General features: G+C 64.8%; 103 protein-coding genes and 5 tRNA genes (2 of these 108 running past the window's edge). 59 read left to right on the top strand and 49 right to left on the bottom strand.

Annotated elements, in window-relative coordinates:
- From hemA to QHG62_RS13280, 6 genes are all read left to right on the top strand, one after another.
- Positions 1-1,046 carry the 3' portion of a glutamyl-tRNA reductase gene (gene hemA / locus QHG62_RS13305; RefSeq protein WP_281151296.1) on the top strand. The gene continues 226 nt to the left of window position 1, outside the view, so the window shows 1,046 of its 1,272 coding nt (coding positions 227-1,272); the start codon falls outside the window, past its left edge; the stop codon is at positions 1,044-1,046.
- A 100-nt stretch (positions 1,047-1,146) separates the two neighbouring features.
- The gene (prfA, locus tag QHG62_RS13300; RefSeq protein ID WP_281151295.1) at positions 1,147-2,235 is read left to right on the top strand and encodes a peptide chain release factor 1; all 1,089 of its coding nucleotides are present in this window, start codon (positions 1,147-1,149) and stop codon (positions 2,233-2,235) included.
- 2 nt (positions 2,236-2,237) lie between these two features.
- Positions 2,238-3,086 (top strand): peptide chain release factor N(5)-glutamine methyltransferase, encoded by an 849-nt coding sequence (gene prmC, locus QHG62_RS13295; protein WP_281151624.1) that lies wholly within the window; start codon positions 2,238-2,240, stop codon positions 3,084-3,086.
- Positions 3,087-3,117: 31 nt separating this feature from the next.
- A complete protein-coding gene (gene grxD / locus QHG62_RS13290) occupies positions 3,118-3,447 on the top strand; it encodes a Grx4 family monothiol glutaredoxin (RefSeq protein ID WP_124960760.1) in 330 nt (109 codons plus the stop codon).
- Positions 3,448-3,466: 19 nt separating this feature from the next.
- Entirely contained in the window at positions 3,467-3,970 is a 504-nt protein-coding gene (locus tag QHG62_RS13285; protein WP_281151294.1) for a cupin domain-containing protein, read from the top strand.
- Between the two features lie 89 nt (positions 3,971-4,059).
- Positions 4,060-5,343, top strand: a complete 1,284-nt coding sequence (locus tag QHG62_RS13280; protein WP_281151293.1) for a hemolysin family protein — start codon at positions 4,060-4,062, stop codon at positions 5,341-5,343.
- A 24-nt stretch (positions 5,344-5,367) separates the two neighbouring features.
- Here the strand turns inward: QHG62_RS13280 and QHG62_RS13275 are convergent, their stop codons facing one another.
- Together QHG62_RS13275 and QHG62_RS13270 are read right to left on the bottom strand one after the other, a co-directional pair.
- Complete coding sequence (locus tag QHG62_RS13275) at positions 5,368-6,024, bottom strand: lytic transglycosylase domain-containing protein (protein WP_281151292.1); 657 nt, start codon at positions 6,022-6,024, stop codon at positions 5,368-5,370.
- On the bottom strand, positions 6,021-7,766 hold the full coding sequence (locus tag QHG62_RS13270; protein WP_281151291.1) for a proline--tRNA ligase: 1,746 nt from the start codon (positions 7,764-7,766) through the stop codon (positions 6,021-6,023). The genes QHG62_RS13275 and QHG62_RS13270 overlap by 4 nt, the downstream gene beginning before the upstream one ends.
- A 143-nt stretch (positions 7,767-7,909) precedes the next feature.
- Between QHG62_RS13270 and QHG62_RS13265 the strand changes: the two genes are divergently transcribed.
- Together QHG62_RS13265 and QHG62_RS13260 are read left to right on the top strand one after the other, a co-directional pair.
- A complete protein-coding gene (locus QHG62_RS13265) occupies positions 7,910-8,578 on the top strand; it encodes an RNA pyrophosphohydrolase (RefSeq protein WP_281151622.1) in 669 nt (222 codons plus the stop codon).
- A complete protein-coding gene (locus tag QHG62_RS13260; RefSeq protein ID WP_281151290.1) occupies positions 8,526-9,119 on the top strand; it encodes a CNP1-like family protein in 594 nt (197 codons plus the stop codon). Before QHG62_RS13265 ends, QHG62_RS13260 begins: the two co-directional genes overlap by 53 nt.
- Positions 9,120-9,153: 34 nt before the next feature.
- Here the strand turns inward: QHG62_RS13260 and proB are convergent, their stop codons facing one another.
- The 4 genes from proB to rplU all read right to left on the bottom strand — a co-directional run bounded on the left by proB (position 9,154) and on the right by rplU (position 12,139).
- Complete coding sequence (gene proB / locus QHG62_RS13255; RefSeq protein ID WP_281151289.1) at positions 9,154-10,293, bottom strand: glutamate 5-kinase; 1,140 nt, start codon at positions 10,291-10,293, stop codon at positions 9,154-9,156.
- Between the two features lie 114 nt (positions 10,294-10,407).
- Positions 10,408-11,484, bottom strand: coding sequence for an Obg family GTPase CgtA (gene cgtA / locus QHG62_RS13250; RefSeq protein WP_281151288.1), 1,077 nt, complete (start codon positions 11,482-11,484; stop codon positions 10,408-10,410).
- Between the two features lie 70 nt (positions 11,485-11,554).
- Positions 11,555-11,815, bottom strand: coding sequence for a 50S ribosomal protein L27 (gene rpmA / locus QHG62_RS13245; protein WP_028259150.1), 261 nt, complete (start codon positions 11,813-11,815; stop codon positions 11,555-11,557).
- A 12-nt stretch (positions 11,816-11,827) separates the two neighbouring features.
- On the bottom strand, positions 11,828-12,139 hold the full coding sequence (gene rplU / locus QHG62_RS13240) for a 50S ribosomal protein L21 (RefSeq protein WP_028259151.1): 312 nt from the start codon (positions 12,137-12,139) through the stop codon (positions 11,828-11,830).
- A 191-nt stretch (positions 12,140-12,330) separates the two neighbouring features.
- Between rplU and QHG62_RS13235 the strand changes: the two genes are divergently transcribed.
- From QHG62_RS13235 to QHG62_RS13190, 10 genes are all read left to right on the top strand, one after another.
- Entirely contained in the window at positions 12,331-13,323 is a 993-nt protein-coding gene (locus tag QHG62_RS13235; RefSeq protein WP_281151620.1) for a polyprenyl synthetase family protein, read from the top strand.
- 49 nt (positions 13,324-13,372) lie between these two features.
- Positions 13,373-13,449 (top strand) — tRNA-Pro (locus QHG62_RS13230).
- A 115-nt stretch (positions 13,450-13,564) separates the two neighbouring features.
- Entirely contained in the window at positions 13,565-15,304 is a 1,740-nt protein-coding gene (gene pilB / locus QHG62_RS13225) for a type IV-A pilus assembly ATPase PilB (protein ID WP_281151286.1), read from the top strand.
- Positions 15,305-15,333: 29 nt separating this feature from the next.
- Positions 15,334-16,563, top strand: a complete 1,230-nt coding sequence (locus tag QHG62_RS13220; protein ID WP_281151285.1) for a type II secretion system F family protein — start codon at positions 15,334-15,336, stop codon at positions 16,561-16,563.
- On the top strand, positions 16,563-17,528 hold the full coding sequence (locus QHG62_RS13215; RefSeq protein ID WP_281151284.1) for a prepilin peptidase: 966 nt from the start codon (positions 16,563-16,565) through the stop codon (positions 17,526-17,528). The genes QHG62_RS13220 and QHG62_RS13215 overlap by 1 nt, the downstream gene beginning before the upstream one ends.
- Positions 17,529-17,538: 10 nt before the next feature.
- On the top strand, positions 17,539-18,144 hold the full coding sequence (coaE, locus tag QHG62_RS13210) for a dephospho-CoA kinase (protein ID WP_281151618.1): 606 nt from the start codon (positions 17,539-17,541) through the stop codon (positions 18,142-18,144).
- A 75-nt stretch (positions 18,145-18,219) separates the two neighbouring features.
- Complete coding sequence (locus QHG62_RS13205; RefSeq protein WP_432445610.1) at positions 18,220-19,713, top strand: MBOAT family O-acyltransferase; 1,494 nt, start codon at positions 18,220-18,222, stop codon at positions 19,711-19,713.
- Position 19,714: 1 nt separating this feature from the next.
- On the top strand, positions 19,715-20,755 hold the full coding sequence (locus QHG62_RS13200; protein ID WP_281151282.1) for a hypothetical protein: 1,041 nt from the start codon (positions 19,715-19,717) through the stop codon (positions 20,753-20,755).
- Between the two features lie 27 nt (positions 20,756-20,782).
- A complete protein-coding gene (gene zapD, locus QHG62_RS13195) occupies positions 20,783-21,538 on the top strand; it encodes a cell division protein ZapD (protein WP_281151281.1) in 756 nt (251 codons plus the stop codon).
- Positions 21,539-21,564: 26 nt separating this feature from the next.
- Positions 21,565-21,786, top strand: coding sequence for a DNA gyrase inhibitor YacG (locus QHG62_RS13190; protein WP_281151280.1), 222 nt, complete (start codon positions 21,565-21,567; stop codon positions 21,784-21,786).
- Between the two features lie 31 nt (positions 21,787-21,817).
- Here the strand turns inward: QHG62_RS13190 and QHG62_RS13185 are convergent, their stop codons facing one another.
- The 5 genes from QHG62_RS13185 to secA are packed head-to-tail and all read right to left on the bottom strand — an operon-like array spanning position 21,818 to position 29,202.
- Complete coding sequence (locus tag QHG62_RS13185; protein ID WP_281151279.1) at positions 21,818-23,785, bottom strand: acyltransferase family protein; 1,968 nt, start codon at positions 23,783-23,785, stop codon at positions 21,818-21,820.
- Between the two features lie 49 nt (positions 23,786-23,834).
- The gene (gene mutT / locus QHG62_RS13180) at positions 23,835-24,284 is read right to left on the bottom strand and encodes an 8-oxo-dGTP diphosphatase MutT (protein WP_281151278.1); all 450 of its coding nucleotides are present in this window, start codon (positions 24,282-24,284) and stop codon (positions 23,835-23,837) included.
- Positions 24,281-25,156 (bottom strand): ATP-binding protein, encoded by an 876-nt coding sequence (locus QHG62_RS13175; RefSeq protein WP_281151277.1) that lies wholly within the window; start codon positions 25,154-25,156, stop codon positions 24,281-24,283. The genes mutT and QHG62_RS13175 overlap by 4 nt, the downstream gene beginning before the upstream one ends.
- Positions 25,153-26,382, bottom strand: coding sequence for a bifunctional glutamate N-acetyltransferase/amino-acid acetyltransferase ArgJ (gene argJ / locus QHG62_RS13170; protein ID WP_281151276.1), 1,230 nt, complete (start codon positions 26,380-26,382; stop codon positions 25,153-25,155). Before argJ ends, QHG62_RS13175 begins: the two co-directional genes overlap by 4 nt.
- A gap of 27 nt (positions 26,383-26,409) precedes the next feature.
- Positions 26,410-29,202: a preprotein translocase subunit SecA gene (gene secA, locus QHG62_RS13165; RefSeq protein ID WP_281151275.1), complete on the bottom strand. Its 2,793-nt coding sequence runs from the start codon at positions 29,200-29,202 to the stop codon at positions 26,410-26,412.
- A 191-nt stretch (positions 29,203-29,393) separates the two neighbouring features.
- On the opposite strand from secA, the gene QHG62_RS13160 reads away from it, so the two are divergent.
- A complete protein-coding gene (locus QHG62_RS13160) occupies positions 29,394-29,702 on the top strand; it encodes a hypothetical protein (protein ID WP_281151274.1) in 309 nt (102 codons plus the stop codon).
- Between the two features lie 51 nt (positions 29,703-29,753).
- On the opposite strand, the gene QHG62_RS13155 is transcribed toward QHG62_RS13160, so the two are convergent.
- Positions 29,754-30,737, bottom strand: coding sequence for a Bug family tripartite tricarboxylate transporter substrate binding protein (locus tag QHG62_RS13155; RefSeq protein WP_281151273.1), 984 nt, complete (start codon positions 30,735-30,737; stop codon positions 29,754-29,756).
- A gap of 30 nt (positions 30,738-30,767) precedes the next feature.
- Positions 30,768-31,979 (bottom strand): threonine synthase, encoded by a 1,212-nt coding sequence (locus QHG62_RS13150; protein ID WP_281151272.1) that lies wholly within the window; start codon positions 31,977-31,979, stop codon positions 30,768-30,770.
- Positions 31,980-32,079: 100 nt separating this feature from the next.
- Between QHG62_RS13150 and QHG62_RS13145 the strand changes: the two genes are divergently transcribed.
- Entirely contained in the window at positions 32,080-33,000 is a 921-nt protein-coding gene (locus QHG62_RS13145) for a LysR substrate-binding domain-containing protein (protein WP_281151270.1), read from the top strand.
- 17 nt (positions 33,001-33,017) lie between these two features.
- On the opposite strand, the gene QHG62_RS13140 is transcribed toward QHG62_RS13145, so the two are convergent.
- The 3 genes from QHG62_RS13140 to QHG62_RS13130 form a co-directional block, all read right to left on the bottom strand.
- Positions 33,018-33,725 (bottom strand): hypothetical protein, encoded by a 708-nt coding sequence (locus QHG62_RS13140; RefSeq protein ID WP_281151269.1) that lies wholly within the window; start codon positions 33,723-33,725, stop codon positions 33,018-33,020.
- Between the two features lie 79 nt (positions 33,726-33,804).
- Complete coding sequence (locus tag QHG62_RS13135) at positions 33,805-34,809, bottom strand: response regulator transcription factor (protein ID WP_281151268.1); 1,005 nt, start codon at positions 34,807-34,809, stop codon at positions 33,805-33,807.
- A 23-nt stretch (positions 34,810-34,832) separates the two neighbouring features.
- On the bottom strand, positions 34,833-38,474 hold the full coding sequence (locus QHG62_RS13130) for an ATP-binding protein (RefSeq protein WP_281151267.1): 3,642 nt from the start codon (positions 38,472-38,474) through the stop codon (positions 34,833-34,835).
- A gap of 93 nt (positions 38,475-38,567) precedes the next feature.
- On the opposite strand from QHG62_RS13130, the gene QHG62_RS13125 reads away from it, so the two are divergent.
- The 10 genes from QHG62_RS13125 to QHG62_RS13080 all read left to right on the top strand — a co-directional run bounded on the left by QHG62_RS13125 (position 38,568) and on the right by QHG62_RS13080 (position 46,906).
- Entirely contained in the window at positions 38,568-38,870 is a 303-nt protein-coding gene (locus QHG62_RS13125) for an urease subunit gamma (protein ID WP_015867014.1), read from the top strand.
- A 28-nt stretch (positions 38,871-38,898) separates the two neighbouring features.
- Positions 38,899-39,498 carry a HupE/UreJ family protein gene (locus QHG62_RS13120; protein WP_281151266.1) on the top strand — a complete coding sequence of 200 codons (600 nt, stop codon included), beginning with the start codon at positions 38,899-38,901 and terminating at the stop codon, positions 39,496-39,498.
- Between the two features lie 17 nt (positions 39,499-39,515).
- Entirely contained in the window at positions 39,516-39,821 is a 306-nt protein-coding gene (locus QHG62_RS13115; protein WP_281151265.1) for an urease subunit beta, read from the top strand.
- A gap of 3 nt (positions 39,822-39,824) precedes the next feature.
- Positions 39,825-41,567, top strand: coding sequence for an urease subunit alpha (ureC, locus tag QHG62_RS13110; RefSeq protein ID WP_281151264.1), 1,743 nt, complete (start codon positions 39,825-39,827; stop codon positions 41,565-41,567).
- 109 nt (positions 41,568-41,676) lie between these two features.
- Complete coding sequence (ureE, locus tag QHG62_RS13105; RefSeq protein ID WP_281151263.1) at positions 41,677-42,249, top strand: urease accessory protein UreE; 573 nt, start codon at positions 41,677-41,679, stop codon at positions 42,247-42,249.
- A gap of 244 nt (positions 42,250-42,493) precedes the next feature.
- Positions 42,494-43,165 (top strand): urease accessory protein UreF, encoded by a 672-nt coding sequence (locus tag QHG62_RS13100; protein ID WP_281151261.1) that lies wholly within the window; start codon positions 42,494-42,496, stop codon positions 43,163-43,165.
- Positions 43,166-43,183: 18 nt separating this feature from the next.
- Positions 43,184-43,834, top strand: a complete 651-nt coding sequence (ureG, locus tag QHG62_RS13095) for an urease accessory protein UreG (RefSeq protein WP_281151260.1) — start codon at positions 43,184-43,186, stop codon at positions 43,832-43,834.
- 155 nt (positions 43,835-43,989) lie between these two features.
- Positions 43,990-44,490 (top strand): pyridoxamine 5'-phosphate oxidase family protein, encoded by a 501-nt coding sequence (locus tag QHG62_RS13090; RefSeq protein WP_281151258.1) that lies wholly within the window; start codon positions 43,990-43,992, stop codon positions 44,488-44,490.
- Positions 44,491-44,644: 154 nt separating this feature from the next.
- Positions 44,645-44,890 (top strand): GlsB/YeaQ/YmgE family stress response membrane protein, encoded by a 246-nt coding sequence (locus QHG62_RS13085; protein WP_281151257.1) that lies wholly within the window; start codon positions 44,645-44,647, stop codon positions 44,888-44,890.
- 9 nt (positions 44,891-44,899) lie between these two features.
- Positions 44,900-46,906, top strand: coding sequence for an AsmA family protein (locus QHG62_RS13080; RefSeq protein WP_281151256.1), 2,007 nt, complete (start codon positions 44,900-44,902; stop codon positions 46,904-46,906).
- A 34-nt stretch (positions 46,907-46,940) separates the two neighbouring features.
- Here the strand turns inward: QHG62_RS13080 and QHG62_RS13075 are convergent, their stop codons facing one another.
- A complete protein-coding gene (locus QHG62_RS13075) occupies positions 46,941-47,204 on the bottom strand; it encodes a general secretion pathway protein GspL (protein ID WP_281151255.1) in 264 nt (87 codons plus the stop codon).
- Positions 47,205-47,512: 308 nt separating this feature from the next.
- Here QHG62_RS13075 and QHG62_RS13070 point away from each other — a divergent pair, with 308 nt between their 5' ends.
- Positions 47,513-47,794: an HU family DNA-binding protein gene (locus QHG62_RS13070; protein ID WP_126747002.1), complete on the top strand. Its 282-nt coding sequence runs from the start codon at positions 47,513-47,515 to the stop codon at positions 47,792-47,794.
- Between the two features lie 34 nt (positions 47,795-47,828).
- On the opposite strand, the gene QHG62_RS13065 is transcribed toward QHG62_RS13070, so the two are convergent.
- The 5 genes from QHG62_RS13065 to QHG62_RS13045 all read right to left on the bottom strand — a co-directional run bounded on the left by QHG62_RS13065 (position 47,829) and on the right by QHG62_RS13045 (position 55,092).
- On the bottom strand, positions 47,829-48,458 hold the full coding sequence (locus QHG62_RS13065; protein WP_281151253.1) for a L,D-transpeptidase: 630 nt from the start codon (positions 48,456-48,458) through the stop codon (positions 47,829-47,831).
- A gap of 92 nt (positions 48,459-48,550) precedes the next feature.
- Complete coding sequence (locus tag QHG62_RS13060; RefSeq protein WP_281151252.1) at positions 48,551-48,916, bottom strand: hypothetical protein; 366 nt, start codon at positions 48,914-48,916, stop codon at positions 48,551-48,553.
- Positions 48,917-49,088: 172 nt separating this feature from the next.
- Complete coding sequence (locus QHG62_RS13055) at positions 49,089-52,487, bottom strand: efflux transporter outer membrane subunit (RefSeq protein WP_281151251.1); 3,399 nt, start codon at positions 52,485-52,487, stop codon at positions 49,089-49,091.
- Positions 52,475-53,794: a hypothetical protein gene (locus QHG62_RS13050; protein WP_281151250.1), complete on the bottom strand. Its 1,320-nt coding sequence runs from the start codon at positions 53,792-53,794 to the stop codon at positions 52,475-52,477. Before QHG62_RS13050 ends, QHG62_RS13055 begins: the two co-directional genes overlap by 13 nt.
- Positions 53,795-53,835: 41 nt before the next feature.
- Positions 53,836-55,092 (bottom strand): HlyD family efflux transporter periplasmic adaptor subunit, encoded by a 1,257-nt coding sequence (locus tag QHG62_RS13045; protein WP_281151249.1) that lies wholly within the window; start codon positions 55,090-55,092, stop codon positions 53,836-53,838.
- Between the two features lie 848 nt (positions 55,093-55,940).
- On the opposite strand from QHG62_RS13045, the gene QHG62_RS13040 reads away from it, so the two are divergent.
- A complete protein-coding gene (locus QHG62_RS13040) occupies positions 55,941-56,345 on the top strand; it encodes a hypothetical protein (RefSeq protein ID WP_281151248.1) in 405 nt (134 codons plus the stop codon).
- Positions 56,346-56,375: 30 nt separating this feature from the next.
- Here QHG62_RS13040 and QHG62_RS13035 read toward each other — a convergent pair whose 3' ends face one another.
- The 5 genes from QHG62_RS13035 to QHG62_RS13015 form a co-directional block, all read right to left on the bottom strand.
- The gene (locus QHG62_RS13035) at positions 56,376-57,137 is read right to left on the bottom strand and encodes an enoyl-CoA hydratase (RefSeq protein WP_281151247.1); all 762 of its coding nucleotides are present in this window, start codon (positions 57,135-57,137) and stop codon (positions 56,376-56,378) included.
- A complete protein-coding gene (locus tag QHG62_RS13030) occupies positions 57,134-58,315 on the bottom strand; it encodes a CaiB/BaiF CoA transferase family protein (RefSeq protein ID WP_281151246.1) in 1,182 nt (393 codons plus the stop codon). The genes QHG62_RS13035 and QHG62_RS13030 overlap by 4 nt, the downstream gene beginning before the upstream one ends.
- Positions 58,316-58,319: 4 nt before the next feature.
- Positions 58,320-59,294 (bottom strand): Bug family tripartite tricarboxylate transporter substrate binding protein, encoded by a 975-nt coding sequence (locus QHG62_RS13025; protein ID WP_281151617.1) that lies wholly within the window; start codon positions 59,292-59,294, stop codon positions 58,320-58,322.
- Positions 59,295-59,429: 135 nt separating this feature from the next.
- On the bottom strand, positions 59,430-60,323 hold the full coding sequence (locus QHG62_RS13020; RefSeq protein ID WP_281151245.1) for a LysR family transcriptional regulator: 894 nt from the start codon (positions 60,321-60,323) through the stop codon (positions 59,430-59,432).
- 216 nt (positions 60,324-60,539) lie between these two features.
- On the bottom strand, positions 60,540-61,721 hold the full coding sequence (locus QHG62_RS13015) for an alpha/beta fold hydrolase (RefSeq protein ID WP_281151243.1): 1,182 nt from the start codon (positions 61,719-61,721) through the stop codon (positions 60,540-60,542).
- A gap of 234 nt (positions 61,722-61,955) precedes the next feature.
- Between QHG62_RS13015 and QHG62_RS13010 the strand changes: the two genes are divergently transcribed.
- Both QHG62_RS13010 and QHG62_RS13005 read left to right on the top strand, forming a co-directional pair.
- The gene (locus tag QHG62_RS13010; protein ID WP_281151242.1) at positions 61,956-63,020 is read left to right on the top strand and encodes a sensor histidine kinase; all 1,065 of its coding nucleotides are present in this window, start codon (positions 61,956-61,958) and stop codon (positions 63,018-63,020) included.
- Complete coding sequence (locus tag QHG62_RS13005) at positions 63,017-63,811, top strand: LytR/AlgR family response regulator transcription factor (protein WP_281151241.1); 795 nt, start codon at positions 63,017-63,019, stop codon at positions 63,809-63,811. The genes QHG62_RS13010 and QHG62_RS13005 overlap by 4 nt, the downstream gene beginning before the upstream one ends.
- Before the next feature lie 255 nt (positions 63,812-64,066).
- Here QHG62_RS13005 and QHG62_RS13000 read toward each other — a convergent pair whose 3' ends face one another.
- Entirely contained in the window at positions 64,067-64,414 is a 348-nt protein-coding gene (locus tag QHG62_RS13000; protein ID WP_281151240.1) for a DUF2958 domain-containing protein, read from the bottom strand.
- 79 nt (positions 64,415-64,493) lie between these two features.
- Between QHG62_RS13000 and QHG62_RS12995 the strand changes: the two genes are divergently transcribed.
- Both QHG62_RS12995 and QHG62_RS12990 read left to right on the top strand, forming a co-directional pair.
- Positions 64,494-64,922, top strand: a complete 429-nt coding sequence (locus tag QHG62_RS12995; RefSeq protein ID WP_348638690.1) for a helix-turn-helix domain-containing protein — start codon at positions 64,494-64,496, stop codon at positions 64,920-64,922.
- Positions 64,923-65,373: 451 nt separating this feature from the next.
- On the top strand, positions 65,374-67,242 hold the full coding sequence (locus QHG62_RS12990) for an ATP-dependent nuclease (protein WP_281151238.1): 1,869 nt from the start codon (positions 65,374-65,376) through the stop codon (positions 67,240-67,242).
- 205 nt (positions 67,243-67,447) lie between these two features.
- Here QHG62_RS12990 and QHG62_RS12985 read toward each other — a convergent pair.
- From QHG62_RS12985 to QHG62_RS12960, 6 genes are all read right to left on the bottom strand, one after another.
- Positions 67,448-67,535 (bottom strand) — tRNA-Ser (locus QHG62_RS12985).
- Positions 67,536-67,567: 32 nt separating this feature from the next.
- Positions 67,568-68,827 (bottom strand): radical SAM family heme chaperone HemW, encoded by a 1,260-nt coding sequence (gene hemW / locus QHG62_RS12980; RefSeq protein ID WP_281151237.1) that lies wholly within the window; start codon positions 68,825-68,827, stop codon positions 67,568-67,570.
- 25 nt (positions 68,828-68,852) lie between these two features.
- Positions 68,853-69,452, bottom strand: coding sequence for a non-canonical purine NTP pyrophosphatase (locus QHG62_RS12975; RefSeq protein ID WP_281151236.1), 600 nt, complete (start codon positions 69,450-69,452; stop codon positions 68,853-68,855).
- Between the two features lie 12 nt (positions 69,453-69,464).
- Entirely contained in the window at positions 69,465-70,196 is a 732-nt protein-coding gene (rph, locus tag QHG62_RS12970; RefSeq protein ID WP_281151235.1) for a ribonuclease PH, read from the bottom strand.
- 62 nt (positions 70,197-70,258) lie between these two features.
- Positions 70,259-71,164 (bottom strand): PP2C family protein-serine/threonine phosphatase, encoded by a 906-nt coding sequence (locus QHG62_RS12965; RefSeq protein ID WP_281151232.1) that lies wholly within the window; start codon positions 71,162-71,164, stop codon positions 70,259-70,261.
- Positions 71,161-72,168 carry a serine/threonine protein kinase gene (locus tag QHG62_RS12960; RefSeq protein WP_126747017.1) on the bottom strand — a complete coding sequence of 336 codons (1,008 nt, stop codon included), beginning with the start codon at positions 72,166-72,168 and terminating at the stop codon, positions 71,161-71,163. Before QHG62_RS12960 ends, QHG62_RS12965 begins: the two co-directional genes overlap by 4 nt.
- A 91-nt stretch (positions 72,169-72,259) precedes the next feature.
- Between QHG62_RS12960 and QHG62_RS12955 the strand changes: the two genes are divergently transcribed.
- The 4 genes from QHG62_RS12955 to QHG62_RS12940 all read left to right on the top strand — a co-directional run bounded on the left by QHG62_RS12955 (position 72,260) and on the right by QHG62_RS12940 (position 76,388).
- Positions 72,260-73,174 (top strand): YicC/YloC family endoribonuclease, encoded by a 915-nt coding sequence (locus QHG62_RS12955; RefSeq protein WP_281151230.1) that lies wholly within the window; start codon positions 72,260-72,262, stop codon positions 73,172-73,174.
- 8 nt (positions 73,175-73,182) lie between these two features.
- Positions 73,183-73,803 carry a guanylate kinase gene (gene gmk, locus QHG62_RS12950; RefSeq protein WP_015867099.1) on the top strand — a complete coding sequence of 207 codons (621 nt, stop codon included), beginning with the start codon at positions 73,183-73,185 and terminating at the stop codon, positions 73,801-73,803.
- A 32-nt stretch (positions 73,804-73,835) separates the two neighbouring features.
- Complete coding sequence (gene rpoZ, locus QHG62_RS12945) at positions 73,836-74,039, top strand: DNA-directed RNA polymerase subunit omega (RefSeq protein WP_021009011.1); 204 nt, start codon at positions 73,836-73,838, stop codon at positions 74,037-74,039.
- Positions 74,040-74,132: 93 nt separating this feature from the next.
- Complete coding sequence (locus tag QHG62_RS12940; RefSeq protein ID WP_281151222.1) at positions 74,133-76,388, top strand: RelA/SpoT family protein; 2,256 nt, start codon at positions 74,133-74,135, stop codon at positions 76,386-76,388.
- 26 nt (positions 76,389-76,414) lie between these two features.
- On the opposite strand, the gene greB is transcribed toward QHG62_RS12940, so the two are convergent.
- Both greB and QHG62_RS12930 read right to left on the bottom strand, forming a co-directional pair.
- Positions 76,415-76,993: a transcription elongation factor GreB gene (gene greB / locus QHG62_RS12935; protein WP_281151221.1), complete on the bottom strand. Its 579-nt coding sequence runs from the start codon at positions 76,991-76,993 to the stop codon at positions 76,415-76,417.
- 119 nt (positions 76,994-77,112) lie between these two features.
- Positions 77,113-77,562, bottom strand: coding sequence for a hypothetical protein (locus QHG62_RS12930; RefSeq protein WP_281151219.1), 450 nt, complete (start codon positions 77,560-77,562; stop codon positions 77,113-77,115).
- 191 nt (positions 77,563-77,753) lie between these two features.
- On the opposite strand from QHG62_RS12930, the gene QHG62_RS12925 reads away from it, so the two are divergent.
- Entirely contained in the window at positions 77,754-78,017 is a 264-nt protein-coding gene (locus QHG62_RS12925) for a hypothetical protein (protein ID WP_281151218.1), read from the top strand.
- A 56-nt stretch (positions 78,018-78,073) separates the two neighbouring features.
- On the opposite strand, the gene QHG62_RS12920 is transcribed toward QHG62_RS12925, so the two are convergent.
- From QHG62_RS12920 to hrcA, 3 genes are all read right to left on the bottom strand, one after another.
- Positions 78,074-78,150 (bottom strand) — tRNA-Arg (locus QHG62_RS12920).
- A gap of 63 nt (positions 78,151-78,213) precedes the next feature.
- Positions 78,214-78,290, bottom strand: a tRNA-Ile gene (locus QHG62_RS12915).
- Between the two features lie 32 nt (positions 78,291-78,322).
- Complete coding sequence (hrcA, locus tag QHG62_RS12910; RefSeq protein WP_281151216.1) at positions 78,323-79,330, bottom strand: heat-inducible transcriptional repressor HrcA; 1,008 nt, start codon at positions 79,328-79,330, stop codon at positions 78,323-78,325.
- A gap of 28 nt (positions 79,331-79,358) precedes the next feature.
- Between hrcA and QHG62_RS12905 the strand changes: the two genes are divergently transcribed.
- The 3 genes from QHG62_RS12905 to rapZ are packed head-to-tail and all read left to right on the top strand — an operon-like array spanning position 79,359 to position 82,829.
- Entirely contained in the window at positions 79,359-80,273 is a 915-nt protein-coding gene (locus QHG62_RS12905) for an NAD kinase (protein ID WP_281151214.1), read from the top strand.
- A gap of 1 nt (position 80,274) precedes the next feature.
- Positions 80,275-81,954 carry a DNA repair protein RecN gene (gene recN / locus QHG62_RS12900; RefSeq protein ID WP_281151212.1) on the top strand — a complete coding sequence of 560 codons (1,680 nt, stop codon included), beginning with the start codon at positions 80,275-80,277 and terminating at the stop codon, positions 81,952-81,954.
- Entirely contained in the window at positions 81,954-82,829 is an 876-nt protein-coding gene (gene rapZ, locus QHG62_RS12895; protein ID WP_281151211.1) for an RNase adapter RapZ, read from the top strand. The genes recN and rapZ overlap by 1 nt, the downstream gene beginning before the upstream one ends.
- Positions 82,830-82,857: 28 nt before the next feature.
- Here rapZ and mutY read toward each other — a convergent pair whose 3' ends face one another.
- The 3 genes from mutY to mutM all read right to left on the bottom strand — a co-directional run bounded on the left by mutY (position 82,858) and on the right by mutM (position 86,793).
- Positions 82,858-83,892: an A/G-specific adenine glycosylase gene (gene mutY / locus QHG62_RS12890; RefSeq protein ID WP_281151210.1), complete on the bottom strand. Its 1,035-nt coding sequence runs from the start codon at positions 83,890-83,892 to the stop codon at positions 82,858-82,860.
- 37 nt (positions 83,893-83,929) lie between these two features.
- Positions 83,930-85,891 carry a dynamin family protein gene (locus QHG62_RS12885; RefSeq protein ID WP_281151209.1) on the bottom strand — a complete coding sequence of 654 codons (1,962 nt, stop codon included), beginning with the start codon at positions 85,889-85,891 and terminating at the stop codon, positions 83,930-83,932.
- 89 nt (positions 85,892-85,980) lie between these two features.
- On the bottom strand, positions 85,981-86,793 hold the full coding sequence (gene mutM / locus QHG62_RS12880) for a bifunctional DNA-formamidopyrimidine glycosylase/DNA-(apurinic or apyrimidinic site) lyase (RefSeq protein WP_281151208.1): 813 nt from the start codon (positions 86,791-86,793) through the stop codon (positions 85,981-85,983).
- 71 nt (positions 86,794-86,864) lie between these two features.
- Here mutM and QHG62_RS12875 point away from each other — a divergent pair, with 71 nt between their 5' ends.
- The 8 genes from QHG62_RS12875 (at position 86,865) to QHG62_RS12840 (ending at position 93,431) form a co-directional block, all read left to right on the top strand.
- Positions 86,865-88,715 (top strand): tetratricopeptide repeat protein, encoded by a 1,851-nt coding sequence (locus QHG62_RS12875; protein WP_281151207.1) that lies wholly within the window; start codon positions 86,865-86,867, stop codon positions 88,713-88,715.
- A gap of 2 nt (positions 88,716-88,717) precedes the next feature.
- Positions 88,718-89,236 carry a lipoprotein insertase outer membrane protein LolB gene (locus QHG62_RS12870; protein ID WP_281151610.1) on the top strand — a complete coding sequence of 173 codons (519 nt, stop codon included), beginning with the start codon at positions 88,718-88,720 and terminating at the stop codon, positions 89,234-89,236.
- Positions 89,233-90,123 carry a 4-(cytidine 5'-diphospho)-2-C-methyl-D-erythritol kinase gene (gene ispE / locus QHG62_RS12865; protein WP_281151206.1) on the top strand — a complete coding sequence of 297 codons (891 nt, stop codon included), beginning with the start codon at positions 89,233-89,235 and terminating at the stop codon, positions 90,121-90,123. The genes QHG62_RS12870 and ispE overlap by 4 nt, the downstream gene beginning before the upstream one ends.
- A gap of 68 nt (positions 90,124-90,191) precedes the next feature.
- A tRNA-Gln gene (locus QHG62_RS12860) sits at positions 90,192-90,268 on the top strand.
- A 172-nt stretch (positions 90,269-90,440) separates the two neighbouring features.
- A complete protein-coding gene (locus QHG62_RS12855) occupies positions 90,441-91,412 on the top strand; it encodes a ribose-phosphate pyrophosphokinase (protein WP_126747032.1) in 972 nt (323 codons plus the stop codon).
- Positions 91,413-91,503: 91 nt separating this feature from the next.
- Positions 91,504-92,172, top strand: a complete 669-nt coding sequence (locus QHG62_RS12850) for a 50S ribosomal protein L25/general stress protein Ctc (RefSeq protein ID WP_157615666.1) — start codon at positions 91,504-91,506, stop codon at positions 92,170-92,172.
- Positions 92,173-92,244: 72 nt separating this feature from the next.
- On the top strand, positions 92,245-92,877 hold the full coding sequence (pth, locus tag QHG62_RS12845) for an aminoacyl-tRNA hydrolase (protein WP_126747034.1): 633 nt from the start codon (positions 92,245-92,247) through the stop codon (positions 92,875-92,877).
- Between the two features lie 41 nt (positions 92,878-92,918).
- Positions 92,919-93,431, top strand: a complete 513-nt coding sequence (locus QHG62_RS12840) for a hypothetical protein (protein ID WP_281151204.1) — start codon at positions 92,919-92,921, stop codon at positions 93,429-93,431.
- Here QHG62_RS12840 and QHG62_RS12835 read toward each other — a convergent pair.
- Positions 93,417-93,719, bottom strand: a complete 303-nt coding sequence (locus QHG62_RS12835; RefSeq protein ID WP_281151203.1) for a YfhL family 4Fe-4S dicluster ferredoxin — start codon at positions 93,717-93,719, stop codon at positions 93,417-93,419. The two genes, QHG62_RS12840 and QHG62_RS12835, sit on opposite strands and share 15 nt — an antisense overlap.
- Positions 93,720-93,781: 62 nt before the next feature.
- On the opposite strand from QHG62_RS12835, the gene QHG62_RS12830 reads away from it, so the two are divergent.
- From QHG62_RS12830 to QHG62_RS12805, 6 genes are all read left to right on the top strand, one after another.
- Complete coding sequence (locus QHG62_RS12830) at positions 93,782-94,732, top strand: ABC transporter permease (protein WP_281151202.1); 951 nt, start codon at positions 93,782-93,784, stop codon at positions 94,730-94,732.
- On the top strand, positions 94,729-95,604 hold the full coding sequence (locus QHG62_RS12825) for an ABC transporter permease (RefSeq protein WP_281151201.1): 876 nt from the start codon (positions 94,729-94,731) through the stop codon (positions 95,602-95,604). The genes QHG62_RS12830 and QHG62_RS12825 overlap by 4 nt, the downstream gene beginning before the upstream one ends.
- Before the next feature lie 3 nt (positions 95,605-95,607).
- The gene (locus QHG62_RS12820; RefSeq protein ID WP_281151200.1) at positions 95,608-96,597 is read left to right on the top strand and encodes an ABC transporter ATP-binding protein; all 990 of its coding nucleotides are present in this window, start codon (positions 95,608-95,610) and stop codon (positions 96,595-96,597) included.
- Complete coding sequence (locus tag QHG62_RS12815; protein WP_281151199.1) at positions 96,594-97,424, top strand: ATP-binding cassette domain-containing protein; 831 nt, start codon at positions 96,594-96,596, stop codon at positions 97,422-97,424. Before QHG62_RS12820 ends, QHG62_RS12815 begins: the two co-directional genes overlap by 4 nt.
- Positions 97,425-97,642: 218 nt before the next feature.
- Positions 97,643-99,130: an ABC transporter substrate-binding protein gene (locus QHG62_RS12810; RefSeq protein ID WP_281151198.1), complete on the top strand. Its 1,488-nt coding sequence runs from the start codon at positions 97,643-97,645 to the stop codon at positions 99,128-99,130.
- Positions 99,127-100,548 (top strand): amidase, encoded by a 1,422-nt coding sequence (locus QHG62_RS12805; protein WP_281151197.1) that lies wholly within the window; start codon positions 99,127-99,129, stop codon positions 100,546-100,548. Before QHG62_RS12810 ends, QHG62_RS12805 begins: the two co-directional genes overlap by 4 nt.
- Before the next feature lie 256 nt (positions 100,549-100,804).
- Here QHG62_RS12805 and QHG62_RS12800 read toward each other — a convergent pair whose 3' ends face one another.
- The 4 genes from QHG62_RS12800 to QHG62_RS12785 are packed head-to-tail and all read right to left on the bottom strand — an operon-like array spanning position 100,805 to position 107,371.
- Positions 100,805-103,915: an efflux RND transporter permease subunit gene (locus QHG62_RS12800; RefSeq protein ID WP_281151196.1), complete on the bottom strand. Its 3,111-nt coding sequence runs from the start codon at positions 103,913-103,915 to the stop codon at positions 100,805-100,807.
- Positions 103,912-105,156 (bottom strand): efflux RND transporter periplasmic adaptor subunit, encoded by a 1,245-nt coding sequence (locus QHG62_RS12795; RefSeq protein ID WP_281151195.1) that lies wholly within the window; start codon positions 105,154-105,156, stop codon positions 103,912-103,914. The genes QHG62_RS12800 and QHG62_RS12795 overlap by 4 nt, the downstream gene beginning before the upstream one ends.
- The gene (locus tag QHG62_RS12790) at positions 105,153-106,652 is read right to left on the bottom strand and encodes an efflux transporter outer membrane subunit (RefSeq protein WP_281151194.1); all 1,500 of its coding nucleotides are present in this window, start codon (positions 106,650-106,652) and stop codon (positions 105,153-105,155) included. Before QHG62_RS12790 ends, QHG62_RS12795 begins: the two co-directional genes overlap by 4 nt.
- Complete coding sequence (locus QHG62_RS12785) at positions 106,649-107,371, bottom strand: CerR family C-terminal domain-containing protein (protein WP_281151193.1); 723 nt, start codon at positions 107,369-107,371, stop codon at positions 106,649-106,651. Before QHG62_RS12785 ends, QHG62_RS12790 begins: the two co-directional genes overlap by 4 nt.
- A 157-nt stretch (positions 107,372-107,528) precedes the next feature.
- Between QHG62_RS12785 and QHG62_RS12780 the strand changes: the two genes are divergently transcribed.
- On the top strand, positions 107,529-109,082 hold the full coding sequence (locus QHG62_RS12780; protein ID WP_281151192.1) for a sigma-54 interaction domain-containing protein: 1,554 nt from the start codon (positions 107,529-107,531) through the stop codon (positions 109,080-109,082).
- A gap of 39 nt (positions 109,083-109,121) precedes the next feature.
- Here the strand turns inward: QHG62_RS12780 and QHG62_RS12775 are convergent, their stop codons facing one another.
- Together QHG62_RS12775 and QHG62_RS12770 are read right to left on the bottom strand one after the other, a co-directional pair.
- Positions 109,122-111,149, bottom strand: a complete 2,028-nt coding sequence (locus QHG62_RS12775; protein WP_281151191.1) for a J domain-containing protein — start codon at positions 111,147-111,149, stop codon at positions 109,122-109,124.
- Positions 111,146-111,623, bottom strand: the 3' end of a protein-coding gene (locus QHG62_RS12770) for an Hsp70 family protein (protein ID WP_281151190.1). It continues 1,223 nt past the right edge of the window; the window shows 478 of its 1,701 coding nt (coding positions 1,224-1,701); the start codon falls outside the window, past its right edge — the gene reads right to left on this strand; it ends in the stop codon at positions 111,146-111,148. Before QHG62_RS12770 ends, QHG62_RS12775 begins: the two co-directional genes overlap by 4 nt.

The raw sequence follows: 111,623 nt of genomic DNA, 5'->3' as shown, positions 1-111,623 counted from the left end.
TGGCCGAAAACGGTGGCGTGGCACCGGCGCTGCTGCGCTCGCACTCCTACACGCTGCACGACGACGAGGCTGCGCGCCATGCCTTCCGGGTGGCCAGCGGGCTCGACTCCATGGTGCTCGGCGAAGCCCAGATCCTCGGGCAGATGAAAGACGCCGTGCGCGCCGCCGAAACCGCCGGCGCGCTCGGCAGCACGCTCAACCAGCTGTTCCAGCGGTCTTTCGCGGTTGCCAAAGAAGTGCGTACCGCCACCGAGATCGGCGCGCATTCCATCAGCATGGCGGCCGCCGCGGTCCGGCTGGCCGGCCAGCTCTTCGAGGACCTGCACCAGACGCGCGTGCTGTTTGTAGGCGCGGGCGAAATGATCGACCTGGCCGCCACGCACTTCGCGGCCAAGGACCCGAAAACGATTGCCATTGCCAACCGCACGCTCGAGCGCGGCGAAAAGCTGGCCTCGCGCTTTGGCGGAGAAGCCATGCGGCTGGCCGACCTGCCGAGCCGGCTCGCAGAATTCGACATTGTGGTGAGCTGCACCGCCAGCACCCTGCCGATCATCGGCCTGGGCGCGGTGGAACGCGCGCTCAAGGCGCGCAAGCACCGCCCGATGTTCATGGTCGACCTGGCGGTGCCGCGCGACATCGAGCCCGAGGTGAAAGCGCTCGAAGACATCTATCTCTACACCGTGGACGATCTCGCGCAGGTGGTGCAGCAAGGCCAGGCCAACCGGCAGGCCGCGGTGGCGCAAGCCGAAGTGATCATCGACGCAGGTGTGCAGAGCTTCATGCACTGGCTCGGCCAGCGCGGCACGGTGCCGCTCATCCAGCAGCTCAACGCCCAGACCGATGAATGGCGGGCGGCCGAAATGGCCCGCGCCCGCAAGCTGCTGGCCAAGGGCGAATCGGTCGATGCGGTGCTCGAAGCCATGTCGCGCGGGCTCACGCAGAAGATGCTGCACGGCGCGCTGGCCGAACTGCATGCGGGCGACGCGGCTTCGCGCGAGCAGACGGCCCAGACGATTTCGCGGCTCTTCCTGCGCAAAGAGCGTTAGCGACGCTTGCCGCCGCCGGCCCGGCCCGTTGTTGCCGCGGCCATCCTGCGCCTTGCCGCCGCGAGCCGCACTCCCCTATTCTTCCTCGGCATTTTTCGACGTGAAACCTTTTCTGCGCCACCAACTCGAGCGCTACGCGCAGCGCCTCGGCGAACTCGACTTTCTGCTGTCGCGCGAAGACATCATGAGCGACATGGCGCAGTACCGCACCATCTCGCGCGAGCATGCCGAAATCACGCAGATCGCGGGCCGCTTCGAACGCTACAAGCAGCGCGAAGCCGACATTGCCGGCGCGCGCGAAATGCTCGGCGACCGGGACATGGCCGAGATGGCGCAAGAAGAAATCGCCGGTGCCGAGGCCGAGCTGGTCCAGCTCGAGGAAGAGCTGCAGCGCCTGCTGCTGCCAAAAGACCCGGACGACGCGCGCAACGCGTTCCTCGAAATTCGCGCGGGCACGGGTGGCGACGAATCGGCCCTGTTCGCGGGCGACCTGCTGCGCATGTACACGCGCTATTGCGAGCGCGCCGGCTGGCGCTGCGAAGTGGTGAGCGAAAGCGAAAGCGAGCTCGGCGGCTACAAGGAAGTGGTGATCCGCATCGTCGGCAATGACGTGTTCGGGCACCTTCGGTTCGAGTCGGGCGGCCATCGCGTGCAGCGCGTGCCGGCCACCGAAACCCAGGGCCGCATCCACACCAGCGCCTGCACGGTGGCCGTGCTGGCCGAGCCCGACGAAACGGTGGCGGTGCAGATCAACCCGGCCGACCTGCGCATCGACACCTACCGCGCGAGCGGCGCCGGCGGCCAGCACATCAACAAGACCGACTCGGCCGTGCGCATCACGCACATTCCGACCGGCATCGTGGCCGAATGCCAGGATGACCGCAGCCAGCACCGCAACAAGGCGAAGGCGCTGCAGGTGCTCTCCGCGCGCATCCAGGAGAAGGAGCGCAGCGAGCGCGCCGCCAAGGACGCCGCCATGCGCAAGGGCCTTATCGGGAGCGGCGACCGCTCGGACCGCATTCGCACCTACAACTTTCCGCAGGGCCGGCTGACCGATCACCGCATCAACCTCACGCTCTACAAGCTGCTGGCCATCATGGAGGGCGACCTCGGAGACGTGCTGGATGCCCTGCGCGCTGCGCGCGAGGCCGAGCAATTGGCCGAGCTCGAATCGAGCCTGCCGGCGTGACGATGACGGCTGCCACCACGCCGACCACCGTGGCGCAGGCGCTGGCTGCGGCGGTGGCGCTGGGCGTGGACAGGCTCGACGCGCAGTTGCTGCTGCTGCACACGCTGGGCCGCGCGGCGCACGACCGCGCATGGCTGCTGGCGCATGACACCGATGCCATGTCCGATGCGGCGTGGTCCGCGCTCGCGGAACGGCTGTCGCGCCGGCTGGCGGGCGAGCCGGTGGCCTACCTGCTCGGCGAAAAAGAGTTTCACGGTCTTGCCCTGCAGGTGGACGCGCGGGTGCTGGTGCCACGCCCCGACACCGAAACACTGGTCGACTGGGCCCTGGAGTGCCTCGACGGCCGCGAGGCTCCGCGCGTGCTCGACCTGGGCACCGGCAGCGGTGCCATCGCGCTGGCGCTGCAGCACGCGCGGCCGGATGCGCAGGTCGACGCTGTCGATGCCAGCGCCGATGCGCTGGCCGTTGCCCGGGCCAATGCCGAGCGCCTTGGACTTGCGGTACGTTTCAGCCAGGCCCATTGGCTGGAAGGTGCGGCCGGCGGCTACGCAGTCATTGCAAGCAACCCGCCTTACATCGCGGTCGGCGATCCGCATCTGCCCGCGCTCGGGCACGAGCCTCTGGCCGCGCTGGTGGCGGGGGTCGACGGGCTCGACGACATCCGCCAGATCGTGCAGAACGCCCCGTCGCACCTTGCCGAGGGCGGTTGGCTGCTGCTGGAACACGGCCACGACCAGGCAGCGGCCGTGCGCCAGTTGCTGGGAGCACGCGGTTTCGCGGAAGTCCAAAGCCGCGATGACCTTGCCGGCATCGCGCGCTGTTCCGGCGGAATCTGGCGCCCGGTGAAATAATCCCCTCAAGCCCACTTTTTCAGGAGTCCCCATGTCCGACGCTCAACAACGCATCGACGACCTCGTCAAGACCAACGACCTCGTGCTCTTCATGAAGGGCAACGCGAGCTTTCCGATGTGCGGCTTTTCGGGCCGTGCAATCCAGATCCTCAAGGCCGTCGGCGTCGACACCAAGACGCTCAAGACCGTCAACGTGCTCGAGGACGACGGCATCCGCCAGGGCATCAAGGAATACAGCAACTGGCCGACGATTCCCCAGCTCTACGTGAAGGGCGAATTCGTGGGCGGCTCGGACATCATGATGGAGATGTACGAATCGGGCGAACTGCAGCAAGTGCTGGGCGGCAGCAACCCCGCCTGATTCTTCCTTCAGGCCCGCCATGAGCCACGATCGCGACGGCCACTCGCACGACGGCGAGGCTGCTCCGGCCTGGAAGCACGATGGCGTGCGCGTGGTCGCGGCCAACCAGCTCGATGTCAACACGGCGCAGACGCCCGGCATGAACCGGGCGGCAGCCATCAACTTTGCCCGTGTCGGTGCGCAAAAGTTGTGGGCGGGCACCGTCACCATCCATGCCGACGCCAAGACAGGTGCCCATCACCACGGGCACCTCGAATCGGTGATCTACGTCGTGCGTGGCCGCGCGCGCATGCGCTGGGGTGAAAAGCTCGAGTTCACGGCCGAAGCGGGACCGGGCGATTTCATCTACGTGCCGCCCTACGTGCCGCACCAGGAAATCAACGCCAGCGCGACCGAGCCGCTCGAGTGCGTGCTGTGCCGCAGCGACGGCGAAGCGGTGGCCGTCAACCTGGACATCGAGCCGGTGGAAAAACCGGAATCGGTGCTCTGGGTCGATCCGACCCACCCGCACGGCGGCGTCTAGCTTTACGGCAGCCGGGCAAGCCCGGTTCAGCGGCAGTCGACGGAATGGGCGCCATGTCATGGCACCATGGCACTCTTCGAAGTGCCATCATGACCCTGACCCAAAGCCTGCTCATCATCGTCTTGCTGATCGCGATGAGCGCATTCTTCTCACTTGCCGAGATCACCCTTGCCGCCTCGCGGCGCCTGCGCCTGCGCCAGATGGCCGACGACGGCGACCCGCGGGCCGAGCGCGTGCTGCGCGTGCAGGAGCAACCGGGCCACTACTTCACGGTGGTGCAGATCGGCCTCAACGCGGTAGCCATTCTCGGCGGCGTGGTGGGTGAGGGCTCGCTCAGCCCCTACTTTGCGCGCTTCTTCGAAAACTGGCTGAGTGTGGAAGCCTCGGCGAATGTGGCCTTCCTGTGCTCGTTCGTGATCGTCATTGCGGTGTTCCTGGTGTTTGCCGACCTGTTCCCCAAGCGGCTCGGCATGAGCAACCCGGAGAACATCGCCGTGCGCATGGTCGGGCCGATGCTGCTGCTGATCACGGCGTTCAAGCCGCTGGTGTGGCTGTTCACCCGTTCGACCGACATGCTCTTCAAGGTGCTGGGCATGCCGCTCGTGCGCGACGACAAGATCACCTCGGCCGACATCCTGGCCATGACCGAGGCCGGCGCGCGCGCGGGCGTGCTCGCGGTGCGCGAACAACAGGTGATCGCCAACGTGTTCGAGCTGGACACGCGCCTGGTGAGCAGCGTGATGACGGTGCGCGACAACATCGCCTGGTTTCTGCACGACGACCCCGAATCGGTGCTGCGGGCGCGCATCGTGGCCGAGCCTTTTTCTGCCTATCCGGTGTGCGACGGCGACATCGATCACGTGCTTGGGTATGTCGATGCAAAGGACATGTTCCAGCGCGTGCTGAGCGGCCAGCCGCTCGCCTTCGACAAGGGATTGCCGCTGCATAAGGCACTGGTCGTTCCCGACCGGCTTTCGCTCACTGAAGTGCTCGAGCAGTTCCAGCAGGCGCATGAAGACTTCGCGATCATCGTCAACGAGTACAGCCTGGTGGTGGGCGTCATCACGCTCAACGACGTGATGAGCACGGTCATGGGCGACCTGGTGTCGATGCCCGACGAAGAGCAGATCGTGAAGCGCGACGAGAACTCATGGTTGATCGACGGCGTGACGCCGATCCAGGATGTGCAGCGCGCATTGCACATCGACGAGCTGCCGCATTCGGACGAATACGAAACGCTCGCCGGCTTCCTGATGGTGATGCTGCGCCGCGTGCCCAAGCGCACCGACAGCGTGAGCTGGGGCGGCTACACCTTCGAGGTGATGGACGTCGACAGCTACCGAATCGACCAGGTCATGGTGACAAGGACTTAGCTCGCCCCCAGTCTTCGCGCACGATCAGGCGGCTGCGCGGTCCTTCTCCACGAAGGTCCAGAGGCGCTGGTTGGCAAACACGGCGTTGGGGTACGGCGACTTGCCGCGGCTGCCGTTGTAGCGGCCGAGCGTCATGTACAGGTCGCCCTGCTCGCGGTCGAGGTAGTGGCGCAGGATGACGCAGCCGAAGCGCAGGTTGGTCTGCATGTGGAACAGCTTGGCGGGATCGCTGTCGCCGATCACCCGGGTCCAGAACGGCATGACCTGCATGTAGCCTCGCGCACCGGCGCTGGACACCGCGAACTTGCGGAAGTTGCTCTCGACCTGGATGAGCCCCAGCACCAGGCTCACGTCGAGGCCGGAGCGCTTGCTCTCGTACCAGACGGTCTGCAGGAACTCCTTGCGCGTGGGCCAGTCGGCAATCTTTTTCTTGAGGCGCTCGCTCATTTCGCCGAGCCAGCGCAAATAGTTCAGGCGAGCCTCGGTGCTTGGAAACTCCGGAACCGGCGGCGCCTTGTTGTGGATGGCCGAGCTCAGCGCAGTGCGCACCGAATCGATCAGCGGCTCTTCGATCTGCGCACCGGCATGGGCGGCCTGCGGCAGCGACAGTGCCGCGAGGGCACCCGCCGCCGCGCCGGCGCCCAGGCACTGGCGTCGCGAGAGGCCGCCCTCCACGCTCATTTCGCGAGCTTGCCGGTGATGAACTCGGCGATGCCGGCGGCCGGCACCTTGGTGGCCGCGGTGTCGCGGCGATGCTGGTATTCGAGCTGGCCTTCCTTCAGGCCGCGGTCGGAAATGACCACGCGGTGTGGCACGCCGATCAGCTCCCAGTCGGCGAACATCGCGCCCGGGCGCTCGCCGCGGTCGTCGAGCAGCACATCGACGCCGGCTGCGAGCAGCTGCTCGTAGAGCGCCTCGGCGGCCACCTTGACCTCGGGGCTGCGGTCCATGCCGATCGGGCAGACCACCACGGTGAAGGGCGCCAGCGCGTCCGGCCAGATGATGCCTCGCTCGTCGTGGTTCTGTTCGATGGCGGCAGCGGGCAGGCGCGTGATGCCGATGCCATAGCAGCCCATCTCGAGAAACTGCGGCTTGCCGCCTTCGTCCAGGTACGTGGCGTTCATGTCCTTGCTGTACTTGGTGCCGAGCACGAAGACGTGGCCGACCTCGATGCCGCGCTCGATGGCGAGCACGCCCTTGCCGTCGGGCGAGGCGTCGCCGGCCACCACGTTGCGCAGGTCGGCCACCAGCTCGGGCTCGGGCAGGTCGCGGCCCCAGTTGACGCCGGTCATGTGGAAGTCGATTTCGTTGGCGCCGGTGATCCAGTCGGCCATGACGGCGACTTCGCGGTCTGCCACGAGCTTGACGGGCTTCTTGAGGTTCAGGGGGCCGAGATAGCCGGGCTTGCAGCCGAAGTGCTCGTCGATTTCAGCCAGCGTCGCGAAGCGGAAGCCCTTGTCCAGGCCCGCCACCTTGCTCACCTTGATCTCATTCATGTCGTGGTCGCCGCGCAAGAGCAGCAGCCAGACTTGCGAACCCTTCAGGTTGCCGGCCTCATCGGCGATGTCGGTTGCCAGCACCAGCGACTTGACGGTGGTGGAGAGCGGCACGCCGAGGAGCTCTGCGACGTCGGCACAGGTGCTCTTGCCGGGAGTGGGCGTTTTGTCGAGCGCCTTGGCCGCGGCCGGGCGCGGGCCGGCCGGCGGCAGCGCCTCGGCCTTTTCCATGTTGGCGGCGTAATTGCTGTCGGGGCAATAGACGATGGCGTCTTCGCCGGTCGCGGCAATCACCTGGAACTCTTCGCTCAGGTCGCCGCCGATGGCGCCGCTGTCGGCCGCCACGGCACGGTAGCGCAGGCCGAAGCGGTCGAAGATGCGGCGGTACGCATCGGCCATGACCTGGTAGCTGGCCTTGGCGGCGTCCAGGTCGCGGTCGAAGCTGTAGGCGTCCTTCATGATGAACTCGCGCCCACGCATGAGGCCGAAGCGCGGACGGCGTTCGTCCCGGAACTTGGTCTGGATCTGGTAGAAATTCTTCGGCAGCTGCTTGTAGCTGCGAATTTCCTGGCGCGCGATGTCAGTCACCACTTCTTCGCTGGTCGGCTGGACCACGAAGTCGCGGTCGTGCCGGTCCTTGATGCGCAGCAGCTCGGGGCCCATCTTGTCGAAGCGGCCGGTCTCTTGCCAGAACTCGGCCGGCTGCACCACGGGCATCGTGAGCTCGACCGCGCCGGCGCGGTTCATTTCCTCGCGCACGATGGCCTCGACCTTGCGGATCACGCGCAGGCCCATGGGCATGTAGGTATAGATGCCGGTGCCGAGCTTCTTGATCATGCCGGCGCGCATCATGAGCCGGTGGCTCGCGACTTCGGCGTCGGCCGGCGCTTCCTTGAGGGTGGAGACAAAAAATCGGGAAGCTTTCATCGGGATCGCGCTGGTGGATTCAAAGTCGTAGGGAAAACAGGCGCCGGAAGAGACCTCCGGGAACCCGTGAGCCTCGAACTGGCCGCTTGCCGAGCGCAACCCGGCATGCATAATCGACTCAGTTCAAAAATTGGGGTTTGATTATGCTCGACCGGGACGGCTTCAGGCCCAACGTCGGCATCATCCTGCTCAACCAGAGAAACCAGGTTTTCTGGGGCAAACGCATACGCACGCATTCCTGGCAGTTTCCGCAAGGCGGCATAGACCGCGGGGAAAGTCCCGAACAAGCCATGTTCCGGGAACTGCACGAGGAAGTCGGGCTCCATCCGGAGCACGTGCGCATCGTGGCCCGTACCCGTGACTGGTTGCGCTACGAGGTGCCGGATCGGTTCATTCGCCGTGACGCACGGGGCCACTACAAGGGCCAGAAGCAAATCTGGTATTTGCTGCAATTGATCGGTCACGACTGGGACTTGAACCTGCGCGCGACCGACCACCCCGAGTTCGACGCCTGGCGATGGCACGATTACTGGGTGCCGCTCGATGTGGTCGTCGAATTCAAACGCGGCGTCTACGAGATGGCACTGACCGAGCTCGCTCGCTACCTGCCGCGGCAGGATTTCCGCAACCGTTTTCTGCGCAGCAATGTGCGCGCCCGAGAGTTCGAGCGCCACACGCCAGACGGCGGCGCGCCCGCGGGCCTGGACCTGCCGCCAGGCGGCAGTTTCGATCCGCATCCCGACATTCCTTCAGTGAGCGATGAACCTTCTTCTCCCAACAACAAAGCGCCTTTCCTTCCGTCGCAACGCTGAACGCGCCCTGCTTCTCCTGTGCGTGGCCGTGCTTGCGGGGTGCGCATCAGGGGCTCACGACACCGACAACCCCGACTGGGCGCAGGCGGGCATGCCGCCGCCGCCCAAGCGAACCGAGTCGGACACCGAGTGGGCCGAAACCGCAGTACCTCCGCCGCCGGCTTTCAGCGAAAGCCGTCTGCTGCCGATCGAGATGCCACCCTACATGACGCTGAAATTCGGCGTCGACCCGAGCACCATTGCAATCACGCCGGACGGCATCGTGCGCTACGTGGTGGTGGCACAGAACCGCGACGGCGGGGGCACCAACGCGTTCTATGAAGGCGTACGCTGCTCGACCGGGGAGTTGAAGAGCTATGCCCGCTACAACAACGGCACCTGGCAGGAAACCAAGACGCCGGAGTGGAAGCGCATAGACAACCTGAACTCGCGCTACGCCCGGGCGCTGTCGACCCAGGCGCTGTGCCGCGGCAATGCGCCGCGCAATTCGGTCGGGGACATGGTCCGGAACCTGCGAAATCCGATTCGCGAAGTCCAGTAAACCGGTAACGGGGCCTTGGGCCCCGTTTTTTTGATCAGCTGGGCATCAGCACCATGTTGTCGCGGTGCACCATTTCCGGCTCTGCCACGTAGCCCAGCAAGCGCTCGAATTCAGACGAGGGCTTGCGGCACAGCAGGCGCGCCTCGACGCTCGAATAGTTGGCCAAGCCGCGGGCCAGCTCCAGGCCTTCGGTATCGCGAACCGCAATCACGTCGCCGCGCGAAAACTCGCCCGAGACACTCGTCATGCCAATGGGCAGCAGGCTCTTGCCTTCGGCGCGCACCTTGGCCGCCGCACCGGCATCGACGGTCACGGCGCCGCGCAACTGCAGGTGATCGGCCATCCAGCGCTTGCGGGCCTGGTGCTTGGCGGTCTGGGCAACCAGCAGGGTACCGATGGGTTCACCACGCGCAAGGCGCAACAGGGCGTCGGGTTCGCGGCCCCAGGCAATCACGGTGGAGGCGCCAGAGCCGGCGGCGCGCTTGGCCGCCAGGATCTTGGTGATCATGCCGCCGCGGCCGAGGCTGGAGCCTGCGCCGCCCGCCATGGCTTCGAGCGCCGGATCGCCCGCCGCCGCCTCGTGCACGAAGCTGGCGTCCGGGTCCTTGCGTGGATCGGCAGTGAAGAGCCCTTTTTGATCGGTCAGGATGACCAGCGCATCGGCCTCGACCAGGTTGGCCACCAGTGCGCCGAGCGTGTCGTTGTCGCCGAACTTGATCTCGTCGACGACGACGGTGTCGTTCTCGTTGATGACCGGCACCACGCCGAGCCTGAGCAGCGTGACAAGGGTCGAACGGGCATTGAGATAGCGCTCGCGGTCGGCCAGGTCGGCATGGGTCAGCAGCACCTGCGCACTGCCCATTTCGTTCTCGCGCAGCTTGGTCTCGTACATCTGGGCCAAGCCCATCTGCCCGACGGCCGCTGCCGCCTGGAGTTCGTGGACTTCGTGCGGCCGGGTGCGCCAGCCGAGGCGCTTCATGCCTTCGGCAATGGCTCCGCTGGACACCATGACGACTTCGCGCCCATCACGCACGAGTTCAGCAAGCTGGCGGCACCATTCGCCGATGGCCGCCTCATCGAGTCCCCGCCCCTCATTGGTTACGAGGCTCGAGCCCACCTTGACGACGATTCGGCGGGCGTCCCGCAGGGCAGTGGATCCGGAATTCGAGGTCATTTGAGGCTGTCGCTGTCAGTCGTCGTGAATGGTGCGTGTTCTGCTTTTTCTGGAGCGCCTGCCGGGTCGTCTCGACGCGAGCATCAGGGATGCCCTGCCCAGGCCGCGCGGCGCTCAGTTTGGATCTGGCGGCAGTTCGGCAAAGCGCGGATCGACTTCGGCCGGCACTTGCTCAGCCACCTGCTCCGCCTTGATGTGCTGGTACACCGCCTGCACCAGATGCTCGCAGCCCTCGCGCGTGAGCGCCGAGATCTCGAACACCGGGCCCTTGAAGCGCATGCGCTTCACGAAGTCCTTGATGCGCGCGGCACGCTCGTCGCCGGGCACCATGTCGAGCTTGTTGAGCACGAGCCAGCGCGGCTTCTCGTAGAGCGCCGTGTCGTACTTCTTCAGCTCGCCGACGATGGCCTTGGCCTGTGCCACGGGATCGACGGACTCGTCGAACGGCGCAAGATCGATCACGTGCAGCAGCAATCGGGTGCGCTGCAGGTGACGCAGGAACAGGTGGCCCAGGCCGGCACCTTCCGAAGCACCTTCGATCAGGCCGGGAAGGTCCGCCACCACGAAGCTCTGCTCCGGGCCGACGCGAACCACGCCCAGATTCGGATGCAGCGTGGTGAACGGGTAGTCCGCAATGCGCGGACGCGCATTCGAGATGGCGCTGATCAGCGTCGACTTGCCCGCGTTGGGCATGCCGAGCAGGCCGACGTCGGCAAGCACCTTGAGTTCGAGCTTGAGGCTTTTCTTCTCGCCGGGCCAGCCGGGCGTTTTCTGCCGGGGCGCGCGGTTGATGGCGCTCTTGAAGCGCATGTTGCCGAAGCCGCCGTCGCCACCCTTGGCAATGGTGATGACCTCGCCCTCTTTCAGCAGCTCATACAGCACTTCGCCGGTTTCGGCATCGCTGATGATGGTGCCGACGGGCATCTTCAGGATGATGTCGTCGCCGGCCGCGCCGAACATGTCGGAGCCCATGCCGTGCTCACCGCGCCTGGCCTCGTGGCGGCGCGAGTAGCGGAAGTCGACCAGGGTGTTGAGGTTGGAATCGGCCACCGCGTAGACGTGGCCGCCGCGGCCGCCGTCGCCGCCATTGGGGCCGCCGAATTCCTTGTATTTTTCATGACGGAACGACACGCAGCCGTTGCCGCCATCGCCTGCGGCGATGTCGATGAAGGCTTCGTCGACGAACTTCATGGGGTATCCAGTGTACAAATGAAGAAGCCCCGGCAAAGCGGGGCTTCGAGCTGATCGAAGTGACCTGGGCTTATGCCGCGGGGGTCACGTTGACCATGTGCTTGTTCAGTGCGCCCTTGACGCCGAACGACACGTGGCCGTCGACCAGTGCGAACAGCGTGTGGTCCTTGCCCACGCCGACGTTCACGCCGGGGTGGAACTGGGTGCCGCGCTGGCGCACGATGATCGAGCCTGCGCTGATCAGTTCGCCGCCGAAAGCCTTCACACCGAGCATCTTGGGCTTGGAATCGCGCCCGTTTCGCGTTGAGCCGCCGCCTTTTTTCTGTGCCATGGAATCTTCTCCTTAGCCGGCGATCGCGCCGATTTGCAGTTCGGTGAACTGCTGGCGATGGCCTTGACGTTTCTGATAGTGCTTGCGACGGCGCATCTTGAAGATGCGAACCTTGTCGTGCTTGCCGTGCGACAGTACCGTGACTGTCACCGTTGCGCCGGACACCAGGGGCGTACCAACCTTGATTTCGCTGCCGTTGCCGACTGCGAGAACCTGATCGATCACGATTTCCTGGCCTACATCCGCAGCAATCTGTTCTACTTTAATTTTTTCGCCGGAAGCAACGCGATACTGCTTGCCGCCGGTTTTTATGACCGCGTACATGTGAACCTCTTGGGAATATGAGCTCTACGGCGAATTCCGCAGAGCCCTAGATTCTAGCACGGTTTGCACGCGCTAACATGGTTTGGGCCCGGGCCGGCCCCGGACGACCTCCGGCTCGTCCCTATAATCTGCGCCTTCCGGCCTTGTGCCGCCGCTACCTTCCGTACTCAGACGCGCCGCGCGCAAACGCCTTGCCAGTTCACGCCGCCGATACCTCCCCCACCGCCACCGTGCTGGATTTGATCGCCGGCGACATGGTCGAAGTCGACCGTGTGATCGCGCGGCGCCTCGATACGGGCGTGCCTCTGGTCAGCCAGGTTTCCAAATACATCATCTCCGCGGGCGGCAAACGCCTGCGGCCGGCACTGCTGCTGCTCATGTCGGGGGCGCTGGGATACACCGGCGAGCAGCGCTTCAACCTCGCGGCCGTGGTGGAGTTCATCCACACGGCCACCCTGCTGCACGATGATGTCGTCGACGAATCGACCCTGCGGCGCGGGCGCCCCACGGCCAACGAATCGTTCGGAAATCCGGCCAGCGTGCTGGTCGGCGACTTCCTGTACTCGCGCGCCTTCCAGATGATGTTGGATGCAAACAACATGCGCATCATGCAAATTCTGGCCGAGGCAACCAACGTGATCGCCGAAGGCGAAGTGCTTCAGTTGATGAACATGCACGACGCATCGTTGGATGAAGCGGCCTACCTGCGCGTGATCCGCTCCAAGACCGCCAAGCTTTTCGAAGCCAGCACGCGGCTTGCCGCCGTTCTGGCCGGTGCAACACCTGAAGTCGAGGAGGCCTGCGCCACCTACGGCCAGGCGCTGGGCACGGCATTCCAGGTGATCGACGACGTGCTCGACTACGCGGGCGATGCCCACGAAACAGGCAAGAATGTGGGCGACGACCTCCGTGAAGGCAAGACCACGCTGCCGCTGATCTTTGCCATGCAGCGCGGCAACGCTGCCCAGGGCGAACTGGTACGTGCAGCAATCCAGGCAGGCGATACCGCCCAGCTGGGAAAGATCGTCGAAATCGTCCACAGCACCGGGGCGCTCGAAGCATCGCGCGCCGCGGCCGCCGACGAAGCGAAACGCGCGATTCACGCATTGCGCGACTTTCCGTCCAATTTGCACGCCGACGGTTTGCTACAATTGGCGGCTCAGTTGCTTGAGCGACGTGCCTGAACACCTCACAAGAGTTGGCAAGGACGACTTCTCTTTTTTTGCAACCAATCGGGGTGTAGCTTAGCCTGGTAGAGCGCTACGTTCGGGACGTAGAGGCCGGAGGTTCGAATCCTCTCACCCCGACCAGTCTTTTAGGCTGGCACCAATAATGCCCGTGCCTGTTGCTGTGTAGCGATTTACAGGACGCGGGTGTTCAGCGATGATCGTGAAGCATTTTTTCACATCTTTTGCAATTCGCTGAATGGCTGCCGCCGAACTTCCTGTTAAAGAAAACACGCAAATCGCCCTGCCAGGCCTTGCGCGCGCCCTCGTCTCGGCCGGCAAGCTGCCCGCGAAAACTGCGGAAGACATCTATCAGAAGTCGCTGAGCAGCCGCACCAGCTTCATTGCGGAGCTGACCGGCAGCGGCGCCGTCTCGGCGGCGGACCTGGCCCATACGCTTTCTTCGGCCTTTGGCGCCCCGCTGCTCGATCTGGACGCAATCGATCACCAGCGCCTGCCCAAGGACCTGCTCGACCCCAAGCTGTGCCTTGCGTACCGCATCGTCGTGCTCAGCAAGCGCAACAACCGTCTTATTGTTGCAACAGCCGACCCCTCGGACCAGCAGGCGGTGGAAAAGATCAAGTTCGCATCCCAGATGGGCGTGGACTGGGTCATTGCCGAGTACGACAAGCTGTCGCGCATGATCGAGGCGGCCGCGGTCAGCGCGTCGGAAACCCTCAACAATATCGTCGGCGGCGGGGATTTCGAGTTCGACGACGTCACGGCGGACACCTCGGGCGATACGAACGAACAGGCGGCCATCGCCGAAGTCGAGGATGCCCCGGTCGTTCGCTTCCTTCACAAGATGCTGCTTGACGGCGTCAGCATGCGCGCATCGGACATTCACTTCGAGCCGTACGAGCACAACTATCGGGTGCGCTTTCGCATCGACGGCGAACTGCGCGAAATTGCCAGCCCGCCCACGCTCATCAAGGACAAGCTGGCCTCGCGCATCAAGGTTATCTCCCGGCTCGACATCTCCGAAAAGCGCATTCCGCAAGACGGGCGGATGAAGCTCAAGATCGGCCCGGACCGCGTGATCGACTTTCGCGTGAGCACCCTGCCCACGCTGTTCGGCGAGAAGATCGTGATCCGTATTCTGGATCCGAGCAGCGCGCGCCTGGGCATCGATGCGCTCGGTTACGACGCGGATGAAAAGGAACGGCTGCTGAACGCGATCGGCCGCCCCTACGGCATGGTGCTGGTAACGGGCCCCACTGGTTCGGGCAAGACGGTTTCGCTCTATACCTGCCTGAACTTGCTGAACCAGCCCGGCGTCAACATTGCCACGGCGGAAGACCCGTCCGAAATCAACCTGCCCGGGGTGAACCAGGTCAACGTCAACGAACGTGCCGGACTCACGTTCGCCGCCGCGCTGCGTGCCTTCCTCCGGCAGGATCCCGACATCATCATGGTCGGCGAAATCCGCGACCTCGAAACCGCAGACATCTCCATCAAGGCCGCGCAAACGGGCCACCTGGTGCTGTCGACGCTACACACCAACGATGCGCCGACCACGCTCACGCGCATGCGGAACATGGGCATCGCGCCGTTCAACATCGCCTCGAGCGTCATCCTGATCACTGCGCAGCGGCTGGCCCGCCGCCTGTGCCACGTCTGCCGTGCGCCGGCAGATGTGCCCCGCCAGACCCTGCTCGATGCAGGCTTCAAGGAAGAAGAGCTCGACGGCTCCTGGAAGCCCTATCGACCGGTCGGCTGCTCCGCGTGCAATAGCGGCTACAAGGGCCGCGTCGGCATCTACCAGGTGATGCCGATCTCCGAAGCGATCCAGGCCATCATCCTGCGCGACGGCAGCGCGTTGGACATTGCGCGCCAGTCCGAGGCCGAGGGCGTCCGCTCGCTGCGGCAGTCGGGCCTCAGAAAAGTCATGCAAGGCCTCACCTCACTCGAGGAAGTGGTGGCGGTCACCAACGAATAACGAACACACCGCAAGAAATCGGAGATCGAATGGCAACAGTGGCATCCAAGCGCACTTCAAACACACTCAAGGAATTTGTCTACGAGTGGGAAGGCAAGGACCGCAATGGCAAGCTGGTGCGTGGCGAACTCCGCGCCGCCGGCGAGAACCAGGTGCAGGCCGCACTGCGGCGCCAGGGGGTTCTTGCATCCAAGATCAAGAAGCGCCGCATGCGCTCGGGCAAGTCCATCAAGCCCAAGGACATCGCGATTTTCACGCGCCAATTGGCAACGATGATGAAAGCTGGCGTCCCGCTGCTGCAGTCGTTCGACATCGTCGGCCGTGGCAACGCGAACCCGAGCGTTGCCAAGTTGCTGAACGACATTCGAAGCGACGTGGAGACCGGAACCTCGCTTTCGGCGGCGTTTCGCAAGTTTCCGAAGTACTTCGATAACCTCTATTGCAACCTGGTGGAGGCTGGTGAAGCGGCCGGTATCCTCGAAGACCTGTTGGACCGCCTCGCCACCTACATGGAGAAGACGGAAGCGATCAAGTCGAAGATCAAGTCGGCACTCATGTATCCCACATCGGTGGTGGTCGTGGCGTTTATCGTGGTGGCAATCATCATGATCTTTGTGATTCCGGCTTTCAAGGAGGTGTTCACCTCCTTCGGTGCCGACCTGCCCGCTCCCACGCTCTTCGTGATGGCCATCAGTGAGTTCTTCGTCTCGTACTGGTGGCTGATCTTCGGTGGAATTGGCGGCGGCATCTACTTCTTCCTGCAGGCGTGGAAGCGCAACGAAAAAGTTCAGCGGGTGATGGACCGCGCACTTTTGCGCGTGCCGATCTTCGGTACTCTCATCGAAAAATCGTGCGTGGCCCGCTGGACCCGCACCCTGGCCACCATGTTTGCCGCCGGCGTTCCGCTCGTCGAAGCGCTCGACTCAGTGGGCGGCGCCTCGGGCAACACCGTTTACGGCGACGCGACGGCCAAGATCCAGCAAGAGGTCTCGACCGGTACCAGCCTCACCACGGCCATGACCAACGTCAACCTGTTTCCCTCGATGGTGATCCAGATGACGGCCATCGGTGAAGAGTCCGGCTCCATCGACCACATGCTCGGCAAGGCCGCCGACTTCTACGAGTCCGAAGTGGACGACATGGTGGCCGGCCTCTCGAGCCTGATGGAACCCATCATCATCGTGTTCCTGGGCACCATCATCGGCGGCATCGTGGTGTCGATGTACCTGCCGATCTTCAAGCTGGGCCAAGTGGTTTGATGCTGGTATCGCGGGAGTTCGACGCCGCTTTCGCGGGTGTGTTGGGCCTCTTGGTCGGCAGCTTTCTCAATGTGGTGATCTACCGCACGCCGGTGATGATGTACCGCGGTTGGCTTGCGGACGCCGTGGCCAATCTCATGTCGTCCAAGGATGCGCCCTCGCTTTGGGCCTTGGTTTTCGGGCCAAAGTCGGCGCCTCCCGCAGGGCTCGAAGCCGCCGCGGACAAGGCAGCCGTGGCCATCGAGAACCTGCCGCCATTCGACCTGGCCCGGCCAGCTTCGCGCTGCGGGGCTTGCGGGCACAAGATCCGCTGGTACCAGAACATTCCGGTGCTGAGCTATCTGGTGCTGCGGGGCCGTTGCGCAGCCTGCAAGACATCCATCAGCCCGCGCTACCCGATGGTCGAACTGATCACGGGCGCGCTTTTCGCCTTGTGCGCCTACCGTTTCGGCCTGACCCCCACGGGCGCGCTCTGGGCGGCGTTCGCGGCGCTCCTGGTGTGCCAGTTCCTGATCGATTTCGATACGCAGTTCCTGCCGGACTCGCTCAATTACCCGCTGCTCTGGCTGGGGCTCATCGGCGCGGCCATGGGCTGGACTGGCGTTGCATTGAATGCGGCGGTCTGGGGCGCGGTGTTCGGCTACCTGAGCCTCTGGCTTGTGTACCATGGCTATCGACTGGCCACGGGCAAGGAAGGCATGGGATATGGCGACTTCAAATTGCTGGCTGCGCTGGGCGCCTGGCTCGGGGCCGACTACCTCATTGCCATCGTGCTGGTTTCATCGTTGGTGGGCGCCGTGATCGGCCTGGCACTGCGGGTCGTCGGCAAGCTGGCCCACAAGGACATTCCAATTGCGTTCGGCCCTTTCCTCGCCGGTGCGGGCCTGGTTTGCCTCGTCGCCGGTCCTGAACTCGTGCGGCAATGGATTCCCTTCGCATTCCCGCTCGACTCACTGATCCGTTGAAAAGCGCGTGATGCGGCGCATCGGCTTGACGGGCGGAATTGGAAGCGGCAAGAGCACGGTCGCCGCGCTGCTGGTGGCCGAAGGCGCCGTGCTGGTCGACACCGACGCCATTGCACGCCGCATTGCGCAAGCCGGCGGCATTGCAATGCCGGCCATCGAAGCCGCGTTTGGCCGCACCGTGATTGCGCCGGACGGCGGGCTGGATCGCGCCGGCATGCGGCAACTTGTGTTCGCCGACAACAGCGCCAAAAAGCGCCTGGAATCCATCCTGCACCCGCTGATCGGCGCCGAAACCGAGCGCCTGGCCCTTGCCGCAGGACAGGACGCGGCGGTGGTCTTCGATGTGCCGCTCCTGGTCGAATCGGGCCGCTGGCGTGCCAACGTCGACCGGGTGCTGGTGGTCGACGCGACCGAAGAAACCCAATTGCGCCGTGTCATCGCGCGCTCGGGCTGGACCGCCGAAGCCGTGAGTGCGGTGATCGCCCAGCAGGCTCCGCGCGCCTTGCGCAGGGCGGCCGCGGATGCGGTCATTTTCAACGAGTCGCTCTCGCTGGAGGAACTCGGCCGAGAGGTGCGGAGTCTCTGGAAGCTGTGGGCTCTGCCCGCCACGCGATAATTCGAGACTTGCCGCAGCAGCGGCTGCACAACGATCAAGACAGAGAAGGCGCTCACAGGGGTGCCATTCCCCGCGATGCTTTTCAATTCGTACCCCTTTATTTTTGTCTTTTTCCCGCTGGTCTTGATCGGTTTCTTCCTGATCGGCAAGCGCAACGCCCGGGCAGCCGCCGGATTCCTTGCCCTGGCGTCGCTGTTCTTCTACGGCTGGTGGAGCGTCAAGGCCCTTCCGCTGCTGCTGGCGTCGATCTGCATCAACTATTGGTTCGGCCTGCGCCTGACACCGGCCCCGGGACGGGACGAGCGCAAGCGAAAGTCCCTGCTGATCATCGCGCTGGTGGTCAACCTTGGCGTGCTGGCAATTTTCAAGTACGCCAATTTCTTCGTTTCGAATGTGAACGACGGCTTGGCCGCGGCCGGCCTCTCGCAGATTCCGCTGCTGCATATCGTGCTGCCGATCGGCATCTCGTTCTACACCTTTACCCAGATCGCCTTCCTGGTCGACTGCTGGCAGGGCAAAGTGCATGAGCGCAGCTTCATCCACTATGTGCTGTTCGTCACCTATTTTCCGCACCTGATCGCCGGCCCGGTGCTGCACCACGCGCAAATGATGCCGCAGTTCGGCAATCCGGCCACCTACCGGATCAACGCCAGCAACATCGCGCTCGGCCTGGGCATCTTTACCTTCGGGCTGGCCAAGAAGATGCTGATCGCCGACCCGCTCGGGCAGTATGCGGACATGATGTTCAAGGGCGTGCACGAGGGCGTGCTGCCCTCCCTGTACACCGCGTGGCTCGGCGTGCTTGCCTATACGCTGCAGATCTATTTCGACTTCTCGGGCTATTCGGACATGGCCGTCGGCCTGTCCCTGTGCATGGGCGTGCAGTTGCCGCTCAACTTCCGCTCGCCCTACAAGTCGACCAACATCATCGAGTTCTGGCGCCGCTGGCACATCTCGCTGTCGAACTTCCTGCGCGACTATCTCTACGTGCCGCTCGGCGGCAACCGCAAGGGGCCGGCCAGGCGCTACCTGAACCTGTTTCTCACCATGCTGCTGGGTGGCTTGTGGCACGGCGCCGCATGGACCTTCGTGATCTGGGGCGCGCTGCACGGCCTCTTCCTCATGGTCAACCACCTCTGGAACGCCACGGTGCGGCGCGGCAAGACAAGCTCGTCCCGCCTTGGCCGACTGCTCGGGTGGTTCGTGACCTTCCTGTGCGTGATGGTGGCGTGGGTGGTTTTCCGCGCCGACAGCATGACGGCGGCCATCGAGATCTACAAAGGCATGCTGGGCATGCATGGTGTGATTCCGAGCGCTTTCGGCGAGTTCAAGGTGCCGTTCCGCAAGCCCGAGTTCTTCCAGACGATGCTGGTCGGCCTCGTCATCTGCCTGGCGTTGCCACCGACCATCACGCTCGACCGCTGGATCCCGTCCGTCGCCGCACTGGCCGGACGCCCTGCGCTCAACCGCATTGCGACGGTGCTGACGGCAGTGGGATGCGTTTTACTTTTTGGCCTGTGCGTGTCGAAATTCGGCAACTACAGTCCCTTCCTCTATTTCCAGTTCTGACATGGAAGACACGAAACCAGCCCGCATGTGGCTCGCCATCTTCGTTGCGGGCTTTCTTGTCTGCGCCGCGCTGCTGGTCACCAGCCTGCTGACGCCCATCCCTTATGGCGACCTGACACGCATCGGGCGAATATCCGAGCGCGATTTCGGATGGCACCATCCGCCCCCGCCTATTCCTGACGCCAACATCAAGGCCTCGTCGATCCAGGAAGCCGACGTGCTCGTGATCGGCGACAGCTTCTCGGTTCGCTACGCATGGCAGTCGCCGCTGGTGGGCGCCGGCTACCGCGTTGCCACCACGCACTGGGACAAGACCGGTCCGATGTGCAGCGACTTCTCGGAATGGGTGCGCAAATCCGGCTTCAAGGGCAAGGTCGTCATCATCGAGAGCATCGAGCGCCTGCTTCAGGGACGCATCGTAGATTCGAAAGAATGCGCGGCCATGAAGCACGCCTTCGTGCCTTCGCCTCCCCCATTCGAAAATCCATCCAAGCCGGCGCCTACCGAGTTCCGCCTGAACTGGGACGCGGAGCTGCTGAGGGGCTGGCTGACCTATCGCAACACCCGGGCCATCGAGCGTTCCGAGAGCTGGACCAACACGCCCGACCGCTGGGGCCCGCTCATCGATGCACGCACCGTGCCCGACGGCTGCAAGCAATTCAGCCACGTGGCTTGCAACAAATTGCTCATGACGGCCGAAGACCGCCTGATGGACCCGCTTACCGCCGACTCCGCCACCTTCATGGCGAGGTTCACGGAAAAAATGGCGCCTTCCCTTCGCATCATCTGGATGGTCGTGCCCAACAAGAGCACGGTGTACCTCGACCAGAACCATGCCGCCGCGTTTCGCAGCACGTTCAACGACCTGAAAATCGGCCCGGATCTTTTTACACTGTCCGAGCAGAACCGCTTCAAAATCACAGACTTGTATCCGGCCAACGAAACGCACGTTTCCACTGCCGGGTATCTGCTCTTCGGTCAGCGTATGCTGGAGGCTGTGCGTGAAGTGCAGCCGAATCCGGCGGCCGCTAAATCGCCATGAACTCGTCCCTCACATGAACCCGAACGCGTGATCCTCTACGAGTACCCTTTCAACGAGCGCATCCGGACCTACCTGAGGCTGGAGCACCTGTTCCGCCGCCTTGGCGAACTGGTGCCCGCGGAATCCGCGCTTTCCCATCATTTCGCCCTGGTCACGATTTTCGAGATCATGGACGTTGCCGCGCGCGCCGACCTCAAGGCCGACGTCATGCGCGATCTTGAAAAGCACAAGAACGTCTTCAACGGCTACCGCGGCAACCCGGCGATCGCCGAGGCGGCGCTGGACCAGGTCGTCACCCAGCTCGAACGGAATTTTGGCGCGCTCAACAGCGTATCCGGCAAGGCCGGCCAGGCGCTGACCGAGAACGAATGGCTCATGAGCATTCGCAGCCGAGCCGGCATTCCGGGCGGCACCTGCGAGTTCGACCTCCCCGCTTACTACGCTTGGCAACACCGCAGCGCACAAAGCCGGCGCAAGGACCTCGAGCGCTGGTCGAGCACGCTCGCGCCGCTGGCCGAATCCATTTACCTGCTGCTCAAGCTGCTGCGCGAAGCCGATGTGCCCTACAAGGTCATTGCCACTCATGGGCAGTTTCAGCAAAACCTGCCGCAGGGCCGCAGCTTCCAGCTGCTGCGCCTGCGGATCGACCCGGCGCTCGGGCTGGTGCCTGAAATCAGCGGCAACCGGCTCATGGTTTCGGTGCGCATGATGCGCCACGAGGCCGACGACCGCCTGCACCAGAGCACGGAAGACGCAGCCTTCGAACTCACGCTCTGCGCCTGAGCGCAGCAGCGCATCAACGACACGCCATGAGCAACGGCAGGACCCACAACGACATCGGCGAGCGGATCGTCCGCTGCCCCGCCTGCGGCGGTGACAGCATCTATGCCGCCAGCAACCCCTATCGGCCCTTCTGCAGCGCGCGCTGCAAGGGTATCGACCTCGGCGCATGGGCCAACGAGGAATTCAGGATGCCCGCCGAAGAGCCGCCGGACGAAGAGACCTTCGGCGACCCCAAGCTGAAGCAGTAAAAGGCGCCGCGGCCACCGCAGCGGCTTCGCGCTACTTCTTCGGCGCCGCGCCGCCTTCGTCCAGCAGCGCGCGGTCCATGTAGGTTGCAAACGAGCGGGTGTACTTGGGCCGCAAGTGGCCCGCGTCCTTGTAGGCGGGAGCACCGTCGGACATGGTGCGCAGGCACTGGCCGTCCGCGGTACACAGGTTCGCAACGGCGTCGATCACTTCCACGCCGCTTGCAAGACCGATCTGCCGCAGGCGATCGTTCAACTCGCGCTGGTCCTGCGGTATCGGCAGCGTCGGGGTTGTGGTCGAGACCTTCATGGAGGTCAATCGGCTGCCTTCGAGCAGGCGCTTCGGCTCGAAATCGGGTGCTACCGGAATGTCGAGCAGCAGAAAAACCTTCTTGCCCTTGCCTGACAGTTCTCGCAGCAGCTGGCCGAGAGAGTCGAACGCCAGGGCCATGCCGTCGCCGCCGCGGAACTGGTGGGCCGCGCCACTCGCATCGCGGAAGTAATAGCCTGGTGCGCCGCCCGCGATGAAGTAGCAGTTCCAGCAGCCGCCGATCACTACCGTGTCGATCTCTGGGCCGCGGGCGAAATCCAGCACGGCCGTGCGCCGCTCGGCGCACCCTATGTTCGCATCCGCGTAAACACCGGGAATCGGCGGGCAAGACCCCTGCGTTGCAAAGTAGATGGTGTTTGCCTTGTCGGGCACGGTGCGCGCGAGCTCCTCTGCGCGCGGACCATATTGCTGCACGTGGCTGTCGCCGACCAGCAGGCTCTTGCGCGGCCCATTGCCGACCCGATAGAGCAGATGCCGCCCTAGTTCGTAGTTCTTGAAATCGTCGTAGTAGCCCACGTCGGCCGCGGCCTCGGAAATCTGCTGCAGGCGAATGTCGTGGTGGCGCGGCTGCAGCACGCCAGAGAAAACCACCAGCCCCACGACAACCAAAGCCACCCCCGAGCCCGCCAGCAAGCGCAGCAGACCCGGGCCGGTGCGCGTGCGCGTGTAGCGCTCGACGAACCTGTAGGTCAGCCAGGCCAGCACAACGCTGGCAATGACGGCCCCCGCGCGCACAGGCAGCGACGGCAACCCGTCGCTGAGGATGCGCGCATAAGCAAGCAGCGGCCAATGCCAGAGATAGAGCGGATAGCTGATGAGCCCGATCCACACCATCACCCGGTTCGACAGCAGGTACTTGTTCAGGAAGCCCGTGGGCCCGGCCGCAATGCAGCTCACCGCACCCAGCGTGGGCAGCAGCGCCCACCAGCCGGGAAAAGCCTTGTCGCCGCGGATCATCACCAGCCCCAGTCCGAGCAGGCCCACGCCGACGAAGGACTGCACATGGCTGCGCAAACGGCTCGGCGCCGCCGGCTTCAGCCGCATGCACGCCAGGATGCCGCCCACCATCAGCTCCCAGAAGCGCGAAGCCGGCGAATAGAAAGCCGCCGTGCGAAACGGATGGATCGTGAGCACATTGACCAGGAACGACACCACCGCAATCGCCAGGATCACGCGGATCATCGGCCAGCGGCGGCGCCAGGCCACACCCAGCAGCACCGGCCAGAAAATGTAGAACTGCTCCTCGATACCCAACGACCACAGATGCAGCAGCGGCTTGGTTTCGGCGGCCGAATCGAAATAACCCGCGTCGGCCCAGAACACGAAATTGGCAAAGAAGGCCGCACCGCCCGTCACCTGCTTGCCCAGTTGCGCAAACTCGTCGGACAGCAGCATGTACCAGCCGAAGCACAAGGTAGCCAAGAGCACCAGGATGAGCGCCGGGAAAATGCGCCTGATGCGCCGTGCGTAGAAGTCGCGGTAGCTGAAATCGCCCGCCACCTGGCTCTGCAGGAGAATGGTCGAGATCAGGAAGCCCGAGATCACGAAGAAGATGTCCACACCGATGAAACCGCCGGGCAGCACGCCGGGAAAGGCGTGATAGATCACCACGGAGGCCACGGCAATGGCACGCAGGCCGTCTATGTCCGGTCGGTACTTGGGATGCAGCATCTAGTCGGGTCGTTGAACGCGTGTGGCGGTTCTGATTATTTTTGGGAGCCTACGCCGCCGACCCGGCAGCATGAGGAAGACCGCGCTCCTGGGCCAGCCATTCGAGCACCGGCATGGCGCCGGGCAGCACGGGCGTCACATCCAGCGGCAGCTGCTGCCAACGCATTTCCTGCCCTTCGCACATTTCGAACTCGCCGCTCCACGCCGTGACCTTGCACCAATGCAGCCGCACCAGCGCGTGCGGATAGTCGTGCTCAGTGACCTTCCAGACCTCTGCCCCCGCGATGGTGATGCCGAGCTCTTCCTGCAGTTCTCGCCGCAGCGCTTGCTCGACCGTTTCGCCGGCCTCGATCTTGCCGCCCGGAAACTCCCAGAAGCCGGCGTATGCCTTGCCTGCCGGACGGGTCGACAGCAGCAGCGCGTCGTCGGCCGAACGGATCAGCACGCCGACAGCCACCTCGGTGTGCTTGCGGCCCTGTGGTTGCGGCTGTGCGCTCATGCGCCGGCCCGCCCGGCGTAGTCGCGCGCAAACTGGTAGGCGACGCGACCGCTGCGTGAACCGCGCTCGAGTGCCCACACCAGCGCCTCGGGCCGCGCCGCCTCGATCGCCGCCTGACCAACGCCAAAGGACGAGAGCCACTGCGCAACGATGGCCAGGTATTCGTTCTGGCTGAACGGATAGAAGCTGACCCACAGGCCGAAGCGCTCCGACAGCGAGATCTTCTCTTCGATCACCTCGCCGGGGTGCACTTCGCCGTCCTCGGTGTGGGTGTACGAAAGGTTGTCCTTCATGTATTCGGGCAACAGGTGGCGCCGGTTGCTGGTCGCATAGATCAGCACGTTGGGCGTGGCCGCCGCAATCGAGCCATCGAGAATCGACTTCAGCGCCTTGTAGCCCGGCTCGCCTTCGTCAAAGCTCAGGTCGTCGCTGAACACGATGAATTTCTCGGGCCGCTGCGACACCACCTCGACGATGTCCGGCAGGTCGGTCAGTTCGGCCTTGTCGACTTCGATCAGGCGCAGCCCCTGCGGTGCATAGGCCTGCAGGCAGGCGCGAATGAGCGACGACTTGCCCGTGCCGCGCGCGCCGGTCAGCAGCACGTTGTTGGCCGGCTTGCCTTCGACGAACTGGCGCGTGTTGCGCTCGATCTTTTCCTTCTGGATGTCGATTTCCTTGAGCGAATCGAGCGCCATTGCGGCCACATGCTTCACCGGCTCGAGCACGCCATGGCCCGAGCTGCGGCGCCGATAGCGCCAAGCGATCGACGCGTTCCAGTCGGCAGGTGCAGCCAGCGGCTGCGGCAAGATCGATTCGATGCGGCCGATCAGCTGCTCGGCGCGCTCGATCAGCTTCTGGAACTGCTCATTCATGACCTGTAGTCGGCGTTGATGGTCACGTAGTCGTGGCTCAGGTCGCAGGTCCACACCGTTTCGCTCGCGTTGCCGCGGCCCAGGCCGATGCGCACCGTGATCTCGCTCTGCTTCATCACGCGTTGGCCGTCTTCCTCGCGGTACGACGGATTGCGCCCGCCCTTCACCGCGACGTGCACGTCGTCCAGGAACAGGTCGATGCCGGTCTGGTCGAGATCGGCAATGCCGGCGTAGCCCACGGCCGCCAGGATGCGGCCCAGGTTCGGGTCGCTCGCAAAGAAAGCCGTCTTGACCAGCGGCGAATGCGCCACGGCATAGGCCACTTGCTTGCATTCTTCCGGATTGCGGCCGCCATCGACCTGGATGGTGATGAACTTGGTGGCACCTTCGCCGTCGCGCACGATGGCCTGCGCCAGCTTGCGTGCCACGTCCTGCATGGCGGCCACAAGTGCCTGGCCCTCTGCCGATTCGAGCGAGGTGATGGTTGCGTGCGCGGCCTTCTGCGTGGCGATGACCACGAAGGAGTCGTTGGTCGAGGTGTCGCCGTCGATGGTCACGCGGTTGAACGAGGCATCGGCCAAGCGCTTGGCCAGCGGCTGGATCAACGACGGATCGATCTTCGCGTCGGTGGCCATGAAGCCCAGCATGGTGGCCATGTTCGGGCGGATCATGCCGGCGCCCTTGCTGATGCCGGTGATGGTGACCGTGGCGCCGCCGACCTGAATCTGCTGGCTGAAGGCCTTCGGAATCGTGTCGGTAGTCATGATGCCTTCGGCAGCACGCGCCCAGTGGTTCTCCGAGGCGTCGGCCAGCGCGGCGGGCAGGCCGGCTTCGATGCGGTCCACCGGCAGCGGCTCCATGATCACGCCGGTCGAGAACGGCAGGATCTGCTCGGGTGCGATTTCGAGGTGGCGCGCCAGTGCGATGCAGGTGGAGCGCGTGCGCATCAAGCCGTCTTCGCCGGTGCCGGCATTCGCGTTGCCGGTGTTGATGACCATCGCGCGAATGCCGTAGTTGGCCGCCAGATGGTCTCGGCAGACCTGCACCGGCGCCGCGCAGAAGCGGTTCTGGGTAAACACGCCTCCAACCGCCGAGCCTTCGTCGATCAGCACGACGGTCAGGTCCTTGCGGTTGGCCTTGCGCACACCCGCTTCGGCCACGCCGATGCGGACGCCGGGCACCGCGAACAAGGCGGCAGGATCAGGAGCGGACAGGTTCACGGGCATGGAGGTTTCTCTTCCGGAGGTTCTGGGTCAGCTGAGCTTGCCGTGGCACTGCTTGTACTTCTTGCCACTGCCGCAAGGGCACGGGTCGTTGCGGCCGACGCGCGCAAAGGCAGCCGCCTCGGCGCTGAGCGTGCCAAGGCCCAAGCCGGCAGCCGCGATGCGGCGCTGGTTTTCTTCGTCGAGCCGAACCTCGACTTCGCCGGTTTCGGTCGGCGCGCTGTAGGTGATGTTCGAGACGTTTTCGCCGCGGCTCTCGAGCGCATCCGCCGCCTGCTCGAGTTGCTCGCCCGACTGCACGCGCACCGTCATGAGCTGGCGGGTGACTTCGTTCTTGACCGAATCGAGCAGCTGGCCGAAGAGCTCGAAGGCTTCGCGCTTGTACTCTTGCTTGGGCTGCTTTTGCGCATAGCCGCGCAGGTGGATGCCCTGGCGCAGGTAGTCGAGCGAAGCCAGGTGCTCGCGCCAGTGCGTGTCGATGCTCTGCAGCAGCACCATGCGCTCGAACTGGGTGAAGTTCTCCTGGCCGATCAGCGCCACCTTGGCGTCGAAGGTGTCGTTGGCGGCCTTCACCACCTTTTCGACGATGTCTTCGTCGCTCACGGCCTCGGCGGCCTCGACTTCGCTCTTCAGGGGCATGTCGATGCCCCATTCGCTGAAGAGCGTCTTCTCCAGGCCCGCCAGGTCCCACTGCTCCTCGACCGATTCGGCCGGCACGTACTGGCGCACCAGGTCGACAAAGCAGCCCTCGCGCAGCGCCGCGATCTGCGCCGTCAGGTCGGCCGCGTCGAGAATGTCGTTGCGCTGCTGGTAGATCACCTTGCGCTGGTCGTTCGACACGTCGTCGTATTCGAGCAGCTGCTTGCGGATGTCGAAGTTGCGCGCCTCGACCTTGCGCTGCGCGCTTTCGATGCTGCGCGTGACAATGCCCGCTTCGATGGCTTCGCCGTCGGGCATCTTCAGGCGATCCATGATCGCCTTCACGCGGTCGCCCGCAAAGATGCGCATCAGCGGATCGTCCAGGCTCAGGTAGAAGCGCGAAGAACCCGGGTCGCCCTGGCGGCCCGAACGGCCGCGCAGCTGGTTGTCGATGCGGCGCGACTCATGGCGCTCGGTCGCGATGATGCGCAAGCCGCCCAGCGACTTGACGAATTCATGGTCCTTGGTCCACTCGGCGCGGATGCGTGCCACTTCGGCCTGCTTGGCAGCTTCGTCGAGCGACTCGTCCTGCTCGACCGCCTCGATCATCTTCTCGATGTTGCCGCCCAGCACGATGTCGGTACCGCGGCCCGCCATGTTGGTCGCGATGGTGATCATCTTCGTGCGGCCGGCCTGCGCCACGATGTCCGCTTCGCGCGCATGCTGCTTGGCGTTGAGCACCTGGTGCGGGAGCCCCGCCTTGGTGAGCAGGCCGTCGATGATTTCGGAGTTCTCGATCGACGAGGTGCCCACCAGCACCGGCTGGCCGCGCTCGTAGCACTCGCGGATGTCCTGAATGGCCGCTTCGTACTTTTCGCGCGTGGTCTTGTAGACGCGGTCGAGCTGGTCTTCGCGCTTGCTGATGCGGTTCGGCGGAATGATGACCGTCTCGAGACCGTAGATTTCCTGGAACTCGTAGGCCTCGGTGTCGGCCGTGCCGGTCATGCCGGCCAGCTTGTTGTACAGGCGGAAGTAGTTCTGGAAGGTGATCGAGGCGAGCGTCTGGTTCTCGGCCTGGATCTGCACGCCTTCCTTGGCTTCGACGGCCTGGTGCAAGCCGTCGCTCCAGCGGCGGCCCGTCATCAGGCGGCCAGTGAATTCGTCGACGATGACCACTTCGCCCTGCTGCACCACGTAATGCTGGTCGCGGTGGTACAGGTGCCGTGCGCGCAGCGCGGCGTTCAGGTGGTGCATCAGCGTGATGTTCGCCGGGTCGTAGAGCGAGGCGCCTTCGGGCAGCAGCTTGAATTCGCTCAGCAGCTGCTCGGCCTTCTCGTGGCCGTCTTCGGTCAGGAACACCTGGTGGGTCTTCTCGTCGACCGTGAAGTCGCCCGGCACCGTGACGCCCTCGCCCGTGCGCGGATCGGCTTCGCCTTCCTGCTTGGTCAGCAGGGGCACCACCTTGTTGATGGCCAGGTAGAGCTCGGTGTGGTCTTCGGCCTGGCCGCTGATGATCAGCGGCGTGCGGGCCTCGTCGATCAGGATGGAGTCCACCTCGTCGACGATGGCGTAGTTCAGCGTGCGCTGAACCCGGTCGCCCGGCTCGTACACCATGTTGTCGCGCAGGTAGTCGAAGCCGTATTCGTTGTTGGTGCCGTACGTGATGTCGCTCGCGTAGGCCTGCTGCTTTTCCTCGCGCGGCATCTGCGGCAGGTTGATGCCCACCGTAAGACCCAGGAAGTTGTACAGGCGGCCCATCCACTGGGCGTCGCGGTTGGCGAGGTAGTCGTTCACCGTGACCACGTGCACGCCGTTGCCCGACAGGGCATTCAGGTACACCGGCAGCGTGGCTGTCAGGGTCTTGCCTTCGCCGGTGCGCATTTCGGCGATCTTGCCGTTGTGAAGCGCCATGCCGCCGAGCAGCTGCACGTCGAAATGGCGCATCTTCATGACGCGCTTGGAGCCTTCGCGCACCGTGGCAAAAGCTTCGGGCAGCAGGGCATCGAGGGTTTCGCCCTTGGCGATGCGGTCCTTGAATTCCTGGGTCTTGGCGCGCAGCCCGTCGTCGGTGAGCTTCTCGAATTCGGGTTCCAGCGCATTGATGCGCTCCACCGTCTTGCGATACTGCTTGAGGAGCCGGTCGTTGCGACTGCCGAAAATCTGGGTCAGGAAGTTGGTTGCCATTGGCGTGGAGATGGGCGTGCACCTGACACAACAGGCACTGCGACCGGATTCCCTAAGATATGGTGAAAGCAGTTGGGCGCGCCTTCTTCGAATGCAAGCCTCGAAAGCAAGCGGCTCAGACCGGATCTGCCGGCGCAAGCGTCGGCAAACCGGGCATTTTAGCTGCCCTTGTTCCACCCTCCGGATTACCCATGAATCGCCGCTCCGTCCCGCCCGTCACGCTGCACCAGGCCGCCGAAGGTTCGCCGACCCTGGCGAGCCTGATTGCGCGCGCGCGCGACTCCGGCGACCGGCTCCGGGCCGTGGAGGGATTGATCCCGCCGGCCATGCGCCCGGCCGTGCAGGCTGGCCCGGCCGAAGGGGACGTGTGGTGCCTGCTGGTCAACGGCAGCGCCGCGGCCGCCAAGTTGCGCCAGCTGGCGCCCATGCTGGTCACCCGGCTGCGAAACCGGGGCTGGGACGTGAACACGATCCGGATCAAGGTCCAATCCGGGCGCTGAAAGAAAAAGGCGGCCGACCGGGCCCACGGCCCCCGGCCATCTCTATCCCGTCTATTGCGGCTGAAGCCCGATGTCGTGCGCCACCTTCTGCCAGCGCTCGGCCTCCGCACGCATGAAAGCACGCAGCTCGCCCGTGGTGGAACCCTTCAGTTGCACGCCGAGCGACGTCATGCGCTCCCTCACCGATGGATGGTCCAGCGCAGCGATGGCTTCGCGCCGCAGCCGCTCGATCACTTCCAGTGGCGTGGTGGCGGGCGCCACCAGTGCCCACCACTGGTCGATCTCCATCCCCTTGAGTCCGCTTTCCGCCAGCGCGGGCACCTCCTTGAGCCCCGGAAGGCTCACCCGTTGCGCGCTCGTCACCAAAAGCGGGCGGATCCGGTTGGCACCCATCAGGCTGGAGCCGCTGGCCAGCGTCGCGAAGTGCCCGCCCACCGTGCCCGCCGCCACATCGGTAAGGGCTGGCGCCGATCCGCGGTACGGAACCATGTTGAACTTGATCTTGGTGCGGCTCGCCAGCAGCTCGGCCGCCAAATGGCTCACCGTGCCGGCTCCGCTGTGCGCAATGGCCGGCGGCATCGGCCGGGCAGCAGCCGTCTTGACGAAGGTCTTGAAGTCGCGGCTGTCGTCGTCCATGCCCACAAAGAAGACGAGCGGGGAGGTGCCGATCATCGTCACCGGCGTGAAGTCGCGCAGCAGGTCGTAGGGCAACCGTGCAGTCACAGCGGGCGCGATGGCGTGCGGCAGCTCGACAATGGCCAGCGTGTAGCCGTCGGGCGTTGCCTTGGCGGCCGCCTCGGTGCCGATCTGGCCGGCCGCCCCGGGCCGGTTGTCGACGATCACCGTGCTGCCGAGCGTCTGGCTCATGCGCTGCGCCATGGCGCGCGCGATGGCGTCGGTGCTCCCGCCCGCCGCCCACGGCACGATCAGTTTGATGGGCTTGTCGGGATAGGCCGCCCAGGCGCGCTGCGCCGTGGCGCCGAAGAGAGCGGCCGAACCGGCAGCCAGGAAGGCGCGGCGTTGAATTGCTTGCATGGTTTCGATTCCTTTGGGTAACTAGGGAGCTCAGGCGGTCTCGTCCGGCCAGCTCGGGTCGCGCGAGGCGTTGGCGGTCAGCATCAGCACCACGTGGGCGTCGCCTGCAATGGCGCCGCGTTCGCGCAACTGGCGCACGGCGTCCAGTCCGCCCGCGGCGCAGAGCTCGGCACTCACGCCGGCCGCCGTGAGCTTCTGCCGCGCGGCGCGGGCCTGGTCGTCGCTGACCACCACCGCGCCTCCCCCAGAGGCAGTGGCGGCCTGCCACTGCAAGAAGGTCACGGTCGATCCCGCGGTCGAAAACTGCGCGGTGTGGCCGGGATACGCGCCGTTGAGTGCGCCGCCGGCCAGCACGCGCGAGAGGCGCGCAAAAGGCTCCACCAGCCAGAGCCGCGGCAGGCGCGCGATGCGCCCGGCAGCCAGCAGGTCGCGAAAGCCCGCGTAGATGCCCCAGGCGAGGTCGCCGCGCGCCGTCGGAATCACGATGTGATCGGGCAGGCCGCCATCGTTCAGGCACTCCAGGGCGATGGGCTTGTAGCCCTCGATCGCCAGCGGCGCGCTGCCCAATGCGGGCAGGCGGTAGTTCGTCAGCGCGAAATAGCCCGGATGTTGTGAGCGCTCACGCACGAATGCCCAGCGGCCGGCGTTGTCGGCGAAGGTGTAGCGCCGGGCACCGAGGGCGTCGAGCTGCCGTGCATAGGCGGCCGGCAGGCCTTCGTAGGTTGCCACTTCGCAGCCCAGGCCCGAAGCCCAGGCGTAGTGCGCCGCGGAAATCGCGGCATTGCCCGACGAGGCCAGCACCAGCGTGTGGGCACCGAAGTCCAGCGCCTGGGCCACGCCCACGGCCGTCATGCGGTCCTTGTGCGAGCCGGTGGGGTTGGACGATTCGTCCTTGAGCGCAAGGCACGCCACGCCGAACTCGCGCGCCAGCTCCGGCATCTCCAGCAGCGGCGTGCCGCCCTCGCCCAGCGTGAACCCTGGTACGTAGGGCATGGGCAGCGGGCTGCCGCTGTCGGGCAGGTAGCTGGCGCGCAAGCCGGCATGGACGCCCGTGGCACGGCAGGCGGGGCAGCCGTCGTTCGCCAGCGCAAGCGGATACGGCGCATCGCAGCGCAGGCACCGAAAGCCCTGCAAGTGGGGGTTTCTGACCGGTTGGGGCGGGCGGATGCGCGCAGGGCCCGCCAGATCGGCCAACGGATCTGGTGGCGGGGCGAACTTGAAGTGCATTACGGGCGCAGGCATGTTCACAGGTGGTATCGAGGTGGAAGTCGTGCCTAAATCTTAGGCATCTGCAAATAAAATCATCTAGCTTGAAATACTCAAGCGATAAGAAAACTTATCGATGCGCTTCACCGAAATAGAGACCTTCCGCGCCCTGATGCGCGCCGGCTCCACCCGCAAGGCCGCGGCGCTGCTGCATGTGACCCAGCCAGCCATCAGCCAGTCGCTCAAGCGGCTCGAGGCGCAGGCCGGCATGGTCCTTTTCCAGCGCACGGGCGGTCGGCTGGTGCCCACGCCCGAGGCGCGCGCACTGTGGACGGAGGTGGAGCGCGTGTTCATCGGCATGGAAGCCATAGAGCACCGCATGCGCAGCCTGCGCGACTTCGGCACCAACCAGCTCGAACTCAGTTGCTATCCGGCTTTTGGGCTCGGCTTCATGCCGCGTGCACTGGAACGCCTGAAGGAACAGCGCGGTGACAGCCCCTGGCCGCAGGTTTCGTTGCAGGTGCTCAGTTCCAAGGACGTGCGCGACCGCGTGGCCAAGGGCATTTCAGACTTCGGCCTGATGGCCGATGAACTGTCGCTCGAAGGCATCGACCACTCGACCTTCGCACGCTTTCCCGGCGTCGTGGTGATGCCGCAGGGCCATGCGCTGGCGCGCTTCAAGCGCATCGAGCCGGAGCAACTCGCGCAAGTGCCTTTCCTGGCCCTGAACCCCGAAGACCCTTCGCACCGCGGCCTCGAAGCCGCGCTTGCCGAGCGCGGCGCAGCGCTGCGGGTGATGGTGCAGACGCCCTACGCGGCCAGCGTGTGCGAAATGGCTTTGCGCGGCCTGGGCGTGGGGCTCGTCAACCCGATCACCGCGCTCGACTACGCTGAACGCGGACTCGTGGTGCGGAGGCTCTCGGTCGATGTGTTCTTTTCGTGCGTGCTGGCCATGCCGGCGGGCAAGGTGCTTTCCACCACCGCGCGCGACTTTCTTTCACTCATGCGCCGGCAGCTGGCGGAAGACGAAAAGCGCATTCAGCGCTACCTGCGCTGATTCGCACCCGCCTCTGCTTACTTCCAGCCGAACTCGTGGTTAAGTCCCACGACAAAGCCGTTCACGCCGCGTGGCCCCGTCCTCGAAGCGCTCACATCCACGCTGATCAGCGGCGTAAGGCTGAAGCGCCCGCCGATGCGCGAAGTCCATACGCCCGATGCACGGCTACGCTCGGCAATGAGCGAAACCTTTTCGTCGAGCGCCCACTCCACCGCCAGTCCGCCGCGCGGCGTGCGTGCGCCCGTGCCCGTGGCCCAGTCGGCGCCGATGTTGGCATGAATTTGCAGGCTGCCCGACGGCCGCCACGTGACGGGCAGCACCAGTTGCCCACCGGCACGGCCGCCGCGCCTGACGTCGAACACAGCTCCAAGTGAAATTGCGGCGCTCAGCGGTGCATCGGCCGCCGGCCCCAAGAAGTTCCATTTGAGCTGCGGCCCGGCGATGACTGTATGAATGCCCTCTGCTGAAAGCCTGTCGAAGCTGAAGCCGAGTTCGACAGGCCCGACGCGACACGACGGGCCGAGGTGCAACCCGGTTACCGGCTCCGGTCCGGTGCGGCCCCACCAGGCTTCGTACTGGCATTGGCCCGCATCGAGCGTGCCGGCATCGTCCACATCGAAATGGCCCCCTGCCCGCGCACCTGCGCTCGCCAGCGCGCAGGCCGCCAACGGAAGCCAGGCGAGCCGGGACCATCCAATCGTTGCCGTGCATCTGTTATTTTTCATCGCCTGCATCCCCGGGGATCGCGCATTCTAGGGACGGCGGAAGTCGCCCCGGCGACGCGGCTGGCGCGCCCGCATTGCCTCAGATCTCGAATTGCGGCTGCAGCTCGCGAATGCGCTTGATCGCCACGCCGGCGGCCGCCGTGCGGGTCTCGACGCCAAGCTTCACGTACACCCTTTCGAGATGCTTCTTGGCCGTGGCGGGGCTGCTGCCGAGGATCTCGCCGATGTCCTTGTTGGTCTTGCCCTTCACCACCCAGTAGAGCACCTCGGCCTCGCGCGCTGTGAGCTTCAGGCTCAGGCTCATGGCCTCGATCACCCCCGTGTCCGAAATCTCGCGCATGACGATCATCCATTCATCGCCGTCGTCGTCCTGCCCGGTCTGCCGGTGCAGGCGCAGGCTGAGACTGCTTGCCCCCTGGGCAATCGAAAGCGCCGGCGGCTCGATGCCCTGTTGCCGGGCATCGGGCGCATGGCGCCGCAGCCATTCCAGTATGGCCGGCGGTGTTTCGGGCGCACGGGTGTCGCAGTAGCGCTGCAGCAGGTCGCGCGCGAGCGCGGTCTGCCAGATCAGCCGGCCTTCGGGCAGGCGCACGGTAATGCTGGCGTAGCCGAAGGCGTCGAGCGCATTGCGCGCCTGCCCGGCCTGGCGCGCGTCCTGCCGGGCGCGGCGGGCGCCCTGCAGGTGCACGTTCATGCGAGCCAGCACTTCCTTGGGCTTGATCGGCTTGGTGACGTAGTCGACCCCGCCCGCTTCGAGTGCGGCCACCAGGTGCTCGGTTTCGGTGAGCCCGGTCATGAACACGATGGGAATGTGCGCCGTCGCGGGATCGGCCTTGAGCCGGCGCGCCACCTCGAAACCGTCGATGCCCGGCATCATCGCGTCGAGCAGCACGATGTCGGGGCGGGCCTGCGCGGCGCGCTGCAGCGCCTGTTCGCCGTTGGTGGCAATGAGCACCGTGTAGCCCGATTCGTCGAGCGCGTCGTGCAGCACCGCAAGGTTGTCGGGCACGTCGTCGACGATCAGCACCAGGTCGCTGTTGGCGCCCTGTTCGCGCAGCGTTTTGGCGAGCGGTGTGGTTTCCATGGGGTTGATGTTCGCCGCGATTTTCAGGCCGCGCTCACGGCCGCGGCAAGCGCACGGCCCATGGCCTCGAACTGGAATTGCCGAGCGAGCACGCGCTGCCCCTCGGTCCATGCCTTGCATTCGGGCTCTTCGGCATCGATCTCGTCGAGCTGGTTCATGATGCCGCGGAAGTAGCCCAGGCTCACGGCTTCGTCGAGCGCACGCAGTCGCGAAAGCGAAGGCGCCTGCACGGCGCGGGGTGCGGCGGCTGGTTGCGGCTTGGCGGCCGTGTCCGTCCATTGCAGGCCGAGCCGCCGCTCGAGCCAATCGAGCAGTTCCGTGTGCCGCACCGGCTTGACGAAGAAATCCTCGGGGGCAATGCCTACGTCGTTCTCCAGCCCCTTGTCGAAGGCATTGGCCGAAACGATGGCCACCGGCGCATCGACCAGTCCCAGCTTGCGCGCACGGCGAATCGTCTCCCAGCCGTCGATGCCCGGCATGGCCAGGTCGACGAACATCGCGTCCGGCCGGTAGCCGGCCGCGATGAGGTCGAGCGCGTCGTGCCCGCTCGCGGCGGTGCGCAGGCCAAAGCCGAGCGGCGCCAGCACATGGCCGAGCAGGTCGCGGTCGGCCTCTTCGTTGTCGACCACCAGCAGTTGCCGGCGGCGCCCTTCGTAGCCGCGCCGCACGCGTTGCGCCGGCGCAGCGCGGCCCAAGGCGCCCGCAGTCTCGTGCACGCGCGGCAGGAAGAGCCGCACGCAGAAGAGCGAGCCCTCCCCAGGCGCGCTGCTCACCTTCATCTCACCGCCCATCAGGTCGGTCAGCATCTTGGCGATGGTGAGGCCCAGCCCCGCACCGGGCGTTGCGGCCGCAGCCGCATCGCCGCGCGTGAAGGGCTCGAAGATGCGTTCGATGTCTTCGGCCGTCATGCCGGGCCCGGTGTCTTCTATTTCGACCGAGGCGAACTCGCGTGCGTATGAAAGCCGCAGCGTCACCTCGCCCGCGGTGGTGAACTTGATCGCGTTGCCCAGCAGGTTGATGAGGATCTGGCAGACCCGTTTTTCGTCGGCGCGCACCACCTCGGGCAAGGCTCCCGTCGTCTCGAAGCGGAAGCGCAGGCCCTTCTCCGCCGCCTGCAGCTCGAACATGTCGGCCAGTTCGCGCAGGGTGTCGGCGAAGCGCATGGGCCTCGCATGCAGCGTGAGCTTGCCGGCCTCGATGTGCGCAATGGCGAGCGTGCCCTCGATGAGCGACAGCAGATGCTCGCCGCCGCGCTTGATCACCGCCACCGCCTGCTGGCGGTGCGGCGGCACCGATGCGTCTTCGCCCATGAGCTGCGCATAACCAAGAATGCTGTTGAGCGGCGTGCGCAGCTCGTGGCTGATGGCGCTGATGTAGCGGCTCTTGGCCTGGTTGGCCTGGTCGGCGGCGCGGCGGGCCTCTTCGGCCGCGAGCTTGGCCTGCTCGGCGACTTCGCGCGCCTCTTCCGCAGTCTGCTTGGCCGACTGCAGCGCACGGTCGGTGGCACGGTGCAGTTCGATCTCGCGCATCAGCAAGTGGGTCTGGCGGTTCGATTCTTCTTGCGCCACCTTGCGGCTCTGGTGCGCCAGCACCAGCCACCAGGCCACCACACCCGCAATCACGAGCAGCGCCATGTACGCCTTGAGAAAGCCCGAGCGCAGCGACGAGCGCTGCACACCTGCCAGCGCCTCGGCGAGCTCCGATTGCGATGCGAGCTGCAGGGCGCTTTCGCCCAGCGCACGCAGCTCCTGCTGGTAGAGCACGCCGAACACCACCGCCAGCACCGGCACGATGATCAGCATCAGCAGCAGGAAGTGTCCGAGCCCCGTGTCCAGATAGCGCCAACTGAGGCGCGGCAGCAGCCAGCGCAGCACCGACGACCACTGAGACGAAAGGCTCGCATGCGGCTTGCACAGATCGCCGCAGCGCGCATCGAGCGTGCAGCACAGCGAGCAGATCGCCCCTTGGTAGGCCGGGCAATGAGCCATGTCCGGGCCCTCGTATTCGCGCTCGCAGATCACGCAGTGCTGCACCTTGAGGCGCTGGTAGCTGCCATCGGCACCGCGCTCGTCCACATCGTTCTCGACGCGCGCCCAGCGAACCGCACGCGGGCCCTCGGCCGGGGCAAAGGCGACCGGGCCATTGCCGACCGAACCCCGCGCCAGGTAGTACTTGCCGCCGGTCGCCCAGGCAATCAGCGGCGAAACGACCAGTGCCGTGCCGAGCGCGATGAGTGCCGAAAAGGCTTGTGCCAGCGGCCCGAAGACGCCGAGGTGCGCGGTAATGGAAAGCAGCGAAGCCAGCGCCATCGCGCCGACGCCCACGGGGTTGATGTCCCACAAGTGCGCCCGCTTGAACTCGATGCCCGGCGGCGAAAGGCCCAGCGGCTTGTTGATGACCAGGTCGGCCACCACGGCCATCATCCAGGCGATGGCGATGTTGGCGAACAGCCCGAGCACGTCGCCCAGCGCCTCGAACACGTTCATCTCCATCAGCATGAAGGCGATGAGCGCGTTGAACACCACCCAGACCACCCGCCCCGGGTGGCTGTGCGCCACGCGCGAGAAGAAGTTGCTCCACGCCAGCGAGCCCGCGTAGGCGTTGGTCACGTTGATCTTGAGCTGAGAAATCACCACGAACAGCGCGGTCGCGGCCACAGCCCAGCCGTAGTTCGGAAACACGTATTCATAGGCCGCCAGGTACATCTGGTTGGGATCGACCGCGCGCTCGACCGGCACCATGTGCGTGATGGCCAGGTAGGCCAACAGCGCGCCGCCCAGCATCTTGAGCACCCCCAGCACCACCCAGCCAGGCCCGCCGGCCAGCACGCCCGCCCACCAGCGCCGGGCGCTCACAGCCGTGCGCGCGGGCATGAAGCGCAGGTAGTCGGCCTGCTCCCCCATTTGGGTGATCAACGCAATGCCGACCGTCAGTGCAGCGCCAAACAGGTGCAGATCGAAGCCCTTAGCACCCGCCTTCACACCGTTGTAGTGCACGATGCCCGCGAATGCACCAGGATCGCGCACCAGCACGAAGACGAAAGGCACCACCAGCATCACCAGCCACAGCGGCTGGGTCCACAGCTGCAGCCGGCTGATGGCCGATACCCCGTGGGTGACCAGCGGAATCACCACCAGCGCACACACCAGGTAGCCCCAGACGGGCGGCACGCCCAGCGCCAGCTCCAGCGCATAGGCCATCACCGCCGCCTCGAGCGCAAAGAAGATGAACGTGAACGAGGCGTAGATCAGCGAGGTGAGTGTGGAGCCGATATAGCCGAAGCCCGCGCCCCGCGTGAGCAGGTCCATGTCGACGCCGTAGCGCGCGGCGTACACGCTGATGGGCAGGCCCGCCAGAAAGATGATGAGCCCGGTGGCAACGATGGCCCAGAACGCGTTGGCAAAGCCGTACTGCACCAGCAGCGTGGCGCCCACCGCCTCCAAGATGAGGAACGACGCCGCGCCGAAGGCCGTGTTGGCCACCCGCCATTCGGACCATTTGCGAAAGCGCTGCGGCGTGTAGCGCAGCGCGTAGTCCTCGAGCGTTTCGCTCGCCACCCAGCTGTTGTAGTCGCGCCGCACCTTGACGATGCGCTGCGGCGCGTCGTCGGGGCTGGTGGAAGTCTCGGCGGGGTTCACACCGTTTCGGTGCAGCTTTCGTGCCATCCATACGTCTTTTGGCGAACAGCGGCACGACTGTTGCAAAGCCGAAGCCTGCCCAATAATGGCCGACCTCCACGCACCCGACGCCGCCCCCTCATGGAACTGACCCCGCGCGAAAAAGACAAGCTGCTGATCTTCACCGCAGCTTTGCTGGCCGAACGCCGCAAGGCGCGGGGCCTGAAGCTCAACTACCCCGAAGCCGTCGCGCTGATTTCCGCCGCCGTGATGGAAGGTGCCCGCGACGGAAAGAGCGTTGCGGCGCTCATGAGCGAGGGCCGCACCGTGCTCACCCGCGCCGACGTGATGGACGGCATCGCCGAGATGATCCCGGACATCCAGGTGGAAGCCACCTTCCCTGACGGCACCAAGCTGGTCACCGTCCACCAACCCATCGTCTGACTCTTTTCCAGAACAAGAAAGCCCTGTCATGCGCCACAACGTTTCCAAGACCCTTGCCCTCATTGCGATGCTGCTGCCCCTCGCGGCCAGCGCCCACACCGGCGCCGACGGCGGCGTGCACCACGGCTTTGCCACCGGTTTTCTGCACCCGCTGACCGGCGCCGATCACCTGGCAGCCATGGTGGCAGTCGGCCTTTGGAGTGCGTTGGCCGCGCGCCGCGCCTGGCCCGATCTGCTGTGGGCACCGCTGGCTTTCGCGGGCATGCTGCTCGCGGGCGCGCAGATGGGACTGGCGGGCGTGCAGCTGCCGGCGGTCGAACCGATGATTGCGGCCTCGCTGCTGGTGCTGGGCCTGCTGGTTGCAACGCGCACCCACCTGCCGGCCGCGGCAGCCGCGGCGGTGGTAGGCGTGTTCGCCATCTTCCACGGCGTGGCGCACGGGCACGAACTCGCGAGCGAGCAAGGCGCCGCGCTGACGCTGGCGGGCATGGTGGGCGCCACCGTGCTGCTGCACCTGGCGGGCATCGGGCTCGGCTGGGCACTGCGCCATGCCAATGCCTGGCTGCCGCGCGTGACAGGCGCCGCGGTGGTGGCGCTGGGCGCGACGCTGCTCTCGCAGGCCGTCTGAAAAGGCGCCGCGACACCATGATTCCCGGCGAACTTTTTACCGACGAGGGCGAGCACACGCTCAACCCCGGCCGCCGCACGCTCACGCTGGTGGTGCAGAACACCGCCGACCGGCCGATCCAGGTCGGTTCGCACTATCACTTTGCCGAGACCAACGGCGCGCTCGGCTTCGACCGCGAGGCCGCGCGCGGCATGCGGCTGAACATCGCCTCGGGCGCGGCGGTGCGCTTCGAACCGGGCCAGCAGCGCACGGTCGAGCTGGTCGACTTTTCGGGCGACCGCGTCGTCTACGGCTTTCGCGGCCTCGTTCAAGGAAAGCTCTAAGCCATGGCAACGATTGGAAGGCGTGCATACGCCGAGATATTCGGCCCGACCGTGGGCGACCGGGTACGTCTTGCGGACACCGACCTGCTGATCGAGGTCGAGGCCGACTACACGCTGCGCGCCGGCGGCTACGGCGAAGAGGTGAAGTTCGGCGGCGGCAAGACCATTCGCGACGGCATGGCGCAGTCGCAGCGCACGCGCGACGGCAAAGGCAGCGGACCAACCGCCGGCGGCGCCGTCGACACCGTGCTGACCAATGCGCTGATCCTCGACCACTGGGGCATCGTGAAAGCCGACATCGGCCTGAAGGGCGGCCGCATTGCTGCCATCGGCAAGGCCGGCAACCCCGACGTGCAACCGGGCGTGGACATCGTCATCGGCCCGGGCACCGAGATCATCAGCTGCGAGGGCAACATCGTCACCGCCGGCGGCATCGACAGCCACATCCACTTCATCTGCCCGCAGCAGATCGAGGAAGCGCTGGCTTCCGGCGTGACCACCATGCTCGGCGGCGGCACGGGCCCGGCCACCGGCACTTTCGCGACCACCGCCACCCCCGGCCCCTGGCACATCGAGCGCATGCTGCAGGCGGCGGATGCATTCCCCATGAACCTGGGCTTCCTGGGCAAGGGCAACGCCAGCCTGCCCGATGCGCTGCACGAGCAGATCGACGCCGGCGTCATAGGCCTGAAGCTGCACGAAGACTGGGGCACCACGCCCTCGGCCATCAGCAACTGCCTGGACGTGGCCGACGCCACCGACACGCAGGTGGCGATCCACAGCGACACGCTCAACGAATCGGGCTTTGTCGAGAACACCATCGCCGCCGTGGGCGGCCGCTCGATCTGCGCCTTTCATACCGAAGGCGCCGGCGGCGGGCATGCGCCGGACATCCTGCGCGTGGTGGGCGAAGAGAACTTTCTGCCCTCTTCCACCAACCCCACCATGCCCTACACCGTGAACACGCTCGACGAACACGTCGACATGCTCATGGTGTGCCACCACCTGGACGCCGGCATTGCCGAAGACCTGGCCTTTGCCGAGTCGCGCATCCGCAAGGAGACCATTGCCGCCGAAGACGTGCTGCACGACCTGGGCGCCATCAGCATGTTCAGCTCCGACAGCCAGGCCATGGGCCGTGTGGGCGAGGTGGTGCTGCGCTGCTGGCAAACGGCGCACAAGATGAAGCTGCAGCGCGGCAAGCTGCCGCAGGACAACGAGCGCAACGACAACTTCCGCGCCAAGCGCTACGTGGCCAAGTACACAATCAACCCCGCCATTGCGCACGGCATTGCGCACGAGGTGGGCTCGCTCGAAGTCGGCAAGTGGGCCGACATCGTGATCTGGAAACCGGCCTTCTTCGGCGTGAAGCCCTTCACCCTCATCAAGGGCGGCACCATCGCCATGGCCGCCATGGGCGACCCCAACGCGTCCATTCCCACGCCGCAGCCGGTGCACTACCGCCCGATGTTCGGCAGCTACGGCGGCTCGCTGGCCAAAAGCTCGCTGACCTTCGTCTCGCAGGCCGGCCTTGCCGCGGGCATCAAGGAGCGCTACGGCCTGGCCAAGCACCTGAGCGCAGTAAAGAACATCCGCAACGTGCGCAAGAAGGACCTGATCCACAACAGCTACGCGCCGAAGATGGAGATTGATGCGCAGACCTATGCCGTGCGCGCCGATGGGCACCTGCTGACCTGCGACCCGGCGGTGCAGCTGCCGCTGACGCAGCGCTACTTCCTGTTCTGAGCGGCGCCTTCAGGGTCTTGCACAAGAGGCCCGGCGCCCGCTTGACAGGCTGCGTATCCTCGACGGTATCCATCCTGTCGTTTCACGCCTTTGGCGTTCCATTCGCACCATGCTCACCGCCAACAAACTCATGCCCCAGGGCCGCGGCCTTGCGCCCGTGCTGCTGAAGCGCGCCGCCACCATCGAACTCGACTGGGACGTGCGCCAGAAAAGCCGCTTCGACGCCACCGATTCGCAAGGCCGGCAGATCGGCGTGTTCCTGCCGCGCGGCACGGCGGTGCGCGGCGGCGATGTGCTGGTGGCCGAAGACGGCTCGCTGGTCCGCGTCATCGCCGCGCCGCAGCCGGTGCTGCGCATCACGCATTGCACCGCCCACGGCACTCCGTTCGACCTGACGCGCGCGGCCTATCACCTGGGCAACCGGCATGTGCCGATCGAGCTCAAGCCCGACCACCTGAAGATCGAGCCCGACCATGTGCTGGCCGACATGCTGCGCTCGATGCACCTGATCGTCGTTGCGGTCGAGGAAGCGTTCGAGCCTGAAGGCGGCGCTTATGGGTCGCATGAGCATTCGCATGGCAGTGGGCACAGCCATGACCATGCGCATGATCACGGCCACTCGCATTCGAAGGGTCCTAAGCCGCTGGTGCTTGCACCGGAGTTTCTTGACGACCATGGCTGATTCAGGGCGCGCACCCGCCGACGGGGTACCTTACTCCGCGAATGTCCCCCGGCCTGCGGCCTCCTCCTTTATTTCGCTGCGGGGAGTACCCGATGCCCTGTGCACCGGGGCACGCTGCTGGTGTACCAGCGAAATAAAGGAGGAGCCGAAGGCGGGGGACATTCGCGGAGGGGAGTACCCGGTGGCCTTTGCACAAGCCCCGAACAGCAGCGCCTCACCAAACAGCGCCAAACGAACAGCTGACATGCCCGACGCACAAAGCCTCCTGCAGCTCATCTGGCTAGCATCCCCGGCCCTCCCGGTAGGCGGCTTCTCCTATTCCGAAGGCGTCGAAGCAGCCGTCGAATGGGCTGGCATCGATTCGGAAGCCAAAGCCATCGAGTGGCTCTCCGACCAGCTGTACCTGAGCTTCGCGCGCGGCGACCTTGCACTGGTAGCGCAAGCCATACCCGCATGGCGCGAAGGCGATGCAGCACGCATCCACCAACTCAACGAATGGGTCATGACCACCCGCGAATCGGCCGAGTTCTTTTTGCAGACTGAGCAGATGGGCCGCTCCTTCGTCGAATGGCTCAAGCTGCACCACGACGACACCGCCGCCGTTTTTGCCGACCTGCCCGCGAGCTACCCCGTCGCGTTTGCCTTTGCCGCAAGCCGCACCGGTGCCTCGGTGCACGACGGTTGCCTTGCCTTCGCCTTCGGCTGGGCCGAGAACATGGTCGCCGCCGCAGTCAAGGCCGTGCCGCTCGGCCAGAGCGCGGGCCAGCGCATTCTTGCGCGGCTTGCCAATGAAATTCCCACCGCCGTCGAGCGTGCAATGCACCTCGGCGACGACGAGCGCCAGGCCTTTGCACCCCTTTTGGCCGTGCTGTCGGCACGCCATGAAACACAATACTCGCGCCTCTTCAGAAGCTGACCGAACCGGACCTTTGCCATGACCTCCGCCCTGCACCACATTCCCAATCGCACCAAGAAACTTCCGCCGCTGCGCGTGGGCATCGGCGGCCCGGTCGGCTCGGGCAAGACCACCCTGCTCGAAATGCTCTGCAAGGCAATGCGCGACAAGTACGACCTTGTTGCCATCACCAACGACATCTACACCAAGGAAGACCAGCGCCTGCTTACCGTGGCCGGCGCCTTGCCCGCCGAGCGCATCATGGGCGTGGAAACCGGCGGCTGCCCGCACACCGCCATCCGAGAAGACGCCTCCATCAACCTCGAGGCCATCGACCGCATGCTCGAGGACTTTCCCGATGCCGACGTGGTGTTCGTTGAATCCGGCGGCGACAACCTTGCGGCCACCTTCAGCCCCGAGCTTTCGGACCTGACCATCTACGTGATCGACGTGGCGGCCGGCGAGAAGATTCCGCGCAAGGGCGGCCCCGGCATCACCAAGAGCGACTTGTTCGTCATCAACAAGACCGACCTGGCGCCGTATGTGGGCGCAAACCTCGACGTGATGGAGCAGGACACCCAGCGCATGCGCCGCCAGCGGCCTTACGTGATGACCAACCTCAAGACCCATACCGGCGTGGCCGAGGTGGTCGCCTTCATCGAGAAGCGCGGCATGCTCATCGCCGACTGATCTCCGCGCACCGTTGATCGCCGTGCCGCGCCCTGCGTCGGCATCGGATGACACGCGCATGCGCCCAACTTCCTCATGGCGCCGGCTTTCGGCCGCCTACGGTGGTGCCTTCGATCTTCGAACCACGCGAACGAACAACGGAGAGCAACCAAGCCATGACCACCACCGACGAACACGCCAAGCTCTGGGACCTGATCAAGGACACCCGCTACGGCATGCTGACCCATCGCCACGCCGACGGCCAGCTGCACAGCCATCCGCTGACCACGCAGAGCAAGAACATCGAAGAAGGCTCGACGCTCTACTTCTTCGTGCCCAGGAATGGCGACATTGCGCGCCATGTGGCAAGCGACCCCAGCGTGAACATTGCCTACGCCAACACCGACGCCGACAGCTATGTGTCCGTGACCGGCCGCGCCACGCTGCGGGAAGACCAGGCCAAGAAGGAAGCTCTTTTCAACTCCGCGGCCAAGGCCTGGTTTCCCGGCGGCGCGACCGATCCGAACCTTGCGCTGCTGGCAGTCGAAATCCTCGGCGCCGAGTACTGGGACGTGAAGGAAAGCAAGATGGTGCAGTTGCTGAAGATGGCCAAGGCGGCCATCACTGGCGATCAGCCGCCGTCACTGGGCGAACACAAGAAGCTGGATCTCGGCTGAGAAGCGACGAAGAAGCGTCCTGCTCCGGCGATTGCGATTTTTCGGCAACAAAGCACAAGTTCACAGTTCGACTTGATCGTTTCCGGGCCATTGCCTGCACCACTGCTACCCTTGCCGCTCCAAGGCCATCCTGGCCGATCAAGGGAGTAGGTAAATGAGTATTCTGTGGTTTCTGGTTGTGGGCCTGGTCGCCGGCTGGCTGGCCGGCATTCTGGTCAAGGGTGGCGGCTTCGGCCTGGTCGGCGATCTCATCGTGGGCGTGGTCGGTGCTTTTCTTGGAGGCTTTTTGTTCAGCACGTTCGGCGTGTCGATGGGTGGCGGCCTTGTCGGCAGCCTGATCGTTGCCACCTTGGGCGCCGTGGTGCTCCTGTTCATCGTTCGCCTGATCAAGCGCGCATAGCGTTCGCTATTGAAATCAAAAATCCCACGCGCTGCCGCCTGGACCCTGCTTCTCCTGCTGGGCCTGGCGGCCATTGGCATCGCACTTGTCCTGAGCCTTGACTGGAATCGCGCGAGGCCGTGGATCAACCAACGCGTGAGCGAAGCGACCGGGCGCCCGTTTGCCATACGCGGCGACCTGGTCTTGCAGTGGAACAACCCCGAGACTGAAACTGGCTGGCGCCGCTGGGTGCCCTGGCCGAGGCTGAGCGCGCACGACATCACCCTGGGCAATGCGGACTGGAGCAAGACCGGCCCGCACCTGGCAGAAATCAAGCAGCTGACTTTTTCGCTGAACCCGCTCTCGCTGCTGGATCACACGATCCGCATCCCCACGCTGGAACTCGCGGGCCCCGTTCTTTCGCTCGAACGCACTGCGGACGGCAAGAACAACTGGACGCTGGCCTCCGACAACACGGCGCCATCGGCCTGGAAGCTCGACCTGCAGCGGTTGGTACTGAACCACGGCACCGTGAAGCTTGCCGATGCGCAGGCAAAGCTCAATCTCAAGATCGATGTCGAAAGCCTGCCCCGCGAAACCGCGGAGGGCTACGGCATCGGCTGGAAACTCGGCGGCACTTTTCGCCAGACTCCGCTGCACGGCAGCGGCCGGGCTGGCGCGGTGCTTTCGCTGCAGCAGGACAAGAAGCCCTACCCGCTGCAGGCAGGCGTGCAGATCGGCACCACGCGCATCGACATCGCAGGCACTTTGACCAAGCCCGATGCGCTCGCGGCGCTGGACCTGCGGCTGAAGCTTTCGGGCGCGAGCATGGCGCACCTGTACCCGATCACCGGCATCACCCTGCCCAACACGCCGCCGTTCAGCACCGAAGGCCACCTGGTCGGCAAACTCGACAAGGCCGGTGGGCGCTGGCTGTACGAACACTTCAAGGGCAGCGTGGGTGAAAGCGACATTGGCGGCACGCTGGAATACATCTCGCAGCAGCCGCGGCCCTTGTTGCGCGGGCAGGTGCAATCCAACCAGTTGCGGCTCGAAGACCTGGCACCGCTGATCGGCGCGGACTCCAACGCCAGCAAAGCCAAGCGGGGCGCCGCCGCCGTTCAGCCGACGGACAAGGTGCTGCCGGTGGAAAAGTTCGACACGGCAAGCTGGGGCAGCATCGACGCCGACGTGAAATTTGCCGGCCGCAAGATCATCCACGCCAAGGACCTGCCCATCGACAGCCTGGTGGCAGACCTGCATCTGAAGGACAGCGTGCTGTCGCTCACGCCGCTGAGCTTTGGTGTGGCGGGCGGCACTCTGGCCGCCACCGTCAAGCTCGACGGCAGGCAAAACCCGATTCGCGCGGATGTGAGGTTTTCGGCACGCCGCTTGAAGATCAAGGAGCTTTTTCCAACACTGAACACCATGCAAGCCAGCCTGGGCGAAGTCGGCGGCGATGCGGCGTTGTCCGCGGTCGGCAACTCGGTTGCGAGCTTGCTGGGCACGTCGAACGGAGAAGTGAAAGCACTGGTCAGCAAGGGCACCATGAGCAAGTTCCTGCTCGAAGCCATGGGGCTGAACATCGGCAACGTGGTGGCAACCCAGATCTTCGGCGACAGGCAGGTTCAGCTGAACTGCCTCGCAAGCGACTTCAAGGTCACGCAGGGCCTGATGCAAACGCGATCGTTTGTGCTGGACACCGATGAATCGATCATCAACGTAACAGGGCAGATCAATCTGTCCAGCGAGCAGCTGGCACTGGAGATACAGCCGCGGAACAAGGCGCTGCGCGTGCTCTCGCTGCGCTCGCCGCTCTATGTGAAAGGCACATTCAAGAACCCCGATGTCGGCGTCGACAAGGGCGCTGTTGCGCTCAAGCTGGGTGCCGCAATTGCGCTGGGCGCCGTGGCTCCCGCTGCTGCATTGCTGCCGCTGTTGAACGTGGGGTCGGAGGAGTTTGCAGGCTGTGCGCCGCTCGAGGCCGCCGCAACAAAGAAGCCGCAGGCACCCGCTGCAAAGGCATCGTCGCGCTGACAGCGGGAACGCCTTGGCAGCAGCGCGAGACCCGTTATTTCTGCGGATTTACGCGCGCCGCATGCGCCGCTCGGCACGCCTCTGTTGCGCGATAAGACGCCAACGCAAAGCAGCGCGCCTCGGCCTCGCGCGCAAGCGATTCGAGCGCACGGCGTTCCTTGGCCGCATCAACCTGAAATTGAACCAGCCATTTCATGAGCATTGCCATCACGATCAGGAGCACGATCAAGGCGGCCATCAACGTTGCGCGCCAGTTGCGGGTGCCCGGGGCTACGTTTCCCAAGAATGGGTTGAGCATGAATTCCCTCCGAAAACAGGCCGCGACAATACGTGGCGCCTTTCTATTCCGTTAGGAAATGCTTCACGTTCGGGGGCTGGTTTACGTGAAGCACCAGAACTAGAGTACAACTCTGTCCAGTACGTCACACCTGTGCCGGGGTTCGTGTTGCCGCACCAACGCACAATCAGCGGACATCCGTCACAGGTACGTCACTTTAGAAGCGGGTGCGCACGCAAAGCGGGGAATCCGCCGTTCGCGTTCAGTCAAACTCGGGGGCTGCACCCAACTTCATTTCCACAACCGTTCTATTGAAAGGAACTCCTGTTTTGAACAAGACCGACCTCATTGCCGCAATCGCAGAAGACACCAACCTCAGCAAGGCCGACGCAGGCCGCGCCTTCGACTCGGCGCTCGAGCATTTGTCGCGCGCCCTGGTGCGTGGAGAAACCGTTCAGTTGATCGGCTTCGGCACCTTCACCGTGGCGAGCCGCGCCGAGCGCCAGGGCCGCAACCCATCCACCGGCGAGGCGATCACCATCAAGGCGAGCAAGAGCCCCAAGTTCGCTGCCGGCAAGGCGCTGAAGGACGCCATCAACCAGGTGGGCTGATCGAAGGAAGGGCGCCATCACGTATGGCGCCGCGTCATTCACTGCCTTCCAGCAGAAACTTGAAATAGGCGTGCGCGGGCTGCTGCTCGGGCAAGATGTAGATCACGCCGCGCGCATTGCCGAACACCGGCTTCACGTAGGCGTCGTAAAACGCCGCGGGCACATTGATGCAGCCATAGGAAATGCGGTGATCTTCCGCATTTGCCGACGCAAGCCGCTCCAGCCGGCGCTCCGACTTGTTGTTGGCGCGAACGCGATGCATGGATATGGCCGCGCCATAGTCCACCCACACAATGTCTTCACCCTGCAGGTTGACGCCGGGCTCTGACACAAAGCGCCCGGCGGGCGTGGTGCGTTCATCAGGGCGGATGTCGGACAGCTTTCGCTCGCCGATGCCTGGGATCGACTCGTCTCCCGGCGCGAGCCCCAACAGCACGGGCGATGCGCCTTGCAGGGTTCCGTCGGCACCAAAAATGAAAACGCGCGCCTTCTTCTTGTCGACGATTGCGAAAGGAAGGCCTTGGTTGTCTTTCATGCCGGCAACTGCGTGCGCCAGCTGCCGCGCTTCAACCGATGCTTCGGCGCTTGCGGCAGCGCCGCTTTCCGTGTGCGCAAACGTTGCTGCGCAAGCAAGCGCGAAGGCCAGGATCACGGAGTTCTTCATGATCGGAAAAACATGGTGCGAGTACCCGGCCCAAAGCGTGGCCGCCAACCGGAATTGGCGGCCGCGCTCAGGCGCAGGGGAGGCGCAGTCGGTCAGCCGCGGTCAGCGCGGGCGCGGCGCACGGGCGCAGCGGGGACCGGGGCAGGTGCGGGCATTGGTGCGGCAACGGGTGCCGGCGCCGGCGCCACTGCCATGCGCACCGGCTCTGGTGCCGGCGCCGGGGCAACCATGCGCACAGGGGCGGGCGCGGCGGGCATGGCGGCCTGCAGGGTGGTGCCGGTTTCGCCCATGGGACCGCCGGTCTGGTTTTGTTGCCCGGCCGGCATGTACACGTTGCCGGAGATGGCGGGCATGTCGGTCTTTGCTGCTTGTGCAATGCCTTGCGCCATTGCCGGCGCGATTGCAAAAGCCATGGCCGTGGTCACCAGAACGTGAGCGATCGAGTGCTTGAATTTCATTTGTGATTTCCCTGAAGTTTTGATTGCGACTGGCAACCCGGGGGCGGATGCCCAGCGCGAGCGCAGTCTGCAATCAAGAACGACAGGGAGCGGCACGAAGACGACAGTGTGCAATCGACGATCCGCACAAGTCGTGAAATTTGACGCGCTTGCACGCGCTGTTGCGATGCCGTTACGCGCTGCGCCAGCCGCCGCCAAGCGCTTTGTAAAGGTTGACCATGTTCACAGCCTGCTTGAGTTGCATCTCGATCAGTTGCTGCTGCTCGGAATAGAGCTCGCGCTGCGCGTCCTGGCTCGAAAAATAATCTTCCAGCCCGCCGCGGAACCGCGTGCGCGAAATGCTCGCCACTTTCTCGAGCGCCTGCACGCGGGCCTGCTGCGCCTCCAGCTGCGGGCGCATGTGGTCATCGGCAATCAGCGCATTGGCCGTCTCTCGAAACGCCACTTGTGCCGCGTACTCATACGACGCCATGGCAGCGGCCAGCCGCTCTTCGTTGCCGGTGACGTTGGCCGAGCGGCGGCCCCAATCGAAGATGGGCAGCGACACGCCCAGCACGCCGGCCCAGCTCCTGTTGCCGCTGCTCAGCAGCGTCGACAGGTCTCCGCTGATGCCGCCCGCCAATGCGGTGAGTGAAATGGTGGGCAACATGGCGGCCTTGGCCGCACCCACGCCGGCGTTGGCTGCCTCTACCCGCGAATAGGCCGCCAGAAGATCGGGCCGGCGCTGAAGCAGGCTGGACGGCAGGCCCGCCGCAACCGATGCAGTCGAGCGCTCGGGCCAGGGCCTTGCACTGCCCGCGTCGGGTGGCACCGGTTGGCCGACCAGCACATTCAGCCATTGCAGGTCTTGCGCAACGCGCATGCGGAACTCTTCTTGCCGCACCCGCGCGTTCTGCAGCAGCGATTGCGCACGAAACACGTCGAGCTGCGCAGCGCCGCCGGCCGCCTTGGCGCGGCCGATCATGTCGGCGTTGGAGGCCAGGCCCGATTCATTGGTATTTGCCAGCGCAAGCAATGCACGGTCAGCGCGCAGCGTGAGATACGCATTCGACACTTCGCCCACTAGGTTCATGCGGGCCGCGGCAAAGTCCTTGTCGCCCGCCTCGGCCAAGGCGCCGGCTTGCTGCGCCGTGCTCTGCTGGCGCCCGAAGAAGTCGAGTTCGTACGAGGTGACGCCGGCCTGGATGTCGAAGCTGTTCGACACGCGCCCGTCGGACGGCACATTGCCCACCGGGCTGAGCGAGCCCTGCGGCGTGGTTTGCGCACGCTGCGCATGGCCCGACAGCCCGATTTGCGGGAACAGAGAGGCGCGGCTTCCCGCATACACGGCTCGCGCTTCGCGGGCCTTCGCGGCATAGGCGCGCAGGTCGCGGTTCTGGGTGAGCGCGGTGGCGATGAGGCCGCGCAGTTCATCGTCCTGGACAAAGTTGCGCCATTCGACCGGCTCGGCGTTGGGCGCCGCAGTGCCTGCAGGGAATTGCGAGGGCAGCGCCAGGTCGGGCTGCTTCATGGGCGGCGTCATGTTGCAGCCACTCACCACCAAGGCCACGCACACCGCCAGCACCATCAAGATGAGCCGAAGAGAAAAACGTACGAACCCCGCTTCGGGCGCGCCGAAGCCCGCGCTGGCGAGCAGGGCCGACGCGGCACGCCATGGCCGCACCTGAACCGCGACGTGGCTCGGGGGCACGTTGAACACATGGCTTACCAAACGTTCGCGCTGCGCCTCGGTGCCGGCAAATCGCAGTTCGGCCCCAGCCGAGCTTTTGCCGGCAAGCTTTGCAGGCAACCAGCCGACCGGCTCGACGTACACCTCCAGCGGCTGCCCCACGCGCATGCGCTTGAGAGCGCGCGATTCGAGCAATGCGCCATCCGCGGCAATGTTGACAAAGCGCGAGTCGATTTCGCCCGCGGCCGTCCGCAGCCGGGTGCGTGCGCGCCAAGGAAAGCGCTCTTCCTGATCGGGCCGCGGCAGATCGACGCAGGCGATGAGCGCCGCCAGGCAAAGAACAAGCGCAATGCCGGTCCACACCAGGTTGAGTTCGTCGCCGGGCGTGAGCGCTTCACCGCTCAGGGCCACCGACGCGCCGCCCAGCTGCAGCGCCACCAGCAGGCCGCCGAACACGGCCACCAGCTTCCAGTGCACCACCGTCTTGGAGCGGTCGAGCCCCTTGTTCGTTACCTTGAATGGGCGGCCGAAGGGCCGCAGCATTGCGCTGGCGAGCGTGCCCGTTACCGCCATGGCGGCCACAAGCTGGCTCACCTCGCTGAACACCGGCAGGCAGCGCCGCTGGCTGATCCAATAGCTGTAGGCCCAGAACATCATGAGCGGCGGTAGCCCGAAAGAGGCAAAGGCTTGCGGCGTGGCGTGGAACACCGACACGCCTGCGTACCAGTAGAGCGCAGGCGCCAGCATGATCATTGCCATGAACGGCTTGCCGAGCCAATGCAGCAGCCCGTGCAAGAAGTGCAGCCGCGCAGAGAAGCTGTAGCCCTTGCCGCGCAGCGGACCATCGGGCAGCAGCGCAAGCTGCACCGTGCCCAGGCACCAGCGGCTGCGCTGGTTGATGTAGTCGATGATGCTTTCGGCAGACAAGCCGTTCGACAACCGCTCGCCCAGCCAGCGCGTAACGTGGCCCTTGCGCAGCAGCAGGTAGGTGGTGTGGATGTCTTCGCACACGCTCCCCACCGGAAAACCGCCCGCGGCGGTGATCAGGTCGCGCCGCACGATGAACGATGTGCCCACGCAAAAGGCCGAATCCGCCGCGTCCTTTGCGGGTTGCAGCACGTCGAAGAACACGCGCTGCTCGTCGACCCAGCTGTCGGTCGCGCGCAGGTTGTGCTGGATGGGGTCGGCGTTGTAATAGAACTGCGGCGTTTGCACCAGCCCGACCTTGCGGTCTGCAAAGAGGCCGAGCATGCGGTAGACGATCTGCCGCTGCGGTGCAAAGTCGGCGTCCAGCACCAGGATGTACGGCGCGTTGGTCACGCCCGCAGAAATTTTCAGCCCGTTGTTCATGTTGCCCGCCTTGGCGTGGCTGTTGTCGGGCCGTCGCGCGTAGTGCACGCCCTTGCGCTCGCAGTAGTCGCGCAGCCAGTCGCGCCGGGTGTCGTCCAGCACCCAGACGTTCACTCGCGGATAGTCGATGGCCTGCGCGGCGATGATGGTTTTTTCGAGCACCGCCAGCTCTTCGTTGTAGGTGCAGATGAACACGTCCACCGCCGGCACCTTGTCGCCGCGGCGGCGCAGCTCGGCCTCGCCGAGGTCGGCCAGCGGCGTGTTGTCGCGCCGGCCCACCAGCATGTGGATCGACATCAGCGTGTAGACGATGGCCGTGAGCTCGAAGGCCAGGAACACCCAGGCAAACAGCGTTTCAAAACCCAGGTCCGACGGCGGCATGGTGGCCACCACGCGCCAGACGGCATAGCGCATCAGCAGCAGCGCGGTTAGCGCGCCAAACACCATGCGATGGCCGGTGCGATCGACCCGCCCCAATGACATGAGGAGAAGCGCGAGCCCCGCAACAAGGGCGTTGAGCTGGAACTCCGGTGTAGCGATCAGGTTGGACATGATGGAATAGCTCCTGCGGCAGTGGTCTTGCCGGTGAAGGGGTTGAAGCCCGTTGCGGCAAGCGCAATCCAGGCGGTGGCGCCCAGGTGGGGCCAGCGGTAGTAGTAAAAGTCGGCGCCCGTCGAGTCCGGCCCTATGGCCAGGCCGGTGGAAATGCGGGTGCTCGGGGTTGCGTAGTACAGGCCGTTGTCGGCACGTTGCGATGCAAGCAGCTGCCACAGCGCCTCGGGCGCGGTTCCCTTGCGCGCCACCAGCGTTGCGGCGGCCTGCGCGCTCCCCTCGGTCCAGATGCCGTCGGGATTGCGCGAGAAGCCATAGCCTTCGGCGAAGCGGTGGTTCTTTTCGACCCAGTCGAGCGCCCGGGTCCAGGCGCATGAGCCTTCGGGCGCCGCCAGCACGGGCCACAGCTGCGCATCCAGGCCCGAGGCTTCGGTGGAGATGGTTGCGCCGTCTTCTTTGGTGCCTATGTTGAAGCGCCCCTCTTGCGCGTTCCACATGCGGTTGACGAACTCGAGCGCGGTGCGGGCCTGCTGGCGCTCGGCTTCGTTGGAGCCGCCTGCGCGCGCGGCCCAGGCGGCGACCATGGCAATGTCGATGTTGTGCTCGGTCGATTTCCAGGTTTGCGGGCGCTGCGCGTTGTCCCAGCCGTACCAGCCGCCGTTGTAGCCGTCGGGCCCGTTCTTGGCGCGCGTGCGCTGCTCGATCCAGCCGAGCAGCTTGCGCGCGTTGGCCACGTAGGCCGGCGACCGCTCCGCCTCCGACAGGTTCAGCAGCAGCAAGGCGGCCCACGCCACGTTGCCCGTAGCGGTGCTCACCTGGTAGGCATCGGCAATCCATTGCTTCTTGCCTGCGTCCCAGCGGCCCGGCAGCGCGGCCTTGTCTTCGGTCATGGGGCCGGCGCGATAGGCGTTGCGCACGCGGCCGTCGGGCATGCCCGGGTCGCGCTCCATCGCGCGCACCACGGCATCGCCGATGCGCTTGGCCGAAGCCGCATCGCCGCAGGCCAGCAGCGCAATGCCGGCCAGTGCGTTGTCATAGGTAAAGGCCGCGCCGGCGAGCGCGGGCTCCAGCGGCGGGCCCTGCTTGTTGTCCGCAAGCCGGTAGCTGGCCAGAAACAGCGGCCCCGAGGCTGCACCCTTCTGGTCTTCAGTGACCGCGCGGCGCAGCCCCTCGCAGCTTTGGCGCGCGAGCTGCTGCTGCGTGGCCCCAGGCTTTTGTGCATGGGCCGCGGGCATCAGCAACATCGACACCATCGATGCGACAGCGCAATGCGCGAACCTGCGCGGAATGGAGGAGAGAACCTGCATGGGCTTGTTCCGGCTGCCGGGCGGTGCATTTCTGCCTGCGCTCAAGATCTTTGAAGGCTGGCCGTCACCACCTTGCCCGGCGCGCACATGTTGCTGCCACCGTCCGCCGGTGCGGCCGGTGCCTCTTTGCTTTCGATGCGTGCCACGGCGTAGATGGAGCCCTGCTCCGCATACGGGAACGGCACGCTGTAGGTGCTTTGCAGCTCTTCCGAAGCCACCGGCAGCAACTGCTCTACCCGTGCCGGCATCGCCTTGGAGTTTTCGCCGATCTTCACGTCGAGCATCGAACCGATGCCCAGCCGCTTGGCTACCCGCGCCGGAAACACCGCCACCACGCCGAGCCGGCTGCAGTCGGTAACCCGCACCAGCGATGCGCCCGCCGTCACGTAGGCACCCTCAGGCGCCAGCACCGAGTGAACCTGCCCCGCCTGCGTGGCCTTGATCTCGTACGAAGACAGCTTTTCGACCCGGCGGCGCTCTTCGTCTTCGAGCTGGATCACCTGCTTGAGCTGCTGGAGAATGGCCGCGCCGTCCTGCTGGGCCCGGCCCACGCTGTTGCGCAGCGCCTCGCGCCGGCTGGCCAGCGTCTGGAACAGGTTGTTGCCGCTGGTGCCCACAAAGGCGCCCTGCCCCGCGCTTGCCACCGTTTGGGCTTGCCCGGCAAAGGTCTGCTCGGCCACCGCGGCCGTGGCACGCGCCGTGTTCAGCTGCGCCACGGATGCGTTCATGACCTGCTCGCTGATTGCGCCCTCCGCCAGCAAGGCCTGGTTGGTCTTGACCTTGTTTTCCTGCTCTTCGACCATGCTGTGCGCCGCATCGCGCTGGCGCCCCGCAACCTGCCAGGCCTCCCAGGCTTGGGCCACCGAGGCCTGGCGGTGAACGTTGGCCTCCTGGCCGACGGACTTCATCTCCTGGTTGTCGGCCTTGAACTGGTTGCCCAGCTGCGCCAACTGGCTTTGCAGCGCCAGGTGCTGCGAACGCAGCGTGGTGAGAATTTCCTGGCTGACCGTCGGGTTGCGCACCGTGGCCACCACCGTGCCGGGCTCCACCGTGTCACGCGAATGCACCACCATTTGCGTGACCACGCCATTGATGGGCGACGTGATCAACGCCACCGGCGCCTGCAACACCGCGCGGGTGGCCTGCGAAGACAGCAGCGGCTGCACCAGCGTTGCGACCATGAGCCACAGCACAAAAGCCAGCAGCACATAGCCCGCCAGCTTGGGCACAAAGGCGCCCGATTGGCGGCGCTGGCCGCCGGGCAAGAAAACCAATGAAGGCAGTTTCGACACACGCATACCCCACCTCTTTGATGCGAAGGCGTGCGCCGAAAAAAGCCGGCGCAACATCCATGAATGAAAGGGACTTGCCTGCAACGCAACGAAGCCGAAGCCACGTGTGAGGGGGCTGGGTCCGGATTGCTGCAGTGCAATAAGAAGGTACGGCGAAAGGCGATTTACCACTGCTTCGGTACGCAACAAGATGTGCGAACTTCACATTGCTCCCGCTCGTCTGGTCGGGCAAAGCTCCTACAGGGCTGCCGCGCCTGGCAGGGTTGACAACGAAAGACCTCATGCGGCATGCACTGGCCGCGCGCCTTCAAACCGCCCAATGAAGACGCGGGCGACGGGCTCGATCGAGCCCCGGCCCCGAAAGTTTGGCGCTCCACATCGCGAAACCGGCCCGCGGGCAGGCGGAACATATCCGGTAACCAACCTGAGCGAAGCTGACGGTTTTCGACAACGCCTGAAACGATTGGGCGTGGCAAAGCCCCTACACCGGTGCATTTACAACGGTGATACCTGCGACACAAGGCAATACATGCGGTGTTGCGTACGGCGCCATAGTGCTTTTCCGCGATTTGCAGTGCCCAGAGCCGGGCAGCAGCAAATTGCCACCCCCACGCACTTCGGCCGTTTACCGAGGCGCAACCGGAGCACAGGTCGTGTCAATGCAGCCCATGCGCACCGCCCTGGCCGAGCCGCCCTGTGGAAAGAGCACGCCTTTCAGGCCCGCCTGCGCCGCTGATGCGGCACTGATGAGTAGTTCTTTTTGGTTAATGCGCTGTAACGCCATTGAATACCTTTGGCCTCATCGCGCTGCCAATAACAAATGACGTTGCCGGCAACGTCAAAAGGGGCATGCCATGTCCATCACGCGCCTAGCCATTCGCACGCTTGTTTGCGTTGCTGCCGTGCCCGCCATTTCAGACGAGCCCCCTGGGCCGCGAGACCGCCTGTACCTCAGCAAAGCCGAGATCGAGAGCACCTTGATCGGCAAGCCCATCGTCTCGAGCAATCTTGCGAGCGGCATGATCTCTCGCTGGCAGTTTTATGCCGACGGCCGCGTCGACTTTGTCAACCGAAGCGGCCCCGGCCGCGCCTCAGGCAAATGGTTTCTGAACCCCGACGGCGCCATGTGCGTGACCATGGTTGCCCGAACCGGCTGCCGCTACTGGTTCAAGTACGAGAAGGACGGCGCCATTGCAAACGCCAACACCAGGGAGCCCACCGCGCCCACGGTGGCTGAGATACGGTTCGAGCAGCCGTGAAACCACCAGGGCACGCCTGCCCTGCGCTACCTAGGCACGGCCGATGAAAGCGGCCACCCCGTCGCGAAACGCCTGGCTGCCATACACCTCCTCGATCAGGTCATCGTCGTCCAGCCGCTGCTCGACGACGATGCGGCGGATGCTCTCCTTCACGGCCTTGTGCGTGACCGGCGACAGTGCCATGAGCCGCCCTGTCAGCGCAAGGGCCGCGGCGTCCAGTTCGCCCGGCGTGCAGGCCGCATGCACATAGCCGCAGGCCAGCGCTTCCTGCGCCGTCAGGTGGTCGGCCAGCAGCAGCATGCGCTTGACGCGCGGCACGCCCAGCGCGGCCTGCAGCCGCGCGATGTTGCGCGACGACAAGGTGTTGGACAGCGTCTTGGCAATCGGTGCGCCGAAGCGCGATGCGTCGCTGCAGACCCGGAAATCACAGGCCGTGGCCAGGGCCAACCCGCCGCCCACGGCCCAGCCGTCGACCACCGCCACGGTGGGTACGGCAATGCGCTCGACCGCATCGATGACGCGCTCCACAAAGGCCTCGTAGGCAATGCCGTCGCGGCCGCCCTGGAAATCCTTGAAATGGCCAATGTCCGTGCCCGAGATGAATGACTTGCCGCCCGCCCCCTTGAACAGCACGCTGCGCACCGCCGGGTTGCGCACGCACGCGCCGATGTGCTCCAGCAGCGCCTCGTACATCTGCAGCGTCATCGCGTTGTGGCGTTCGGGGCGATTAATCACGATCTCGGCCACGCCCGATGCATGGACTGCCAGCCGCACGCATTCGGCTGAACTCACAAGGCCTCCGCTGCGCCGGCTGGCGCGTTGATCTCGGCCAGGATTTCCTCGTTGTGTTCGCCCAGCAATGGCGGGTGCCGGCGCACCTGCTGCGGCGTGCCCAGCAGCTTGACGGGAAAGCCGATGTTCTTGACCTTGCCTTCGATCGGATGGTCGATCTCCATGCACATGCGGCGGTGCGTGCCGTGCTCGCCCTCGAAAGCCTCCGGATACGACAGGATGGGCCCGGCGGGGATGCCGGCGGCCAGCATGGCGTCGATCCAATCGGCGCTGTCCCGCTGGCCGAACTCCCGTTCGAGCGCCTCGATCAGCGCCTCGCGGTTCTTCAGCCGCAGCGACACGCTGGCATAGTCCGCGTGCTCGGCGAGGTCTGGCCGCTCCAGCAGTTCGCACAGCCGGGTCCAGAGCTTCTGGTTGGTCGCGCCCATCACAAAGTAGCCGTCGCGCGCCTTCACCGCCTGGTAGGGCGCGCTCATCTTGTTGCTGGTGCCCAGCGGTGTCGGCTGCTTGCCCGTGCCCCAGTACTCCGACATGTCCCAGACCGAGAAAGCCATGGCCGCGTCGAACAGCGAAGCGTCGATGTGCTGGCCCACCCCCGACTTCTGCGCGCCGATGTAGGCCGCAAGCAGTGCGTAGGTCGCAAACAGCGCACAGCCGATGTCGGCCACCGGCACGCCGGCCTTCACCGGCTTCTCGCCGGGGTAGCCGGTCACGCTCATCACGCCGGACATGGCCTGCGCCATCAGGTCGAAGCCCGGCCGCTCGGCCCAGGGGCCGCTCTGGCCGAAGCCCGAGATGCTGACGTACACGATCTTCGGGTGGATCTTCTTGATCGACTCGTAATCGATGCCCAGGCGCTGCACCGCGCCGGGGCGGTAGTTTTCGACGATCACGTCGGCGGTTTGCGCCAGCTTGTAGAACGATGCGCGGTCTTCCTCGTTCTTGAGGTCCAGCGTCAGCGAGCGCTTGTTGCGGTTCATGTTCAAGAAGCCCATGCTGTCAGGCCCCTTCATCTTGAAGCCCATGGCGCCGCGGGTCTGGTCGCCGCCCGGCGGCTCGACCTTGATCACGTCGGCGCCCAGGTCGGCCAGCAGCATGCAGGCGAACGGCCCGGCCATGACCTGGCTCACGTCCAGCACCCGAATGCCCTGCAGCGGCAGTTGTCGCGCTTGGTTCATTTTTTCAGCCCTCCTCGGTGACCTTGGCGGTGCGCACCACATCGCCCCATTTCTTGAACTCGGCAGCCATGAAGGCCGCGAACTTGTCGACGGAACCGCCGCCGTCCTCCACGCCATAGCCGTCGAAGCGCGCAACCACATCCGGCAGCGCCAGCACCTTGTTGATGTCGGCATTGATCTGCACGGCCAGGTCCCTGGACATGTCCTTGGGGCCGACCACGCCATACCAGCTGGAGACGTCGAAGCCCTTGAAGCCCTGCTCGTCCATGGTCGGCATTTCCGGAAAGCCCTTGGCCCGCTGCAGGCGCGTCTGCACGATGCCCGTCATGCGCTTGGCCTTGACCTGGGCCGTGGCCGCCGTCATCGTGTCGAAGCTGTAGTCGATCTGCCCGCCGATCAGGTCCGTCTGCATCGGGCCCGACCCCTTGTAGGGCACGTGGATGCTCTTGACGTCGGCGGCCATGTTGAACATGGCCGCCGCCAGGTGCTGCACCGACCCCGTGCCGGATGAGCCGAAGCTGATCTTGCCCGGGCTCTTTTTGCACTGCTCGACCACCTCCTTGATGGAGCCGGTGGAATTCTTCGCGCTGGTTACCAGGATGTGCGGCGTGGCGCCGACCATGGCAATGGGCGCGAAGTCTTTCAGCGGGTCGTAGGTGATGCTCTTGAAGATGTGCGGCGAAATGGCATGCGTGTTGACATGGGCCATCAGCAGGTTCACGCCTTCGGTAAACCGGGTTCGCGCAAAAAAGTCGGCGGCCAGTGCGCCGGTGGCGCCGGGCTTGTTCTCGACCACCACCGAACGGCCCCACAGCTCCGATAGCTTCTGCCCCACGATGCGCGCAAACACATCGGTGCCGCCGCCGGGCGCCCAGCCCACGTAGATCTTGACGATGCCCTTGGGCAGCTCTGTGGCCGAAAGGGCCCAGGGCGCGGCCAGCGCGCCGGCGCTGGCCGCAATGAAGTCTCGGCGTTTCATCATGTCGTGCGTCCTTTGTCTCTGTCGTAGTAGTGCCGCTACTCTCCCGTGGCGCAGAGGACGTCGCAAGAATGTGAAAGGCATGCCTGGCTTCGCAATCCGCGAAGCCGCAGCCGCAGGAGGGCCGCTTTCTTTCTAGGCTTTGCTGCCGATCAGCTGGTCCACCACGTTGCGCAGCGTCTGCTCCTGCGCATGGCCTTCCACGCAAGACAGCACATAGGCGCGGTGATGCCAGTCGCCCTGGATTTCGGCCGAGCCCAAATCGTCTTCGGGGTGAAAGCTGCGCAGCACCTCGGGCGGCATCAGGCCCACACCCAGGCCATGGCGCACCAGTGCCAGCATGGTGTCGAAACCGCTGGTCGAGAAGTTGTTGGGGAACGATCGGCCTCGGCTGCGGTAAGCCCCCTCCAAGGCGGACAAGATCGCCGAGCCCTTGCCAAGGCTCACGATCGGCAGGTCCAGAAAGTCGTCGATGCCCACCGGCCCTTCCGCCGCAAACTGGAAATGCCTGCGGCTGTAAACGAGCACCAGCCTATCCTGCCGGTAGTCGAACTTCGGCAGGTCGAGGAACCCGCTCTTCTTCTCATAGATGCCGACGTCGATCACCTTGTCGCGCAGCAACTGCTGCACGATCTTGCTGTTCTCTTCCATGATCTTCAGCGTGATCTGCGGGTAGGCGTCGCGCAGGCGGGCGATGTCCTTCGCAAGAAACTGGATGATGGCCGCCTTGGGCGCGCCGATGAGGATGCGCCCATCCTGGCCGCGGCCCAGCACCTGGGCATCGCCCTCGAGCCGGCCGATGAGGTTGTCGATCTGCCGGATGTGCGCCATCAGCCGGCTGCCGGCCTCGGTAATCAACACGCCGTGGGGCACCCGCTTGAACAGCTTGGCGCCCAGTTGCGCCTCCAGGTCCGTCACGCGCTTGGAGGCGGCGGCCACCGCCAGGCTCAGCTTGTCGGCAGCCCGCGAGATGCTGCCTTCCTCGGCAATGCAAAGAACGAGTTGGACGGTGGTGGAGTCGAGCTTCATGGGGTGGGGTGGTCAGGGCGCGGCGGGGCAATGCCGGGCATTGTGATGAAGCCGGCAACGGCAGAAAGGCCCCACGCGCGTCTCAACGGTTAGTTATGAGCGATATGTAATACCAAATGTGTACAACTTTTCGCCGCAACACCCTCCAAACCGCCCCTCACAGAGGGGGAGCTCTCCACCACTGCGGTGGATAAGACGGTGGAAAAGCCTGAGCGCCTACTTTGCAAGGAATGACGCAATCGCCGGCCCCGCCTGGCCGACTGTGGCGCCCAGTGCATCGGCATGACCGTTGGGACTGTTCAACTCGACATACTCTGCCGGGGTGCCTTGCGCCTTGAGGGTCTCCACTGCCCGTTTGGACAGGAGCGGTGGAAAGATCTGATCGGAGCTGATGCCCACGAACAGCGACTTGGCCTTGATGCGGTCTGGTTTGGCGGTGGGCAACTGCAAGGCCTTCAGCGTGTACAGCCAGCTGTTGGCATCCATGCCCTTGGCGCGCGCTTCGCCGATCTTCTCCAGGGTGGCATCGACCGCAAACTGGTTTGCCGTCGCATCGCCCGGGTTCTTGCCCGGGTCGGCCCACTTCTGACCGAATGCCTTGTCGGCCCAGGCAAAGCTGAGGGCGTCGAGCGTGACCTGCCGCATGGCCTGCGTCATGCCGGCCAGCGGCTCGGCCTTGCCGTGGTAGTCGCCGTTGGCCCAGTTCGGGTCCAGCCTCACGGCGGCGCCCCACGAGCTCATCTTGGCGATGGCGTAGGCCGGGCTGTCGACGCCAGGCCCCACGACGGACAACAGGCGCTGCACGCGGTCCGGGTAGGCCGAGGCCCATTCCACCGACATCCAGGCCCCAGCCGAAGCGCCAGCCACGGCGTAGAGGGTTCGAACGCCCAATGAATCGAGCAGCGCCTTCTGCACCTCTACCGTGTCCCGCGCGGCCAGCACCGGAAAGCGCATGCCATACGGTTTGCCCGTGGCGGCGTCGATGCTGGCCGGGCCGGTACTAATGACGGTGGCCGACGCGCGATTGGGGTTGGCCAATGCGTCGGTCGCGACGACGAAGAACCGCTCGGTGTCGATCGGCAGGCCGGCGCCGATGATCGTGTCCCAGTAACCCGGCGCGGCGTCGCCCGCCGCATACCGGCCGGCCGCGTGCGATGTACCGGTGATGAAGTGATTGATGAGGATCACGTTGTCTCGCGCAGCATTCAGGCGGCCATAGGTTTCGTAGCCGATGCGCACTCCCTTGATGACCTGGCCGTTCACGGTTGTGTAGGCGGGCAGGTTGAACACCTGCTTTTCAACGATGCCGTCGAAGGCCTGCGCGTTCGTGGTGACGATGGCTGCACAGACTGCGGCCGCGGCGCAAAGCAGCGTGTTTGAAAGAGAAGATCGTTGCATGGGAACTCCCGAGTGGTGAGGCCCGCACTGTCGGCCGCCGCTGCCACGGGCGCATCTGGTTTGGCGCCCAAACGCCCGGTTGAGGGCGCCAACGGTCATAAGGCGGCATCGAGCGGTTGCCGTTCGGTCCCCCAAAACGACGGCTCGAGGACAAACTCGCCTCAAGGGCCCCTCGATCGGTGGCGGCACGGCGTGCCAGCCTTTACAGTTCCGCGATGCAGCCGACTTTCGCCCGTGACCAGCGTTGATTCATTGATTCCGGCCCGCTGGCTTGGCGCGGCGCGGCTGACGGCCGGCTCATTCTTGCTGTGCGCGGTGGCGGCCGGGCTGCTCTTCTGGGCCGCTCCCGCACTTGGGACGCTGGCTCGCCTGTTCGTCTTCGTCGAATGTGTCGGCATGGTGTTCATCGCGTGCATCGCGGTGCTTGGCCGCTCGAAACGGTTGCTGCGAATGCAGGCGTTGCCCCGTTGGCTTCTCACCGGCGCAATTGCCATTCCGGCGGGGTACTTCGGTGGGCACCTGATGGCGCTCCTGATCCTGGGCGAGCCGATTAGCCGCGTCGTGGGTCATGAAAGCGACTACATGGTGGCTTTCGCATTCGGCCTGGTGCTGGCGGCGTTCGTCCTTTACGCCGCCGCGGCGCGTGACCAGCTTGCCAAAGAGGCGATCGCGCGATCGGATGCCCAACGCCTTGCCACTGAATCGGAACTGCGGCTGCTGCGTGCGCAGCTCGAGCCCCATATGTTGTTCAACACGCTGGCAAATCTGCGCTCGCTCGTCGACGAGGACCCGCGGCAGGCCCAGCGCATGATCGACCAGCTGATCGTTTATCTGCGCAGCACGCATGCAGCGTCGCGCGACGAAGTGACGACGCTGCAGTCGGAGTTTGCCCAGTTGAGGGCATACCTCGAAATCATGTGCCTGCGCATGGGCCCCAGGCTGGCCTATAGCCTCGACTTGCCCGCCGAACTGGAGCAAATCGCCATTCCGCCGATGCTGTTGCAGCCGCTGGTCGAGAACGCCATCAAGCACGGCCTGGAACCGAAGCTGGGCGCAGGGAGCATCGAAGTGCTGGCACGGTCGGTCGCGGAAGGCATTGAAGTCACGGTGGACGATTCCGGCCTGGGCTTGCCGCAGCAACAGCCCGCTTGGAGCGGCGACGATGCGGGTGAGGTTTGCGGCTCCGGACTGGCGAATGTGCGTGACCGCCTCCAAGCCCTATACGGCTCGCAAGCATCTTTGACTCTGCAAGCCCGAGCGCCATGCGGCGTTCGCGCGGTCGTGAGGATTCCATCGTGAACGCGTTGCGCGCCGTGATTGCCGAAGATGAACCGGTGCTGTCGAGAACGCTGCAGCGGTTGTTGTTCGAAGCCTGGCCCGAGCTGAAGATTGCAGGCGTTGCCGAAGACGGGCTGAAGGCGATCGAACTGGCCCAGACCCTGGCGCCCGACGTGATGTTCCTGGACATCAAGATGCCGGGCAAAACGGGCCTGGAAGTCGCTGAGGCCGTCGCTGACGAGTGGCCTGACGGCAAGGCCGAACCGCTCTTCGTCTTCATTACCGCGTATGACAATTTTGCGATCTCGGCATTCGAGCACGCGGCAATGGACTACATGCTCAAGCCGGCGACGCTCGAGCGCTTGCAGGTCTGCGTGCAACGGCTGAAGCAAAGATTGCATGAGCGCGCCCGGACACCGCCTGCCGGCGGCATGGCGGCGCTGATGCAGCGCGTTCAGTCGATCACGGATGCGGCCGACGCGCCTGAGAAGATCAAGGTCATTCGGGCCGGCGTGGGCAACACCGTGCGCATGATCCCCGTCTCGGAGGTGATCTGCCTGGAAGCCGCCGAGAAGTACGTGAATGTTGTCACGGCCCAAGGCGAGGCGCTGGTGCGCATGAGCCTGCGCGATCTGGTGTCGCGGATCGACGCTGCCGATTTCACGCAGGTGCATCGCGGCGTGCTCGTCAACACCCACTGCATCTTGAGCGCCACCCGCGACGAGAACGGGCGCTACAGCCTGTGCGTGCGCGGCCTCCAGCGATCGCTCAAGGTCAGCCGTGCATTCGGGCACCTGTTCCGCGCCATGTAGCGGCAGCAGGACTGGCCCCGAAGTGGCCCATGGCAAGACGGCGAGTATCACTTCACGGAACTCTCGCACGGACTTCACGTTGACTTCGCCCACAGCACGCACACTGCCTTCCGACAGCGGCCGGCGCCGGTAGAGGCAAGGGAACAAAGATCCGCTCAGGGAAAAAACGCCTCGATGCCGACCGCTGTCACCTTTCAAGATTCGAGCAAGCCCTGTGGCCGCGCGGCGCCACGTGCGGAGGGCACAAAGGCTCAGTCAGTCGACGATGCGCCCGGCGCGCCGCGCCAACCGCGCGTATTCGCTCAACGGCTTGTTTGCCTTCCAGTACAGGTCGCGCTCGATGCCCAGCGTGCCGCCCAGCAGCCGGATCGACATCAGCCCCCGCGCGGAAACATGGCCCGGCGCGGGCGTGCCCATGCCGAGGTCGCACAGGCCATAGGCGGTGTCTGCGTCGTCGGGGTTCAGTTCAGTGATGAGCCACCTGGCAGCGCCGCGCGGGTTGAGCCACTTGACCACCGGATGCGGATCGAAGCGAGGGTTGCTGCGCGACGCCCTGCCGTTGGCGAGCAATACCTGGCGCAACTCGGGGGTGATGAGTTTCAAGAAAGGGCCTTCAAAGTCGCTGCCTGACGAACTCGGACAGTGATCTCTTGAGCATGTCTTAAAGAACACATTTTTGTGTATGTGTCGTTTAAGACGTTTCCTTGACATGCACATTTCTTCACGCTCGACAGCGATGAAAAATGCCAGTCGAAGAGCCACTCCCCCGCCAGCACCCGCTACCGGAACCTTGCCCAATGAGATAACGCTGGCGCTAGGGGCGAACCTGAAGAAGCTGAGACTTGCCGCTGGTAAGACCCAAGTGGCCCTGGCCTACGACGCGGAAGTTGAGCGGTCTCGGATCTCCAAACTTGAAGGCGGTCACATCAATCCCTCGGTGATGACGCTGGCAACCCTCTGCTACAGCTTGGGGACGACGTTGCCTGTGCTTTTCGAAGGGATCGTTACTACGAATGCGCCGACGTCTGAAGGAGGTTCGCTACGCAGGAAAAATCAGGCGGTGCTAAACAAGCCCACAGCGCTTACGAAGAGGCACGCACGCAGAAGTTGAGCTGCCAGGGGTTCTGACGGAGAGTGAAAACGACATTTCCGTTATGACAGCCACCTAACTTAACGATGCCACCGGAAATACCATGATCACGCGCCGGCCGCGCTCGTGAGTCGTTCGGGAGCCCTTCATGCCACCCCGCAACTACTGGATTCGTAGAACGTCGTGTAGCAGCTGAGTCCACACGATCAGAGGCTGCCGATAGATCTTTGTCACCCCACGCTTCCGCTTCTCTTAACCGCTTCGAAGCGCGGGAAAGCCCCTCGTTCGCGAGTTGAAAATTCGTAAGAAAATGTTCTTGCTGCCGCGCTTCGTGGCTCTTCCCAGCCTTGAAAGAGCTATGCCGGAACCGACAAATTCGATAATTATTGCCTCACTAGAGTTCGGGAACCCGGCATTCAGAAAACTGGGCGAAATAGTCGCGTAGGTTGAAGAATGACAGATTGGAGATTCAATGTCTTTCCCGCTAACTGTTAATGCTTCCATTCAACTTGAAAGTCAATTAATAACTAGATCCGTCACGCTACACAGCGGATTAACGGTAGTTTTAGGCCCAAATGGTTCGGGCAAAACCCATCTAATGCGAGGCCTGAAAGATGCGCTAGTGCAGCATTGCGCGGGCAAGCGAGCGCGATTTTTGTCTGCGGGTCGAGTTGGCTTATTCGAGCAGTTTCGCTCCGATTACGACGGTTATAGAGGCAACAGCCCTCTTTACCAGCAGGCGAACTACGGAAGCTTGCAAGATACCGCCCGTCGACACAACTACGAGACATTGCAAGGGGACTTTCAAACCCTTGCAGTTCGCCCCGACATTCTCATAAAAATCAGGGAGCGTCTTCGCAAGCTTTTTTCGCGAGATATTGCAATTCTTTGGGATGGGGGCAGCTTAAAAATTGAATTCTCGAGAACCGTCGCGAACTCCTCTTCGTACTCGTCTGCCAGAGAAGCCTCTGGATTACTTCATTTAGCCGGACTTTTGACGGCACTTTACGACGATGAGGTTGGAGCAGTGCTGATCGATGAACCTGAAGTTTCCTTGCACCCGCAGTTGCAGGCCTTCTTGTTGAAAGAAATACTTGGGGTCGCAGGAGAGCCCGCTGCGTCAACCAATAAAAAATTAGTAGTTATCGGAACCCATTCGACTGAGTTTTTGCGCATTGACTCACCGAATGACATCTCGCGACTTGTTTTTTGTTATGATCTGAATCAAGAACCCATTCAGGTCCGCGCTGACGCTGAAGAATTAAAAAGCACAAAACTTGCTGCTCTGATAGCAAGAATGGGTCAAGAACATAAGCTCGCTTTTTTCGCCAAATCTCCGTTACTCGTTGAAGGGCCGTCTGATTCGATTATCTGCGGCGGTCTTGCGAACAAACTTGAAATTCATATTGAGGCCGGCGGCTCGCAACTCCTCCCAGTCATTGGCAAAGGTCAGTTCCCCATCGTAGTTAAGCTCCTGCGCATGACAGGCAAAACGCCGTTGGTGTTAGCTGATGCCGACGGCATTGCTGATGGAGTAGAACTCGCAAACACATTTCTAACAAGCGACGATGCGAACACTCGTGCCGCCCACGCGGGCAGTGGGAGTGCAATTGAGCTTTGCAGATCAGTTTACAGTGCGTTCTGCGATTTGGTCCAAGACCACTGGCCAGATATTGCCCCGCATGCAGAACGTCATCTTTATTGGATTTCACGCGATTTATCTGACGCTAGCTCGCCTCAAGCGAAACGCAGGGCGGCGTTTGCGACACTATTCACACTCGCAGAAGTCGAACTGGCTGGTATAAGTACGCAACACAGGTGGGATACGGTCAAACGCAGGTTTGATTTTCTATTGGATCTTTTGGAATCCCAAGGTTGCTTTTTTCTTCGCCGAGGTACGATCGAGTCGTACTATGAGAATTTGGCCTCAAACTTGATTGCAGACAAGCCTGCTTCGGCGGCGGCTGAAGCGGCTCAGTTTGTAAACGCCTCCACCGTCCTGCTTGAAAGACGCTATGCCGATGTAGTTCGTTGTCTTCGTATCGCGGCTAGAGCTGAACGTATTGTCGAAGCTGAATCTCTTCAGGATGCTTTACTGGCCGTAGCTGCACCTGCACTAGCCCGAGTGAAGAGTGGTGCTCCATCCGATTCCTTGAACGCTCTTGCGAAAAGCATGGTCGGCGATATGTCGAAATTGTTTGATCTCACCATTGCTGACGACAAGCTCCGAGTCACGCTCAAGAGTCAAATTTTGAATGTCTCGGGGTTTCCCTTGGACATTGCGCCTGATGATGATGTTATTAAACTCGTCGCGCGAGCGTTAAAGCTAAATCAAGAATAAATGCCACTCAAAGTCGCACTGCGCGCAGTCGAATCGAGTCGGGACGGAATTTCTGCTTGCGAGCGATGAGCAACGAGTCAATCTGGCGGCAGCCGTGCTGCTGCAGAAGACCCCTGCCCTGCCCCGAGGTCGAAAACAGTCGAGATGCGGCTTCCGACTCGATGCTCGGTTCCGGGACTTCTTGATACTTGCTCAGACCGATCTCTGGCGGAGAGTGTGAGATTCGAACTCACGGACGCTTTCACGTCGGCAGTTTTCAAGACTGCTGGTTTAAACCACTCACCCAACTCTCCGGAACCGTCGATTTTATGCTGACGCTGGCCCTTCAATCCTCGGGCAAGAAAAGCGTCTGCAGGTCACTCAAAAAATCCAGCCCGCGTTCGGTGGGCCACACGCGGTGCAGGTCGCGGGCGATGAGGCCCTTGCGCTCGGCTTCTTGCAGGCCTTTTTGAATGCTGGTCATGGCAAGGCCGGTGCGCTCGCTGAACTGGGGCAGCGTAAAGCCTTCTTTCAGGCGCAGCGCATTGATCATGAACTCGAACGGCAGGTCGGCCAGCGCAACCTCGTCGCTTTGCGACACGGCCATGCCGGCACTGGCGTTTTGCATGTACAGGCGCGGCTCCCGGTAGCGCACCTGGCGCACGATGCGGTGCGCAAAGCTCAGCTTGCTGTGGGCGCCGGCGCCAATGCCAAGGTAGTCGCCAAACTGCCAGTAGTTGAGGTTGTGCGCGCAGGTGTGGCCGCTGCGCGCATAGGCAGAAACCTCGTAGCGCGCCATGCCGCTGGCGGCGGTGCGCTCGGTGATGCGGTCGAGCATGGCGTAGGCCAAATCGTCTTCCGGCAAGGCGGGCGGAAACTTGGCGAACCAGGTGTTGGGCTCGATGGTGAGGTGGTACACCGAGATGTGCGGCGGCGCGAGCGCCAGCGCCTGGCTCAGGTCGGCGTCCAGGCCCTCGATGGTCTGGCCCGGCAAGGCGTACATCAGGTCGAGGTTGAAGGTGTCGAACGCGCTGGCGGCCTCTTCCACGGCGGCAATGGCCTGGGCGCGGTCGTGCACGCGGCCAAGGGCTTTCAGGTGCTCGTCGTTAAAGCTTTGCACGCCCACTGAAAGGCGGGTTACGCCAGCGCTGCGGTAGGCGCGAAAGCGGTTGCGCTCGAAGGTGCCGGGGTTGGCCTCAAGCGTTATTTCGCACTCGGGCGCAAGCTTGAGGCGGGCGCGCACGTCGCCCAGCAGGCGGTCTATGGCCTGGGGTGAAAAGAGGCTGGGCGTTCCGCCACCGATAAAAATGGTGTGGACTGTGCGGCCCCAAATCAGGGGCAGCGCGGCGTCCAGGTCGGCAATCAGCGCATCGAGGTACGCCGCTTCAGGAATGCCTTCGGCCTCGGCCTCGCTGGTGGCGCGCCACTCGTGCGAGTTGAAGTCGCAGTAAGGGCACTTGCGCAGGCACCACGGCAAATGAATGTAGAGCGACAGGGGCGGCAGCGCGGCCAGTTGCAGCGGGCCGGGGCGCATCCAGTGCAGCACGTCGTTGGCCTGCGGGGCGCCCGCGGCCTGCGCCGGCTGAATGGGAAACACGGTGGCCATTGGGGTCAGTCAGTCAGCCACTCGCTCAGAACCAGCGTTCGCGCATTAGGGCGAGCATGGCCTTTGCCGCCTGGCCGCGGTGGCTGTTGGCGTTTTTTACCTCGGGCGGCAGCTGGGCAAAGGTCTTGCCAAAGCTGGGCAGGTACATGACGGGGTCGAACCCGAAGCCGTTGTCGCCAATGGGCGCCTGGGTAATTTCACCGACGACGCGGCCTACGGCGATGAGGGGCTCGGGGTCGTCGTGGCCGCGCAGCGCAACCAGGGTGCTGACGAGCGCGGCGCGGCGGTTGGCCACGCCGTTCAGCTGCTCGAGCAGGGCCTTCACGTTGTTGGCGTCGCCCTTGGCGTAGCCGAACTGGGTGGCATAAAACGCGGTGTCGACGCCGGGCAGGCCGCCGAAGGCATCAACGCACAGGCCGGCGTCGTCTGCAATGGCGGGCAGGCCGGTGGCGGCGCTGGCATGGCGCGCCTTGGCCAGGGCGTTTTCTACAAAGGTGCGAAACGGCTCTTCGGCCTCGCCCACGCCCAGTGCCGATTGCGGCACAAGCGTGACCGACAGCTCCGCAAACAGCTGCTGCAGCTCGGCCAGCTTGCCGGCGTTGTTAGATGCCAAGACCAGTTGCATTGCCGCCATTGCTTATTTAGCGAGCAAAACCTGCTGCTGCATGACGATGAGTTCGCCAATGCCCTTTTCGGCCAGGCCGAGCAGGATGTTCATCTCGTCGCGTGAAAACGCCGCGCCTTCGGCGGTGCCCTGCACTTCGACAAAATGGCCGGCGCCGGTCATCACCACGTTCATGTCGGTGTCGCAGGCGGAGTCTTCGGTGTATTCCAGGTCGAGCAGCGGCATGCCGCCGACGATGCCGACAGAAATGGCGGCCACGTGGCCCCGGATGGGCGTTGCGGGGATGGTGCCGGCGGCCAGCAGCTTGTTGACGGCGTCTTGCGCGGCAACAAAGGCGCCGGTAATGGCGGCGGTGCGGGTGCCGCCGTCGGCCTGCAGCACGTCGCAGTCGAGGTGAATGGTGCGCTCGCCCAGGGCGGCCAGGTCGAACACGGCGCGCATCGAGCGGCCGATAAGGCGCTGAATTTCTTGCGTGCGGCCGGTTTGCTTGCCCTTGGCGGCTTCGCGGCTGCTGCGGGTGTGGGTGGCGCGGGGCAGCATGCCGTATTCGGCGGTAACCCAGCCTTCGCCGCTGCCCTTCTTGTGCGGGGGCACGCGCTCTTCGACCGAGGCGGTGCACAGCACGCGGGTTTGGCCGAATTCGATGAGCACCGAGCCTTCAGCATGAATGGTGAAGCCGCGGGTCATGCGAACGGGGCGCAGCTGGTCGGCGGCACGGCCGCCGCTTCGTGTGAAAGCAGTCATTTTTTTGAGGTATGTAAGAAACAAAAGCGGAGGCAGCTCCGCAAGCCGAAGCAGCCGTGGAATCAAATTTTCTTGGCTGCAGAACGGCGAATGGCTTCGTTGATTTCGGCAATGGAGCGCTCGATGGCGTCTTCGTCCATGTCGTCGATCTCGCCGTCGGAGGGCATGCCGGCCTGGATGGTGGAGGCAAACACGCCGTCGTCGATGGTTTCGGTCGAAACGCCGCGGTCTTCACGCGTGGAGTCGGACATTTCCCATTCGAGCGCAATGAGCGTCACGTTGTCGCTGTGGGCGCCGCCCTTGCGAAGCGCCATTTCAGCCAGGTCTGGCGCGGCATCGGACACGGGCTTGTCGGAAGACAGGGTGTGCACGATGACGGCGTCGTCGAGCACGCCCCACACACCGTCGGAGCACAGCATGATGCGGTCGCCGCGCTGCAGTTGCAGCGGGGCAGAAATATCGAACAGCGGCGTGGTCGGCGAGCCCAGGCAGGTGAGCAGCAGGTTGCGGTTGACGGGCATGTCGGAGCCGTGGGGGCGCGGGCGCTCGGCATGCGAATGGTCGCGCGTGCGGGTGAGCAGGCGGCCGTCGCGCACCACATAAAGGCGCGAGTCGCCGCAATGCATCCAGGTGGCGGTGGTGCCCTGCAGCAGGGCGGCAACCACGGTGGTGCGAGGCGTGTCGAGCATGGCCTTGTTGCTGGCGTAGCGCATGATCTGCTGGTGCGCCGCCATGGCCGATTCCGCCAGGAAGGCCTTCACGTCCTTGACGGTTGGGCGGGCTTCGCGCTGGTAAAGCGCCGCAATGGTCTGCAATGCGAGCTGGGCCGCAACCTCGCCCTCGGGGTGGCCGCCCATGCCGTCAGCCAGCACAAACAGGCCGGACTCCCGCGTGTAGCAATAGCCCATGCGGTCTTCGTTCTTGAGGCGGCCGCCTTTGCGGCTGACCTGGAATACCGAGAATTTCATGCCGGACGGGTGGTAGGTGCCGCGGCCCTGGGCAGGGCCTTCTTGTCGAAGGAGCGGATGTTGTCGAATGAAAGCCGCACCTTCTCGCCCACGGTGAGCTTGGTGTAGCGCCGCTCGCCTTCGCGGCTGAGTTCTTTTTGCAGCGCAAAGACGGACTGCGGGCGGGAAAGCGGGTCGAGCGACATGCACCATTCAACCACTTCGATGAGGTTGTCGGAGTACACGCCGCGCAGGCGCGACAGCGACAGGCTGAGCCGGTCTTTCTCGATGCGGCGCGGCGCGTCGTTGGGCGGGTAGCCCTGCATGCAGGCGTAGATGCAGGCGCCAATGGCGTAGATGTCGGTCCAGGGGCCCATGGACGAGTCGCGCCGGTACATCTCGGGGGCGGCAAAGCCGGGGGTGTACATGGGGCGGATGAAGATGCCCTCTTTGCTGAGCACTTCGCGCGCGGCACCAAAGTCGATCAGCACGGCGCGGTCTTCGTCGGTAACAAAGATGTTGGCGGGCTTGATGTCCAGGTGGAGCATCTTGTACTGGTGCACGATGCGAAGGCCGCGCAGAATTTCATCGAAGAGCGACCGGATGGTCGATTCGCGGAAGACCTTGGGCCGTTTCAGGTCGCGCGCGGTCACCACAAAGTCCTGCAGGGTGGCACCCTCCAGGTAGTTCATGACCATGTAGACGGTTTCGTTCTCTCTAAAGAAGTTGAGAACGCTGACCACCGAGGCATGCGAGATTTGCGCGAGCGAGCGGCCTTCTTCGAAAAAGCTCTTCAGGCCGAGCCGGTAGAGGGAGAGCTTTTCGGGCGCGACCTCGGGCGTGAGCTCGCCGGGACCGCGGGTTGCCAGCGAGGAAGGCAGGTATTCCTTGATGGCAACCTGCTGTCCGCTGGGGTCGATGGCGAGATAGACGACGCCAAACCCGCCTGCTGAAAGCCGGCGAACGATGCGGTAACCGCCAATGACCGTATCGGGCAGCAGGGGCGAAGGCTTGACCTTTGACATAATCCGGGAGTTTCGCCCGAAGGCGATGGTGCGGCAAGCGAACGCCATGCCGACGCCTCGGTGCATACAGCAAAAACCACAGTGAGGCGCAATGCCAGTTTACAGCATGACCGGCTATGCCAGTGGCCAGAACGGCCCCGTTGGCAGCCACTCCGAAGCCGAAGCACGGCCTACCGCCGCAGGCCGGCTCGGGGTCGAAATACGCTCGGTCAACAGCCGCTTTCTCGACCTCACCTTCAAACTGCCGGAAGAACTGCGCCAGCATGAAACCGCGCTGCGCGAGCTGCTTACGGGCAAGCTGAAGCGCGGCAAGGTCGAAGTGCGGGCCGCCATCGAAAACACGGCCCAGGGCGGCATTGCCGAGCCCTCGGTCAAGCTGCTGCAGCGGCTGAACGGCGTGCAAGACGGCATCAAGGCCTGGCTGCCGGGCGCCCGCGAACTGAGCGTGGCCGACGTATTGCGGCTGGCCGGCGGCGACGGCACCACCCGCGGCGACTGGGGCAGCGACCTGCTCGACGTGGCCGGCAAGGCGCTGGACGCGCTCATGTCCGCCCGCCAGCGCGAAGGCGCGCGGCTGGCCAAGATGCTGGAAGCCCATCTGGTCCAGCTGCGTACGCTGGTCGAACAGGCCGGCCCGCTGATTCCGCAACTGGTCGAGCAGCAGCGCGCGCGCTTCCTGGAGCGTTGGCAAGAGGCCATGGGCTTGACGGGCGGCACCCTGCCCGAAGCGGCGCAAGACCGGGCGCTGAACGAGGCCACGGCTTTTGCGATTCGCATCGACGTGGCGGAAGAGCTCACGCGCCTCAATTCGCACCTGGACGAGATCGAGCGGCTGCTCAAGAAGGGCGGCGAAATCGGCAAGCGGCTGGACTTCTTGATTCAGGAACTGCACCGCGAGGCCAATACACTGGGCTCCAAGTCCGCAGCGCTGGAGCTCACCCGCATTGGCGTGGACATGAAGGTGCTGATCGAGCAGATGCGCGAACAGGTACAAAACATCGAATGAGCGAGCGAATGGACTATCCGGGCAACATTTTTGTGGTGGCGGCACCCAGCGGTGCCGGCAAATCGAGCCTGGTCAAAGCGCTCATGGAGCTGGACACGGCCGTTCAGCCCTCGGTTTCGCACACCACGCGGCCACCGCGCGGGCAAGAAAAGCACGGCCGGGAGTACTTTTTTACGTCGCCGTCGGAGTTCGACGCCATGATTGCCGCAGACGGCTTTGTGGAGTGGGCCCATGTGCACGGGCACCGGTACGGCACCTCGAAAAAGGCCATTGAAGAGCGGATTGCCCAGGGGGCGGACGTCATTCTGGAAATCGACTTTCAGGGCGCGATCCAGATCCGCAAGACCTTTGCCAACGCGGTCATGATTTTCATCCTGCCGCCAAGCTGGGAAGAACTGCGCTCCCGGCTGGAACGGCGCGGCGAAGACAGCGCCGCCGTCATCGAGCTGCGGCTCAAGAATGCCGCCGAAGAGATGGCCCGGGCGGGGGAATTCGACTTCGTTATAATCAACGAGTTATTTGAGCGCGCGCTTTTCGATCTCAAGGCGATCGTCCACGCTCAGCGGCTTCGGTACTCTGCACAACGCCGCGCACGTGCCGACACATTTGCCGCACTGAACATCCCCTGATTTTCCCGCTCACCGACCGAAAGATTCTGATCATGGCCCGCATCACCGTCGAAGATTGTCTGCTTCAGATCCCCAACCGCTTCCAGCTGGTTCTGGCCGCCACCTACCGTGCGCGCATGCTGAGCCAAGGCCATGCGCCCAAGATCGAGAGCAAGAACAAGCCCGCCGTCACTGCCCTGCGCGAAATTGCCGAAGGCAAGATCGGCATTGAAATGCTCAAGAAGGTGCCGGGCTGATCTGACGCAGCCCTGCAACGAAAAGGCACCGCAAAGCGGTGCTTTTTTTACGTCTGGACGCGGCCATACAGCAGCCACGCTAAAGTGGTAGTTATGAGCGCGGTTGCCAAACATCAGTCCCATGCCCCTTCGGGCACGCCAAAGCCGAGCCCGGCGGCGCTGAATGCGGCCGCCGCAAGCTTTGCCGCGCTGACGGCCAGGCTCGATTACCTGAGCCCTGAAGACACCGAGCTGGTCCGCCGCGCCTACCGCTTTGCCGACGAGGCCCACCTGGGCCAGCTGCGCAACAGCGGCGAGCCCTACATTACGCACCCGATTGCCGTGGCGGCGCAATGCGCCGAATGGAAGCTCGACGCGCAGGCCCTGATGGCCGCCCTGCTGCACGACGCCATCGAAGACTGCGGTGTCACCAAGCCGGAGTTGATCGAACGCTTCGGTGCCCCGGTTGCCGAACTGGTCGACGGGCTCACCAAACTGGACAAGCTGCAGTTCAACACGCGCGAAGAAAACCAGGCCGAATCGTTCCGCAAGATGCTGCTGGCCATGGCGCGCGACGTGCGCGTCATTCTGGTGAAGCTGGCCGACCGCACGCACAACATGCGCACGCTGGACGATGCGCCGCGCGAAAAATGGGCCCGCATCTCGCGCGAAACGCTCGAGATCTATGCGCCCATCGCGCACCGGCTTGGCCTGAACCAGACGTATCGGGAGCTGCAGGAGCTGTCGTTCCGCCACATGAAGCCTTGGCGCTACGCCACGTTGTCCAAGGCGGTGGCCAAGGCGCGGGGCCGACGGCGCGACCTGATCCAGAAAGTGCAGAAAGAGGTCGAAACGGCCTTCTCGGCCGCCGGCATGACGCTGCGGATTGCGGGCCGCGAAAAAACGCTCTATTCCATCTACCGCAAGATGGAAGAAAAGCACCTGAGCTTTGCCCAGGTGACCGACATCTACGGTTTTCGGCTGATCGTGCCGAACGTGATTGCCTGCTACACGGGCTTGGGCATCCTGCACCAGATGTACAAGCCGCTGCCGGGCAAGTTCAAGGACCACATCGCCATTGCCAAGCTCAACGGCTACCAGTCGCTGCACACCACGCTGGTGGGCCCGGCGGGTGTGAACGTGGAGTTTCAGCTGCGCACCGAGGCCATGCACGTGGTGGCCGAATCGGGCGTGGCGGCGCATTGGCTGTACAAGGCCGCCGAACCCAATGCGGCCAGCAACGACCGGCTGGGCACCAAGTGGCTGCAGTCGCTGCTCGACATCCAGGACGAAACCCGCGACGCGGCCGAGTTCTGGGACCACGTCAAGGTCGACCTGTTTCCCGATGCGGTCTACGTGTTCACGCCCAAGAGCCAGATTCTGGCGCTGCCGCGCGGCGCCACGGTGGTCGACTTTGCCTACGCCATTCACAGCAACATCGGCGACCACACCTCCGCCGCGCGCATCAACGGCGACCAGGTGCCGCTGCGCACCGAGCTGAAGAACGGCGACGTGGTCGAGGTGATTACCGCGCCCGTATCAACGCCCAATCCGGCCTGGCTCGGCTTTGTGCGAACCGGGCGCGCGCGCTCCAAGATCCGCCACTATTTGAAGACGCTGGCGCACGCCGAATCCGAAGGGCTGGGCGAAAAGCTGCTGGCGCAGGCGCTGCGCGCCGAAGGGCTGAGCAAGCTGCCGGCCGACGATGCCGAGCATCAGGCGCTGTGGGAAAAGTTGCTGCGCTTCACCGGCAACCGCACCCGCGCCGAGCTGCTGACCGACATCGGCCTGGGCAAGCGAATTGCCAGCATCGTCGCCAAGCGGCTCGTGGCGATGCTCTCCGAACTGGGCGAGCGGCCGGATGCGCTGCTGCTGAGCCGCGAGCGCTTCATTTCGCACGAAACCATTTCGCAGGGCGCCGTGACCCTGGACGGCAGCGAGAACTCTTCCGTTCGCTTTGCGCTGTGCTGTCGGCCAATTCCGGGCGATGAGATCGTCGGTTACCTGGGGCATGGCGAAGGCCTGGTGGTGCACACCGAAAGCTGCGGCGTGGGCCAACGCCTGCGCCACAAGGACAGCGAGCGCTTCTTCGCGGTCGAATGGGCCGACGAGCCCACCCGTGCTTTCGAAACCGGCGTGGTAATTACCGTGCGCAACGACAAGGGCGTGCTCGCACGGGTGGCCGCAACGCTGGCCGATGCCGAGGCAGACATCACGCACGTCGAAATGGCCGATGAAACGCCGCAGGATTCGACCGACCTGCGCTTTGTGATTGCCGTGCGCGATCGGAGCCACCTCGACGCGGTGTTGCGCGCGGCACGGCGAACTGCCTCGGTGCTGACGGCCGCGCGGACGGTTCCCGCGCCCTGAAATTCCGCCTGAAACCGGCGGCGCGCTTACGGCGCAGTGCCTGAACCCGGAGCGGGATAGCTCACAGACAGCAGCTCGACCTCGTGCGTGCCGCCCGGCGTCACAAGCTTCACCACATCGCCTTCGCGTGACTTGAGCAAAGCCCTGGCAATGGGTGAGATCCAGCTGACTTGCGATTGGGCGCTGTCCGCTTCGTCGATGCCCAGGATGGTCACGCTGCGTTCGTCACCCGTTTCATCGGCATAGCGCACCGTGGCGCCAAAGAAAACCTGATCGCTGCCATGGTGCACCGAGGGGTCGGTCACCTCGGCAATCTCGAGCCGCTTGGTCAGAAAGCGGATGCGGCGGTCGATTTCCCGCAGGCGCTTTTTGCCGTAGAGGTAATCGCCATTTTCCGAGCGGTCGCCGTTCTTGGCGGCCCAATGCACCGCCTCGACGACCTTGGGGCGCTCTTCGTCCATCAATTGCAGCAATTCGTCGCGCAGCCGGGCATATCCGGCTGGCGTGATGTAGTTCTTGCTGCCGCTGGGCAGCGCCGGGCCGGCGCTTTCGCCGCCGTCGTCGTCTTCGCCGGCGTCGGTTTCCTTGGTGAATGCTTTGCTCAACGCAAAACCTCCGAATTTAAAAAGGCCCGCAACTTTCGTTGCAGGCCTTCATGATGAAAGTGCGATGGACAGATATTGTGCCCCGATTGCCTCACCCTTTACCTCTCACCGCTCACCCCTCACCCCATATCCGAGCGCTTGCAGTCGAAGACCACGCTTTGCTCCACGGCTCGCAGCGCCGGCACCTTGCTCACGTACACCACGCTGGCGCTCATCAGGTGCCATTCGGTGGTCTTGACCAGCCTGAACAGATTGGTCGCCTCGACGCCAACAGTTGGAATGGAATTGAAGACATAAATGGGCTCACCGGACTGGCTCTCTTCCATGTTCACCAGATCCGCCCGCATCTTGCCCATGGTCTCGGTGTCTTTTGTTCTGGAGCGAACAACGTCGATGTTGACGGTACGCGAGTGCTCGTCGATTGAAATCCGGCGAATCGGATTGAAAGGCGATCCGGCTGCGTTGCTTGCGCCCGGAACGCAGGTGATCTTTCCCGCCCAGACCGGGCCCGCGGCTAAAAAAAGCAGGAAGAGGAACGGAAATGCGCGTGTTCTTGCGTGAGTACCCATGGTTCACTCTATGCCGTTTTCCTGCGCACCGAGGTCCGGCATATCCCGTCGGTTCTATTTGTTACCAGATCAATAAACGTTAACATTTTTCATTTCGCGTGAAAAAAGTCACGGTACTCAGTCCTACGCCTAGTTACAGATGAGTGGGGCGAGAGGGAAGCTCGCAACTCTACTGACTCTGGCGGGAAGCAATGGTCACTCAGGTCATTCACAACGCGACGATCACGTTGCAGTTGCCGTTCGACATAAGCCCCACCGCGGAAGTCGCAGCGCTTCGCGCCGCCGGCATTCCGGTGGATGGGCTGGGCAATGCAACGTCGGGTTATCTGTTTGTGCGCACGACGGGCCGCAGCGCCAACCGAACGAACACGTTTCGGTGGTTTGCCACAAGCATTGGCAGAGAGCCGATCGATGTGACCACCCTGCCAGGAGATCCCTCCCTGGCATGCGGCTAGACGCCAGCCAAAGAAAAAGGGTTAGGACACGTTGATGTCCTAACCCTTTAAGAGAGTGGTGCGGCTGGCAGGAATTGAACCCACGACCCCTTGGTTCGTAGCCAAGTACTCTATCCAACTGAGCTACAGCCGCACAGCTATCGATTATAGCATCCATTTTTGCCCCTGGCCGGACCAGATCAGAAATGAATGCGAGTGGTAGGCCGTGATGGGCTTGAACCATCGACCAACGGATTATGAGTCCGCTGCTCTAACCAACTGAGCTAACGGCCCACGAGAGACCCCGATTCTATTCGCCGTGCGGCTTACTTGCGGTGGCTCAGCGCGTTGCTGACCAGGCGCGAGGTGATGTCGACGATCTGGATCATGCGCTCATAGGGCATGCGGGTCGGGCCGATGACGCCCAGAGTGCCCACGACCTGCCCATCGACCTCGTAGTTGGCGCTGACGATGGAAAGCTCTTCGATGGGCACCACCTGGCTCTCGCCGCCGATGAAGATGCGCACGCCCTCGGCTTTGCTCGACACGTCGAGCAACCGCATGAGCTGCGCCTTTTGCTCGAACAGTTCGAAGGCGCGGCGCAGTTGTCCCATGTCGCTGGAAAAATCGGTCACGGAAAGCAGGTTGCGCTCGCCCGAGATCACAACGTCGTCTTCCTGCGCCTCGGTGAGCACCTCGGAGCTGACCTTGACGGCCGCCTGCATCAACGCGGCAATTTCGCCGCGCAGCTTCTCGACTTCTGACTGAAGCCGGTCGCGCACCTGCTCGATGGTCAGGCCCGCATAGTGGGCGTTGATGTAGTTCGACGCCTCGACAAGTTGCGACTGCGTGTAGTCCGCCTCGGGAAAGATCACGCGGTTTTGCACGTCGCCGTCCGGCGAGACGATGATCACCAGCAGCCGCCGCTCGGAGAGCTTCAGGAACTCGATCTGCTTGAACACCGACGCGCGCCGCGGCGCCATGACCACGCCCACGAACTGCGACAGGTTGGACAGCAGGCTGGCGGCGTTCGCAATCACCTTCTGCGGCTGGTCGGGCGCAAGGCTCGGCGCGCTCATCTGCTCGCGCTCGGCAGTGAGCATGGTGTCGACGAAGAGCCGGTAGCCACGGGCCGTGGGAATGCGGCCGGCGGAGGTGTGGGGGCTTGCAATCAACCCCAGCGCCTCGAGGTCCGACATGACGTTGCGGATGGTCGCGGGTGAAAGGTCCAGCCCCGGCGCGCGCGACAAAGTCCGCGACCCGACCGGTTGGCCTTCGGCGATGTAACGCTCCACCAATGTCTTCAGGAGCAACTTGGCACGGTCGTCCAGCATTGCAAGATTTTAGTGTTGTAATTTGTACATGACTTCTCGCTTCCGCAATGTCGCCCTGATCGGCAAATACCAGGCTTCAGGCGCCAGGGCGCAGGCGGATGCGCGCGACGGCGTCATGGAAGATATTGGCGCGTTCCTGGAATCGCAAGGGTGCACGGTTTTTGTCGAGAAATCTGCTGCTGCGGAAGCCGCCGATGCGGACGCCATCGCAGGCGGCCGCTACGAGCCGCTGAGCGTTGCAGAAATCGGGCAGCGCTGCGACCTGGGCCTGGTGGTGGGAGGCGACGGCACCATGCTGGGCATTGGCCGGCAACTGGCGTGCTACGGCATTCCGCTGATCGGCATCAACCGCGGACGGCTCGGCTTCATCACCGACATTCCGATCGACAACTACCAGGCCACGCTGATTCCCATGCTGGCCGGCGAATACGAAGAAGACCACCGCAGCCTCATGCATGCGCAGGTCATACGCGACGGTGTATCGGTTTTCGATGCGCTGGCCATGAACGATGTGGTGGTGAACCGCGACTCCACCTCGGGCATGGTCGAGCTGCGGGTTTCGGTGGGCCGGCATTTCGTGGCCAACCAGCGCGCCGACGGGCTGATCATTGCGTCTCCAACGGGCTCGACGGCCTATGCGCTGTCGGCCGGGGGGCCGCTGCTGCATCCGGCGGTACCGGGCTGGGTGCTGGTGCCCATTGCACCGCACACGCTGTCGAACCGCCCGGTGCTGCTGCCGGACGCGGACGAGATCGTGATCGAACTGGTGTCGGGGCGCGGCGCCAGCGCCAATTTCGACATGCAATCCCTGGCTTCGCTCGCCATCGGCGACCGGGTGGTGGTGCGGCGCTCCGACTTCCGGGTGCGCTTTCTGCACCCGCGGGGCTGGAGCTACTTCGACACGCTGCGCAAAAAACTTCATTGGAACGAAGGGGGCTCCTGAGATGGCGCTGCGACGCATCGCACTGCGCGACTTCGTGATCGTGCGATCACTCGAACTCGACCTGTCCGCCGGCTTTACGGTACTCACCGGCGAAACCGGCGCGGGCAAATCCATATTGATCGACGCGCTTCAACTGGCGCTGGGCAACCGTGCCGATGCAGGCGCGGTGCGCGAGGGTGCCGAGCGCCTGGACGTGAGCGCCGAATTCGACGCCGATCCGGCCTTTGCAGACTGGCTCGACGAAGGCGGGTTCGAGTCCGGCGACGCCCTGCTGCTGCGCCGCACGGTGGACCTGCAAGGCCGCAGCCGCGGCTGGATCAACGGCAGCCCGGCCACGGCCACGCAGCTGCGGGAACTCGGCGACCGCCTGCTCGACATTCACGGCCAACATGCATGGCAAAGCCTCACGCGCCCCGAGGCCGTGCGCGGCCTGCTCGACGCGTATGCCGGCGTGCGCACCGATGCGCTGGACGCCGCCTGGCACAGCTGGCGGCAGGCAATCTCCGCACTCGACAACGCGCGCTCCGCGCAAGATTCGCTGCAGCGCGAGCGCGAACGGCTGCAATGGCAGATTGCCGAGGTCATGAAGCTGGCGCCGGCCGAAGGCGAGTGGGAAGAGCTTTCGACCAACCACGCACGCGTCTCGAACGCCCAGGCGCTGATCGATGCGGCGCAGGGCGCAAGCCAGGCATTGGAAGACGACGACAACGGCGCCCTGGCAGCGCTTTCGCGGGCGGTAACGCTGCTGCAGAACTGCGAGCACATCGAGCCCGAATTCCGCGCACTGGGCGAGGTGCTGGCCTCCAGCGTGGCGCAGGCCTCCGACGCCGCGCATTCGCTGCACGGCTACCTGCGCGACGCCGAGGCCGATCCGCAGCGCCTTGCCGAACTGGACGAGCGCATGGGCTTGTGGATGTCTCTGGCCCGCCGCTACAAGCGCACGCCCGACGACCTGCCCGCGCTGCTGGCCGGTTGGCAAGCCGAGTTGAAGGCGCTGGACGCGCAAAGCGATCTCGAAAGCCTGGAGCGTGCCGAGCAAACCGCGCAGCAGGGCTACATGAAGGAAGCCAAGGCGCTTGCCAAGTTGCGTAAGCAGGCCGCGCCGCGCCTGTCCGAAGCGGTCACGCAGGCCATGCAGGGGCTGGGCATGCAGGGCGGCCGGTTCGAAGTCGAACTGCAGCCGCTCGCGCAGCCGGGCCGCGCGGGGCTCGAAGACGTCGCCTTTCTGGTGAGCGGGCATCCGGGCAGCACGCCCCGCCCCATCGGCAAGGTGGCTTCGGGCGGCGAGCTCTCCCGCATTGCCTTGGCCATTGCGGTCACCACAAGCCAGCTTGGCGCCGCGCAAACGCTGATCTTCGACGAGGTCGATGCCGGGGTGGGTGGGGCTGTCGCCGAGACCGTGGGGCGCCTCATGAAGCAGCTCGGGCGCGACCGCCAGGTGCTGGCCGTCACCCACCTGCCGCAAGTCGCTGCCTGTGCCGATCACCACCTGGTGGTGGCCAAGCGGCAGACCGCCGCGGCCGGCCAGGACGGCCCGCGGACCGAAAGCGGCGTTTCGCGGCTAGACGACGAAAACCGCGCCCGCGAAATCGCCCGCATGCTCGGCGGCGAGAAGGTTTCGAACACCTCGCTGGCGCACGCCCGCGAAATGCTGGGCCACAAGACTTCGGCAACGCTGTAATGAACCTCGATCTGGTGCTCATCACCGGCATGTCGGGCTCAGGCAAGTCCGTAGCCCTGCACGCGCTGGAAGACGCAGGCTACTACTGTGTCGACAACCTTCCACCCGAACTGCTGAGCCCTTTCATCGCGCTGCAGCAAGAGCAAGAAGCCAAGCGCGTGGCCATTGCCATGGACGTGCGCAGCGGCGTGTCGCTACCGATCGTTCCGCAGCAGCTCGAAGCGTTGCGCCAGGACGGTGTTTCGCTGCGTTCGCTGTTTCTCGACGCCACCACCGATGCGCTGCTGCGGCGCTATTCCGAGACTCGCCGGCGGCATCCGCTGTCGCGCCAGGAGGGCCGCACCGATGCCCCGGAGCAGGAGCGCGCGCTGGTGCAGGCCATTGAACTGGAGCGCGAGCTGCTGGCCGACTTGCGCGACGGCGCCGACGTGATCGACACCAGCCTGATACGGCCGGCGCAGCTGCAGAGCTACATCAAGGCATTGATCTCCGCGCCGCAGAGCGCACTGACGCTGGTGTTCGAATCGTTCGCTTTCAAGCGCGGCGTGCCGCTGGACGCCGACTACGTGTTCGATGTGCGCATGCTCCCCAACCCGCATTACGTGCCCACCCTGCGGCCGCTGACGGGCCGCGACACGCCGGTGATCGAGTGGCTGCGCGAACACGAAGACGTGGCGCGCATGTACGACGATATCGAGCAGTTTCTTTCGCGCTGGCTGGATGCGCTGGCGCGAGACCATCGCAGCTATGTGACGGTGGCCATCGGCTGCACCGGCGGCCAGCATCGATCGGTGTTCCTGGTCGAACAGCTGGCACGCGCGTTCGGCGCACGTTGGGGCGCCCTCAAGCGGCATCGCGAGCTGGACGCGATCTGAACTCGCCCACAGCCGGCAGTTCCCGGAGCTAGCCCCCGCTGCTTTCCAGCAGCTTGCGCATCGGTGCCGGCAGCCCGAGCCGGCCCCATTCCTCCGCCTCCACCCAGCGCGCGGTCTCGCCTTGCGGCTGCCCGCCCTGGAGCATCACAGGGTGAAGATGCAAGTCCTTGTGGGTCAGCACGTGCACGAAAGACGGCAGGTCTTGCGCCTTGCGCTGCGCGGCCGGCGGCAGTGCGGCCAGCAGGTCTTCGCGGCTGTCGAACACCGGCAGGCAATAGAGCCCGGCCCAGATTCCCTTGGCAGGCCGCTTCTCCAGCCAGACACGGCCTTGCACATCGCGCGCCAGCAGCGCCCAGAGCGACTGGGCGCTGCGTTTCAGCTTGCGGGTCTTGACGGGATAACGCTCCGGCTGCCCTTCTCGCAAGCCGGTGCAGATGCTGTTCACCGGGCAGATCATGCAGCTTGGCTTGCGCGGAAGGCACACCGTGGCGCCCAGGTCCATCACGCCTTGCGTATAGCTTGCAATGTCTTCTTTTTGCCCGTCGGGCGGAAGCAGCTGGGTGGCCTTGTCCCACAGCGCGCGCTCCTGCGCCGACGAAGACATGTCTCCGCCAAAGCCGAGCATGCGCGTGAGCACGCGCTTCACGTTGCCGTCGAGAATTGCGACGCGCTCGCCGAAGCAGAAGGCTGCAATTGCCGATGCGGTGGAACGGCCAATGCCGGGCAAGGTGGTGAGCTCGGCGGCGGTGCGAGGAAACTCGCCGCCAAAGCGCGCCACAACCTCCTGGGCGCAGCGGTGCATGTTGCGCGCCCGGCTGTAGTAGCCCAGGCCGCTCCAGAGCCCGAACACCTCGTCCTCGGTGCCGTCGGCCAACGCCCGCACCGTCGGAAACCGTTCGAGAAAACGCGCAAAGTAACCGAGCACCGTCGAAACCTGCGTCTGCTGGAGCATGACCTCCGACAGCCACACGCGGTACGGATCGCGCGTGTTCTGCCACGGCAACTCGCTGCGGCCGTGGCTGCGCTGCCAGGCCACCACGCGCTGCGCGAAATCGGGCGGCATGTGCAACTCTTGCGTCGCGCCGCCGGACACCGGACGATCAGGCCGCACGCAGTTCGCCGATGGCGGCCGGAGCAGCCGGCTTTCCCTGATGCGTGATCATCGAAGTGAATTCATTCAGCCGAAGATGCAACTCGGCCAGGCTGCTCTCTTGCGCGGCAAGCTCGAGCAAACGCTCGTCGAGATTGCCCGCCGCGTTCTGGATGCGTTCGATCGCCTGGATGCGCTTGCTGAAAGTGCGGCGGCGCTCCTTCAGCTGTGCGTCGATCTGCGCGCTTGCACCTTTGCTCCAACGCTCGACCTCGGTCATGGCCGCTTCGTTGACCAGCCGCAGCCGGCTCGCAAGCGCGCGCACCAGCTTGTCGCAGAAATCCGCCTGCGCCAGCCTCAGCAGATTGCCGACGCTCAGGTAGTGGATGTGGCTGCGCTCGATCTGGCTCAGCTCCTGCTCGAAGCTCGTCAGGTCGGGCTCCGCAGGCGCCTGCAAGTTGAAGCCCTGCTCCGCGTTGAGCTGACGAAAGGTGGCGTGCAGCATCGACTGGATCTCGGCCGTGGTCGCCTGCACTTCGCGCAGGTTGTTGCGCAACGAATCGAAGGTCTCGCCGTACACCTTGCGCACGTTGAGCTTGATGCCGGGGCGCTTGAGCGCGGTCGAAAGCCGCACCATGTCGGCCTTGAGCGCGGTACGGCCGAGCACGGCATATACCTCGCGCAGCAGCTTGCCCTGCACGGAGCGCAGCGCGAGGATGCGCGTGTTGCTGCCTTCGAACTCGGTCTGCTCCTGGTCGATGCGCGAACGCATGTGGCGGATGACGGAAACGTTCTTGCCGCGCAGCCCCTGCAGTTCGAGCGCCTGCTCGGAAAGATCGCGCTGGCGTACTTTCAGGATGCGTTCGGCCTCGGCGCGCAATGCCACCATGCCTGCATCGACGGCAAGCCGCAGCATCGTTTCGCGCTTGCCGAGCACGCCTTCGGCGAGCAGCGTTTCGAGCGCCAGCAGACGGCTGGCCTCGAGCAGCCGGCCATCGCGCTGTATCTTTGCCTGCAGGCCCTTTTGCGCCGAAACCGGCAGCACCTGCACCAGCGGAACCTCGAGAAACTTGGCCGCCACTTCACGCTGGCGCTCGATCTGCATTTCGATCTGCGCGGGCGTGCTGAGCGTGTCCCACATGGTGTCGATCTTGTTGAGCACCACGAAGCGCGTGTCGCTGCCTTCGCTCTCGGTGACCAGGTGCTCGCGCCAGATGGACAGGTCGGAACGCGTCACGCCGGTTTCGGCACCAAGAATGAAGACGACCGCATGCGCCTGCGGAATGAGGCTCACCGTGAGTTCGGGCTCGGCGCCAATCGCGTTCAGGCCCGGCGTGTCCAGAATGACCAGTCCCTGCTCCAGCAGGGGGTGAGGCATGTTCAGGATGGCATGGCGCCAGCGCGGAATTTCGACACGGCCTTCGGCGTCCTGCACCGGGTTGTCGTCGGGCGTTTCTTCGTTCCAGAAACCCAGCGCGTTCGCCTCGTCCTTGCTGACCCAGCGAACTTCGGCCACCTTGCCCATGGCCTGGGCGAGTTGCTCGGCGTTCTCCACGTCGATTGCAATTTCAGTCCAGCGCGTGGGCTTTTCACGCCAATGCGTGAGCGAATGGGGTTCGAGCCGGGTTTCGATCGGCAGCAGCCGCAGCTTGGGCGACACCGCGGCGTCGTAGCCCAGCTCGGTCGGGCACATCGTCGTGCGCCCCGCGCTGGCCGGCATGATGCGCCGCCCGTAGCCGGCGAAGAAGATCGCGTTGATCAGCTCCGACTTGCCGCGCGAGAACTCGGCCACGAAAGCGACCATGACCTTGCTGTTGCGAATCTGCAGCTCGAGGCCGCGCAGGCGCTCGGCCACGGCCTGGTCGAGCAGCTCGTTCTCGGTCAGCCAGCGGGACAGCCACTGGAGGCGGTGAGCAAAATTGCTTCGCCAAGCGCCGTGCTGATCGAGTTGTTGGTTGAAAGAGCGGCTCAAAGGGAATATGTAAGAAACAACTTACAAATATAGCATCGCAAGCTGTGGAGCAACCGTTTACGGGATATTCGGACGTGGACGCCGAAACACTATTTTTGACAATTCGGGCAATAGTAAGTCGAACGCTGCCCTTGGCGTAGCTGCCGTATCGGCGTTGCGCAGACCCGACAAGGCTCGCCGGCCCGGCCGTAGACCGTGGCTTCGAGCTGGAAATAGCCGTTTTGCCCGTCCACATTGGAGAAGTCGCGCAGCGTGCTGCCGCCCTTCTCTACCGCCCTGGCCAGAATTTCGCGTACCGCCGCATACAGCTTGGCTGCCCGTGGCCGGCTGATGCGTGCGGCAGAGAGCGTCGGGCGAATCCCCGCCTGGAACAGCGCCTCCGACGCATAGATGTTGCCGACGCCCACCACCACGTCGCCCGCAAGCAGCACCTGCTTAACGGCGGTGCGGCGCTTTCGAAGGCCGGCGTGGAACGCGTCGAAATCGAATGCGTCGCCCAGCGGCTCCATGCCCAGCCCGCCCAGCAGCTTGACGGCCCAGGGCGCGGCCTCGTCCTCGGCATAGACCACGGCGCCAAAGCGGCGCGGATCGTTGAGCCGCAGGGTGCCCCGGTCGGTCACCAGATCGAAGTGATCGTGAACACTGGGTGGCGGCAGCGCCACATCGAAGCGCAGGCTGCCCGACATACCCAGGTGCAACAGCAGCAGGCCGCGGTCCAGGTCGATCAGCAAGTACTTGCCGCGCCGGCGCACTTGCAGCACCTGCCGCCCCACCAGCGCCTCGGGCGCGACCATCAGCGCCCAGCGCAAGGGCTTGCCGATGCGCACCGCATCGATGCGTGCGCCGGCAATGCGTTCGGCAAAACCGCGCCGCGTCACTTCAACTTCGGGAAGCTCAGGCATAAGAATAAAAACTCCGGGCTGCATGAAGCCCCACGCGGTGCTCGCTCAAAAGCTTGGATTATTATGGTTCGATGATTCCATCGCCCCGCCGACACCGCCTTGCGGCGGCCGCGTCTCTCGTTCTGCTTGCCTGCGCGGTTCATGCGCAAACCTCCGATCCCGCCGCGCCCAACAGCCCGGCGCCCATCATCGAGAGGCAGGCTCCGCCCCGGCCGGGTACGAAGCCCGCGGCAGCGCCGGTGGTCGCCAAGCCGGCGAGCGAACCTGCTGCGCAGCCTTCGGCGCTCACGGCCGAGCTGTTCTACGAAATCCTGATGGGCGAGATGACCACGCGCTCCGGCGATCCCGGCGCTGGGTACGCGCTGGTGCTCGACGCGGCGCGGCGCCTGCGCGACGGCAAGCTGTTTCAGCGCGCGGTCGAAATTGCGCTGCAATCGCGCTCCGGCGATGCGGCGCTTGCAGCCGCCCGCGCCTGGCAGGAAACGTTGCCCAACTCGCGCGATGCACGCCGCATCGAGCTGCAGATCCTGATTGCGCTCAATCGCATCGGCGAAACGGCTGAGCTGCTGCGCGCAGAAGTCGCGGCCACGTCGCAAGTCGAACGCCCACTGCTCATGGCGGTGATCGTGCGCAACTACTCGCGCGCCACCGACAAGAAACTGGCCGCCTCGGTGGTCGAACGGGCACTGGCCGACGAACTCAAGAAGCCGGCGACCGGCGGACTGGCCTGGGCGACTGTGGGCCGCATGCGGCTGAATGCGGGCGACACCTCCGGTGCGCTCGACGCCGCGTTCAAGGGCCAGGAGATCGACCCCGCTTCCGAGGCGCCGGCTGCACTGGCACTCGAAATGATCGACCCCAGCCAGCCGCTGGCGGAGCCGATCGTCACGCGCTACCTTGCGAGCAACCCCAAGGCCTCGCCCGACCTGCGCGTTGCCTATGCACGCGTGCTGGTCGAAAACCGCCGTTTCGCTGATTCCACAGCGCAACTGCAGACACTGACCACGGCACGGCCGGAGTTGGCCGAACCCTGGCTGCTGCTCGGCAGCCTTCAGGCGCAGGCCCGCCAGGACGCGGCGGCGGAAACATCGCTCAAGCGCTATGTCGAACTCGCGTCATCGCAAAAAGACGCGAAGGATTCGGACGATCGCCAGCGCGGCACCACGCAGGCGTACCTGGTTCTCTCGCAACTCGCGGAGCGCCGCAAGGACTTCACGGGCGCGGAACGCTGGCTCGCGCGGGTCGACAGCACCGACGACCTGGTCGTTGCGCAAACACGGCGCGCAGGCCTGCTCGCACGCCAGGGCAAGCTGCCGCAAGCGCGCGAAGTGCTGCGCGGGTTGCCCGAGCGCACGGCCGAAGACAAGAAGCAGAAATTTCTCGCTGAAGTGCAGCTGCTGCGGGACGCCAAGCAATACCAGGCCGCCTACGACATGCTCACCCAGGCCTCGGTAGCCTCGCCGAACGACACCGACCTGATCTACGACCAGGCCATGGTGGCCGAGAAGCTGAACCGCCTCGACGAAATGGAGCGGCTGCTGCGCCGGCTGATCGAGCTCAAGCCCGAAAACCAGAACGCCTACAACGCGCTCGGCTACTCGTTCGCCGATCGCAAGATCCGGCTCGACGAGGCCCGCACGCTGATCCAGAAGGCGGTGCAGCTGGCACCGCAGGATCCGTTCATTGCGGACAGCCTGGGCTGGGTGGAATTCAGGCTGGGCAACACCACAGAGGCCATCCGCATCCTCGAGGCCGCCTACAAAACGCGGCCCGATCCGGAGATCGGCGCGCATTTTGGTGAAGTGCTCTGGTCGACCGGCCAGAAAGACCGCGCCGTGACGATCTGGAAAGAAGCCTTGCTGAGCGACGCCGAAAACGAAACCCTGCAGGAGACGCTCAAGCGCCTGCGGGTCAAGCCGTGAACATGCTCGCCCCAAGCCCCGTCGACCGCAGCCGCCGAGCCTTGTTGGCTGTGGGTGGGGCTGCTCTTCTCTCGATGGCGGGCTGCGCCCAATTGGGCGGCGGCTCCTCCGCGCCAAGAGGTTCGGACAGCTGGAGCGGCCGCATGTCGCTGCGCATCGACAGCCAGCCGGTGCAGACCTTCTCCGCATTGTTCGAATTGCGCGGTTCCCCCGAAGCCGGCGAGCTGTCGCTCACGAGCCCGATCGGCAGCACCCTGGCCCAGTTGCACTGGTCGCCCGGCGAGGCCTTGCTCAAGAACGGCAGCGAAGTGCGGCGCTACGAGTCGGTCGATGCGCTGATCGAAGCCGCCACCGGCGCCGCAATACCCGTCGGCGCACTGTTCGGCTGGCTCGCGGGACGCGACGACCGCGTTCCCGGCTGGCGCCCCGACCTGGCGCAAATCGCGAACGGCCGGCTGCAGGCCACGCGTGAGAACCCGGGGCCCACGGCCGACCTGCGCATTGTGTTCGAACGGTCATGAAGGCGATCTACGACCTTCCCGCACCGGCCAAGCTCAACCTCTTCCTGCACATCACCGGCCGGCGCGAAGACGGATACCACCTGCTGCAGTCGGTTTTCATGCTGATCGACTGGTGCGACACGCTGCACGTCGAGCTGCGGCGCGACGGGCAACTCAGCCGCGAAGACCTGACGACCGAATTGCCGCCCGACGACCTGGTGCTGCGTGCGGCGCGGGCGCTGCAGGTGCATGCCAGCCCCGGCCAGGGCGCCCATATCGGCGTAGCCAAGCAGGTTCCGGCGCAGGCGGGCATGGGCGGGGGCTCTTCGGACGCCGCAACGTGCCTGTTGGCACTCAACCGGCTCTGGAACCTGAACCTGCCGCTGGCACGCCTGGCCGAAATCGGCGTGAAATTGAGTGCCGATGTCCCGTTTTTCCTGGGGGGCCGAAATGCCTGGGTCGAGGGAATCGGCGAGAAAATCACACCTGTGAATATCCCTGCGGCAGGTTTCGTAGTGGCCAAGCCACCCGAAGGGCTCGACACGCGCTTAATTTTTTCTGCGCCGGACCTTCAACGCGCCACTCCTGTTGCTATAATCTCGGGCTTTGCTGCAGATAGCGAACAGCTTGAAGCTCCAAACCACGAAAGCAGTGCTTTCAAGGTTTTCGACTTCGGCCACAACGACCTGCAGCCGGTTGCCCAACGGCTTTGCCCCGCAGTCACCGAAGCCATCGAATGGCTCGGCGCCCAAGGATTGAAAGCCCGGATGACCGGCTCCGGAAGTTCGGTATTCGCGAAATTGCCGCAAGGGCCGCAAGAAGCGGAACTGGCCGAAGCCCCCGCGGGCTGGCAGGTTCGTCAATGCAGCAACCTGGCCGTTCATCCACTTTGGGGATGGGCGACCTGAAGATAATCGGATCGTGATGGGTCCGATGCGACATATATCGGTTTGTGGTGAAAACCATCGACCCGTGTAGGGGAGTCGCCAAGTTGGTTAAGGCACTGGATTTTGATTCCAGCATGCAAAGGTTCGAATCCTTTCTCCCCTGCCAAATCTCTTCAGGCTGCGGTCTAACCGCCGCAGCGCTTTCAGACTGCGGCCCACGGGCCGCAGTGCTTCTTTTGCAGCCTACCCGCTGCAATAATCGGCGGCCTCCAAGCCGCCACCACGACTCAAACTCTTTGGCGGCTTCCTAAAAGCCATTCGACTGCCGGGACGCGCTCATGCAGGCTAATCACCCTGATTTCATGGTTTTCACCGGCAATGCCAATCCTGGCCTGGCCGCAGAAATCGCGCAAAACCTCGGTACCTCGCTGGGTGCCGCGCGCGTGGGACGCTTCTCCGACGGCGAAGTCACCGTCGAGATCAACCAGAACGTCCGGGCGCGCGATGTGTTCGTGGTGCAGTCCACCTGCGCACCGACCAACGAAAACCTGATGGAACTGCTCATCATGGTCGACGCGCTCAAACGCGCCTCGGCCGAGCGGATCAGCGCGGTGATTCCCTACTACGGCTATGCCCGCCAGGACCGCCGCCCGCGCTCCAGCCGGGTGCCGATCTCGGCCAAGGTGGTGGCCAACCTGCTGGAAACCGTGGGCGTCGAGCGCGTGCTCACCATGGATCTGCACGCCGACCAGATCCAGGGCTTCTTCGACATTCCGGTCGACAACATCTATGCGTCGCCGGTGCTGCTGGGCGACCTGCGCCAGCGGAACTACGAAGACCTGATCGTCGTGTCGCCCGACGTCGGCGGCGTGGTGCGCGCACGAGCGCTGGCCAAGCAGCTGAACTGCGACCTCGCCATCATCGACAAGCGCCGCCCAAAGGCCAACGTGAGCGAGGTCATGAACGTGATCGGCGAAATCGACGGCCGCAACTGCGTGATCATGGACGACATGATCGACACGGCCGGCACGCTGGTCAAAGCGGCCGAAGTGCTCAAGGAGCGTGGCGCAAAAAGCGTCTATGCGTATTGCACGCACCCGATCTTCTCGGGTCCGGCCATCGAGCGCATCACCCACTCCGCCCTCGACGAAGTGGTCGTGACCAACACCATTCCTCTTTCCGACGGCGCCTTGGCCTGCGGAAAGATCCGCCAACTCTCCGTGGCACCGCTGATCGCCGAAACGATCCAGCGCATTGCCAAGGGCGAGTCGGTCATGAGTTTGTTCTCGGACCAGGACAACCTGTTCTGAGCAAAAAGCGGGCGCCACTTCCTTTTTCCGGAACGGCGCCCTTGTTGAACCGGAGTCGCACTGGTCGCGGTGGACTCTCACAGGAGTTGTTATGAAATTCGTCGCTTTTGAGCGCGCCAAGCAGGGCACGGGTGCGAGCCGCCGTCTCCGCATCTCGGGAAAGACGCCCGGTATCGTCTATGGTGGTGAAGGCAAGCCCCAGCTGATCGAGCTCGATCACAACGCGTTGTGGCACGCCCTCAAGAAGGAAGCCTTCCACGCCTCGATCCTCGAAATGGAACTCGGCGGCGCCACCAGCAAAGTGCTGCTGCGCGACGTGCAGTACCACCCGTTCCGCCAGCTGGTGCAACACATCGACTTCCAGCGCGTCGATGCCAAGACCCGACTGCACATGAAGGTGCCGCTTCACTTCAAGGGTGAAGAAGAGTCCGACGCCGTCAAGCTCGACCACAACCTGGTCACGCACGTGATGAACGAGCTCGAAGTGAGCTGCCTGCCGAGCGACCTGCCCGAGTTCATCGAGGTCGATCTCTCCAGCCTCAAGAAGAACGCCACGCTGCACGTGAGCGACATCAAGCTGCCCAAGGGCGTGAAGTTCGTGAGCCACGGCAAGCTGAACCCGGTCATCGTGTCGGCCGTGCCGCCGCTGGTCGCCGAAGAGCCGGCACCTGCCGCTGAAGGCGCAGCACCCGCCGAAGGCGCCGCCGCCGCCGGTGGCAAGCCTGCCGCCAAGACGGCAAAGCCCGCCGCGAAGAAGTAATTCTTCCGGCACCCTGCAAAAGGCCCGCTTCGTGCGGGCCTTTTGCTTTTGGGGCGGCGAGATAATTCCCTCATGATCAAGCTGTTTGTCGGCCTCGGTAATCCCGGGCCTGAATACGAAGCCACCCGGCACAACGCGGGCTTCTGGTGGATCGACGCACTCGCACGCGACTGGAAGCTCAACCTGGTGCCCGAGCGCAGCTACCACGGCCTTGCGGCGCGCGCGAACATCGGCGGGCAGAGCGTGTGGCTGCTCGAGCCGCAAACCTTCATGAACCTGTCGGGCAAATCGGTGGGCGCGCTCGCGCGCTTCTTCAAGATTGCGCCCGAAGAAATCCTTGTGGTGCACGACGAGCTCGACGTGGTGCCGGGCCAGGCCAAGCTCAAGTTCGGCGGCAGCCATGCCGGCCATAACGGCCTGCGCGACATCCATGCACAACTGGGCACGGGTGACTACTGGCGCCTGCGCCTGGGTATAGGACACCCCGGCGTGAAGTCGGAGGTGATCAACTGGGTGCTCAAGAAGCCGCTGAAGGAACAGCGCGAAGCCATCGAGGACGCCATCGTCCGCACACTGCATGCGGCCCCTGCCCTGGTGGCGGGCGAGATGGAAAAGGCCACCTTGATCATTCACACGAGCAAACCGCCCCGGCCCAAACCGCCGCGGCGAGAGCCCGGCGACGGAGGCACGCCCGCCGCCACCTAGCCGGCAACGAGAGCGGGATAGAGAAAAGGGAGAGAAATAAAATGAGAAGAAGCAGAAGCGCAATCCAGACCGGGAAAACCGGCGCAGCTATATTTTTAATAGCGTCAGGCGTTCTCTGGCTACCCGCTGCGGCACAAGGAAGGTCCGAAACCTACCGCTGCGGCAACACCTACACCGACCGCCCCTGCGAAGGCGGAAAACCGGTGAAAGTCGACGACTTGCGCTCCGATGCGGACCGCCGTGCTTCGGAAGCCGGAACGCAAAAGGCCGAGGTCCGCGCCGATCAGCTCGAGCGCATTCGCCTGTCCCAGGAAAAAGAAGCCTACGAGCGCGACCGCCGCTCCGCCCACGAGGCCCGGCAGGCCGCCGTCGCCGAGCGAAAGCTCGCGTCTTCCGAGCAACTCGCGCAGGCACGCGCCCGAAAACTCGCCTCGGAACCGCACAAGTCGAGCACGCGCTTCAGCGGGGCAACGGGAGGAAAACCAGCCTCGTCGCCGGGCGGCGCGGGCGGCAAGAAAAAGCGAAAGCCGTCGTCCGGCTCAGACGCCGGCTGAAGGCACAGGCGGCCGAGGCTCCACAGCCGCGGCTGCCGCCTTGGCCGCGGCAAGCCGCTCGAACTTCTGCCACAGCGTCTCGCGGGTTTCCACGTGCTCCGGGTTGATGGGAATGCACGCAACCGGGCACACCTGCACGCACTGCGGCTCGTCGAAATGGCCCACGCATTCGGTGCACTTGCGCGGGTCGATCTCGTAGAACTCGGCGCCCATGTAGATCGCGTCGTTCGGGCACTCGGGCTCGCAGACATCGCAGTTGATGCATTCGTCGGTGATCATGAGGGCCATACCCGATTATCGCGAACAAGGCACGCTTGTTGCAGGAGTCGGGTTATGCTGCGCCCCGCCCCATGAGCCTGTTTATTCTCAAGCGCCTCGCCACGCTGATCGCCACGCTGATCGGCGCCTCGGTCATAGTGTTTCTCGTCCTCGAGATATTGCCCGGCAACGCCGCGCAGTTGCTCATGGGCCCCGACGCCGCACCTGATGCGGTCGCTGCCCTTGCTGCCAAGCTCGGCCTCGACCAGCCCGCCTGGACGCGCTACTGGCAGTGGATTGCGGGCCTCCTGACGGGCAACCTGGGCGACAGCTACGCCTACAGCACCCCGGTGCTCGACCTCATCCTGGAACGGCTCGCGCTCACCGTGCCTCTCGCACTGCTGGCGATGGCGCTGACGACGGTGCTCGCATTGCTTGTGGGCGTCACCGCGGCAGCGCGCCACAACAAGCTCGGCGACGTGGGCCTGATGGGCCTCACGCAGGTGGGCATTGCCATTCCCAATTTCTGGTTCGCGATCCTGCTGATCCTGGTGTTTTCCGTTCAGCTGCAGTGGTTCTCGGCCGGCGGCTTCGAGGGCTGGGGCGAAGGTGTCTTCGCGGGCATCAAGTCGCTGCTGCTGCCGGCCTTGTCGCTTGCCGTGGTGCAGGCGGCCATCCTTGCGCGCATCACGCGTTCGGCGGTGCTCGAAGTGATGCGCGAAGACTTCGTTCGCACTGCGCGCGCCAAGGGCGTTTCGCAGCGCGCGGTGCTCTGGACCCACGTGCTGCGCAACGCGATGATCCCGGTGGTCACGGTCATGGGCATGCAGTTTTCCGAGCTGCTGGCCGGCACCATCGTGATCGAAAAGGTGTTCTACCTGCCCGGCCTCGGCCGGCTGATCTTCGAAGCCATCGGCAACCGCGACCTGATCGTCGTGCGCAACTGCGTGATGCTGCTTGCCGCCCTGGTGGTCATCGTGAATTTCGTGGTCGACGTGCTCTACGCCGTGATCGACCCGCGCATCAAGGCGAGCGACATATGAGCGCGACGACTGTTCCGAGCGCAGCAGCGCTCAAGGTGCCCGGCTTCTGGCGCCGCGCACTGCGGCACCGCAGCTTCGTGCTTGGCGGCGTTCTCACGCTGCTCCTGCTGCTGGCCGCCTTCGTCTCGCTGGTGTGGACGCCGTGGTCGCCCTACGAGATGGACATGCCCAACAAGCTCAAGCCGCCCTCGGGCGCGCACTGGCTGGGCACCGACACCTACGGACGCGACGTGGCCTCGCTGCTGCTGGTGGGCGCGCGAGCGTCCATCCTGGTGGGCATGATTGCGGTGGGCATCGGCCTTGTCGTCGGCACGGCGCTGGGCCTTATGGCCGCGGCGCGGCGCGGCTGGGTCGAGGAAGCCATTATGCGGCTCACCGATTTCTCGCTTGCCTTCCCGGCCATTCTGTCGGCCATCATGATGACGGCCGTGTTCGGCGCCGGCATCGTCAACGCGATCATCGCAATCGGCATCTACAACATTCCGACCTTTGCGCGCATCACGCGCGCATCGGCCAACGCCATCTGGTCGCGCGAATACGTGGCGGCGGCGCGCGCGTGCGGCAAGGGTTCGTTCGCCATCACCATGCAGCATGTGCTGCCCAACATTTCGGCCGTGCTGATCGTGCAGATCACCATCCGCTTCGCGATTGCCATCCTCGCCGAAGCCGCCCTCTCCTACCTCGGTCTGGGCACACAGCCGCCGCAGGCCTCGTGGGGCCGCATGCTCAACGAGGCGCAGACCATGATGTTCCAGTCGCCCCTGCTTGCGGTGTTTCCGGGCATGGCCATTGCGCTGGCGGTGCTGGGGCTCAACCTGCTCGGCGACGGCCTGCGCGACCTGCTCGACCCGCGCCTTGCGAGGGCGCGTTAAGCCATGCCTCTTCTCGAAGTCAAAGACCTGCACGTCGAGCTGCAAACACAGCGCGGCCCCGCCGAGGCCGTGCGCGGCATCGGCTTCACGCTCGAGCGCGGCGAAACGCTGGGCATCGTGGGTGAATCGGGCTGCGGCAAATCGATCACGGTGCAATCGCTCATGGGCCTGCTGCCCGCCACCGCAAAGGTCACAGGCAGCATCCGCTTCGACGGCACCGAGCTCGTGGGCCTGGGCGAAAAGGCCATGTGCAAGATTCGCGGCAACCGCATCGGCATGATCTTCCAGGAGCCGATGACGGCACTGAACCCGGTGCACACCATTGCGCGCCAGGTCGGCGAGCCGCTGCGCCTGCATCGCGGCCTCACAGGCGCCGACGCACGCAAGGAGGTGCTGGCATTGCTGGAGCGCGTGGGCATTCCCGATGCGGCTTCGCGGCTCGATGCTTATCCGCATCAGTTTTCGGGCGGGCAACGCCAGCGCATCGGCATTGCCATGGCATTGGCCTGCGGCCCCGACCTGCTCATTGCCGACGAGCCCACCACCGCGCTCGACGTCACGATCCAGAAGCAGATCCTCGAGCTCATTCAAGGTCTGGTCGCGGAGCGCGGCATGGCGCTGATCCTGATCTCGCACGACCTTGGCGTGATCGCGCAGAGCGTGTCGAAGATGCTGGTGATGTACGGCGGCAGCGTGGTCGAGAGCGGCCCGACCGACACCGTGTTTGCAGAGCGCGCACATCCGTATACGCAGGGCCTGTTCGCGGCGCGGCCGGCACTCGGCGCGCCACGCGGCATTCGCCTGGCGACCATCCGCGGCAGCGTGCCCGAGCTGATCGACCTGCCGCAAGGTTGCCCTTTTGCGGGCCGATGCAAGTACACCGTCGACGCCTGCCATGCGACCCGGCCTCCGCCCACGATGCTGCCGCACGACCATGCGGTGCGGTGCATCCGGCTCGAAGAGATTGCCGCGGAAGGCGCCCTCGCATCATGAGCCAACCGATCAGCACAGCGCCCCTGCTCGAGGTGACCGACCTCGTGCGCCACTACGCCCTGCCGCGCGAAAAGCTCTTTGGCCCGCCGCCGCTCGTCAAGGCGCTGAACGGCGTGAGCTTCAAGGTCGAGGCCGGCCGCAGCCTGGGCATCGTCGGCGAATCGGGCTCGGGCAAGTCGACCATCGCACGCCTGGTGATGGCGCTCGACGCGCCCACTTCGGGCAGCGTGCGCATGCTGGGCCGCGACCTGCACCAGCTGCCCCGAAGCGAACTGCGTACGGCGCGGCGGGACTTCCAGATGGTGTTCCAGGACCCTTACGGCTCGCTCGATCCGCGCCAGACGGTGGCGCGCATCGTGGCCGAGCCGCTCGAGGCGCTGGCCGAAACCAGCCGCGCCGTGCAGCGCGAGCGCGCCTCCGAAGCCCTGGCCGCGGTGGGCCTGCGCACCACCGACATGGACAAGTACCCGCACGAATTTTCGGGCGGACAGCGCCAGCGCATCGCGATTGCACGAGCGCTCATCACGCGCCCCAAGCTCATCGTGGCCGACGAACCCGTGAGCGCGCTCGACGTGTCCGTGCAGGCCCAGGTGCTCAACCTCATGCAAGACCTGCAGCAGCAGTTCGGTATCAGCTACCTGCTCATCAGCCATGACCTCGCGGTGGTGAACCACCTCTGCGACGAGGTCTGCGTGGTGTGGAAGGGCAAGATCGTCGAACAGGGGCCGCCCGGCGAGCTTTTCAGCAATGCGCAGCATCCGTACACGCGCACCCTGCTCGACGCGGTGCCGCGCACGCCGGCAGGCGGCACGCTGCTGGCCGCCTGAGTAAACGCCGCGCAAATCCGCATCCGGGTACGTCCCGAGGAAAAAGCGCCGCTGCAGGCAAGCAGCAACGCGCCCGCTGCGAGAGAATGACTTTGGCTGCGCGCGTGGCATCTTTCGTGCTGCGTGCTCTTGCTCCGCGCCGCGGCGCCTCCATTCGGGGCGCCGTGCGCGTTGAAGCAGCCAAATCGCACACCCAGTTTTTCCGGAGATCACACCGTATGCTGAATCGTCGCACCCTCCTTGCCACCGCCGGCGCCACCGTTGCCCTGGCCACCCCTGTCACCGGCATGGCGCAGGGGCGGAAGGACGCCATCGTGATCGGCATGGCGCTCGAGCCGCCGGGGCTCGACCCCACTGCGGGTGCCGCGGCCGCGATCGGGGAAGTGGTGCACTACAACATCCTCGAGACGCTCACCAAGATCAATGCCGACGGCAACGTCACGCCCCTCCTGGCCGAGAGCTGGGAAGTCTCGCCCGACCTGAAGACCTACACCTTCAAGCTCAAGCGCGGCGTCAAGTACCAGAACGGCGAACCCTTCAACGCCAACACCGTGAAGTTCGCCTTCGACCGTGCCGGTGGCGAGAAGAGCACCAACAAGGACAAGCGCACCTTCGCGAACCTGAGCACGCAGGTGGTCGACGACTACACCGTCGTCATCATCAACAAGGAAATCGACCCCGACCTGCCCTTTGTGCTGGGCCAGGCCACCGCAGCGATCGTCGAGCCCAAGAGCGCCGACACGAACGCCACCAAGCCGGTGGGCACCGGCCCCTACAAGCTCGACAACTGGGCCAAGGGCTCGTCGATCACGCTGAGCAAGTGGGACGGCTTTCGCAGCCCCGGCACCGCGAAGATCAACAAGGTCACGTTCCGCTTCATTGCCGACGCCGCCGCGCAGGCCGCGTCGCTGCTGGCCGGCGACGTCGACGTGTTCACGCGCATCGGCACGCGCGTGGTGCCGCAGTTCAAGAGCAACCCGCAGTTCCAGACCATCCTGGCCGGCTCGCGCGCCAAGACCATTCTCTCGATCAACAACAAGAAGAAGCCGCTGGACGACGTGCGCGTGCGGCGCGCCATCCTTTCGGCCATCGACCGCAAGGCCGTGATCGAAGGCGCGGCGGACGGCTTCGGCGTGCCTATCGGCAGCCACTACGTGCCGGGCGCGGCGGGCTATGTCGACACCACCGCCGTGAATCCCTTCGACATTGAAAAAGCCAAGAAGCTGCTCGCCGAAGCCGGCGTGAAGACGCCGCTCGAACTCACCATGACCCTGCCGCCGCCGCCCTATGCACGCCAGGGCGGCGAAGTGATCGTGGCCCAGCTGGCCAAGATCGGCATCACGGTGAAGGTGCAGAACGTCGAATGGGCCCAGTGGCTCAGCGGCACCTACGGCAACAAGGACTACGACCTGTCGATCGTGTCGCATGTGGAGCCCTTCGACCTCGGCAACTACGCCAAGGCTGACTACTACTGGGGCTACCAGTCGAAAGCCTTCAACACGCTGTTCGACAAGATCAAGTCCACGGGCAATGCGGCCGAGCGCAACAAGCTGCTCGGCGAAGCGCAGAAGATGCTGGCTGCCGATGCAGCCAACGGCTTCCTGTATCAGCCGCAGTTCCCGACCATTGCGAAGAAGAACGTGAAGGGCCTCTGGAAGGAGAACCCGATCTTCGTGAACGACCTGTCGGCCCTGTCATGGGGATGAGCGCGGACGTGTCTTCTTCCTCCTCTGCATTGAACGACCTTTCCGCCCAGGAGCTCTCCGCCGCCTACCGCGACAAGCGCCTGTCGCCGGTCGAGGTGACGCAGGCCGTCATCGCGCACATCGAGCGCTGGGAACCGAAGCTGCAGGCCACTTGGCTCTTCAGGCCCGAAGCCGCGCTTGAACAGGCGCGGGCTTCGGAAGCGCGCTGGCAGCGCGGCGAATCGCTGGGCCCGCTCGACGGCGTGCCCGCCACCATCAAGGAAAACATCGCCACGCGCGGCGACCCGATGCCGGCAGGTACAGCCGCCGTCGACCTGAAGCCTGCCACCGCCGATGCACCGCCGGCCGCGCGCCTGAAGGAAGCCGGCGCGGTGATCGTCAGCAAGACCACGATGCCGGACTACGGCATGCTGTCTTCGGGGCTCTCGAGCTTTCACAAGCTGGCGCGCAATCCGTGGGACCTGAGCAAGACCCCGGGCGGCTCCAGTGCCGGTGCCGGTGCAGCGGCTGCCGCGGGCTACGGCCCGCTGCACATCGGCACCGATATCGGCGGCTCGCTGCGGCTGCCCGCAAGCTGGTGCGGCATCTTCACGCTGAAGCCGAGCCTGGGCCGGATTCCGATCGACCCGCCGTACATGGGCCGCGCCGCGGGCCCCATGACCCGTAGCGTGGCCGATGCTGCGCTGATGATGCAGGTGCTCTCCAAGCCCGACGCGCGCGACAGCATGAGCCTGCCGCCGCAAGACATCGATTGGGCGAGCTTCGATGTCGCGCCCGACCATTTGCGCGGGCTGCGCATCGGGCTGCTGCTCGACGCGGGCTGCGGCCTGGCGGTGGAGCCCGAGATCGAGGCAGCAGTCGAGCGTGCCGCCCGTCTGTTCGAGAAGGCCGGTGCGATCGTCGAAACCATGCAGCCATTCATGTCGCAGGCCATGCTCGACGGCATGGATCATCTGTGGCGCATGCGCTCGCTGGTGGACATGAAAGCCTTGCGTGCCGACCAGCGGGCCAAGGTACTGCCCTACATTCGCGAGTGGGCCGAGAGCGCGGCCGAGTTCAGCGGCGAACATGTGTTCCGCGGCTTCAGCCAGTTCCACGCAACGCGCGTGGCAGCGGTGCAGGCCTGCGCACGGTTCGACTACGTGATCTCGCCGGTGTCGCCCAACATGCCCGCAGCCGCGGAAGCACCTTCGCCGACCAACGATCCGCTGCGGCCGCTGGAGCACATCGGGTTCACTGTCCCGTTCAACATGTCGGAGCAGCCTGCGTCTTCGGTGAACTGCGGGTACTCGGCTGGCGGCCTCCCGATCGGGCTGCAGATTGCCGGGAAGCGTTTTGACGATCTCGGTGTGCTGCGCGTGTCTCGTGCGTTCGAGCAGATTCGGGAGCCGCAGCGGGCTTGGCCTGTTCTGCCGTAGCGCTTTGTGGCCGCTGTTCAGGGCGGCGCTCCCGCCGACGGGGTACCTTGCTCCGCGAATGTCCCCCGGCCTGCGGCCTCCTCCTTTGAGGAGGGGCGCAGCCCCGGGGGACATTCGCGGAGGGGAGTACCCGGTGGCCTTTGCACAAGCCCTGAACAGCGGCGCCCAAAACAGCGGCGCCCCAAAAAAAACCCCGCAAGCAACGGCGTAAAAACCAACGCCCTCCCCGCAGCCAGCAGGAGAGGGCGCGGCACATTCAAGTCCGTGGTGCTTCGACCAGGTCGTCGTCGATGTGCGGATCAGCCGGCTGGCCCCGCAGCTTGCGCACAGTTCGCCGAATCCAGTGCTCGATGTCGTCCACATAAGTGAACACAGCCGGCACCACCAGCAAACTCAACACGGTAGAGGTAATCAGCCCCCCGATCACCGCCATCGCCATCGGCGAACGGAAACTCGAGTCGGCGGCGCCCAGGCCCACCGCAATCGGCAGCATGCCGGCGCCCATGGCCAGCGTGGTCATGATGATGGGCCGTGCGCGCTTGTGGCAGGCATCGCGCAATGCATCCCAGCGGCTCATGCCGTGATCGCGCCGCGCCACGATGGCGTATTCGACCAGCAGGATCGAGTTCTTGGTCGCGATGCCCATCAGCATGATCAACCCGATCAGCGACGGCATCGAAAGTGCCTTTTGCCCGATCAGCAAACCGACGAATGCTCCGCCCAGCGCCAAAGGCAATGCGCAAAGAATCGTCACCGGATGCAGGAAGTCCTTGAAAAGAAGCACCAGCACGATGTAGATGCACAGCACACCCGTGAGCATCGCAAGGCCGAAGCTCGCGAACAGCTCGGTCATCACTTCGGCGTCGCCGATCTCGGTCACGCGCACACCGGGCGGCAGTTTCTGCATCGACGGCAGCGAGGTGACTGCGGCCTTTGCATCGCCGAGGCCAACGCCCGAGAGCTCGATCTCGAAGTTGACATTGCGCGAGCGGTCGTAGCGGTCGATGACGGCAGGGCCGCCTTCCATCGTCAATGACGCCACCTGGCTCAGCATGACCGGGCCACGAGCACCGGGCACCGAAAGGCGGCCGAGCAGATCCAGGTTCTGGCGCGCCGAATCTTCGAGCTTCACCACGATGGGCACCTGCCGCTGCGCGAGGTTGAGCTTGGCCAGCGCCTGGTCGTAGTCGCCCAGCGTGGCCACGCGCAAGGTCTCGGCAATGGCGGAACTTGTCACGCCCAGATCGGCGGCGCGTGCAAAGTCGGGCCTAACGGCAATCTCGGGGCGGATCAGGCTCGCGGTGGACGTGATGTTGCCAAGGCCGGGCACCGTTCGCAGGTCTTTCTCGACTGCGCTGGCTGCGCTGGCCAGGGCAGCAGGGTCTTCGCCGGTAAGCGCGAGGATGTACTTTTCGCCCGAGCCGCCGAGACCCACCGTGCTGCGCACGCCAGGCAGCGTTTCAAGCGCGGCGCGAATCTGGTTTTCGATCACCTGCTTGCGCGGCCGGTCACCGCGGTCATCCAGCTTGATGGTGAGCGTGGCCTTGCGCGTTTCGGGCGTGCCGAAGTTGGCGAACGGGTCGCCGCCCGCGCTGCCGCCCGCAACCGTGGTGTAGACGCTTTTCACGTGCTGGATCTTCATCACCCGGTTTCGCGTTTCTTCCGCGGCCGCGGTGGTCTGCGCGAGCGTGGAACCGGGCGCAAGCGAGAGATAGATCTGCGTCTGCGAGTTGTCGTCCGGCGGAATGAAGCCGGTCTTCAACAGCGGGATCATCGCCAGGGAACCAAAGAAGAAGAGGGTGGCGAACACCATCGTCTTGAAGCGGTGGTGCGTGCTCCATTCCACCGCGCGCATGTAGGCCGTGAGCCAGCGCGGCTCCTTCTCGGCGCCGACCACCGGCTTCAGGATGTAGGCCGCCATCATCGGCGTGAGCACCCGCGCCACCACCAGCGAAGCAAACACCGCCAGCGAAGCCGTCCAGCCGAACTGCTTGAAGAACTTGCCCGCCACGCCGCTCATGAAGGCCGTGGGCAGGAACACCGCAATCAGCGTGAACGTGGTGGCAATCACCGCCAGGCCAATTTCGTCGGCGGCCTCCATGGCGGCCTCATACGGCGTCTTGCCCATGCGCAAGTGGCGCACGATGTTTTCCACCTCCACGATGGCGTCGTCCACCAATATCCCGACCACGAGCGAAAGCGCGAGCAGCGAAATGACGTTGACCGAAAAGCCCAGCAGGTGCATGCCGATGAAGGCCGGAATCACAGACATGGGCAGCGCCACGGCCGAGACAAAAGTGGCCCGCCAGTCGCGCAGGAACAGCCACACCACGATCACGGCCAGGATGGCGCCTTCGTACAGCAGGTGCAGCGAGCCGTCGTACTCTTCTTCCACCGGGTCGACAAAGTTGAAGGCTTCGGTCAGCTCGATGTCGGGGCGTTGCACGCGCAAATCGGCCAGCGCCTTCTGGATGGCGCGGCCCACTTCCACTTCGCTGGCGCCGCGGCTGCGGGCCACTTCGAAGCCGACCACGGGCTTGCCGTTGAGCAATGCCGCGGCGCGGGGCTCGGCAATGGTGTCGCTGATGCGCGCCACCTGGTCGAGCCGGATGCGGCGGCCGTCCGAAAGAGCAATCTGCATATCGGCGAGCTGGTCCGCCGACTGCACCGTGGCCATGGTGCGCACGGGCTGTTCGCTGCCGCCCAGGTCGATGCGTCCGCCCGCGCTTTCGGTTTGCACCTGCCGCAGCTGGCGCGAGATGTCGGCCGCCGAGGCGCCCAGCGCCTGCAGCTTGGCCGGGTCGAGATCGACGTGCACCTGGCGCGTGACGCCGCCCACGCGGTTGACCGCGCCCACGCCGGGCAATGCGAGCAGCTTCTTGGTGATGTCGTTGTCCACGTACCAGCTGAGCGCCTCGATGTCCATGCGCGACGAGGCGATGGTGAAGGCCAGCACCGGCTGGGCGGCAAAGTCGAGCTTGGTAACGACCGGGTCGCGCACGTCGGCCGGCAGGTCGGCGCGCACGCGCTGCACCGCGGAGCGCACGTCGTCCACGGCCTCTTGCACCGGCTTCTCGAGTCGGAACTCGACGATGAGCGTGGCGGCGCCATCCTGCACCTTGGTGGTGATGTGCTTCAGGCCTTGCACGGTGGCAATGGAGTTCTCGAGCTTGCGCGCAACGTCGGTTTCAAGCTGCGAAGGCGCGGCGCCGGGCAGCGATGCCGAGACCGTCACGGTCGGCAGGTCGATGTCCGGAAAGTTCTGCACCTTCATCGCGTTGAACGACAGCAGCCCACCGAAGGTGAGCAGCACGAACAGCATCACCGCCGGAATAGGGTTGCGGATGGACCATGCGGAAACGTTCATGGGCGTGCCTTTGTTTCGTTGGTGCCGGCGTTGCCCGCAGGTGCCGATGCCGCCGGTGCCAGCGATGGGGCGGGCTGGGCGCCGGCTGCTGCCGGTGCGGGCGCCGTCACAACGCGCACCAGGTCACCGTCGTTCAGGAAGCCCGCGCCTTGCACCACGATCTGCGCGCCCTCGGGCAACGCACTGGTGATTTCGACGCGCTCGCCGACGCGGCGGCCGGTCTGTACCTTGAGCTGCGCCACGCGGTTGTCGGGCAGCAGCATGAACACGTTGTTGAAGCCGTCGCGCGGAACGATGGAGCTCTGCGGCACGGTGGGCGCCGAGCTGCGTCCCAGTTCGAAGTCGCCGCGCGCGAACATGCCCGCCTTGATGCCGGTGTTCTGCTGCACGTTCGGCAGGTCGACATAGACCAGCGCCGCGCGCGTTTGCGGATCGACCGTGGGCGCGATGCTGCGTACCTTGCCGCGCACCTGTGCGCCGCTTGCACTGACCACGAAGGCTGTGGTGCCCACCGCAATGCGGCTCAGCTCGGCCGAGGTCACCTCGGCGCGCCATTCGAGCCGGCCCTGGCGGATCAGCCGGAACAGCTCTGTGCCGGCTGCCACCACGCTGCCGACCGTGGCGGTGCGCGACGAGATCACGCCGTCGTCGGGCGCCAGCACCTGCGTGTTGCGGCCGCGCACTTCCTGTGCGGCAAGCACGGCTTCGGCGGCTTCGACGCGCGCCTTCGCGGTCTGCTCGGCTGTTTGATACTGGTTGATCTGCTGCTGGCTCAGTGCGCCTGTGGCTTGAAGCGTGCGGGCGCGCGCCGCGTTGCCCGCCGCGTCGGCGGCGGTGGCCTTGGCTTCCGCCAGTGAGGCGCGCGATTGAGCGATGTCGGCACGCACCGTCTCCGGCGAGAACACGGCCAGCACCTGGCCCTTCTTCACCACATCGCCCACGTTCACGCGAACCTCTGCCAGCTTGAGGCCACTCGATTCGGAGCCCACGCTGGCCTCTTGCCAGGCCGCCACATTGCCGTTGGCGGCGAGGGTGAGCGTGAGCTCGGTGGACTCGGGTTTGGCGACGGTCACCGTCAACGTCGGCCGTGGCGGCGGCGCGCCGTCCTTGCCCTTGGCGGCCGCGGGCGCGGCGCCCGGCTCGCCCGCGGGTTTGCTGCGCGTCAGCCACAAGGCCGCGGCAACCACGATGACGAGCGCCAGCAGCGCGATGACGAGGGTAGAGCGTTTGATTCTTTTCATGGCGACGTCGCGACCTTGGCGGTCGGGTTGGAGGTCATAGAGGGCGATTCGGGGCGGGCCCATCCGCCGCCCATCGAGCGGTAGAGCGCAACCCAGGCTTCGGTGCGTTCGCGTTGCAGCGAGACGCGCGCGGTTTGCGCCGCAAAGAGCGTGCGGCGCGAATCCTCGAGTTCGAACAGGCTGGCCAGGCCGCTCTGGTAGCGGGCCTGCGTGGCGTCGAACGAGGCTTGGTAGTTCTGCACGGCCGTGTCGGCATCGGTGGCGCGTGCGTTGGTGCTGTCGAGGTTGACCAACGCTTCTTCCACCTCTCGCACCGCCTGGCGCACGTTGGCGCGGTAGAGAGAGACGGCCTCGGTGTAGCGCGCCTTCGCCGCTTCGGCGTTGGCAGCACGCGTGCCGCCGTCGAACAGGGGCACCGTCAGCGACACCGGCCCCACGGTCCAGGTGTCTAGCGATTCGCGGAAGCCGCTGGTGCGAATCTGCAGGCGGCCGATGGAGCCCGAGAGCGACAAGCGCGGATAGCGTGCGGCTTCGGCCGAACCCACTTCGGCGCTAGCGGCGGCCACACCCAGTTCGGCGGAATACACGTCGGGCCGCTGGGAGATGGCCTGCGCCGGCACACTGGCAATGCTGCCCACGACGGGCAGCGCGCGTTGTGCCGGCGAGGCTGCGAGCTTTTGCTCCAGCGTTGTTTCGTCGATGCCGCTGAGCGCCACAAGCGCCTTGCGCTGCACGGCGCACAATGCGCGCTGCTGCGTCAGGCGGCCAGAAGCATCGGATGCGCTGGCGCGTGCGAGTGCGGCATCTGCCGGCGCGGTAAAGCCTGCGCGCGCCGAAAGGTCGGTGAGCCGCGCGGTTTCTCCGCGCGAGCGCGCGTCGGATTCGGACACGCGCAACTGCTGCTGGCAAGCGCGCTCGGCGAAATAGGCGTTGGCGGTTTCGGCCGCCACCGCAACGCGCGCGTCATGCCACTTGGCATCGGCGCTTTCCTGCCGGTTGCGCGCGGCGTCTCGATCAGCACGCAGCCGGCCGAACAGGTCGATTTCCCACTGCGATTGCAGGCCCGCCTGCAGCGTGGTCACCGGCGCAAGCGCGGTGGCGCCGCCGCTGCCGGACGAGGCACCTGAAGCGCCGGAGCCGAGCGAAGAGCCCGAGACGCCTCGGCTAGCCGACAGCGTGCCATCGAGGTTGGGCAGCAGCGCCGCGCCGGCCGCAATGCGGGTGGAGCGCGCCTCGGCCACGCGCGCCGCGGCGCTCGCCACGTTGGGGCTCGCGGCTTCGGCCGCGGCAATGAGCTCGACCAGCAGCGGGTCGTCCAGCTGGCGCCACCAGTCGGCCAGCGACGCGAGCGAGCCGCCGTGCGGCAGCGGCGCGTGCCACTGCGCGGGCACCGGCGCTTCCACCGCGGCGGGCGGCCTCATGAACCCGCAGCCGCTGAGCCCGAGCCCAATGCCGAGCGGCAGGCATAGCGTGTAGATCAATCGAAGTCTTCTCATGTCTTCTTTCTCCCGGATCGGACTGGTGCGGCCGCAGGCTTGGCGGCGGCCTGGCGGCGCAATGCTTCGGCCTCGACCAGCGCAAGGGCGTAGCCGGTGAGGCGCTGGGCCCAGGTGTCGACGCTGCGCGGCGTGTTCAGCAAAGAGGGGCGGATGGCCTCGACGAGGTCCTGGCTCACGAAGAGCTGCATCGCAAGGCCGGTGATGGCGAAGGTCAGCCGATGCACGTCGTCGTCGGGCCGCGGCAGGCCGAGCCGGCGGCACAGAATGCCGGCAATGGCCTTGTGCGGCGCCTTGATGTCGCGCTCCATTTCTTCGGCCCACTGGCTGGTCGGCTCGAGCATTTCGCGCAGGTGCAGCTGGATGCACTGCCGCACGATCTCGCCTTGCTTGAGCGGCTCGATCATGTGGGTGAAGAACACGCGCAGTGCTTCTTCGATCGGCATGTCGGGCGCGTCGTACAGCTGCACGAAGTCGCCTGCATTGCCGCCCATCGGCTCGCCGAAGCTTGCGGCATACAAGCCGGCCTTGTCGCCGAAGTAGTAGCTGATGGCCGAGATGTTCACGCCTGCAGTGCGCGCAATTTCTCGGGTGGAGGTCTTGGCGTAGCCGTTGGCTGCAAAGAGCGAGAGCGCGGCGTAGAGAAGACGCTGGCGCGCTTCAACGCCGTCGCTTCGGGGGGCGCGGGCAGAAATAGCTTGAAGGGCGGGGGCGCTCATGCCCGCGATTACACCACGCAGACAATCAAACGATTGATTTACTTAAGGCCGGATGAGGGCTTTAGTCGCACTCATCGGCTGAATGTGAATTCTGGACAATTCCAAAGCTGTATTGATGCCGGATTTGTTGCGGATTGATGCACGCTACGATCCGCCCATGTCCGCCGCTCCGCCCTTTACCGCAACCTCCGCCCTGCCTCTAGATGCAGAGGGCATCCTCGCGCTGGCCGCGCGCTCCATGTTCCATCTGTTCTCGAGCATCAGCCAAGGCATGTTCCTGGTCGACCGCAGCGGGCGCATCGTGTGGGTGAACGAAGGCTATCGTCGCTTCTTGCCGGCGCTGGGGTTTTCTTCGATCGATCAGTTCATGGGGCACATGGTCGAAGACGTCATTCCCAACACGCAGATGCGGCGCGTGCTTGAAACCGGCGAGCCGATACTGGTCGACCTGCTCACCAATAAAGCTGGTACTTTCGTCGTCAGCCGCATTCCGCTGCGGGCCGAGCACGACGGGCAAGAGGGGCAGAAGGGCGGGGCGGGAGAGGTCATCGGCGCCATCGGCATCGTGCTGTTCGACCAGCCCGAAACCACGCTGCAGCCGCTCATCAGCAAGTTTGCGCTGCTGCAGCGCGACCTCGACGATGCGCGGCGCGAGCTGGCAACCCAGCGCAACAACCCGCTCTACCTGCATGCAGCCGACGGCCAGCGGCGCTCCAAATACACCTTTGCCAGCTTCATCGGCAGCAGCCCTGCGGCGGTGGAAGTAAAGCGACATGCACGGCGCGCGGCGCAGTCGACCAGCCCGGTGCTGCTGCTGGGCGAAACAGGTACCGGCAAGGAACTGCTCGCGCATGCGATTCACGCGTCTTCGGCGCGGGCCAAGGGGCAGTTCGTCAGCGTCAACATTGCGGCCGTGCCCGACACGCTGCTGGAGGCCGAATTCTTCGGCTTTGCACCCGGCGCCTTCACCGGCGCCGACCGGCGCGGACGCGAAGGCAAGTTCAAGCTGGCGGATGGGGGCAGCCTGTTTCTCGACGAAATCGGCGACATGCCCCTCGGCTTGCAGGCCAAGCTGCTGCGCGCGCTGCAAGAAGGCGAGATAGAGCCGCTCGGTTCCAACAAGCTCGTGCCCTTCGACGCGCGCGTGATCGCCGCCACCTCGCGCGACCTGCCCGAGCTGGTGCGCCGTGGCCAGTTTCGCGAAGACCTGTACTACCGCCTCAACGTGCTGCCATTGCGCGTGCCGCCGCTGCGCGAGCGGCGCAGCGACATACCGGCGCTGGTCGAAGCCCTGGGCGAGGACATGGCGCTGCGCAGCGGCGAGGCGCCGCCCGAGCTCACGCCCGATGCACTGGCGCTGCTTGCAGGGCAGCATTGGCGCGGCAACATCCGCGAGCTGCGCAATGTGCTGGAGCAGGTGACCATGCGCAGCGATTCGCAGCGCATCGACGCCGCGCAGCTCGAGCGCATCCTGCGCGAGGCGGGGCTGGAGCAGATTGCCCCACCCGAGTTGCCGCAAGCAGGCGGTGATGCCGACGAGGAAGCCGCATTGCTGCGGCCACTCGCTCAGCAGGTGGCCGAACTTGAACGGCGCGCCATCGCCGCGGCAATGGCGGCAACCGGCGGCAACAAGCTTGCCACATCGCGGTTGCTGGGTATTTCGCGGGCGACGCTGTACGAGCGTATGACAAACACGGATCGCGCGGCCTGAAACGCGGAGACCACCCTTGGCTGCGGCCGGTTCGATTCTCTAGCGCGAGCCGGTCCGCGACTGCACCTTGACCAGCCTGAAAAAGCCGGAGGTCCACATCATGAGCAGGAGCGGGGCGCAGAAGGTGAGTCCGAAGCGGCGGACCTGCGTTTCGAATGGATTGGCCGCGGGGCCCCAGCCCAGATGCGTATCGATCCAGCTGCTCGCGCCGTAGTACACGCCTGCCCAAACGGCCCAAAGCGTGAGCAAGGCCAGTCCGATCCATCCCCTCCGTGCGAGTTTCTGGCCCGGCAAGAGGGCCAGCACCGCATGGTTGAACCACAAGCTGGCAAACAACACGAACAGGCCGGCTACGGCGGCGGAGAACGGCAGCTGCCACGCGCGCTCCTGCGCCGGCAAGGCTGCAATCGAGATGCACACGATGGCGATTACCAGGCGGGGCGATTGCGAGGCGCCGAGTTGCATGAGCCGGTAAGGCCACGCCACCGTGATGCGCAGCAGCGACCCCACCATGACGAGCAGGCCATGGTGCGTGGTCTGGTTCGTGCGCTCCCTGTGCCGCCGGGCATCCTCCTTGTACTGGCGCCAACGGCTCTCGATGGCGTCGCCGTGGAGCGTGTGGGCCAGGCAGGCGGCCATGAACCACGCCATGCCTGCGCATGCACCGGTCCAGGGCAAGCCGCTGAACCAGGGAAGATAGATGCCGACGACGATGCAGAGCACCAGGATGGCCGGGAAGGCGGGGCTCGCCTCGGTGGGTGGCAGCGACGGCGTCATCACGGCAAATGCGATCAGCAGCACCGTAATGCACACCAGCACCGGACTTCCGAAACCGGAGTGAAACGCCGCGGGCCATGCATCGGTCTCGCTGAGCCCGCACATGAACGTGGCCGCCAGCATGCAGGCAAAGCCCACGGCGGCAAGATGCGACCGCTTGGGCAAGCCCGGCGCCAGGCCTTCAGGCCGGAGTGTCGCGTGCACGCTTGCCTTGAAAGAAAGGAAGAAGCGATACGCAAAGTGCAGCACCACCCAGCCGACGACGCCGTTGGCGACCGCGAACGCCAGGCGTTCGAGCCAGGGCCTCTCTGCATAGCCTTTCAGCTGCACCACTGTTGCTGCTACAAGAAGCACGGCGAAGGTGCGAACCCACGCTCCGACTTCCATTGCGTGATCGGCGCGCGAATGCTGCGGCGGCGGTACCCCTAGAACATACCGCTGCCTGGGCTCGAGCTCGCCCCAGAGGCGTGCGAGGCGGCTCGACGCAAGCATGGCAAACAGATACAGCCGCCACTTGGCGACCTGCTCGATCATCGGGCCGAAGAACGAGAGTTCGGCGTAGCGGCGCCTGAAGTTTTCGTCGGCGTGAAAACCAAAATTCAGATCGTGCAGCCGCTGGCGAAGCGCGACGGCGCGCGACGCCCCCATCACCTGCTCCGTCCGAAAATCGGTTTCCCAGCCGAAGTAGGTGGACAAGCCCTGCGCGAAGCCGCGCGGCATCTGCTCCGCGTCGATCACCAGTTGCGCAAACCATTTGCTTGCTTCGCTGTGCTCCCAGAAAGGCAGCTTGCCGAGCTCTTGTTCCAGCAGGGGCCATCCGGCAATCAAGGCTTCGCCGCCCGCCTGCTGCAGGTAGGCCAGGGTTTGCTCCGCGAGCACGCGGGCGGGAACGTAGGACAGGGGCGGCGCTTCGGGCCCGGGTTGCGGCTCCAGATGCGGTTCATGCGCAGGCTCAGGCTCAGGCAGGGCCTGGGGCTCAGGCGCAAGCGCTTCTTCTGCGGCGATGCTTGCATGCCCTTCGTCGGTAGCAGCGTGCTGCTCAGGCGCTGTTGCCAGTGCCACCGCCGTTATGGTCGCCCGCTCCTCCGGCAAAGGCTCGACCGCGTGCGTTGCCGCATGCTGTGCGAGCCATCGCGCATGTTCCTGGGCAAATTCGTAGGCCTCTCTCAAGGCTTGGTAGGCCTGTGCGTCGTCGTCGGGCCGCGTCACCTTCAACCGCGCCGCATAGGCACGCTTGATTGCAATCAGGTCGGCAGTGGGCTCCATGCCGAGCGTCGACCAGAAATTCACAGCACGAAGCCCTTGTCGATGCTGTCGAGGTAAGCCTTGAATTCGGTTCGATGCTGCCGAATCAGGTGCTCGTCCTGGCTGTCGAGCGCCGCTTCGAAGCGCATCAGTGCATGGGCAACGTCTTGCCGTGCATGGCCCAAGCGATCTTCGTAGAGCCGCTTCGCCCGCGACACCAGGTACACGTTCTCCTGCTTGTCGCGCGGATGGATCTTGAGTGTGCGCAGTTTCTCGAGTGCGGCGGCAATCTGCTGTTCGCTCATGACCTGCGCAGACCGCTGGATCACGCTCTGCGTCGTCTGCCCGGTGGCGGGAATATGGGCCTCCACTTCGAGCAAGCCGTTGATGTCGTAGGTGAAGCGAAGATTCACGTTGATTTCGCCGCGCGGCATCGCAGGCACCTGGACATCGAGGCTGCCCAGCTTGAGGTTTTCGGTTCCTATCGGCGACTCGCCCTGGCGCACGTCGATGGAGATG

This window comes from Variovorax paradoxus (genome assembly GCF_029919115.1).
Taxonomy (GTDB): domain Bacteria; phylum Pseudomonadota; class Gammaproteobacteria; order Burkholderiales; family Burkholderiaceae_C; genus Variovorax; species Variovorax paradoxus_O.
The sequence above is the reverse complement of the archived record's forward strand: the minus strand, read 5'-3'. Positions and strand labels throughout refer to the sequence as shown.

What these genes read in the sequence shown, in the direction of transcription:
- QHG62_RS12785 (WP_281151193.1), bottom strand. Translation starts at nt 107,371, where the DNA reads ATGAGCGCCCCCGCCCTTCAAGCTATTTCTGCCCGCGCCCCCCGAAGC.
- QHG62_RS13115 (WP_281151265.1), top strand. Translation starts at nt 39,516, where the DNA reads ATGATTCCCGGCGAACTTTTTACCGACGAGGGCGAGCACACGCTCAAC.
- QHG62_RS12805 (WP_281151197.1), top strand. Translation starts at nt 99,127, where the DNA reads ATGAGCGCGGACGTGTCTTCTTCCTCCTCTGCATTGAACGACCTTTCC.
- prmC (WP_281151624.1), top strand. Translation starts at nt 2,238, where the DNA reads ATGACGGCTGCCACCACGCCGACCACCGTGGCGCAGGCGCTGGCTGCG.
- QHG62_RS13040 (WP_281151248.1), top strand. Translation starts at nt 55,941, where the DNA reads ATGTCCATCACGCGCCTAGCCATTCGCACGCTTGTTTGCGTTGCTGCC.
- QHG62_RS13265 (WP_281151622.1), top strand. Translation starts at nt 7,910, where the DNA reads ATGCTCGACCGGGACGGCTTCAGGCCCAACGTCGGCATCATCCTGCTC.
- QHG62_RS13130 (WP_281151267.1), bottom strand. Translation starts at nt 38,474, where the DNA reads ATGGCACGAAAGCTGCACCGAAACGGTGTGAACCCCGCCGAGACTTCC.
- QHG62_RS13145 (WP_281151270.1), top strand. Translation starts at nt 32,080, where the DNA reads ATGCGCTTCACCGAAATAGAGACCTTCCGCGCCCTGATGCGCGCCGGC.
- QHG62_RS12795 (WP_281151195.1), bottom strand. Translation starts at nt 105,156, where the DNA reads ATGAAAAGAATCAAACGCTCTACCCTCGTCATCGCGCTGCTGGCGCTC.
- ureC (WP_281151264.1), top strand. Translation starts at nt 39,825, where the DNA reads ATGGCAACGATTGGAAGGCGTGCATACGCCGAGATATTCGGCCCGACC.
- QHG62_RS12975 (WP_281151236.1), bottom strand. Translation starts at nt 69,452, where the DNA reads ATGCAACTGGTCTTGGCATCTAACAACGCCGGCAAGCTGGCCGAGCTG.
- QHG62_RS13050 (WP_281151250.1), bottom strand. Translation starts at nt 53,794, where the DNA reads ATGCAGGTTCTCTCCTCCATTCCGCGCAGGTTCGCGCATTGCGCTGTC.
- QHG62_RS12965 (WP_281151232.1), bottom strand. Translation starts at nt 71,164, where the DNA reads ATGAAATTCTCGGTATTCCAGGTCAGCCGCAAAGGCGGCCGCCTCAAG.
- QHG62_RS12955 (WP_281151230.1), top strand. Translation starts at nt 72,260, where the DNA reads ATGCCAGTTTACAGCATGACCGGCTATGCCAGTGGCCAGAACGGCCCC.
- QHG62_RS13020 (WP_281151245.1), bottom strand. Translation starts at nt 60,323, where the DNA reads ATGAAGCTCGACTCCACCACCGTCCAACTCGTTCTTTGCATTGCCGAG.
- QHG62_RS13220 (WP_281151285.1), top strand. Translation starts at nt 15,334, where the DNA reads ATGGCAACAGTGGCATCCAAGCGCACTTCAAACACACTCAAGGAATTT.
- QHG62_RS12840 (WP_281151204.1), top strand. Translation starts at nt 92,919, where the DNA reads ATGAGAAGAAGCAGAAGCGCAATCCAGACCGGGAAAACCGGCGCAGCT.
- QHG62_RS12990 (WP_281151238.1), top strand. Translation starts at nt 65,374, where the DNA reads ATGTCTTTCCCGCTAACTGTTAATGCTTCCATTCAACTTGAAAGTCAA.
- QHG62_RS13120 (WP_281151266.1), top strand. Translation starts at nt 38,899, where the DNA reads ATGCGCCACAACGTTTCCAAGACCCTTGCCCTCATTGCGATGCTGCTG.
- QHG62_RS13175 (WP_281151277.1), bottom strand. Translation starts at nt 25,156, where the DNA reads ATGAATGAGCAGTTCCAGAAGCTGATCGAGCGCGCCGAGCAGCTGATC.
- QHG62_RS13140 (WP_281151269.1), bottom strand. Translation starts at nt 33,725, where the DNA reads ATGAAAAATAACAGATGCACGGCAACGATTGGATGGTCCCGGCTCGCC.
- rph (WP_281151235.1), bottom strand. Translation starts at nt 70,196, where the DNA reads ATGACTGCTTTCACACGAAGCGGCGGCCGTGCCGCCGACCAGCTGCGC.
- rpoZ (WP_021009011.1), top strand. Translation starts at nt 73,836, where the DNA reads ATGGCCCGCATCACCGTCGAAGATTGTCTGCTTCAGATCCCCAACCGC.
- QHG62_RS12905 (WP_281151214.1), top strand. Translation starts at nt 79,359, where the DNA reads ATGACTTCTCGCTTCCGCAATGTCGCCCTGATCGGCAAATACCAGGCT.
- QHG62_RS13190 (WP_281151280.1), top strand. Translation starts at nt 21,565, where the DNA reads ATGAGCAACGGCAGGACCCACAACGACATCGGCGAGCGGATCGTCCGC.
- QHG62_RS13285 (WP_281151294.1), top strand. Translation starts at nt 3,467, where the DNA reads ATGAGCCACGATCGCGACGGCCACTCGCACGACGGCGAGGCTGCTCCG.
- rapZ (WP_281151211.1), top strand. Translation starts at nt 81,954, where the DNA reads ATGAACCTCGATCTGGTGCTCATCACCGGCATGTCGGGCTCAGGCAAG.
- mutY (WP_281151210.1), bottom strand. Translation starts at nt 83,892, where the DNA reads ATGCCGCCCGATTTCGCGCAGCGCGTGGTGGCCTGGCAGCGCAGCCAC.
- QHG62_RS13280 (WP_281151293.1), top strand. Translation starts at nt 4,060, where the DNA reads ATGACCCTGACCCAAAGCCTGCTCATCATCGTCTTGCTGATCGCGATG.
- QHG62_RS12850 (WP_157615666.1), top strand. Translation starts at nt 91,504, where the DNA reads ATGAAATTCGTCGCTTTTGAGCGCGCCAAGCAGGGCACGGGTGCGAGC.
- recN (WP_281151212.1), top strand. Translation starts at nt 80,275, where the DNA reads ATGGCGCTGCGACGCATCGCACTGCGCGACTTCGTGATCGTGCGATCA.
- hrcA (WP_281151216.1), bottom strand. Translation starts at nt 79,330, where the DNA reads ATGCTGGACGACCGTGCCAAGTTGCTCCTGAAGACATTGGTGGAGCGT.
- QHG62_RS13055 (WP_281151251.1), bottom strand. Translation starts at nt 52,487, where the DNA reads ATGTCCAACCTGATCGCTACACCGGAGTTCCAGCTCAACGCCCTTGTT.
- hemW (WP_281151237.1), bottom strand. Translation starts at nt 68,827, where the DNA reads ATGGCCACCGTGTTTCCCATTCAGCCGGCGCAGGCCGCGGGCGCCCCG.
- gmk (WP_015867099.1), top strand. Translation starts at nt 73,183, where the DNA reads ATGGACTATCCGGGCAACATTTTTGTGGTGGCGGCACCCAGCGGTGCC.
- QHG62_RS13205 (WP_432445610.1), top strand. Translation starts at nt 18,220, where the DNA reads ATGCTTTTCAATTCGTACCCCTTTATTTTTGTCTTTTTCCCGCTGGTC.
- cgtA (WP_281151288.1), bottom strand. Translation starts at nt 11,484, where the DNA reads ATGAAGTTCGTCGACGAAGCCTTCATCGACATCGCCGCAGGCGATGGC.
- QHG62_RS13150 (WP_281151272.1), bottom strand. Translation starts at nt 31,979, where the DNA reads ATGCCTGCGCCCGTAATGCACTTCAAGTTCGCCCCGCCACCAGATCCG.
- QHG62_RS13135 (WP_281151268.1), bottom strand. Translation starts at nt 34,809, where the DNA reads ATGGAAACCACACCGCTCGCCAAAACGCTGCGCGAACAGGGCGCCAAC.
- QHG62_RS12930 (WP_281151219.1), bottom strand. Translation starts at nt 77,562, where the DNA reads ATGGGTACTCACGCAAGAACACGCGCATTTCCGTTCCTCTTCCTGCTT.
- ureE (WP_281151263.1), top strand. Translation starts at nt 41,677, where the DNA reads ATGCTCACCGCCAACAAACTCATGCCCCAGGGCCGCGGCCTTGCGCCC.
- proB (WP_281151289.1), bottom strand. Translation starts at nt 10,293, where the DNA reads ATGACCTCGAATTCCGGATCCACTGCCCTGCGGGACGCCCGCCGAATC.
- QHG62_RS12825 (WP_281151201.1), top strand. Translation starts at nt 94,729, where the DNA reads ATGAGCGCGACGACTGTTCCGAGCGCAGCAGCGCTCAAGGTGCCCGGC.
- pth (WP_126747034.1), top strand. Translation starts at nt 92,245, where the DNA reads ATGATCAAGCTGTTTGTCGGCCTCGGTAATCCCGGGCCTGAATACGAA.
- QHG62_RS13060 (WP_281151252.1), bottom strand. Translation starts at nt 48,916, where the DNA reads ATGAAATTCAAGCACTCGATCGCTCACGTTCTGGTGACCACGGCCATG.
- QHG62_RS12855 (WP_126747032.1), top strand. Translation starts at nt 90,441, where the DNA reads ATGCAGGCTAATCACCCTGATTTCATGGTTTTCACCGGCAATGCCAAT.
- pilB (WP_281151286.1), top strand. Translation starts at nt 13,565, where the DNA reads ATGGCTGCCGCCGAACTTCCTGTTAAAGAAAACACGCAAATCGCCCTG.
- QHG62_RS13015 (WP_281151243.1), bottom strand. Translation starts at nt 61,721, where the DNA reads ATGCAACGATCTTCTCTTTCAAACACGCTGCTTTGCGCCGCGGCCGCA.
- QHG62_RS13085 (WP_281151257.1), top strand. Translation starts at nt 44,645, where the DNA reads ATGAGTATTCTGTGGTTTCTGGTTGTGGGCCTGGTCGCCGGCTGGCTG.
- QHG62_RS13045 (WP_281151249.1), bottom strand. Translation starts at nt 55,092, where the DNA reads ATGCGTGTGTCGAAACTGCCTTCATTGGTTTTCTTGCCCGGCGGCCAG.
- rpmA (WP_028259150.1), bottom strand. Translation starts at nt 11,815, where the DNA reads ATGGCACAGAAAAAAGGCGGCGGCTCAACGCGAAACGGGCGCGATTCC.
- QHG62_RS13260 (WP_281151290.1), top strand. Translation starts at nt 8,526, where the DNA reads ATGAACCTTCTTCTCCCAACAACAAAGCGCCTTTCCTTCCGTCGCAAC.
- QHG62_RS13090 (WP_281151258.1), top strand. Translation starts at nt 43,990, where the DNA reads ATGACCACCACCGACGAACACGCCAAGCTCTGGGACCTGATCAAGGAC.
- QHG62_RS12835 (WP_281151203.1), bottom strand. Translation starts at nt 93,719, where the DNA reads ATGGCCCTCATGATCACCGACGAATGCATCAACTGCGATGTCTGCGAG.
- secA (WP_281151275.1), bottom strand. Translation starts at nt 29,202, where the DNA reads ATGGCAACCAACTTCCTGACCCAGATTTTCGGCAGTCGCAACGACCGG.
- rplU (WP_028259151.1), bottom strand. Translation starts at nt 12,139, where the DNA reads ATGTACGCGGTCATAAAAACCGGCGGCAAGCAGTATCGCGTTGCTTCC.
- QHG62_RS13075 (WP_281151255.1), bottom strand. Translation starts at nt 47,204, where the DNA reads ATGCTCAACCCATTCTTGGGAAACGTAGCCCCGGGCACCCGCAACTGG.
- QHG62_RS13160 (WP_281151274.1), top strand. Translation starts at nt 29,394, where the DNA reads ATGAATCGCCGCTCCGTCCCGCCCGTCACGCTGCACCAGGCCGCCGAA.
- QHG62_RS13275 (WP_281151292.1), bottom strand. Translation starts at nt 6,024, where the DNA reads ATGAGCGTGGAGGGCGGCCTCTCGCGACGCCAGTGCCTGGGCGCCGGC.
- QHG62_RS13200 (WP_281151282.1), top strand. Translation starts at nt 19,715, where the DNA reads ATGGAAGACACGAAACCAGCCCGCATGTGGCTCGCCATCTTCGTTGCG.
- grxD (WP_124960760.1), top strand. Translation starts at nt 3,118, where the DNA reads ATGTCCGACGCTCAACAACGCATCGACGACCTCGTCAAGACCAACGAC.
- QHG62_RS13215 (WP_281151284.1), top strand. Translation starts at nt 16,563, where the DNA reads ATGCTGGTATCGCGGGAGTTCGACGCCGCTTTCGCGGGTGTGTTGGGC.
- QHG62_RS12875 (WP_281151207.1), top strand. Translation starts at nt 86,865, where the DNA reads ATGATTCCATCGCCCCGCCGACACCGCCTTGCGGCGGCCGCGTCTCTC.
- QHG62_RS13270 (WP_281151291.1), bottom strand. Translation starts at nt 7,766, where the DNA reads ATGAAAGCTTCCCGATTTTTTGTCTCCACCCTCAAGGAAGCGCCGGCC.
- QHG62_RS13125 (WP_015867014.1), top strand. Translation starts at nt 38,568, where the DNA reads ATGGAACTGACCCCGCGCGAAAAAGACAAGCTGCTGATCTTCACCGCA.
- argJ (WP_281151276.1), bottom strand. Translation starts at nt 26,382, where the DNA reads ATGCCCGTGAACCTGTCCGCTCCTGATCCTGCCGCCTTGTTCGCGGTG.
- QHG62_RS12800 (WP_281151196.1), bottom strand. Translation starts at nt 103,915, where the DNA reads ATGAACGTTTCCGCATGGTCCATCCGCAACCCTATTCCGGCGGTGATG.
- QHG62_RS12790 (WP_281151194.1), bottom strand. Translation starts at nt 106,652, where the DNA reads ATGAGAAGACTTCGATTGATCTACACGCTATGCCTGCCGCTCGGCATT.
- coaE (WP_281151618.1), top strand. Translation starts at nt 17,539, where the DNA reads ATGCGGCGCATCGGCTTGACGGGCGGAATTGGAAGCGGCAAGAGCACG.
- QHG62_RS13185 (WP_281151279.1), bottom strand. Translation starts at nt 23,785, where the DNA reads ATGCTGCATCCCAAGTACCGACCGGACATAGACGGCCTGCGTGCCATT.
- ispE (WP_281151206.1), top strand. Translation starts at nt 89,233, where the DNA reads ATGAAGGCGATCTACGACCTTCCCGCACCGGCCAAGCTCAACCTCTTC.
- QHG62_RS12820 (WP_281151200.1), top strand. Translation starts at nt 95,608, where the DNA reads ATGCCTCTTCTCGAAGTCAAAGACCTGCACGTCGAGCTGCAAACACAG.
- QHG62_RS12940 (WP_281151222.1), top strand. Translation starts at nt 74,133, where the DNA reads ATGAGCGCGGTTGCCAAACATCAGTCCCATGCCCCTTCGGGCACGCCA.
- QHG62_RS13155 (WP_281151273.1), bottom strand. Translation starts at nt 30,737, where the DNA reads ATGCAAGCAATTCAACGCCGCGCCTTCCTGGCTGCCGGTTCGGCCGCT.
- QHG62_RS12810 (WP_281151198.1), top strand. Translation starts at nt 97,643, where the DNA reads ATGCTGAATCGTCGCACCCTCCTTGCCACCGCCGGCGCCACCGTTGCC.
- QHG62_RS12995 (WP_348638690.1), top strand. Translation starts at nt 64,494, where the DNA reads ATGTGTCGTTTAAGACGTTTCCTTGACATGCACATTTCTTCACGCTCG.
- QHG62_RS13100 (WP_281151261.1), top strand. Translation starts at nt 42,494, where the DNA reads ATGCCCGACGCACAAAGCCTCCTGCAGCTCATCTGGCTAGCATCCCCG.
- QHG62_RS12870 (WP_281151610.1), top strand. Translation starts at nt 88,718, where the DNA reads ATGCTCGCCCCAAGCCCCGTCGACCGCAGCCGCCGAGCCTTGTTGGCT.
- QHG62_RS12815 (WP_281151199.1), top strand. Translation starts at nt 96,594, where the DNA reads ATGAGCCAACCGATCAGCACAGCGCCCCTGCTCGAGGTGACCGACCTC.
- ureG (WP_281151260.1), top strand. Translation starts at nt 43,184, where the DNA reads ATGACCTCCGCCCTGCACCACATTCCCAATCGCACCAAGAAACTTCCG.
- QHG62_RS13065 (WP_281151253.1), bottom strand. Translation starts at nt 48,458, where the DNA reads ATGAAGAACTCCGTGATCCTGGCCTTCGCGCTTGCTTGCGCAGCAACG.
- mutM (WP_281151208.1), bottom strand. Translation starts at nt 86,793, where the DNA reads ATGCCTGAGCTTCCCGAAGTTGAAGTGACGCGGCGCGGTTTTGCCGAA.
- QHG62_RS13025 (WP_281151617.1), bottom strand. Translation starts at nt 59,294, where the DNA reads ATGAAACGCCGAGACTTCATTGCGGCCAGCGCCGGCGCGCTGGCCGCG.
- mutT (WP_281151278.1), bottom strand. Translation starts at nt 24,284, where the DNA reads ATGAGCGCACAGCCGCAACCACAGGGCCGCAAGCACACCGAGGTGGCT.
- QHG62_RS12780 (WP_281151192.1), top strand. Translation starts at nt 107,529, where the DNA reads ATGTCCGCCGCTCCGCCCTTTACCGCAACCTCCGCCCTGCCTCTAGAT.
- QHG62_RS12925 (WP_281151218.1), top strand. Translation starts at nt 77,754, where the DNA reads ATGGTCACTCAGGTCATTCACAACGCGACGATCACGTTGCAGTTGCCG.
- QHG62_RS13030 (WP_281151246.1), bottom strand. Translation starts at nt 58,315, where the DNA reads ATGAACCAAGCGCGACAACTGCCGCTGCAGGGCATTCGGGTGCTGGAC.
- QHG62_RS12960 (WP_126747017.1), bottom strand. Translation starts at nt 72,168, where the DNA reads ATGTCAAAGGTCAAGCCTTCGCCCCTGCTGCCCGATACGGTCATTGGC.
- QHG62_RS12830 (WP_281151202.1), top strand. Translation starts at nt 93,782, where the DNA reads ATGAGCCTGTTTATTCTCAAGCGCCTCGCCACGCTGATCGCCACGCTG.